The sequence below is a fragment of the Erwinia sp. MMLR14_017 genome (assembly GCF_033657285.1).
Lineage (GTDB): Bacteria > Pseudomonadota > Gammaproteobacteria > Enterobacterales > Enterobacteriaceae > Erwinia.
In genome coordinates this window covers 57672-173014 of the sequence record NZ_JAWVWP010000009.1, presented here as the reverse complement: position 1 = coordinate 173014, position 115343 = coordinate 57672, and the positions used below count along the sequence as shown (strand labels likewise).

101 protein-coding genes, 1 tRNA gene, 7 pseudogenes and 1 other annotated feature (1 of these 110 only partly in view) are annotated in these 115343 nt (G+C 52.6%); of the genes and pseudogenes, 50 read left to right on the top strand and 59 right to left on the bottom strand.

Going from position 1 to position 115343, the window contains the following annotated elements; genetic code table 11:
- Window positions 1-330: 330 nt before the first annotated feature.
- The 7 genes from SD961_RS15735 to SD961_RS15705 all read right to left on the bottom strand — a co-directional run bounded on the left by SD961_RS15735 (window position 331) and on the right by SD961_RS15705 (window position 9101).
- Window positions 331-486, bottom strand: a complete 156-nt coding sequence (locus SD961_RS15735; protein WP_318791282.1) for a helix-turn-helix domain-containing protein — start codon at window positions 484-486, stop codon at window positions 331-333.
- Window positions 487-667: 181 nt separating this feature from the next.
- On the bottom strand, window positions 668-1876 hold the full coding sequence (locus tag SD961_RS15730) for an aldose 1-epimerase family protein (RefSeq protein WP_318791281.1): 1209 nt from the start codon (window positions 1874-1876) through the stop codon (window positions 668-670).
- A 412-nt stretch (window positions 1877-2288) separates the two neighbouring features.
- Window positions 2289-3578: a beta-ketoacyl-ACP synthase II gene (gene fabF, locus SD961_RS15725; RefSeq protein ID WP_318791280.1), complete on the bottom strand. Its 1290-nt coding sequence runs from the start codon at window positions 3576-3578 to the stop codon at window positions 2289-2291.
- A gap of 75 nt (window positions 3579-3653) precedes the next feature.
- On the bottom strand, window positions 3654-6749 hold the full coding sequence (locus SD961_RS15720; protein WP_318791279.1) for an efflux RND transporter permease subunit: 3096 nt from the start codon (window positions 6747-6749) through the stop codon (window positions 3654-3656).
- Window positions 6746-7855 carry an efflux RND transporter periplasmic adaptor subunit gene (locus SD961_RS15715; protein ID WP_318791278.1) on the bottom strand — a complete coding sequence of 370 codons (1110 nt, stop codon included), beginning with the start codon at window positions 7853-7855 and terminating at the stop codon, window positions 6746-6748. The genes SD961_RS15720 and SD961_RS15715 overlap by 4 nt, the downstream gene beginning before the upstream one ends.
- An 88-nt stretch (window positions 7856-7943) precedes the next feature.
- The gene (locus SD961_RS15710; RefSeq protein ID WP_318791277.1) at window positions 7944-8558 is read right to left on the bottom strand and encodes a TetR/AcrR family transcriptional regulator; all 615 of its coding nucleotides are present in this window, start codon (window positions 8556-8558) and stop codon (window positions 7944-7946) included.
- 162 nt (window positions 8559-8720) lie between these two features.
- Window positions 8721-9101 (bottom strand): helix-turn-helix domain-containing protein, encoded by a 381-nt coding sequence (locus tag SD961_RS15705; RefSeq protein ID WP_318791276.1) that lies wholly within the window; start codon window positions 9099-9101, stop codon window positions 8721-8723.
- 110 nt (window positions 9102-9211) lie between these two features.
- Here SD961_RS15705 and SD961_RS15700 point away from each other — a divergent pair, with 110 nt between their 5' ends.
- Window positions 9212-9955, top strand: a complete 744-nt coding sequence (locus SD961_RS15700) for an NADPH-dependent F420 reductase (RefSeq protein ID WP_318791275.1) — start codon at window positions 9212-9214, stop codon at window positions 9953-9955.
- Window positions 9956-9958: 3 nt separating this feature from the next.
- Here SD961_RS15700 and SD961_RS15695 read toward each other — a convergent pair whose 3' ends face one another.
- Together SD961_RS15695 and SD961_RS15690 are read right to left on the bottom strand one after the other, a co-directional pair.
- Window positions 9959-10441 carry a cold shock domain-containing protein gene (locus tag SD961_RS15695; protein ID WP_318791274.1) on the bottom strand — a complete coding sequence of 161 codons (483 nt, stop codon included), beginning with the start codon at window positions 10439-10441 and terminating at the stop codon, window positions 9959-9961.
- 139 nt (window positions 10442-10580) lie between these two features.
- Window positions 10581-10826, bottom strand: a complete 246-nt coding sequence (locus SD961_RS15690; RefSeq protein WP_318791332.1) for a DUF2543 family protein — start codon at window positions 10824-10826, stop codon at window positions 10581-10583.
- 168 nt (window positions 10827-10994) lie between these two features.
- On the opposite strand from SD961_RS15690, the gene SD961_RS15685 reads away from it, so the two are divergent.
- Entirely contained in the window at window positions 10995-11693 is a 699-nt protein-coding gene (locus SD961_RS15685; protein ID WP_318791273.1) for an RluA family pseudouridine synthase, read from the top strand.
- Between the two features lie 125 nt (window positions 11694-11818).
- Here the strand turns inward: SD961_RS15685 and SD961_RS15680 are convergent, their stop codons facing one another.
- The 3 genes and pseudogenes from SD961_RS15680 to SD961_RS15670 all read right to left on the bottom strand — a co-directional run.
- Entirely contained in the window at window positions 11819-12358 is a 540-nt protein-coding gene (locus SD961_RS15680; protein WP_318791272.1) for a DUF2058 domain-containing protein, read from the bottom strand.
- A gap of 455 nt (window positions 12359-12813) precedes the next feature.
- Window positions 12814-13329 carry an O-acetyl-ADP-ribose deacetylase gene (locus tag SD961_RS15675; RefSeq protein ID WP_318791271.1) on the bottom strand — a complete coding sequence of 172 codons (516 nt, stop codon included), beginning with the start codon at window positions 13327-13329 and terminating at the stop codon, window positions 12814-12816.
- A gap of 681 nt (window positions 13330-14010) precedes the next feature.
- Window positions 14011-14400, bottom strand: a pseudogene (locus tag SD961_RS15670) (enolase C-terminal domain-like protein); the annotation flags it as partial.
- Window positions 14401-14451: 51 nt separating this feature from the next.
- Between SD961_RS15670 and SD961_RS15665 the strand changes: the two are divergent.
- Window positions 14452-14932, top strand: a pseudogene (locus SD961_RS15665) (zinc-binding dehydrogenase); the annotation flags it as partial.
- A gap of 98 nt (window positions 14933-15030) precedes the next feature.
- On the opposite strand, the gene SD961_RS15660 reads toward SD961_RS15665, so the two are convergent.
- Window positions 15031-15936, bottom strand: a complete 906-nt coding sequence (locus SD961_RS15660; RefSeq protein WP_318791269.1) for a LysR family transcriptional regulator — start codon at window positions 15934-15936, stop codon at window positions 15031-15033.
- 160 nt (window positions 15937-16096) lie between these two features.
- Here SD961_RS15660 and SD961_RS15655 point away from each other — a divergent pair, with 160 nt between their 5' ends.
- The 4 genes from SD961_RS15655 to SD961_RS15640 all read left to right on the top strand — a co-directional run bounded on the left by SD961_RS15655 (window position 16097) and on the right by SD961_RS15640 (window position 18892).
- Complete coding sequence (locus tag SD961_RS15655; RefSeq protein ID WP_318791268.1) at window positions 16097-16846, top strand: SDR family NAD(P)-dependent oxidoreductase; 750 nt, start codon at window positions 16097-16099, stop codon at window positions 16844-16846.
- Between the two features lie 106 nt (window positions 16847-16952).
- Window positions 16953-17915, top strand: coding sequence for a quinone oxidoreductase (locus SD961_RS15650; RefSeq protein ID WP_318791266.1), 963 nt, complete (start codon window positions 16953-16955; stop codon window positions 17913-17915).
- A gap of 120 nt (window positions 17916-18035) precedes the next feature.
- Window positions 18036-18437: a nuclear transport factor 2 family protein gene (locus SD961_RS21735; RefSeq protein ID WP_412916692.1), complete on the top strand. Its 402-nt coding sequence runs from the start codon at window positions 18036-18038 to the stop codon at window positions 18435-18437.
- Between the two features lie 38 nt (window positions 18438-18475).
- Window positions 18476-18892 carry a hypothetical protein gene (locus tag SD961_RS15640; protein WP_318791264.1) on the top strand — a complete coding sequence of 139 codons (417 nt, stop codon included), beginning with the start codon at window positions 18476-18478 and terminating at the stop codon, window positions 18890-18892.
- Between the two features lie 263 nt (window positions 18893-19155).
- Here SD961_RS15640 and SD961_RS15635 read toward each other — a convergent pair whose 3' ends face one another.
- The 5 genes from SD961_RS15635 to SD961_RS15615 form a co-directional block, all read right to left on the bottom strand.
- Complete coding sequence (locus tag SD961_RS15635) at window positions 19156-20538, bottom strand: carbohydrate porin (RefSeq protein WP_318791263.1); 1383 nt, start codon at window positions 20536-20538, stop codon at window positions 19156-19158.
- Window positions 20539-20699: 161 nt separating this feature from the next.
- The gene (locus tag SD961_RS15630; RefSeq protein WP_318791262.1) at window positions 20700-21002 is read right to left on the bottom strand and encodes a PTS lactose/cellobiose transporter subunit IIA; all 303 of its coding nucleotides are present in this window, start codon (window positions 21000-21002) and stop codon (window positions 20700-20702) included.
- Window positions 20995-22398: a glycoside hydrolase family 1 protein gene (locus SD961_RS15625; RefSeq protein ID WP_318791261.1), complete on the bottom strand. Its 1404-nt coding sequence runs from the start codon at window positions 22396-22398 to the stop codon at window positions 20995-20997. The genes SD961_RS15630 and SD961_RS15625 overlap by 8 nt, the downstream gene beginning before the upstream one ends.
- 20 nt (window positions 22399-22418) lie before the next feature.
- On the bottom strand, window positions 22419-23747 hold the full coding sequence (locus tag SD961_RS15620; RefSeq protein ID WP_318791260.1) for a PTS sugar transporter subunit IIC: 1329 nt from the start codon (window positions 23745-23747) through the stop codon (window positions 22419-22421).
- Between the two features lie 12 nt (window positions 23748-23759).
- Window positions 23760-24074 (bottom strand): PTS sugar transporter subunit IIB, encoded by a 315-nt coding sequence (locus tag SD961_RS15615; protein WP_318791331.1) that lies wholly within the window; start codon window positions 24072-24074, stop codon window positions 23760-23762.
- Window positions 24075-24367: 293 nt separating this feature from the next.
- On the opposite strand from SD961_RS15615, the gene SD961_RS15610 reads away from it, so the two are divergent.
- Window positions 24368-25321 carry a LacI family DNA-binding transcriptional regulator gene (locus tag SD961_RS15610; RefSeq protein WP_318791259.1) on the top strand — a complete coding sequence of 318 codons (954 nt, stop codon included), beginning with the start codon at window positions 24368-24370 and terminating at the stop codon, window positions 25319-25321.
- A 517-nt stretch (window positions 25322-25838) separates the two neighbouring features.
- Here the strand turns inward: SD961_RS15610 and SD961_RS15605 are convergent.
- Genes SD961_RS15605 through SD961_RS15595 form a run of 3 tightly spaced genes read right to left on the bottom strand, consistent with a single transcriptional unit; the run spans window position 25839 to window position 29634 of the window.
- Window positions 25839-26954 (bottom strand): lactonase family protein, encoded by a 1116-nt coding sequence (locus tag SD961_RS15605; RefSeq protein ID WP_318791258.1) that lies wholly within the window; start codon window positions 26952-26954, stop codon window positions 25839-25841.
- 9 nt (window positions 26955-26963) lie between these two features.
- Window positions 26964-28307 (bottom strand): enolase C-terminal domain-like protein, encoded by a 1344-nt coding sequence (locus SD961_RS15600; protein ID WP_318791257.1) that lies wholly within the window; start codon window positions 28305-28307, stop codon window positions 26964-26966.
- Window positions 28285-29634: an MFS transporter gene (locus SD961_RS15595; RefSeq protein WP_318791256.1), complete on the bottom strand. Its 1350-nt coding sequence runs from the start codon at window positions 29632-29634 to the stop codon at window positions 28285-28287. Before SD961_RS15595 ends, SD961_RS15600 begins: the two co-directional genes overlap by 23 nt.
- Window positions 29635-30052: 418 nt before the next feature.
- On the opposite strand from SD961_RS15595, the gene SD961_RS15590 reads away from it, so the two are divergent.
- Together SD961_RS15590 and SD961_RS15585 are read left to right on the top strand one after the other, a co-directional pair.
- Entirely contained in the window at window positions 30053-30289 is a 237-nt protein-coding gene (locus SD961_RS15590; RefSeq protein ID WP_318791255.1) for a type II toxin-antitoxin system CcdA family antitoxin, read from the top strand.
- A 2-nt stretch (window positions 30290-30291) separates the two neighbouring features.
- The gene (locus SD961_RS15585; RefSeq protein ID WP_318791254.1) at window positions 30292-30606 is read left to right on the top strand and encodes a CcdB family protein; all 315 of its coding nucleotides are present in this window, start codon (window positions 30292-30294) and stop codon (window positions 30604-30606) included.
- Between the two features lie 347 nt (window positions 30607-30953).
- Here the strand turns inward: SD961_RS15585 and SD961_RS15580 are convergent, their stop codons facing one another.
- Complete coding sequence (locus SD961_RS15580) at window positions 30954-31355, bottom strand: helix-turn-helix domain-containing protein (RefSeq protein ID WP_318791253.1); 402 nt, start codon at window positions 31353-31355, stop codon at window positions 30954-30956.
- Window positions 31356-31440: 85 nt separating this feature from the next.
- Here SD961_RS15580 and SD961_RS15575 point away from each other — a divergent pair, with 85 nt between their 5' ends.
- A complete protein-coding gene (locus SD961_RS15575) occupies window positions 31441-32376 on the top strand; it encodes an aromatic alcohol reductase (protein WP_318791252.1) in 936 nt (311 codons plus the stop codon).
- Window positions 32377-32638: 262 nt separating this feature from the next.
- Window positions 32639-34099 carry an AMP nucleosidase gene (locus SD961_RS15570; protein ID WP_318791251.1) on the top strand — a complete coding sequence of 487 codons (1461 nt, stop codon included), beginning with the start codon at window positions 32639-32641 and terminating at the stop codon, window positions 34097-34099.
- Window positions 34100-34191: 92 nt separating this feature from the next.
- On the opposite strand, the gene SD961_RS15565 is transcribed toward SD961_RS15570, so the two are convergent.
- From SD961_RS15565 to SD961_RS15525, 9 genes are all read right to left on the bottom strand, one after another.
- On the bottom strand, window positions 34192-34908 hold the full coding sequence (locus SD961_RS15565) for an ABC transporter ATP-binding protein (protein WP_318791250.1): 717 nt from the start codon (window positions 34906-34908) through the stop codon (window positions 34192-34194).
- Window positions 34905-35780 (bottom strand): ABC transporter ATP-binding protein, encoded by an 876-nt coding sequence (locus tag SD961_RS15560; protein WP_318791249.1) that lies wholly within the window; start codon window positions 35778-35780, stop codon window positions 34905-34907. Before SD961_RS15560 ends, SD961_RS15565 begins: the two co-directional genes overlap by 4 nt.
- Window positions 35777-37063 (bottom strand): high-affinity branched-chain amino acid ABC transporter permease LivM, encoded by a 1287-nt coding sequence (gene livM / locus SD961_RS15555; protein WP_318791248.1) that lies wholly within the window; start codon window positions 37061-37063, stop codon window positions 35777-35779. Before livM ends, SD961_RS15560 begins: the two co-directional genes overlap by 4 nt.
- 10 nt (window positions 37064-37073) lie before the next feature.
- Window positions 37074-37988 carry an ABC transporter permease subunit gene (locus SD961_RS15550; RefSeq protein WP_318791247.1) on the bottom strand — a complete coding sequence of 305 codons (915 nt, stop codon included), beginning with the start codon at window positions 37986-37988 and terminating at the stop codon, window positions 37074-37076.
- Between the two features lie 99 nt (window positions 37989-38087).
- On the bottom strand, window positions 38088-39203 hold the full coding sequence (locus tag SD961_RS15545) for a branched-chain amino acid ABC transporter substrate-binding protein (protein ID WP_412916691.1): 1116 nt from the start codon (window positions 39201-39203) through the stop codon (window positions 38088-38090).
- 522 nt (window positions 39204-39725) lie between these two features.
- Entirely contained in the window at window positions 39726-40391 is a 666-nt protein-coding gene (gene fsa, locus SD961_RS15540) for a fructose-6-phosphate aldolase (RefSeq protein WP_318791246.1), read from the bottom strand.
- Window positions 40392-40438: 47 nt separating this feature from the next.
- Window positions 40439-41698 carry a PTS ascorbate transporter subunit IIC gene (locus SD961_RS15535; RefSeq protein ID WP_306211961.1) on the bottom strand — a complete coding sequence of 420 codons (1260 nt, stop codon included), beginning with the start codon at window positions 41696-41698 and terminating at the stop codon, window positions 40439-40441.
- An 11-nt stretch (window positions 41699-41709) separates the two neighbouring features.
- Window positions 41710-41997 carry a PTS sugar transporter subunit IIB gene (locus SD961_RS15530; RefSeq protein WP_318791245.1) on the bottom strand — a complete coding sequence of 96 codons (288 nt, stop codon included), beginning with the start codon at window positions 41995-41997 and terminating at the stop codon, window positions 41710-41712.
- Between the two features lie 16 nt (window positions 41998-42013).
- Window positions 42014-42457, bottom strand: a complete 444-nt coding sequence (locus SD961_RS15525) for a PTS sugar transporter subunit IIA (RefSeq protein WP_318791244.1) — start codon at window positions 42455-42457, stop codon at window positions 42014-42016.
- A gap of 221 nt (window positions 42458-42678) precedes the next feature.
- On the opposite strand from SD961_RS15525, the gene SD961_RS15520 reads away from it, so the two are divergent.
- Window positions 42679-43869, top strand: coding sequence for a LacI family DNA-binding transcriptional regulator (locus SD961_RS15520; RefSeq protein ID WP_318791329.1), 1191 nt, complete (start codon window positions 42679-42681; stop codon window positions 43867-43869).
- A gap of 52 nt (window positions 43870-43921) precedes the next feature.
- On the opposite strand, the gene SD961_RS15515 is transcribed toward SD961_RS15520, so the two are convergent.
- Entirely contained in the window at window positions 43922-45043 is a 1122-nt protein-coding gene (locus SD961_RS15515) for a Gfo/Idh/MocA family oxidoreductase (protein WP_318791243.1), read from the bottom strand.
- Between the two features lie 290 nt (window positions 45044-45333).
- Between SD961_RS15515 and SD961_RS15510 the strand changes: the two genes are divergently transcribed.
- The 3 genes and pseudogenes from SD961_RS15510 to SD961_RS15500 all read left to right on the top strand — a co-directional run.
- Window positions 45334-45409, top strand: a tRNA-Asn gene (locus tag SD961_RS15510).
- Between the two features lie 221 nt (window positions 45410-45630).
- Window positions 45631-45978, top strand: coding sequence for an HNH nuclease YajD (gene yajD, locus SD961_RS15505; RefSeq protein WP_318791242.1), 348 nt, complete (start codon window positions 45631-45633; stop codon window positions 45976-45978).
- 67 nt (window positions 45979-46045) lie between these two features.
- Window positions 46046-46339, top strand: a pseudogene (locus SD961_RS15500) (heavy metal translocating P-type ATPase); the annotation flags it as partial.
- 193 nt (window positions 46340-46532) lie between these two features.
- Here SD961_RS15500 and SD961_RS15495 read toward each other — a convergent pair.
- Window positions 46533-47561, bottom strand: coding sequence for an alpha/beta hydrolase (locus tag SD961_RS15495; protein WP_318791241.1), 1029 nt, complete (start codon window positions 47559-47561; stop codon window positions 46533-46535).
- 71 nt (window positions 47562-47632) lie between these two features.
- On the bottom strand, window positions 47633-48829 hold the full coding sequence (locus SD961_RS15490) for an MFS transporter (protein ID WP_318791240.1): 1197 nt from the start codon (window positions 48827-48829) through the stop codon (window positions 47633-47635).
- A 234-nt stretch (window positions 48830-49063) separates the two neighbouring features.
- Here SD961_RS15490 and SD961_RS15485 point away from each other — a divergent pair, with 234 nt between their 5' ends.
- Window positions 49064-49948, top strand: a complete 885-nt coding sequence (locus SD961_RS15485) for a LysR family transcriptional regulator (RefSeq protein WP_318791239.1) — start codon at window positions 49064-49066, stop codon at window positions 49946-49948.
- Between the two features lie 455 nt (window positions 49949-50403).
- On the opposite strand, the gene SD961_RS15480 is transcribed toward SD961_RS15485, so the two are convergent.
- Together SD961_RS15480 and SD961_RS15475 are read right to left on the bottom strand one after the other, a co-directional pair.
- Window positions 50404-51153, bottom strand: coding sequence for a carboxymuconolactone decarboxylase family protein (locus SD961_RS15480; RefSeq protein WP_318791238.1), 750 nt, complete (start codon window positions 51151-51153; stop codon window positions 50404-50406).
- 10 nt (window positions 51154-51163) lie between these two features.
- Entirely contained in the window at window positions 51164-51574 is a 411-nt protein-coding gene (locus SD961_RS15475; RefSeq protein ID WP_412916690.1) for a cupin domain-containing protein, read from the bottom strand.
- A gap of 212 nt (window positions 51575-51786) precedes the next feature.
- Here SD961_RS15475 and SD961_RS15470 point away from each other — a divergent pair, with 212 nt between their 5' ends.
- Window positions 51787-52692 (top strand): LysR family transcriptional regulator, encoded by a 906-nt coding sequence (locus tag SD961_RS15470; RefSeq protein WP_318791237.1) that lies wholly within the window; start codon window positions 51787-51789, stop codon window positions 52690-52692.
- Between the two features lie 330 nt (window positions 52693-53022).
- On the opposite strand, the gene SD961_RS15465 is transcribed toward SD961_RS15470, so the two are convergent.
- From SD961_RS15465 to SD961_RS15455, 3 genes and pseudogenes are all read right to left on the bottom strand, one after another.
- On the bottom strand, window positions 53023-53895 hold the full coding sequence (locus tag SD961_RS15465; RefSeq protein ID WP_318791235.1) for a LysR family transcriptional regulator: 873 nt from the start codon (window positions 53893-53895) through the stop codon (window positions 53023-53025).
- A 293-nt stretch (window positions 53896-54188) separates the two neighbouring features.
- Window positions 54189-54842, bottom strand: a complete 654-nt coding sequence (locus SD961_RS15460; RefSeq protein WP_318791234.1) for a hydrolase — start codon at window positions 54840-54842, stop codon at window positions 54189-54191.
- 503 nt (window positions 54843-55345) lie between these two features.
- A pseudogene (locus SD961_RS15455) lies at window positions 55346-56979 on the bottom strand (Tn3 family transposase); the annotation flags it as partial.
- Window positions 56980-57020: 41 nt separating this feature from the next.
- Between SD961_RS15455 and SD961_RS21730 the strand changes: the two are divergent.
- The 3 genes from SD961_RS21730 to SD961_RS21720 are packed head-to-tail and all read left to right on the top strand — an operon-like array spanning window position 57021 to window position 57649.
- Window positions 57021-57116 (top strand): hypothetical protein, encoded by a 96-nt coding sequence (locus SD961_RS21730; RefSeq protein WP_412916689.1) that lies wholly within the window; start codon window positions 57021-57023, stop codon window positions 57114-57116.
- Between the two features lie 30 nt (window positions 57117-57146).
- Complete coding sequence (locus SD961_RS21725; RefSeq protein ID WP_412916688.1) at window positions 57147-57269, top strand: deoxyribodipyrimidine photo-lyase; 123 nt, start codon at window positions 57147-57149, stop codon at window positions 57267-57269.
- Entirely contained in the window at window positions 57266-57649 is a 384-nt protein-coding gene (locus SD961_RS21720) for a deoxyribodipyrimidine photo-lyase (RefSeq protein ID WP_412916693.1), read from the top strand. The genes SD961_RS21725 and SD961_RS21720 overlap by 4 nt, the downstream gene beginning before the upstream one ends.
- On the opposite strand, the gene SD961_RS15450 is transcribed toward SD961_RS21720, so the two are convergent.
- Window positions 57624-58448 carry a helix-turn-helix domain-containing protein gene (locus tag SD961_RS15450; RefSeq protein WP_318791233.1) on the bottom strand — a complete coding sequence of 275 codons (825 nt, stop codon included), beginning with the start codon at window positions 58446-58448 and terminating at the stop codon, window positions 57624-57626. The genes SD961_RS21720 and SD961_RS15450 overlap by 26 nt on opposite strands.
- Window positions 58449-58664: 216 nt before the next feature.
- On the opposite strand from SD961_RS15450, the gene SD961_RS15445 reads away from it, so the two are divergent.
- The 4 genes and pseudogenes from SD961_RS15445 to SD961_RS15430 all read left to right on the top strand — a co-directional run.
- Window positions 58665-60239, top strand: coding sequence for a sugar hydrolase (locus SD961_RS15445; RefSeq protein ID WP_318791232.1), 1575 nt, complete (start codon window positions 58665-58667; stop codon window positions 60237-60239).
- 45 nt (window positions 60240-60284) lie between these two features.
- A complete protein-coding gene (locus SD961_RS15440) occupies window positions 60285-61676 on the top strand; it encodes a glycoside-pentoside-hexuronide (GPH):cation symporter (protein ID WP_318791231.1) in 1392 nt (463 codons plus the stop codon).
- Window positions 61677-61727: 51 nt separating this feature from the next.
- Window positions 61728-63371, top strand: coding sequence for a carbohydrate porin (locus SD961_RS15435; RefSeq protein ID WP_318791230.1), 1644 nt, complete (start codon window positions 61728-61730; stop codon window positions 63369-63371).
- Between the two features lie 800 nt (window positions 63372-64171).
- Window positions 64172-64666 (top strand): annotated as a pseudogene (locus tag SD961_RS15430) (IS110 family transposase); the annotation flags it as partial.
- A gap of 83 nt (window positions 64667-64749) precedes the next feature.
- On the opposite strand, the gene SD961_RS15425 reads toward SD961_RS15430, so the two are convergent.
- Window positions 64750-65331 carry a TetR/AcrR family transcriptional regulator gene (locus SD961_RS15425; protein ID WP_318791229.1) on the bottom strand — a complete coding sequence of 194 codons (582 nt, stop codon included), beginning with the start codon at window positions 65329-65331 and terminating at the stop codon, window positions 64750-64752.
- Window positions 65332-65475: 144 nt separating this feature from the next.
- Here SD961_RS15425 and SD961_RS15420 point away from each other — a divergent pair, with 144 nt between their 5' ends.
- On the top strand, window positions 65476-66234 hold the full coding sequence (locus SD961_RS15420; RefSeq protein ID WP_318791228.1) for an SDR family NAD(P)-dependent oxidoreductase: 759 nt from the start codon (window positions 65476-65478) through the stop codon (window positions 66232-66234).
- A gap of 319 nt (window positions 66235-66553) precedes the next feature.
- A complete protein-coding gene (locus tag SD961_RS15415; protein ID WP_318791227.1) occupies window positions 66554-67075 on the top strand; it encodes a hypothetical protein in 522 nt (173 codons plus the stop codon).
- A gap of 538 nt (window positions 67076-67613) precedes the next feature.
- Here SD961_RS15415 and SD961_RS15410 read toward each other — a convergent pair.
- Entirely contained in the window at window positions 67614-67994 is a 381-nt protein-coding gene (locus SD961_RS15410) for a helix-turn-helix domain-containing protein (RefSeq protein ID WP_318791226.1), read from the bottom strand.
- 99 nt (window positions 67995-68093) lie between these two features.
- On the opposite strand from SD961_RS15410, the gene SD961_RS15405 reads away from it, so the two are divergent.
- Window positions 68094-68825, top strand: a complete 732-nt coding sequence (locus tag SD961_RS15405; RefSeq protein WP_318791225.1) for an SDR family NAD(P)-dependent oxidoreductase — start codon at window positions 68094-68096, stop codon at window positions 68823-68825.
- A 250-nt stretch (window positions 68826-69075) separates the two neighbouring features.
- Here SD961_RS15405 and ftrA read toward each other — a convergent pair whose 3' ends face one another.
- Complete coding sequence (gene ftrA / locus SD961_RS15400; protein ID WP_318791327.1) at window positions 69076-70044, bottom strand: transcriptional regulator FtrA; 969 nt, start codon at window positions 70042-70044, stop codon at window positions 69076-69078.
- 95 nt (window positions 70045-70139) lie between these two features.
- Here ftrA and SD961_RS15395 point away from each other — a divergent pair, with 95 nt between their 5' ends.
- The 3 genes and pseudogenes from SD961_RS15395 to SD961_RS15385 form a co-directional block, all read left to right on the top strand.
- Window positions 70140-70574, top strand: a complete 435-nt coding sequence (locus SD961_RS15395; RefSeq protein ID WP_318791224.1) for a rhodanese-like domain-containing protein — start codon at window positions 70140-70142, stop codon at window positions 70572-70574.
- 28 nt (window positions 70575-70602) lie between these two features.
- Window positions 70603-70877: pseudogene (locus SD961_RS15390) on the top strand (LysR family transcriptional regulator); the annotation flags it as partial.
- A gap of 207 nt (window positions 70878-71084) precedes the next feature.
- Window positions 71085-71382: pseudogene (locus SD961_RS15385) on the top strand (IS30 family transposase); the annotation flags it as partial.
- A 497-nt stretch (window positions 71383-71879) separates the two neighbouring features.
- On the opposite strand, the gene SD961_RS15380 reads toward SD961_RS15385, so the two are convergent.
- From SD961_RS15380 to SD961_RS15370, 3 genes are all read right to left on the bottom strand, one after another.
- Window positions 71880-73841 (bottom strand): HNH endonuclease signature motif containing protein, encoded by a 1962-nt coding sequence (locus SD961_RS15380; protein ID WP_318791223.1) that lies wholly within the window; start codon window positions 73839-73841, stop codon window positions 71880-71882.
- 76 nt (window positions 73842-73917) lie between these two features.
- Window positions 73918-76803 (bottom strand): hypothetical protein, encoded by a 2886-nt coding sequence (locus SD961_RS15375; RefSeq protein WP_318791222.1) that lies wholly within the window; start codon window positions 76801-76803, stop codon window positions 73918-73920.
- A 117-nt stretch (window positions 76804-76920) separates the two neighbouring features.
- Window positions 76921-80400: an autotransporter domain-containing protein gene (locus SD961_RS15370; protein ID WP_318791221.1), complete on the bottom strand. Its 3480-nt coding sequence runs from the start codon at window positions 80398-80400 to the stop codon at window positions 76921-76923.
- A gap of 725 nt (window positions 80401-81125) precedes the next feature.
- On the opposite strand from SD961_RS15370, the gene SD961_RS15365 reads away from it, so the two are divergent.
- Window positions 81126-82349 (top strand): FAD-dependent oxidoreductase, encoded by a 1224-nt coding sequence (locus SD961_RS15365; protein ID WP_318791220.1) that lies wholly within the window; start codon window positions 81126-81128, stop codon window positions 82347-82349.
- Here SD961_RS15365 and SD961_RS15360 read toward each other — a convergent pair.
- The 4 genes from SD961_RS15360 to SD961_RS15345 form a co-directional block, all read right to left on the bottom strand.
- On the bottom strand, window positions 82329-82994 hold the full coding sequence (locus SD961_RS15360; RefSeq protein ID WP_318791219.1) for a DUF998 domain-containing protein: 666 nt from the start codon (window positions 82992-82994) through the stop codon (window positions 82329-82331). The two genes, SD961_RS15365 and SD961_RS15360, sit on opposite strands and share 21 nt — an antisense overlap.
- Before the next feature lie 88 nt (window positions 82995-83082).
- Entirely contained in the window at window positions 83083-83967 is an 885-nt protein-coding gene (locus SD961_RS15355; protein ID WP_318791218.1) for a siderophore-interacting protein, read from the bottom strand.
- A 129-nt stretch (window positions 83968-84096) separates the two neighbouring features.
- On the bottom strand, window positions 84097-85326 hold the full coding sequence (locus SD961_RS15350) for an MFS transporter (RefSeq protein WP_318791217.1): 1230 nt from the start codon (window positions 85324-85326) through the stop codon (window positions 84097-84099).
- A gap of 47 nt (window positions 85327-85373) precedes the next feature.
- Window positions 85374-86804, bottom strand: a complete 1431-nt coding sequence (locus SD961_RS15345; protein WP_318791215.1) for an EmmdR/YeeO family multidrug/toxin efflux MATE transporter — start codon at window positions 86802-86804, stop codon at window positions 85374-85376.
- A 184-nt stretch (window positions 86805-86988) separates the two neighbouring features.
- Here SD961_RS15345 and SD961_RS15340 point away from each other — a divergent pair, with 184 nt between their 5' ends.
- Window positions 86989-88050 (top strand): LacI family DNA-binding transcriptional regulator, encoded by a 1062-nt coding sequence (locus tag SD961_RS15340; protein ID WP_318791214.1) that lies wholly within the window; start codon window positions 86989-86991, stop codon window positions 88048-88050.
- Window positions 88051-88108: 58 nt separating this feature from the next.
- On the opposite strand, the gene SD961_RS15335 is transcribed toward SD961_RS15340, so the two are convergent.
- A complete protein-coding gene (locus SD961_RS15335) occupies window positions 88109-88429 on the bottom strand; it encodes a DUF496 family protein (RefSeq protein ID WP_318791213.1) in 321 nt (106 codons plus the stop codon).
- Window positions 88430-88583: 154 nt separating this feature from the next.
- Window positions 88584-89642 (bottom strand): FUSC family protein, encoded by a 1059-nt coding sequence (locus SD961_RS15330; RefSeq protein WP_318791326.1) that lies wholly within the window; start codon window positions 89640-89642, stop codon window positions 88584-88586.
- Between the two features lie 221 nt (window positions 89643-89863).
- Between SD961_RS15330 and SD961_RS15325 the strand changes: the two genes are divergently transcribed.
- Genes SD961_RS15325 through SD961_RS15315 form a run of 3 tightly spaced genes read left to right on the top strand, consistent with a single transcriptional unit; the run spans window position 89864 to window position 93604 of the window.
- Window positions 89864-90619: a gluconate 2-dehydrogenase subunit 3 family protein gene (locus tag SD961_RS15325; RefSeq protein ID WP_318791212.1), complete on the top strand. Its 756-nt coding sequence runs from the start codon at window positions 89864-89866 to the stop codon at window positions 90617-90619.
- A 1-nt stretch (window position 90620) separates the two neighbouring features.
- On the top strand, window positions 90621-92387 hold the full coding sequence (locus tag SD961_RS15320) for a GMC family oxidoreductase (protein ID WP_318791211.1): 1767 nt from the start codon (window positions 90621-90623) through the stop codon (window positions 92385-92387).
- Window positions 92384-93604 carry a cytochrome c gene (locus SD961_RS15315; RefSeq protein ID WP_318791210.1) on the top strand — a complete coding sequence of 407 codons (1221 nt, stop codon included), beginning with the start codon at window positions 92384-92386 and terminating at the stop codon, window positions 93602-93604. Before SD961_RS15320 ends, SD961_RS15315 begins: the two co-directional genes overlap by 4 nt.
- A gap of 46 nt (window positions 93605-93650) precedes the next feature.
- Here the strand turns inward: SD961_RS15315 and dacD are convergent, their stop codons facing one another.
- Complete coding sequence (gene dacD / locus SD961_RS15310) at window positions 93651-94820, bottom strand: serine-type D-Ala-D-Ala carboxypeptidase DacD (RefSeq protein WP_318791209.1); 1170 nt, start codon at window positions 94818-94820, stop codon at window positions 93651-93653.
- 271 nt (window positions 94821-95091) lie between these two features.
- On the opposite strand from dacD, the gene SD961_RS15305 reads away from it, so the two are divergent.
- Complete coding sequence (locus SD961_RS15305; RefSeq protein ID WP_318791208.1) at window positions 95092-96240, top strand: acyltransferase; 1149 nt, start codon at window positions 95092-95094, stop codon at window positions 96238-96240.
- Window positions 96241-96416: 176 nt separating this feature from the next.
- Here SD961_RS15305 and SD961_RS15300 read toward each other — a convergent pair whose 3' ends face one another.
- On the bottom strand, window positions 96417-97616 hold the full coding sequence (locus SD961_RS15300) for an acyltransferase (RefSeq protein ID WP_318791207.1): 1200 nt from the start codon (window positions 97614-97616) through the stop codon (window positions 96417-96419).
- Between the two features lie 759 nt (window positions 97617-98375).
- Between SD961_RS15300 and sbcB the strand changes: the two genes are divergently transcribed.
- Window positions 98376-99803, top strand: coding sequence for an exodeoxyribonuclease I (gene sbcB / locus SD961_RS15295; RefSeq protein WP_318791206.1), 1428 nt, complete (start codon window positions 98376-98378; stop codon window positions 99801-99803).
- Between the two features lie 144 nt (window positions 99804-99947).
- Here sbcB and SD961_RS15290 read toward each other — a convergent pair whose 3' ends face one another.
- From SD961_RS15290 to SD961_RS15275, 4 genes are all read right to left on the bottom strand, one after another.
- Window positions 99948-101303 carry an APC family permease gene (locus tag SD961_RS15290; protein WP_318791205.1) on the bottom strand — a complete coding sequence of 452 codons (1356 nt, stop codon included), beginning with the start codon at window positions 101301-101303 and terminating at the stop codon, window positions 99948-99950.
- Window positions 101293-101496 carry a hypothetical protein gene (locus SD961_RS15285; protein ID WP_318791204.1) on the bottom strand — a complete coding sequence of 68 codons (204 nt, stop codon included), beginning with the start codon at window positions 101494-101496 and terminating at the stop codon, window positions 101293-101295. The genes SD961_RS15290 and SD961_RS15285 overlap by 11 nt, the downstream gene beginning before the upstream one ends.
- Before the next feature lie 132 nt (window positions 101497-101628).
- Window positions 101629-102927 (bottom strand): 4-aminobutyrate--2-oxoglutarate transaminase, encoded by a 1299-nt coding sequence (gene gabT, locus SD961_RS15280; RefSeq protein ID WP_318791203.1) that lies wholly within the window; start codon window positions 102925-102927, stop codon window positions 101629-101631.
- 13 nt (window positions 102928-102940) lie between these two features.
- Entirely contained in the window at window positions 102941-104359 is a 1419-nt protein-coding gene (locus SD961_RS15275) for a glutamine synthetase family protein (protein ID WP_318791325.1), read from the bottom strand.
- 220 nt (window positions 104360-104579) lie between these two features.
- Between SD961_RS15275 and puuD the strand changes: the two genes are divergently transcribed.
- Genes puuD through SD961_RS15260 form a run of 3 tightly spaced genes read left to right on the top strand, consistent with a single transcriptional unit; the run spans window position 104580 to window position 107191 of the window.
- Complete coding sequence (gene puuD / locus SD961_RS15270; RefSeq protein WP_318791202.1) at window positions 104580-105344, top strand: gamma-glutamyl-gamma-aminobutyrate hydrolase; 765 nt, start codon at window positions 104580-104582, stop codon at window positions 105342-105344.
- The gene (gene puuR, locus SD961_RS15265; RefSeq protein WP_318791201.1) at window positions 105341-105892 is read left to right on the top strand and encodes an HTH-type transcriptional regulator PuuR; all 552 of its coding nucleotides are present in this window, start codon (window positions 105341-105343) and stop codon (window positions 105890-105892) included. Before puuD ends, puuR begins: the two co-directional genes overlap by 4 nt.
- Before the next feature lie 21 nt (window positions 105893-105913).
- Window positions 105914-107191 carry an FAD-binding oxidoreductase gene (locus tag SD961_RS15260; protein ID WP_318791200.1) on the top strand — a complete coding sequence of 426 codons (1278 nt, stop codon included), beginning with the start codon at window positions 105914-105916 and terminating at the stop codon, window positions 107189-107191.
- Between the two features lie 13 nt (window positions 107192-107204).
- Here SD961_RS15260 and SD961_RS15255 read toward each other — a convergent pair whose 3' ends face one another.
- On the bottom strand, window positions 107205-108032 hold the full coding sequence (locus tag SD961_RS15255) for an NAD-dependent epimerase/dehydratase family protein (RefSeq protein WP_318791199.1): 828 nt from the start codon (window positions 108030-108032) through the stop codon (window positions 107205-107207).
- A gap of 180 nt (window positions 108033-108212) precedes the next feature.
- Between SD961_RS15255 and hisL the strand changes: the two genes are divergently transcribed.
- From hisL to hisIE, 9 genes are all read left to right on the top strand, one after another.
- A complete protein-coding gene (gene hisL / locus SD961_RS15250; RefSeq protein ID WP_156485023.1) occupies window positions 108213-108260 on the top strand; it encodes a his operon leader peptide in 48 nt (15 codons plus the stop codon).
- Window positions 108236-108358 (top strand) — a sequence feature (His leader region). (Overlaps the previous gene by 25 nt.)
- A gap of 67 nt (window positions 108359-108425) precedes the next feature.
- Window positions 108426-109325 (top strand): ATP phosphoribosyltransferase, encoded by a 900-nt coding sequence (gene hisG / locus SD961_RS15245; RefSeq protein WP_318791198.1) that lies wholly within the window; start codon window positions 108426-108428, stop codon window positions 109323-109325.
- Window positions 109326-109327: 2 nt separating this feature from the next.
- The gene (hisD, locus tag SD961_RS15240) at window positions 109328-110635 is read left to right on the top strand and encodes a histidinol dehydrogenase (RefSeq protein WP_318791197.1); all 1308 of its coding nucleotides are present in this window, start codon (window positions 109328-109330) and stop codon (window positions 110633-110635) included.
- Window positions 110632-111723 (top strand): histidinol-phosphate transaminase, encoded by a 1092-nt coding sequence (hisC, locus tag SD961_RS15235; protein ID WP_318791196.1) that lies wholly within the window; start codon window positions 110632-110634, stop codon window positions 111721-111723. The genes hisD and hisC overlap by 4 nt, the downstream gene beginning before the upstream one ends.
- Window positions 111720-112787, top strand: a complete 1068-nt coding sequence (hisB, locus tag SD961_RS15230; RefSeq protein WP_318791195.1) for a bifunctional histidinol-phosphatase/imidazoleglycerol-phosphate dehydratase HisB — start codon at window positions 111720-111722, stop codon at window positions 112785-112787. The genes hisC and hisB overlap by 4 nt, the downstream gene beginning before the upstream one ends.
- Entirely contained in the window at window positions 112787-113377 is a 591-nt protein-coding gene (gene hisH / locus SD961_RS15225) for an imidazole glycerol phosphate synthase subunit HisH (RefSeq protein ID WP_318791194.1), read from the top strand. Before hisB ends, hisH begins: the two co-directional genes overlap by 1 nt.
- A 5-nt stretch (window positions 113378-113382) precedes the next feature.
- Complete coding sequence (gene hisA / locus SD961_RS15220) at window positions 113383-114120, top strand: 1-(5-phosphoribosyl)-5-[(5-phosphoribosylamino)methylideneamino]imidazole-4-carboxamide isomerase (protein ID WP_318791193.1); 738 nt, start codon at window positions 113383-113385, stop codon at window positions 114118-114120.
- Window positions 114102-114878 carry an imidazole glycerol phosphate synthase subunit HisF gene (gene hisF / locus SD961_RS15215; RefSeq protein ID WP_318791192.1) on the top strand — a complete coding sequence of 259 codons (777 nt, stop codon included), beginning with the start codon at window positions 114102-114104 and terminating at the stop codon, window positions 114876-114878. Before hisA ends, hisF begins: the two co-directional genes overlap by 19 nt.
- Window positions 114872-115343, top strand: the 5' portion of a protein-coding gene (gene hisIE, locus SD961_RS15210; protein WP_318791191.1) for a bifunctional phosphoribosyl-AMP cyclohydrolase/phosphoribosyl-ATP diphosphatase HisIE. Its footprint extends 140 nt past the window's final position; only the first 472 of its 612 coding nucleotides appear in the window; the start codon lies at window positions 114872-114874; its stop codon lies beyond the right edge, outside the window. The genes hisF and hisIE overlap by 7 nt, the downstream gene beginning before the upstream one ends.

Here is a 115343-nt window from a genome sequence, read left to right as displayed (position 1 = left end):
CAGATTCATTGTGATTTCCTAAGCGTAATAAAGCGTGAAGAAAGCCTTAATCTATCGAAGGACAGTCCGGCAGTTTTCAAAGGCGGCATTGCCGGTAAAACGGCGACCATCCTGATAGATCAGGCGCTTCTTTCAGGTCATGAAGCATTTCGTGCAGGCGGGCGCTTAGTTCGTGGTAAGAAGGTCGATAATAGAAAACTGTTTTTGCGGTTCAAAGGATTATGACAAATCAGATAAACGAAATGCGGCGCAGCTTCCGTATCCGGCTGCGCCGGAGGAACATCAGCGATAGCATGAAGGCCAGATTTTTTCAGGCGCAACATTTAACACTTAAGCAATCAATCTTTCGCCTTTGGGCCAGCGGCGGGTAAGCGCATTTGCCAGTGTAGAAGATGCCAGTCCTGCCTGACGCGAAAGCGCTGACAGTGAAGTGCCACGTTTTTTCAGCCCGGCGATAATATCGGCAGGATGCCAGTCAGACTGCATTTTATCTGTTTTTCATTGCATTCCATTGGTGGTCATTCTGGTGGTCTTGACAACCCGAATTTCTATCTTCCCAATCAGCCATTTACCAGCAAAGGCGCTCCCAGTCAGAGGAGCCATACATAGAAAAGCCCGCTCAGGAAATCCTGAGCGGGCTTTTTGCTTTTCACTGTTCCGCCAGCGTTTACTCTTTCGCTATCGGCGTTGCGTTTTCATCGATTTTGGTATCACCCTGAATAGCAGCGATCTTCTTCTCGGTAGCTGCAACCTGCTCGCTGCTGTGCAGTAATGTATAGGTGAGATCAAACTGGGTGCTGGCTCCCGGCTGCAACTGCTTCACGCGTTTTTGCGCCCGCTCAACGGTTACCGGATAGGCATAGTTGGTGCCGGGTTCAATTCCGGTCACATAACCCTGTTTTATCGTGTCGGTGTTTTTCCATAACGTCAGCATGGGCAACTGACGGGTATCGAACTGGATAGAGGCGCCCTTATCTCCCTTCTTGTTGACTACTGCCGCCAGCGTCTGAGAGTTCTTATCGGAGAGCGGTTTGATGTTAAAGACCATTTCATCATACCCTTTGGTCGGACCGGCAAAAGTTTGCCATGTTTTCAGCCCGGCTTTAGCATAATCATTAAACGGGCTGATACTGGCCATCGGCGCCAGAAAGCGCGCACCCTCTTCCAGAATCGGGGTACTGAAATTACTGTGATAGATTATCTGATAATCGTGTGGATAGTCCGCATGGTTGGTTAAGCGATCGTGCAGGCTGAAACTGTTACTACCAGGCACGTACCGCAGTTCGGTCATGGTCTGCAAATCTGCTTTCTTGAAGGTGCTCTCTTTTATCAGACCGCGGATACGAATTTCATAAGGTGCCGTATCTGCCACCTCGACTTCTGTCTGCGAGACAGGCGTGTTCCCCGCTTTACCATGCAGCGTGTAGATCTGGCCGTCAGCAGTCACCGGATGACCCGTCCACTCATAACCACAGCGAACCATCATTTCATTGAAACCTTCCAGCCAGCCTGCGCCGTTACGGCTTTCCAGATTGATAAACGCCGGGTTAACCACCTCTTTAACAGGAGAATCCCACCCCATTCGCGAACCAAATCCCTCTACTTTGAGAAGATTCATGCCACGGGTTGGACTCAGTGTGATGGTCAGCCCATCCTTGCTGCTGATGACGATCACTTTGCTGCCTTCCTGCTTACCGCCATGCAATACTTTTTGCTCAATGCTGAACGCTTTATCCTTGATGTTCAGCTCCTCACTTGAAATCTTCCAGTCTCCTTTCTCTGTGCCAGCTTCAGCACTGGTCAGCACCCAGGTTTTAGCCGCAGCCTGACCTGAAATCATGACCGCAAGCATCGTCAGAACCAGTTTTGTTTTCATCTCTTATCCCTTTTTGCTGAATCGATTTTTGTTTTGCCAGAAAAATATACGGCTAAGAAAGTTAAAGAAATGTGATGGGCTTCAACTGAAGGGAAATTGCACTTAAAACGGCATAAAAATGCTCTGATTATCACAGATTAATGAAAGAAAATTGAACTGTTACTTAATAAATGAGGTGCAGAGCACCATTTGCTTTATCGTTTCAGCTATTCAGGAGGCCGTGAGAGAAGTTTAGGTTTGCAGGGAATAAAAACTGAACAAAGGAAATGTATTAACGAATTTACGCGGCAAAGAGTCAGAGTTCAGAACTAATAAGTATGATCTCTTTACCGCATAAAAATAAACGATGATGACCTGGCGGGCGCTTACTCAGCTATTGTCGTTTTAAAATACGAAAGCAGTTGAGATCTCTTCAGGAGGTGGCATCCCATCTACGAAAAACAACGCTGGCATTAACGCCGCCAAAACCGAAGCCGTTGGATAACGCACAGGTTATGGCAGCATTACGTGCCTTTAACGCCACAAAATCGAGCCCCTGGGCTGACTCGTCCGGGTTATGCAGATTCAGCGTGGGTGGGATAACCTGATCACGCAGGGCAAGCACCGTAAATATGGCTTCAACACCACCCGCAGCCCCCAGCAGATGACCAGTCGCTGACTTGGTTGAACTGATTGCCACGCCTGAATGCGTGCCAAACAGAGAGCGGATCGCCGCCAGCTCCCCTCTGTCACCCACCGGGGTTGAGGTGGCATGGGCATTAATGTGCTGTATATCTTCAGCCTTTACCCCAGCCTGAGTCATAGCCAGCTCGATAGCCCTTCGGGCGCCGCTGCCATCCTCCGGACCGGCGGTGAGATGCCATGCATCGGCACTGGTGCCATATCCCACCAGTTCAGCCAGCGGGGTCGCGCCGCGTGCCAGCGCATGCTCAAGAGATTCAATTACTAATAATCCCGCCCCCTCTGCCATAACAAACCCATCGCGATCGCGATCAAAAGGCCTGGATGCTTCGGCTGGCTTGTCTGCAAAACCGGTGGAGAGCGCACGTGCAGCGGCAAAACACCCCAGGGTGACACGATCAATTGCGGCTTCTGTACCACCACAAATGGCAATATCCGCTTCCCCACTTTTGATCAGCCGGGCCGCATCGCCAATCGCCTGCACTCCTGCTGCACAGGCGGTGATCGGTGCGCCAATCGGTCCCCTGAAACCATAACGGATAGAGACATGGCCAGCGGCCATATTGGCGAGAAATGAGGGCGCGGTAAAAGGTGATAATCTCCGCGGGCCTCTCGTATCGGTGGTGCGAACGGCTTCCGCAATCGCACCAAAGCCTCCCACTCCCGAGGCGATAATGGTTGCCGTACGTTCTCGCTCTTGTTCATTAGCGGGCTGCCAGCCAGCCTGAGTCAGCGCTTCCTGCGCCGCGATAAGGGCAAATTCTATGAAACGGTCCATTTTCTTGCGTTCTTTGGCCGGTATAAACTGCTCGGGCGCATAGCCTGCTTCGGGATCTTCGGAAAGCTCAGGAACCTGTCCGGCGACGGTAACACCTGTTCCGTCACTAATTTCAGCAGGAAGAGATCTTATACCAGATTCTCCTTGCAGCAGCCTGCGCCAGACCTTCTCTGTACCACATCCCAGCGGAGTTATGGTGCCGCAGCCGGTAACGACTATTCGCTTATGGTGTTCAGGAACCATGGTTAAAACCTCTTTATTCAGTTCGCTATCAACAGGATAGTAAAATCCTGGTACGGGATGAGATCCGTTTTAGTCTCACAATGGCGCAGGGGCCTTCTCTTCTGAAGGCTTCTGTTCACCGGGACGGATTCTGAACCAGATGGCATACATTGCCGGCAGAAACACCAAGGTGATGATGGTGCCGCCAAACGTACCGCCAATCAGGGTATAGGCCAGCGTTCCCCAGAACACTGAGTGTGTCAGCGGGATAAACGCCAGAATGGCGGCCATCGCCGTCAGCAGTACCGGCCTGGCGCGCTGAACGGTTGCCTCTACCACGGCATCAAATGGCGTAAGGCCCTCCTGCTCGTTGTGATGGATCTGCCCTGTCAGGATCAGGGTATTACGCATCAGGATGCCCGACAGCGCGATCAGCCCAACCAGCGCGTTAATGCCAAACGGCTGGCTGAAGAGCAACAGCGTGGGCACCACCCCAATTAAACCCAGTGGCGCGGTAAGGAAGACCATCACCATCGCCGACATCGACCGCACTTGCAGGATGATAATCAACAGCGTCAGGGCGATCATCACAGGGAACAGCGGTGCCATCGCTTTAGTCGCTTTTCCTGACTCCTCGATCGAACCTGCCTGCTCAATGCGGTATCCAGCCGGAAGCTTATCGATAACAGGCTGTAACGCTTTCAGTAGCGCCGTGGAAACATCCGGCGGTTGCAGCCGCTCAGCAATATCCCCCCGCACAGTAATGGTCGGGGTACGATCGCGCCGACGCAGCACAGGCTCTTCCATGCGCACCTCAACTTCCCCTATCTGTGAGAGCGGAATGCGCTGACCTGAAGCCCCGACTAAGGTAAAGCCCGCTATTTTTGCCGGATCGAGCCGGATATCTCCGGCTGCGCGTGCCATAACCTGCACTGAGCGGATATCCTCACGTACCGAGGTAACCGGAACGCCTGAAAGCAGAAACTGAAGCTGCTGAGCAACCGCCGTCGAGGTCAGGCCCACCGCCTGTAAGCGACTCTGGTTGAGGGTGAAATGCAGCGTCGGCACCCGCTGGCCCCAGTCGGTGTTTACGCTCCTCATCATCGGGCTGCTCTGCATCACCGCTTCGACTTTGTCTGCAATCATACGCAGTGTGGCTGGATCCGGCCCCATAACGCGATACGCCACCGGGTAAGGAGAATAAGGGCCAAATGCCAGCTGCGTCACGCGCACGCGCGCTTCAGGTGCCAGACCGTTGGCCGCCGCTTCTCGCAGCCGGAATTTGAGCGCCTCACGCGCTTGCTGACTCTCGGTCAGCACAACTATTTTCGCAAAAGAGGGATCGGGCAGTTCCGGCGCCATGGCGAGATAAAAACGCGGTGAACCCTGTCCGATATAGGAGGTGACGATTGTTGCCTCTTTCTGCTTCTCCAGCCACGCTTCAATTTTCGCGGTGGTGGCGCTGGTCTGCTCAATAGAGGTGCCATACGGCAGCTGGACTTCTACCAGTACCTCCGGGCGATCCGAGGTAGGGAAAAATTGTTTTTTAACCAGCCCCATACCGAGAAGCGCGACAGTAAAGATGGCAATAACGGTGCCGGCTACCAGCCATTTTCGCTCAATGACGCGGGTCAGTATCCGGCGAAAACGGTTGTAATGGCGGGTGTTATAAATGGCTGCATGCCCGCCCTGCACCGTTTTGATTTCCGGCAGCATTTTCACTCCCAGATAAGGCGTAAACACCACCGCCACTATCCAGGAGGCGATCAGGGCGATACCCACAATCCAGAACATGTTGCTGGTGTACTCACCCGCCGTGGAGTGGGCAAACCCGTTGGGCATAAAGCCAACGGCTGTCACCAGCGTGCCCGCGAGCATCGGCGCGGCCGTGTGGCTCCAGGCATAGGCGGAGGCTTTGATGCGATCGTATCCCTCCTCCATCTTCACCACCATCATTTCGATGGCGATGATGGCGTCATCCACCAGCAAACCCAACGCCAGAATCAAAGAACCCAGCGTTATACGGTCGAAATTTTTGCCGGAGGCCTCCATCACCACAAAGACGACAGCCAGCGTCAGCGGTACGGCAGCGGCGACCACCACGCCTACCCGCCAGCCCATACTAATGAAGCAGACCACCATCACTACCAGCAGGGCGACAAAGAACTTGATCATAAATTCGTCAACGGCTGAGCTGATATTGACGGACTGATCGGTAACCTTGGTCAGTGACATACCGAGTGGCATGCCCTTGTTGATTCTGGCTGTTTCCGCATCCAGCGCCTTACCAAGATCGAGTCCGTTCCAGCCTTCCCGCATCACGATGCCCAGCAACAGCGCTGGCTCACCCTGATTGCGTACCCTGAATGTCGCCGGATCTTCGTAGCCGCGTTCAACGGTTGCCACGTCCGAAAGCTGCAGCGTCCGGCCCTGAACCACAATCGGCGTTTCGCGGATCTTTTCCAGTTTGTTGAAGGCACCATCCAGGCGGATAAAGACCTGCGGTCCGGCGGTGTCAATCGAACCGGCGGGTGTCAGTACGTTCTGACCGTTGAGGGCGGAGAAGATATCCTGGGGAGCGATACCGAGCGTGGCCAGCCTGTCATGGGAGAACGAGACAAAGATGCGCTCACTCTGCTCACCAATAATGTTGACCTTTTTCACGCCGGGCACGTGGAGAAGCTGCTGGCGCATCGATTCCGCATCGCGGACCAGCAGGCGCTGTGGCTCCCCTTTCGCTTTGAGCGCAAAGAGCGCAAAGGTGACGTCGGAGAATTCATCATTAATCATCGGGCCGATAACACCGGAGGGCAGATTTTTGGCCTCATCGCCCATCTTCTTGCGTGCCTGATAGAATTCTTCCTGCACCTGTGAAGGCGGCGTGCTGTCCTGTAACGAAAGCAGGGTAAAAGCCAGACCGGGACGGGTGTAAGTCTCGCTGCGGTCATACCACTTTAGCTCCTGCAGCCGCTTTTCAAGCGGTTCGGCAACCTGATCCTGCATCTCCTGCGCCGTAGCGCCCGGCCAGGCAGAAATAATCGTCATCTGTTTGACGGTAAAAGGCGGATCTTCAGCCCGACCCAGCCCGAAGAACGAGAGAATACCAGCGACAGTAATCAGGATGATAAGGAACAGAGTAATCGATCGCTCGCGAACAGCCAGCGCTGAAAGATTGAAGCGTCCGCTGCTCATGGCTGGAGCCTGGCGACGCTGCCGTTGCCCTGTTCAGCGATTCGAACCGCTTCACCTTCATGCAGCAGATGCGCGCCCAGAGCAATTATCTCTTCTCCCGGCCTGAGACTCCCGGTGACACTTGCCGCATCGTCACTTAATGCCAGCACCTGAACGGGCCGCCATGACACTTTGGCGGGCTTTCCTGAAATCTCCCAGACGCCTGGCCCTTTGCCCGGATCATAAAGGGCAGCTATCGGCACCTGTAGTACCTGGCGGCTGGTTTTATCCTCTGCAATATACAGCGTCACGGTAGCTCCAAGCGGCGCGCCTGCCAGCGCACCCTCAAGCGTGTATCTGGCTTCAAAGGTGCGCGTCACCGGATCGGCCGCATCGGAGAGAAGGCGCATTCTTGCAGGAACAAACTGTTTACCGGTACCGTAGAGCGTTGCCTGAGCCTCGCTTCCCACGGCAGGACGTAGCGTCTCAGGCAACTGCACGATGGCCTCGCGCTGCCCTGCTCTGGCCAGTCTGACCACCGGCTGCCCTGCGGTAACAACCTGACCAGGCTCTGCCAGCGTAGCCATTACCATGCCGTCGGCATCGGCCAGCAGTACAGCATAGCCCGTTGCGTTTTGCGCCACATTTGCCTGTGCCCTGGCAGCGCTGAGTTCTGCTCTGGCGGTCTCTGCGGCCACCTTTATCCCATCGTAGGCCGACGCAGAGACGGCACCTGAAGTGACCAGACCGCGATAACGAGCTTCATCAGCAGCGGTTTGCCTGGCGCGCGCCCGCGCAGCAGCAACTGCCTGTTGCTGAGCCTGCGCCTGAAGGTGGAGATCGGCGGGATCCAGGCGCATCAAAGGCTGCCCCTTTTTAACGGCCTGACCGGTATCCACCAGACGTTCAAGGATTTTTCCCTGCACTCTGAAACCCAGATCGCTTTGAGTTCGGGCGACAACGACGCCGGTAAAGGCGCGCGAGGCGCCCACCGCGTTTACCACAGTGGCAGCCCTGACCAGAGGAGGCTGATTACGAGGATCGTCGGTGGCAGAAGGATCGCCGCAGGCTACAAGGGCAAGCGGCAACAGGCAAATAGCAACGGTGGCAGGGGTGAGCCTGAGCATGGGTTACCTTAAAGATTAACAGGACGGTAGCCGCATTCTCAAACCAGTGACCAATAATGTCAATAGTCACAACCTCAGGATAGCACACTCAGGGTGAGAGACTTCTCAGGATCAGCGAGGATAACAGCGCAGCGGCTGTTGAAGCCGTCTCCAGATTGTATTGCAGCTGAACCGGACTGATATAAGGCCGCATAACCAGATATATCGCATGTGCGGCCTCATCCAGCGGCGTTTTACGCTCAAATTCTCCCGTCCTGCGCCCTTCAAGAATAATTTGTTCGATGAGCTGTCGCAGACGCTCTTCATGCCTTTCTACCGAAGGCCACTTGTCACGTGCTGCAACCGCTGCAATGTCATAGAGCTTGCGATCGTGAAAAAACAGATCGCTACCGGCTTCAGTCAGCGCCCTGAATAAACGTCTCATTTTTTCCGAGGCGCCAGGCGCATCGGCGATGGCAGAATTAACAAACGTCATGATCATCGCCAGCCGGTTGGTGCAGATCACCTCGCCAATTGCCTGTTTGGAATCGAAAAACTTATAGATATAGGCCTTTGAAAACCCTATTGCTTTAGCCAGGTCAGAGACGGTGGTTTTCTCATAGCCAAAATGGCCGAAATGCTCTGTTGCAGCTTCCACGACCCGATCGCGGATGCTGTGGTCCGATGGCCCACGCGAGGGATTAACAGTTGTGTGTTTAGTCATTTTTCCAGCTTAGCTCAACGTACTCTGATTAAACGAGTAACTAAAATATAATTTAGTCACAACGCCGGATTCACTCAAGGAATTTCATTGTTCCCTGTCTGCTCCTGAACGCTAATCAGAAGTTGGTTGTGAATTCATGGTAAGGCAACTTGTGCTCAGGGCTTATTCCGCCTCAGACTTTGTTGCCATGATACGGCGCTTCTCTTCAGCCCAGTCAATCAACGCTTCCATTGCAGGCCCCAATGCGATACCGATGTCGCTCAGACTATATTCAACTCTTGGGGGTACCTGCGGATAAACTGTACGGGCAACGATGCCATCACTTTCCAGTTGCCGCAGCTGCTGAATAAGCATTTTCTGATTAACGCCGGTCACCAGGCGCTCCAGCTCAGAAAAGCGTAGCGGGCCTTTTGCCGCAAATAACTGGCAGATGATGATGATTTTCCACTTGCCCTCCAGTACCCGAAGCGCTTCGGTAGTGGTTGCCGCCCATATCATTCGCTGGCCGGGATCTTCACAGTTCCAGATTCGTTCTCGCTTCATACTTACCTTTTAGGGTGTTACTTACTTATTTACCTGTTCTTGCCATATTAATCTGTACGGCATAGCATGACCAGTACTATCACCTTACCTTTCCAACAAGGGGCAAAAACATGGAAATAGGCATTATTGGAACAGGCAATATTGGCGGCACCCTTGCACGCAAACTTATCGCGGCTGGCCATCAGGTGCGGGTGGCAAATTCCCGGGGAATTCAGGGCGTTCAGCATTTTGCTGATGAAATCGGGGCGACAGCAGCAGACCTTTATGGCGCAGTTAAGGGAGCCGAAGCGATCGTTTTAGCGATTCCATTACCGGCCCTGGCATCGCTGCCCGAAGATCTTTTTGATAACGTTCCCGGCACGGTCCCGCTCATCGATACCAGTAACTACTATCCGGGCTTACGCGATCCGCGCATTGCTGAAATTGATGGGGGAATGAGTGAAAGTATCTGGGTGTCGAAGCAACTTTCCCGGCCAGTGATTAAGGCCTTTAACAATATTCTCGCCTGGTCACTTGCAGAGTCTGGCAGGCCAAAAGGGTCGCCATCACGCTTAGCCGTGGCCGTAGCGGGCGATGACGTTACGCAGAAACAGGTGGTGATGAATCTGGTGGAGGATACCGGTTTCGATCCTGTCGATGCCGGCTCCCTGGAAGAGTCATGGCGGCAACAGCCTTCGACGCCAGCCTACTGCTGCGATTACAATGCACAGGAGATGAAAAAAGGCCTCGCTGCCGCCGTCAGGGGCGAAGCGGCAGCGAAACGCGATCGCCTGCCCGAGCTGTTTGGCAAACTGGGCGCCAATCCCACCCATGAAGCTATTGTAGCGATGAATCGTTCGCTTAATCCGTTGTAACTATCAGATTTTAAGCAGCTTCACCGTGGCATCTACGTCTATCTCCTCTTCCGAGAAGATTAAGGTTGTTCCCTGGAAGGTAGTGATAGCCAGCTTTTTCAGCGAGCGCATTTCACCTGTCTCAGTGGCGGATTTTGGCTTGATGCTGTTCATCAGAATACCCACAGAGAGCACCGCATTCTCTTTATCAATACGCGTCTCGGCAGGAACTTCTTCACTGTAAACCAGGTAAGACTTGATCGAGGTGAGCTTAATACGCTCACCTGCAATATAGATATATTTGCTTTCCGGGGCGACCTTCACAGCATAGGCTGACAATCCCTTGTTATTCGTGGTGGGTTCGAAAGTCACCGCCGCATTTTTCTTGATCAGCTCGGGGTTGGCGACCTTAATCACATGAAAATAACGGTTATCCCCGTTTTCATCTTTGATAAATCCAAAACCTTTATCTTCAAACCAGGTTGTGATTGTTCCGTTCATCGCCATTACCGCCTGCTTAATCGTTTATCTGCTCAATTTTTTCAGCGCGCAGTGTAAAGCACATTGCCCGCGCAGACTACGCCTTTGGTTTAAGTGAGAGAAAAACAGACAGCCTCCGCCTTTTCCACACTTGCCTCAGCAGGCGTTACTCATTGCCCCACTGATTCAAAAACGTCGCTATCTCGTCGATACGTTGCTCGTCGATACCCGCTTCACCGGCCATCTCTTGTTGCGCATCCTCACTGATCTCTTCGTTGTTCTCTAAACGGGTGAACAGCAGCTGGAAATAACGCGCCAGAGGGCCACGTTCTGACTCATCCACCGGCTTTGCACATTCTGTCGAATACTCATCCACGATGTCATAAAATTTAATTGGCACTTCTTCGTTCATCATTCATTCCCGGGGTTAAGATCTGTATCAGTTGCGGCCTGCATAGCCAGTGCCAAATAATATCATCATTATTTCCTTTTTTCAGGCATCCCTCCAGAGGAAGAGCCGATTCGCCAGCCAGCTTAAAATTCGCTATCATCCGCTCCCCCTTTCCCGCCGGGTAGCCTGATGTCGAAGATTATTGATACCTTTATCGCTCCGCCGTGCCATGAAAAGATCGAAAATCTCTATCAGGACGAGCACCTGGTGCTGATCAATAAACCCGCCGGGTTGCTCAGCCTTTCCGGGAAAAATCCGCAAAACCTTGATTCGGTGCATTACCGGCTGGTAAAGCTCTTCCCCGGCTGCACTCTGGTCCACCGTCTTGATTTCGGGACTTCCGGGTTGATGGTGATTGCCCGCAATAAAGCGGTCAATGCTGCCCTTTGCCAGCAGTTCAGCCAGCGCACAGTGACCAAAGTTTACAGCGCACTACTCTGCGGACATCTGCATAACAATGAGGGGACGATAGATGCAGCCATTGCCAAAGACCCGGCGCTGTTTCCCCTTATGTCGATTTGTGCAATCAACGGCAAGCCAGCCCGCTCCCACTATCGGGTCGTTGAGCGCTTTTATCATGATCTGGGAGAGAGGCGCTTGCTGCCGGTGACGCGGGTAGAGCTGACCCCGGAGACGGGGCGAACCCATCAACTGCGCATTCACTGCCAACAGTTGGGTCACCCTATTTTGGGCTGCGACCTTTATGGCGGTCGCCTTTTGCCGGGCACCGAAAAGACGCCGCGGCTGATGCTTCACGCCAGCGAGCTGCATTTTGTGCATCCCATTGGCGGAGAGCCGGTCAAAGCACGTAGTGCCAGCCCGTTCTGAAAGCAAGTCTCTGCCGGAGTGGCAACCCGATAAAAACCTGCGTTTAACCATAAACTGGCTGAACAGAAAATTTTGATGAAAAGTCCTGAGGGACTTTTCATACATAATCCTCTGCCAGCCGTTAATTACCACATCAAATCATCAGGCACTTTAAAATCAGCATAAGGATCTTCTTCATCCTGCTCTTCCTGACTGAGCGTGCTGTTTAATACAATACTGTTCGCATCCCGCTGGGCAATTTTATCGGCCACGCTTGCGGGGATAATGGCGTATTTGCTCTCGCCATTCTCATCAACGCTCAGGCGGGCAATGGCGAGACGCCCGTTAATCAGCTGGGCTTGTGTAGCCTTATCAACACTGATTTTTTTGATTAAATTACCATCGGTGAAGTTAAAACCAATATCGCCTCTGGCAATGTCGATCTTGTTCATCTCGATAAGCTGCTTTACCTGAGCTTTATGCTCTTTTGATAAAGCCGCCTGCTTATGCTGTTCACTGAGCTGTTTATCACGCTCAAGCTGCGCTTTTTTATTCTCTTCTACTGCCGCCCTTGCCTCACGCGCCTGCACCCGTGATTTTTTGGCGGTTCTTTGCACTTTTTCCATTTTTTTGCTGGAGACTAATCCAGCTTTTAGCATCTGCTCTTGTAAGGTAAGTTTTGTCATTCTGGTTCCTGAACCCGTTAAATCATGGATGGGATTATACCTGTAATTACGGAACCTGTGCCAGAGTACAGGCCATGCTCGCGGCATGGCCTGGTTTTAGCAGAGGGGGAGCGGCTTAGCGAGTCAAAATTTTTTGCTTATATTGCCTTGCCACACGCCTCACCGATCTGCCGTAGTGAGTGTAGGTTCAGTGACCTCTCTGCTGTTAATTTAACCCTTTATTGCATAATGGTTTTAAACACGCCTCGGTGAGCATTATTTTACCGGCAGGAGCAAGGGATTACACTTTCTGGACGCTGGCAGTGCTTAATGAATGATTCGGCGGCGGTACTGAGGAGCGTTTTAACTTACCTTAAAATTATAACTTTCGTGTAAATGCTGCCCGAGGCAGGAAATTACCTGCCCGCGCATTCAAAGAGTTGCGACTGGAAAAGGAGCGATTGACAGGAAGGATTTTAAGCCATTAGCTTGAAGTACAGGTTGTAGTTCTCTTCATCAAAACAGACTAAATTAACCTGTTGTATTTTGGTATTTTCACGCACGCACTGCGTAATTGCATCCAGTGCAATTTTAGCAGCTCTTTCTTTGGGAAAATTATAAATTCCGGTACTGATATTGGGAAAAGAAACCGTTTTGATATCATATTCATCAATAAGTTTAAAGCAACTCAGGTAGGCATTTTTCAAAAGCTCATCTTCATGCTGATGACCGTCATGCCAGCGTGGCCCAACGGTATGGATGACATAATCAGCAGGTAAATTACCGCCCCTGGTGATAACAGCATTACCTACCTTACAGCCTCCCTGACGATCTCTGATTACCTGACACTCTGCCAGAATCGTTGGCCCACCAGCACGATGTATTGCACCATCTACTCCGCCTCCCCCCAGTAACGAGGAGTTAGCTGCATTCACAATAGCCTGCGCAGCTACTTTCGTGATATCGCCTTGTATTAACGCTATTTTGTTCATGTTTTTTCACTCTTTTTTACTTTTGCCAGGCAGGTTAATCGTTATTCAGGCTGCTGAACCCTATCAGGCAGCATTGCTTCACTTGAAACAGATAACAATGCATTCACTATAAGGTAGAACTGTTAGTTGAGTTTATATCATCTGTAACGCCTGAGGCTGGGCATACATATAAAATTACCCTCAGCGGCAGCTCTGATGGTAATGACATCATCATTTCAGACGTTACCGGTCGCTGAGTGAAGAGTGTCAGGATCTGACATCAGACTGAAATCCTCCGGTTGAATGTCAGATCTGATGAGCCTTACTACGACAACTGAAGACCGATGCGAAGTTTACGAATGAATATCAATCCGCATAGCTGGCTTGTTCTTGCCAGGCGGGCAGTACTGTTAGGGTAAAACGGACCTTCCAACACATTATCGGGGAGACTTCTGTGGGAAATTAACTGAATCGCTAAAAATTATCCCGATGTCGCGCTGATGCTTTTATCACGGCTGACGACGCACTAACCCCAAATGGGGTTAAAACCCTCTTGATCCGTTTATAATTCGTTGATTCAAAAAATATTAGCGATGATGAAAAAGGCAAAGTAATGAGCTCTGCCCTGCCTCAGGTTTCGATCAGTGATGAAGGGCAATGAAATCGATTTATTTATAATGACGTACTTCATCCTGGGATTTATTAAGGTCGTACTACAGTACCATCGGGTAGACGCGCATTTGTCCAGTCAGGAAGGCCGCTGGATACAGGATATTTTGCGGCTTCTTTCAGATCGATATCCGCGTCCAGTCCCGGACGACTGCTCAGACAGGCATATCCCCGATCTGTTTCCGGGCAACCGGGGAAAACGTCCTGCAACGCGTCATTCACTGGCGTGTATTCCTGAATACCCAGATTGGTAATGCTCATATCGATGTGCAGATTCGCTGCCACTCTAACCGGAGAAATATCGCCCGGACCATGCCAGGCGATGCGCACACCGTAAAGCTCAGCAAAGGTCGCGATTTTTTTCGCTGGTATAATTCCGCCAATGGTATTGACATGCATCCGGATCAAAATAGATGCCGTGCGTCTGGCTGCGCGACGTTACTTTCGGCTAAATGTTGCGCGCTTTAGCCAGCTTGCCAGCAATGCACGCTGTGCCAGGAGGGGAAACAAAATCTCTGCCGCTCAATGCGTTTTATGGGCAGCGCGCAGTTTTTTCTACATGTTAACGGCGGTTTTGCCCAATATGTGGCGGTCAATCCGTTGCAGTGCGTGCCTTACAGCGACGGGGCTGAGGCTAAAGCGATCGCTTTTGCTGAACCGCTGGCGATTTGCATTCATGCGGTGTGTCAGGCAGGTGATTTGACCGGAAAGCGTATATTGAGCACCGGTGCGGGGCCAATTGGTTGTCTGGTGATTGCCGCTGCGCTGGCATCTGGCGCGACAGAAGTGGTGGCGACCGATATCAGTGAACGCTGCCGCGAGCTGGCCACAAAGATGGGTGCCAGCCCGGCGGTTGACCCGCGTAATGAAAGGCAAACTGCAGCCTGGCGGCATTATCGTTCAGCCTGGCATGGGTGCAGCGGAGGTGAATTATCCTGTTGGTCCGTTGCTGGTAAATGGTGAATCACGCGCGGTTGCCGGTAAACCAGGGAAAGAACTGCTGGCGATGCAACGCAGAGATACTGGCATACCCAAGACCTGGACTAATGCGCTTCAGCGCAACCCTTTGGCCTCAAACAGCCCGACGAGCCACGCTACAAAAACCCGCACACGCGCACTGAGATGGCGGTTGGGAGAGTAGACAATGTAAATCGGATTCGGCTCCATTGACCACTCCTGTAGCAGTTGAACCAGAGCGCCAGACTTAAAGTGGGGTTCGGCCATAAACATTAATGTCTGCACCACGCCGAGGCCAGCCAGTGTGGCGGCAAGCAGAGCATTCGAATCGTTCACGGAAACAAAATAGTTCGCGTCGACGGTGATGCGTTCCTCAGCCCTGACGTACTCTACCGGCAACCGCCGGTTTGTACCGGCAAAGAAGTACCGGATCATCTGGTGATCCTTTTCCAGGTCGCCTGGGTGTAATGGCGTTCCGTGGGCCGCCAGATACTCTGGCGTTGCGCAGGTCACGAATTTAAGGCTGCCAAGGCGGCGGGCAATCAGCGAAGGATCGCTCAAGGTGCCGCCGCGAATGACGCAATCCACCCGATCACCCAGCAGGTCGACAGGCCTGTCGCTCACGCCGATATCCAGCTGAAGGTCTGGGTAGCGTTTCTGAAAATCAGGGAGCGCCGGTATTACCAGCATCGTCGCCATGGTTGAGCCCATATCCACCCGTAACTTTCCATGGGGACGTGCCTGCGCGCTGGTCAGATCCGATTCCGCTTCCAGCCATTGATCAACTACCCGTACCATCCGCTCGTAATAAGCAGTGCCGTCATTGGTCAGTGAAATGCGTCGTGTGGTGCGGTTGAGCAGCTTCACGCGCAGATGGCTCTCCAGCGACTGAATATGTTTGGTAACAGTATTGCGCGGGAGATCCAACGCCTGTGCTGCTTTGACGAAGCTTCCTGCTTCCACCACCTGAATAAATGCTTTTACAGCCGTGAAATAGTCCACGCCGCCGCCCTTGTCTGGTTTCAGTAAAACACCTTATTAGCACGATATCAGGAACAGTGGTGTGCTTTTTAGCTAGTTTATCCCGAAACTGTTATCTCATACAGTGATCTCACTGAAACGAAGCCATCCATTTCGGATGGCGCTTAAGGGAGATCGGACAATGACTCAACAACTTCAAAATAAAGTAGCACTGGTAACGGGCGGTTCTCGTGGCATTGGTGCAGCCATCGCTAAACGTCTCGCTGCAGACGGCGCCCATGTAGCATTCAGCTTCGCAAAATCGCCCGGACAGGCACAAAACGTTGTGGCTGAGATTGAGCGCCAGGGTGTGCGGGCGCTGGCGATTCAAGCCGATCAGGGCGATACCGCCCAGGTGGCCGCTCTTGTTAAAAAAGTCCATCAGCACTTTGGTCGCCTCGACATCCTTGTCAACAGCGCCGGGGTTTTTGTCACAGGCCCGGTCGGTGACCCTGATGCTGACATCGCCGCATTTGATCGCCAACAAGCGGTGAACGTCGGGGGCGTGGTCACCGCCGTGCGTACTGCCGTCGGCCTGATGAATGACGGTGGACGGATCATTTCTCTGGGTACCACCGGCGCCGACCATGTGCCCTTCCCCGGTGCTGCGGATTATGTTGCGACCAAGGCCGCAGTGGCTGCCTATAGTCGTGGTTGGGCCCGTGATCTCGGGCCGCGCAACATCACGGTGAACGTCATCCAGCCAGGCGCTATCAACACCGAGATGAACCCTGAGACCGCCGACCACGCTCCGTTTCTTGCGGGCCTGGCGGCGCTTGGACGTTACGGTCAGCCAGAGGACATTGCAGCCGCCGTCTCCTTTCTCGCGGGGCCTGAGGCCTCCTACATCACTGGCGCCACACTCAATGTCGATGGCGGTCAGAGCGCCTGATTGATACCACAACAAGCGAATTTACCGATCGACTTGTCCTGCCGTCCCTGAACAGGGCGGCGGATCTTAGCTGGTTTTTCGATTCTGATCACAACACGAGGCAGCCATGAATCACCGCATCCGGATTTACCAGCAGGGAGCTCCTGACGTTCTTCACCACGAAATTTTCACCCTGGAAAAACCCGCTCCCGGGCAGGTGCTGATACGTCATCAAGCGATCGGCGTCAATTTCGTCGATACGATGTTCAGGGATGGCACATTCAATGTGCAAATGCCGTTCAGCATGGGGGTGGAAGCCGCCGGTATCGTAGAAGAGGTTGGTCTGCAGGTGCAGCACCTGAAGGTTGGTGATCGCGTTGGGTATTTCTTCGCGTCCGGCGCCTACTCTAATTGCCGCGTGATTGATGCCAGCGCGCTGATCAAGCTCCCTGATGACATATCCAGCGCGCAGGCTGCCGGGCTTCTGTCGAAAGGGCTGACCGCGTGGGTTCTGGTCAGGCAGGTCCATTCGCTTCGGGAAGGTTCAACCGTAGTTGTGCAAGGCGCTTCCGGAGGCGTAGGCTCCCTGCTCGCCCGCTGGGCAAAATCAATTGGCGCCTCCGTCATCGCTACGGTGGGGTCGGCAAACAAGGCCCGCATTGTGCAGGGATGGGGACTTGACCACGTGTTGCGCTCGGATGAGCCAGAACTGGCCGGGGCGATAAGAGCCGTTAACGGAGGCAATGGCGTCGATGTGGTGTATGACCTGGTCGGTCGGCAAACGCTGGATGCTTCAATCGGCGCGCTGCGAGACGGTGGCGACCTGGTTCATGTCGGCAACGCTTCCGGAGCCGCCGTTGCGGACATGACGCTGCTGGCCGCGCGTGGCATTCGGTACCTTCAGCCCTCTACACCGCAATACATTAATTCGCAGAACCAGGATATGGCTGCCTCAGAGTTGTTCGAGCGGTTCCGGGAAGGGGCGCTGGGTCAGCTGGAAATCTCCCGATATCGACTGGAAGAGGCGGCTTTGGCGCATCGAGCCATTGCAGCGCGCAAGCACACCGGCTCGATTCTGCTGATCCCGTGATGCTCCATCCAGGCGCAAACAGCTTTGCTCTGCCCTTATTCCAACCTGATCGTTGCATGGCCGGGGCAAATAATCAGTTCACAAACTTACTTTGTATCCAACTCAATTAAAGGCAACCTTATGACCTACCCGAATGAGTCACTCAGAACTCCAGCCGAACCTGACTACAATACCCTCTTGCGCGCAAACCTGGAGCGCGTATTCAACGAGCGGGATGCTTCGAGGCGGAGTGCAGCGGTACAAGAATTGTTTTCGGCTGAGCCAATTATGTACGAGCCTGCTGACGTTGTGACAGGTCGCAAGGCGATCTGCGATGTCGCGGGTGCATTGCTGAAGCAGTTCGGGGCTGATTTCTCTTTCGTCGCTGAAGGCCCGGCAGTCGGACATCACGGGCTGGGTTATTTGCGATGGCGTGCAGGCCCTGAAGGAGGCCCCACTATCCTCAGCGGCACCGATGTGGTGAAAATCAGCGATGGAAAGATCGCACGGCTGTGGATACTACTTGATCCACCGCAAGGCTGAATCGGGTAGCTGTCCCATTGCAAGAAACCAGGCCCGGCATGGATGTCGGGAGCGCACAATTCCTTGTTTTTATTGAATATACCGAGAGCATATTGCGGCTATCTACTTCTTCAGGCACAGGCAAGACTCTTCAGGTGAACATTGGTATGAAGCCAGACAATTTGAGCTGGTTCGGTGACGGTAAGCTGATAGTGACAGGTCAGCTTCAGTCAGCTACCAGCATTTTCAAGTGTGTGGCTTTTGACAGAAATATCTGCCTCGTCCCTTTTAAAATCATTGAAGTAGAACCTGATACTTTGGCGACGGTTCGGGTTCTGGCTGATGGTGAAAAGATGGCGACTTACGCCGCTGCAACCACCGGACTTGAAGTCGGCAATGAGTTATGGGTGAGCGCTTTTCGCAACGCTACAATTGCCCGTTATCGGTCAGACAAATTTTCTCAGAGATATAAATAACCAGAAGATCTTCAGCGGAAGGTTTAACGGCGGTGATTGTGGGCATGTCTGAACATGGCTATTACCGTAAAGATCGTGATTTGTCAGGGAGCAGGAAAATTAACCCGCAGAGGTTGACCTGGGAGCAACTTCTGCAGACCACTGGCTGGTAAGAAGGATCGCACACTTTTAATGGCCAGGTAGATTTACAGGGACGGCTCTTACCCTGGACCGTTACAGCAGGCAGCGACATCTCAAATGCTGCCCGTCTGTTGATACCTTGATCAGAACCAGGCTTCCCACATTGCGCCAACGTTGAACGAGTCGAGTTGCGTATCGTCATCGCTGCCATTTACGCGCGCCGTGCGTTTGTTATCCACTTCACCGCCGGTAACGTAGAACCGCAGCATTGGCCGGAACTCTGGTCCCATAGCAATGGAAATGTTTTGCGATAACGTCAGCTTCCAGCCATGGTTATCGCCGCCCATATCATAATCTACACGCTGATAACCCGCTTCCAGCCAGGTTGAATGGACTTCATTCCACCAGTACATAGGACGCACAATGGCGCCGTAGTTTTTGCGGTTATCGCTGTCATCTGCATCGTTGGTGTAGTCATGGAAGGCGAGAAGATATTCCACCTGCGCCTGTTGCGTGAATTTATAGTTACCTTCAAAGCTGGCATAAATGGTTTTTAAGTCATTGGTTTTGTTATAGACGCTGTTATCAGAATTGTCGGAGTAGCGGGCGATGACTTTGTTAACACCTTTATCACCGGTGTGGCTCAATACAAATGCGCCCTGCCAGGCTTTCAGTCGCTCTTCGCTCTCAACCGCTTTTGAGTCAAATCCATAGTTCGCGTAGATCTCCAGATCCAGCGGGCCAACTTTCATACCATGAATTTTTGAGGTCAACGCATAATTTCCCTTATCGCCCGTTCCCGAGCCGCCGGTACAGGTAATACGTGAGGGGTTCGCTTCATCATCCATGACTTCCGGGCTACAGGATTCAACGGCAGCGACGCCAGCGACATCAAATTTCACCCCACCCAGGTCAAAGTCTTTGATACCAGCACCCTGGCCATCGTGATTCATCCAGAAATAGTCGTTGATGCCCTGCTGGGGTCGTTGGTGAAAATCGCGGCCTGCCCAGAGATAGGCGTCAGGATTAGAGGCGAGAATATTGGTTACGCCTGCGTAGGCTTTTTTGAGGTTAACCTCATCGCCCCAGTGATCGATCATCACGTTAACGTCCCAAATCGCGCCGTTATCGCCCCGGAATGCTTTGGAAAGCTGAAATTCGCCGCCATTACCTTCATTACCCAGGCGTCCAATAGCCGAGGCACCATTATAAGAGCCATCCACTCCGACATATTTCTGATCGCCACTCTGGTATTGCGCGCCATAACGAGCGTAGCCGGTAAACTTCACGCCAAAAGGGATCGCTAAATCGGGGGATTGCGCCGTACTTTGTGGTTCAGTGATGACATCAGCCTGCTTGTTCACTGCTGCATCCATTTTGGCCTGCCGCTCCGTCAGCGCTTTATCGACGGCTTTTGCCACAATGGCGTCAATTTGTTCCTGAGTAAATTCTTGTGCGGCCACAGTTGCAGAGCAAAGCGAAGCTACCGCCAGCAGCGAGGCTGGAAGCATTTTATCTTTTTTCATTGTTGTCTCAATATAGTTAATTATTTTCAGACAATAGCGTTCTCGCCGGACGCGGCACAAAAGTGTGCCGTGCCCGTGAGAGCTGTTTTATTTTTTATTCACAGAGGTCAGGGTTAGTTTATATTGGGTTAAGTATATTGCTCCGGCTAATTAACAATAAGTTATCGCTGGTAGAGATGAATAATCTCTGCAGATAACTCACGCGCTAACAGTGACGTCATTAAATGATCCTGTGCATGCACCATAATTAACGTCATCGGTTGCTTCGCTTCGCCGGCATCCTGCTCAATTAATTTGGTTTGCATTTTATGTGCCCGAAGCGCAAAGGTATCCGATTCTTTTAACAGCTTTTGCGCTTCCCCGATGCTGCCCTGACGCGCTGCCTGCAACGCTTCAAAGCACAGGCTTCTTGACTGTCCTGAGTTCACAATGATTTCCATCACTGCCTCTTCTAAATCAATCATTATTTAACTCCTGCTCACTGAAACCATTATTAGCCGACGTCGCGGCAAACCATTCGCCGCTTTTTTTCACGGTGCGCCGTTGGCTGACTAAATCGAGTTGCACAAATCCGTAGCGGTTTTTATAGCCGTTGCACCATGACCAGTTATCGATAAATGTCCACATATGGTAGCCAAGACAGTTGGCGCCTTCGCTTATGCCTTTGTGCAGCCATTTAAGATGCTCAGCAATAAAGTCGATACGATATTGATCGTTTATTATCCCCTCCTGTACAAATCGCTGCTCATTTTCAACGCCCATACCATTCTCAGAAATAAAACAGCGAGGATTACCGTAATTAACCCGTAAATTAGTCAGAATGTCATATATGCCAGGTTCGTAAATTTCCCAGCCACGATAAGGATTCATTTTCCGGCCCGGCATTTCATAGTTTTCAAAAAACCACTCGGGCATAAAGGGTGATGCGGGGTTTACCGCACTGTCACGGCATTTTACCCGGCGTGGTTGGTAGTAGTTCACACCCAGCAGATCGATTTTCCCTTCTGCTATCAGTTCACTATCGCCCGGAAGCGAAGCCGGAAGCTGATCGTACTGACGTAGCAGCGTTACCAGATCGACTGGATATTCGCCACGCAATACCGGGTCGAGAAAGCTGCGATTGAACAACAGGTCAGCATGATGGGCAGCGGTGATATCTGCCGGATGCTGCGAACGTGGATAGGAGGGCGTAAGGTTCAGAACGATGCCAATCTCACCGTTGTAGTCCCCAGCCCGATAGGCCTTTACCGCCGACGCATGGGCCAGAACGGTGTGATACGCCACGGTTGCCGCTCGTTTAAAGTCGACGATGTTGGGATAGTGGAAATCATAAAGATAGCCACCTTCAACCGGTACAATCGGCTCATTAAAGGTAAACCAATGCAGCACCCGATCGCCGAAAAGGTCAAAACAGATTTGTGCATAACGACTGAATGCAGCAACGACTTCCCGGTTTTCCCATCCGCCTTTTTCCTGCATCACCATCGGCATATCAAAGTGAAAGAGAGTGATAAAAGGTTTTATGCCCTGCGCCAGCAGTTCATCAATCACGTTATTGTAGAACGTGACCGCTTCAGGGTTCACTTCACCCGTGCCGTCCGGGATCAGGCGGGACCAGCTTAGCGAAGTACGAAAGCTGTTGTGGTTAAGCTTTTTAAGCAACGAAATGTCTTGTTGCCAGTATTGAACAAAGGTAGAGGTCTTTGCCGGACCGATGTTTTGGTGAAAGCGCCAGGGCTGCTGCTGATACCAGACATCCCAGATGGTGGCACTTTTGCCGCCTGCCAGGCTGTCGCCTTCGGTCTGTAAGGCAGAACTGGCACTGCCCCACCAGAAATTTTCAGGAAATGTATAGTTCATCGCTTTACTCTCCAGACTCATTAGTTAGTGCCAATCGTTTCAGCAAGGGGGCTACTGCTTTGCGCTTTCTGCTCTTCTGTTTTCAACAGTGAACGTTCGTAAGCACGCAGGAAAGGCAGGTACATCAGGCCTGAGAGCACCATGCAAATCAGACACATCACCACCGGGCTGATCGCCCAGTTTGCTGCCCACGACGCGCCTATCGGGGCTGGCGTGGTCCATGGCGTGAGCGAGACAACTTGTGCCAGCCAGCCCATTTTGGTCGCCGTGTAAGCCAGTACGGCGTTGATCATCGGGACACAGACGAACGGGATAAACAGGATCGGATTCATAATGATCGGTGCGCCGAACAGGATCGGTTCATTGATGTTAAAGAAGCTCGGTACAACGCCCATTTTGCCGATGGTGCGCAGATGGACGGCGCGGCTGCGCAGTAACAGGAAAGCCAGCGGCAGTGTAGATCCCACACCACCAATAAGCAGAAAGTGATCCCAGAAGCCTTGCAGATAGATGTGCGGCAGTGCGCTGCCCGCCGCCAGAGCCGCCTGGTTAGCGGATAAGTTAGCCATCCAGAAGGGATTCATGATGCCGGTCACAATCAGCGCGCCGTGAATACCGGCGAACCAGAATATTTGACACAGCAGCACAGAGAGCAGGATCGCGGGCAGAGAATCGGAAGCAGAAACCAGCGGCGCCAGCAGATGCATAATGGCTTGCGGAATAATCATGCCGGTTTTGGCTTCAATAAATAAGTTAAGCGGATGCAGCGTACCAATAATCACCACGACAGGGATCAGGATCTCAAACGAACGGGCAACACCGGTTGGCACCTCTTTGGGTAAACGAATGGTGATGTTGTTTTGCTTGAGCCAGGCGTAGATGCGCGTCGTGTAGATGGAGGTGATCAGCGCGGTAAAAATCCCCTGCCCGGAGAGATATTCCGTGGAAATGGTGCCGTCACTGTAGGGCGCGGCAACCAGCAGGAAGGCCATAAATGCCAGCAAACCTGACATCACCGGATCGAGCGAAAATTGCCGCCCCAGACTCGCGCCAATGCCAACCGAGATAAAAAATGTCATCACGCCCATGCTCAGATTAAACGGCAGCATCAGTTGATCGCGATAGGTGGTAGAAAAATCCAGCCAGGCTCGGGCAAAACCATTAGTGGTGGTTTCAGAGAAAGGCGGAAAAATAAATACCAGCATGAAAGAGCCGATAATCATAAAGGGCAGCGCGGCGGTAAAGCCGTCACGGATCGCAATGACGTACTTCTGTTGCCCAAGACGACCCGCTAACGGTGTAATGGATTGCTCAATGACCGCAATCATAGATTGATATAACGAACTCATAAGCGCACCTTTTTAGTTAGCCGCTTCAATGAGCGACAGAGCGTAGTCTAAAACCTTGTCACCGCGTTGCATGCCGTAGTCCATCATCTCGACAGGCTGAACGGGAATGCCCTGGGTGGCCGCTTTTTCTGACAATGTTTTCAGCATATATTTTACCTGTGGCCCAAGTAGCACCACCTGATAACGCGGGAACTGTTCATCAAATTCCGCGATGCCAAAGGCATTAATTTCAACCTCTAAGCCTCTTTCTGCAGCAACTTCTGCCATTTTTCGCACCAGCAGGCTGGTGGACATCCCTGCAGAGCAACACAACATTATTTTGTACATCGACATCCCATCCTCAACGTTTCACGCTTTAGTGTGGCGATGATTGGATATCATATGGAAACCGGTTTCCATCAGTGAAGATAAGAACTGTGATACTTATCAATATCTGGAGTTTAAGGGGGTTCTTTATCCGATTTGCGTCACATAATTTCTGGCAAATTGGATAGCTGAAGTAGCCAAATGGAAAATGAGTTTCCATGCGAAAGGGAAATGGCTATACTTTATGCGGTGAATAAATGCGCTAACGTTGGCATTCATATTGAAAAGTAATACGCAGGGTCCAGGGGAGAAAGATGTCTACTATCAACGATGTATCACGTTTGGCTGGGGTGTCAAAAGCCACAGTTTCACGGGTGTTGAGTGGTTCGCGCGGCGTTAAGGAAGCCAGTCGTCTTGCCGTACTGAAAGCTGCCGATGAACTGAAATATCGACCTAATGTGATCGCACAATCCCTGTTCAGTCAGACCACTAACTGCATCGGCGTTATCTGCGCGCAGGAAAATATCAATCAGACAACCGCCTATCTCTACGCGCTGGAGAAGCAGTTAAGCCAGCATCAAAAACATCTGCTGTTGCGCTTCGCGAATAGCCAGACAGAAATTATGAATGCGCTGGATGAACTCAGCTGCGGTCTGTGCGATGACGTGCTGATTATCGGCGCCCGCTTTCCTCTGAACATTGCAGATGAAAATGTGGTGTTGGTGGATTGCGTAGAAGCAGAAGGCCCAAACAGCATTCAGTTTGATCACTCTTTTGCCGCTGAGACGGCCTGTAATTATTTGATTAACCAGGGCAAGCGCCAAATCGCGTTGATTTATCCTGAAGCAGGCGGCGCTGCCGAGCCGGTTCTCTTTGGCTATAAACTTGCACTGGAAACGAATTTTCTGCCCTTTAACCGCAATCTGGTTATTATGGATTCGGTTTCTTCTTCTGTAGCCATTCAAATGCTGCTGAACAATGCCAGCACCCGCAATTTCAACGCCCTTCTGGTGGCTAACGAACAAGAAGCGCAGAACGTGATTGCCCAGTTGCAGGCATTTAATAAATCCGTACCCGCCGACATTATGGTATTCAGCCTGGCAGGCTCGCTGCAGTTGCCCGGTATCCCTACCATTCCCGCCATTGAGTACTCTATGGATGCCATGGCTTCCAGGATTGTTAACTGGCTGACGACAAAAACCCAAAATATGCTGGGATCCTCCGTGTTGCGCGGCGATCTGATCATTCCGGATATGCGTAAGCGTTAACTGGCTTCTTGCTGGCCGGGAGTGCTGGTCGGAATGAAAGATATAAATTTATGACGCCTCTTCTGCCCCGGCGTCACCCATTTCCAGCGCATGAAGATTACATTCTTTTTCCTGAATGGCTGCACGGTCGTTCGCATCACGGCATCACTACCATGGGATTATTACCCGCCCAGCAAGCCCGGATCAATCCTGTGCCAAAGCGTAGTTAAGTATTTAAATCAGCCTCAGGGATTGGGGAGATCAATAAGAGATGAAATCGCCACAAGGAAGTGTATAAGAAGTGACGTTTGAAGCCGTTAAACATCCCCTGCCCCACAAATAACAGTAACCGCAGCCGCAAGATTCAGGGGGATATCACCGGTCAGTCCGTTAGTTATTTAACGAACAGAAGAAACGAAGGTTTTGTTTACCCTTGTCACTGATGCCCCTTCAGACGCGACCTTACACCATCCGCGCAGAGCAGTTAAAAGGCCGCCATAAATGGCGACCTTTCCGGGTGACTTCTTACAGGGTGAACTTAATAGGTCACTACGGTGACCCAATTCGCATCACCTCCGGCAGGTGCTTCGCCCACCCGCTTAAGCGCCCCGGTTTTAGCATTAATTTCATAGCTGCCGGTAACCGCACTCTTCTCACCGCTGGCAATCAGCCAGCGACCATCAGCTGAAATGGCAATGCCGCGCGGCTGTTTTTCAACCTGCCAGCTGTCAATCAGCGTCAGTTTGCCGTCCTCCTTGTTAACCCGGTAACCGGTAACGGTGCTGCTGGTCCGCTCGCTGACATAAAGAAAACGCCCATCCGGCGTCAGGCGAATATCGGCTGCCCAGATACGCGGCGTGGTGTCGCTGTAATCCGCTGGACGCTCTTTTCCATGTTCCAGTTGGTATTTTTCAGCAACGGCATTTGGGATCTCCGCCACTTTTACCAGTTCGCCGCTCGCTTCACGACGGAACTGAGTGATAATGCCGCCCATCTCGCCAATGTTATAGAGATAGCGATTATCCGGTGACAGCACCGAATGGCGCGGTCCATTCTCTGCGGCGGTGCTGACATAACCCTTACCGAGCGCCGTCAATTCACCCCCGGCGCCCAATTTCAGCTGCAACACACGATCGGTACCGAGATTGCCGACATAGGCATTTGTTCCGCTGTCATCAACAATTACCGAATGTGCCGCATGTCCGGTCTTAAAGCTCCCGACCGGTGACGCATTCACTTTGCCATCGCTGGCGAGCCGATAGACGTGCACCACGTCGCCATCATAGGAGGCGCCAAGCAGAAAACGCCCCTGTTTGTCCGTGCTGATATAGGGATAACTGGCCGCAGCGGCCACGGAATTCAACTGGCTCAGGTCGCCAGTTTTGCTGTCGATGCTCCAGCTCACCAGTTGCAGCGGTTTACTGCGAATCGCCGCATAAAGATGTTTATGATCGGCGCTCAGCGCCATCGGCATCACTTTTCCAGCGGTTTGCGTGCGTCCCAACAGCTGCAACGCGCCCGTTTTCTCGTTCAGCGTATAGCGCGCGATAGTGCCATCACTGGCTTCTGACACGTAGACAAAAGTTTGCGCCAGCAATGGCGCGCTGGCTGCAATCGACGCTAACAGCGTCACCGTACGTAATATTTTCTTCATGCTGCTTCCTTAGCGTACCAATGAGGGACGTTTGGCGTCATAGCGCCAGTTATCGATCAAAAATTGCATCCCCAACGCATCGTTACGATTTTTATCCGGCAGCGCGTTGTAGAGCGCATGTGCCTGTTCGACGCGTTCCATATCCAACTCGATGCCCAGACCTGGACCCGGCGGTAATTCCAGATAGCCATCACGGATCTGTGGCGGCTGACGCGTCAGGTGTTGGCCATCCTGCCAAATCCAGTGGGTATCAAAAGCGGTCTGACGATCGCCCGGCGCCGCTGCACCAAGGTGCGCCACCATGGCCAGCGAGATATCAAAATGATTGTTGGAGTGGCAACCGGTAGTCAGCCCCCATTCATTGCACAACTGCGCCACCACGTTGGCGTTACGCATCGTCCAGAAGTGCGGATCGGCAAGCGGAATATCGATAGCATTCAGTTGCAGCGCATGATGCAGCTGTCGCCAGTCGTTAGCGATCATGTTGGTGGCAACCGGCACGCCCGTGGCGCGGCGGAATTCGGCCAGCGTTTCCCGGCCGGAATAACCCTGCTCTGCGCCGCAGGGATCTTCAAGATAGGGCACCTTACCCGCCAGCTGTTTACCAAAGCGAATCGCTTCCTCCAGCGACCAGCTGGCGTTGGGATCAACGGTAACGCGCGCTTCAGGAAAACGAGCCAGCAGCGCTTCAACCGTTTCAACTTCCACTTCGCCTGACTGTACGCCGCCTTTCAGTTTGAAGTCACGAAAGCCGTACTGCTCAACCGCCGCTTCGGCCAGCCGCACCACTGCTGCTTTGTCCATCGCCGCTTCATGACGCAGACGGAACCAGCCATCTTGCTCATTATCGGCCGAGCGATAGTTCATATTGGTGAGCTTGCGATCGGCGATATAAAACAGATAGCCCAGCACCGGAATACGATCGCGCTGTTTACCGCTGGCAAGCAGATCTGCCACCGGCAGGTTGAACAGTTTGCCCTGCAGATCCAGCAGCGCGGCTTCGATGGCTGCTGCGGCGTTATAAAACTTCTCCGGATTCATCTGCGGTATATGAATGTCATTGGTATGTGAGGTTTGCTGCTGACGCGCCTCGCTGCTGAAGAGCTGGCTCAGCGTAGCGTTAAGGCGCAGCAGCGAACTGCCCTCAATCAGCGGGCGAAACTGCTCCAGCAACTGCAAGGTTGAGGCATGACACGGCGTTTCGCCAACGCCGGTATGCCCGGCAGAATCGGTCAGGATCACGATAATGCGCGTAAAGAAGCAGTTATGGGCGCCGCCAATGTTCAGTAGCATGCTGTCGTAGCCGGCAACCGGTACGATGCGCATAGATTTAATGACTGGACTGTCTGACATGGTTTCTCTCCTTGTGACCGAATGCGGGGGGAACAGGTTTACTACGCAGCAGCAGCCACAACCCGGTTACTACTGAGACGCTGGTCAGCGCGTAGAGTCCGCCGGTGGTGCTGCCGGTGTGCATTTCGAGATAGCCGAACACTGTGGGCGCAAAGAATCCGCCAAGGTTACCAACTGAGTTGATCATCGCAATGCCAGGTGCAGCGATCGAAGCGGGCAACTCGCTTTGCGGCATCGGCCAGAAGAATGCGGCGCTCACCTTGGAACCAATACAAGCCACAATCATCGCCACAAAGCCAAACCACGGCGAGCCAAAGGTGGCCATAAAAGTACCGCAAGCGGCGATGAGCATGGCGATGCCAAGCCCTTTACTCAGCTTATCGCGATAACGATCGGTGGCTTTGCCCAGCATAAACAGAGCCAGGATAGCGAACAGCCACGGAATGGCTGTCAGCAGTCCGGTTTCAAAACTGTTGAAGCCCTGAATACGCTGAATAATTTGCGGTAACCAGAACACCAGGGTGTAGCCGGTCATGGTCATGGTGAAGAAGATCAGGCAGTAAGACAAAAGGCTGCGGTCGGAGAGCAACCCCCAGCGACCATATGTTACCGCATGCTCTTCACGTGCAGCATCTTCCAGAGCCAGTTGCTGCGCCAGCGCCTGTTTCTCCGCGTCGCTGAGCCATTTCGCCCCTTCTGGTTTAGAGACCAACACAAATGCCCCCAGCAAGCCGATCGCTATCGATCCGCCGCCCTCCATAAACATTACCCATTTCCAGCCCGCGATGCCGCCAACATCATGCATCATCAGGATTGCGCCTGTGAGCGGGCCGGAGAAGAGAAAGGCGCTGGCTGTTGCACTTAACACCATGGCGGTAGCGCGTCCTCGCAAGGCATTCGGCACCCATTGACGAAAATAGAACAGCACGCCAGGGAAGAAGCCAGCCTCCGCTACGCCGAGCAGGAAACGCAGCAGATAGAAATGCAGCGGTGTGCTAACGAAGCCGGTCACCACCACCACCATGCCCCAGGTGATCATAATGCGCGTGAGCCACACACGTGCGCCGAGTTTCTTCAACATCATATTGCTCGGCACTTCAAACAGCGCATAGCCGATAAAGAACAGCCCTGCGCCTAAGCCGAAAGCGGCGGCGCTGATACCAGCATCGGTTTGCAGTTGGGCTTTCACGAAACCAATATTGGCACGGTCAATCTGGTTAACGATAAGCATCAATGCCAGCATCGGAATGATCCGGCGGAAAAACTTGCCGATGGCGGAAGCGATATGCGCCTCGTGATCGGGTGATAATTCATCTTGTTGTGTCATGCGTCACCTGTAGGGTCAAAAGCACCGCTATAGGTATACGCAGCTGAAATGGCAGGCGGATATGTGGTATTGCCCGATAACGCTTATGCAAATGCCCTACTCTTGTTAAAATTCATAGGGTTATGTTGATTTTTGTGGAAGATTTTAGTGCTGGTTTGTGCGCTGGCTCACTGGCCAGTACGATTCATATCGCCTGATACAGGCATTCTGCGGAAGTTTACCGGCCAGGATACACTTAAGGGTGATATCCCGCTGATTAGTCCATAACATTAACATCTTGCCCATTTATTCCGGCCCGTTAACACACATAACAGGATTCTACGCCGGAACCCCTGATTTTTTCGCTCCTTTGCCTTGATGGTGTTATGCTACGTCCAATTAGCCGTGTTGATTACACGGCATCTGACGCGAGGTATTTATGGCCGCAACACAACGAGCAACGCAAAGCGTTACCATGACCGTAGAACGAACCTTACTCAGCCGTGCGCGTGAGGCTGGAATTAATCTTAGCGCCATCCTGAGCGCAGCCCTTGACGCTGAGCTACGCCAGTATGAAGCGAAGAAGTGGCAGGAGGAAAATAGCGAAGCGCTGGAAGCACTTAACCGCTTTCACGATGAATTTGGTTGTTTCAGCGATGAATACAGGACATTTTAAGCATGCAGTTCACTGTATACGGTAACACCGGGAAGAGCGCCCTCTATCCCCTGCTGCTTGATGTAACCAGCGATATTATCGGCCAGTTAAACCGCAGGATTGTTGTCCCCCTTCTGCCTGTTGAAAAGTACCCAGGCAGCACACGCCCCGAACGGTTGGTTCCGCTTATCAAACTGACCGACGATAAAGAATATGCAGTTATGACGCATGAGATGGCGAGCATTCCCGCTCGTTCTCTGGGGACGGTATTCTGCGATGCTTCTCAATATCGTACCCAGATCAAAGCCGCGATTGATTTTCTTCTCGACGGTATTTAATCCCCTTTTAAAGCTGCTATTTTCGTTTCGGTCAGCCCCAAAATTTGTTTCGCCAAATAGTCGCTGTTTCTTATGACTATAGGAAAAGTACTGAGGAGTTCGCTAACGCCTGGGCTAAATCAGCGGCTGACTTGAATTGCGGCGATGATAATCGGGTGATGGAATAATTTATTTCCCTCATAATTTTGGTTGTTATCTCGGCAGCAACGCACTTTAAGGCCCGGTGTGAAGCATATAATGCTCATAATATTCAGGCGTTAATGTCTTGTTTTCAGACTACTTTGCTCAGTTTCCAACATTAATAAAGGCGTCTCGCCTCTCTCTACCAAAAGGTCAGATGAACATTCTTAATCACCATCGTATCGTGCTCTGGCTATGCGGAAATAGTCGGCGGATGTGATAATCCACGACCATAAAGGTAACATCCGAAGAAGCATTTCTTTTCCAGAATCTGTAATTGCATAAACCACCCGGGGTAATTTCTCCTCGTAATCACAGCGGGATATCAGTCCGTCACGCTCCAGATGACGCAGTGTTCGCGTCAGCATTCTTTGAGTGACCCCCGTAAGGTTGCGGCGTATCTCTCCATAGCGAAGAGAACCGCAGGTACCGAGAATATGTAACACGCCCAGCGACCAGCGATTACCAGCATGAGCCAGGATCTCACGTTTCAGTCCCTCATCATCGTTGCTTAATTCTGCACAAAATTCCTTTGAAAATTGCAGCAATGCTTCCCGTTCAGACTCCATATCACCTCCGGTATCATTTATGTGCCTAATTGAGGCAGGCTCTTTCAGCTGTCAGGATGACGTTTTAATACGACAGGAGGCAAGAATGAAATCCGAAAACAAATTTTTAAATACTGTTCTCATACTCGGCGCAGGAGAGCTTGGTCTTCAAGTGTTACGAGCGATGTCTTATAAAGCGCAGAAACATAGCGATCTAAAAATCAGCGTGTTACTAAAAAAAGAAGCTGCTAACGCCGTTTCTGGTCCACGCAGGGCACGACTGGATGAGTTGATGAAACTGGGCATTTCTGTAGTCGAGGGCGATCTGCAGAAAAACAGTATTGAGGAGCTAAGTGAAATATTTGATCCTTTCGACACCGTCATCAACTGCAGTGGTTTTGTCGGCGGGCCGGGAACACAGATAAAAATTACGCATTCGGTATTAAGAGCGGCTGTGGCACGATACTTTCCGTGGCAGTTTGGCGTTGACTATGACGTTGTTGGTAAAGGCAGCGGACAGCAGGTATGGGATGAACAACTGGAGGTTCGCCATCTTTTGCGCGGGCAAAATGCGACGGAATGGGTCATTGTCTCTACCGGAATTTTCACCAGCTACCTGTTTGACCCTGGCTTTGGTGTAGTTGATGCACAAAGTAAAACTGTTTTTGGCCTGGGTGACTGGCAGCATGCAGTGACGCTGACCACACCTGAAAATATCGGCCAGCTGACTGCAGATATTTTCTTCCATCAACCTGCTTTTCGTAACGAGATTGTCTTTATCGCAGGAGATACGCTGACTTACCGTGAGCTGGCCGATTTAATGCAAATCCACTGGAACGCTGAAGTAAACAGAAAATTACTGGTCAGAAAACAGCTTGAGGATGATGTGCAGCATAATCCTGAAGATGCGGGAGCAAAATATCGACTTGCTTTCTCCCGGCCTGACGGAGTGGCGTGGAGTAAAGAAAAAACATTCAATTATCTTCAGGGGATTGAAACCACAACGGCCAGTCAGTGGCTTGCAAAACAGCGTGCCGTGTAGTTTTCAGGCTTTAATTCATGGTCTGTACAGAGAATAAGCCAGGCGAACCTTCTGAATGCTGCTTCTGCTGTATTCAGAAGGCACCAGTTCATTCAACACATAACGTTGAACGGTTGAAGCTCAACTCCGTCTATATAAGGCGAACAGGCGTGAGATTTTTCCCAGCATGGTCAGGTAATTACCTGTTTTCCGACAGGCGTTTACGGTAAAAATATGCCAGGATGCTGTGAAGATAATGAGAAACCGAGACCAGGGAGATACCATGACTCAGCCTTCTGCCCCGAAAGGGTTGTCCGTAGCCGGGGCGCTGGACAAGCTGGACGCCCTCTATGAAGAGGCCGTTACCGCGCTTCGCGAAGCGATTACCACCTATATCAGCAGCGGTAAGTTACCGGACGAAGCCGCGCGCGCCAGCGGCCTGTTCGTTTATCCTGAACTGCGCGTGAGCTGGGAAGGTGACGATGTAGGCCACCGCCTCACCCGCGCCTTTGGCCGCTTCACCCGTCCGGGCAGCTACGCCACCACTATCACCCGCCCGGCTCTGGCCAGGCATTACCTTTCTGAACAGCTTGAGATGCTGGCCGGCGAATATCCGGTGACGCTGGAAGTGAGACCCTCCAGCCAGGAGATCCCCTTCCCTTATGTGATCGATGGCTCCAACCTGGGGCTTGACCGCACCATGAGCGCCGGTCTGGCGAAGCACTTCCCCACCACTGAGCTGGCACAGATTGGCGATGAAAATGCCGATGGCCTCTATCAGCCGGGTGAAGCGTTCCCGCTCTCTCACTTCGATGCGCTACGCACCGATTTTTCGCTGGCCAGGCTCCGTCATTACACCGGCACGCCCGTTGAACATTTTCAATCCTACGTGTTGTTCACCAACTATACCCGTTATGTGGATGAGTTTGTCCGCTGGGGCTGTGAACAGATAGCGGACCCTGACTCGCCTTATGAGGCGTTATCCTGCGCAGGCAGCATTTTTGTCACGGCGGAAACGCCCGATCCTTTGCAGGTCATCTCCGGTCTGGCGTGGAAAAACCACCAGATGCCCGCCTGGCATCTGATCGCTAAAGAGGGCCAGGGGATCACGCTGATTAACATTGGCGTGGGGCCATCCAACGCTAAAACCATCTGCGACCATCTGGCGGTGCTGCGTCCTCATACCTGGCTGATGATTGGTCACTGCGGCGGGCTGCGCGAGAGCCAGACCATTGGCGATTACGTGCTGGCTCACGCCTATCTGCGCGACGACCACGTGCTGGACGATGTGCTTCCGCCCGATATCCCGGTTCCCAGCATCGCGGAAGTGCAGCGGGCGCTTTATGACGCCACCAAGCAGGTCAGCGGTATGCCAGGCGATCAGGTTAAACAGCGGCTTCGTACCGGCACGGTGGTGACTACCGATGACCGTAACTGGGAGCTGCGCTATTCCGCCTCCGCCCTGCGTTTCAATCTCAGCCGTGCGGTAGCCGTAGATATGGAAAGCGCCACCATCGCCGCGCAGGGTTATCGCTTCCGCGTGCCTTACGGGACGTTACTCTGCGTCTCTGATAAGCCGTTGCATGGCGAGATCAAGCTACCTGGCCAGGCCAACCGCTTCTATGAAGGGGCGATCTCGGAGCATCTGCAAATCGGCATTCGCGCTATAGATCTGCTGCGCGCCGAAGGGGATAAACTGCATTCCCGTAAACTGCGTACCTTTAACGAGCCGCCGTTCCGCTAGAGGCTAAGGCCAGCCTGCCTGGAGCGGGCTGGCTGGCTGGCTGAAATGCTATCTCAGCCTCTCCAGAGAGAGGCTGAAGCTAAACGTTAATCTTAAGTCCCCCCAAGATAGGCGCTTCTCACCTCAGGATCTGCCAGCAGCTCCTGCCCGGTGCCGGTCAGACGGATCTGCCCGTTCACCATCACATACGCCCGGTCCGAAAGCTTTAGCGCGTGGTTGGCGTTTTGCTCCACCAGAAACAGCGTCATTCCTCCTTGCGTCAGTTCCCGCAGGATCTGAAAAATCTGCTTCACCACAATGGGCGCCAGCCCCAGACTGGGTTCATCCAGCAGCAGCAATTTTGGCCTGCTCATCAGGGCGCGGGCGATAGCCAGCATCTGTTGTTCGCCGCCCGATAAGGTCATGGCCCGCTGGCTGCGCCGCTCCTCCAGACGGGGGAACAGGCTGTACATACGCGCCTTATCCTCGTTCTGATATCGACTGCCAATGGGGATGGTGCCCATTAGCAGGTTCTCCTCCACCGTCATATCGGGGAAAATCCGCCGCCCTTCCGGCGCCTGTGCAATACCGTTGCTGGCAATAAAGTGGGTCGACTTATGGCTGATATCTTTCCCGCGATAGAGGATCTCCCCCGCAGCAATACGCGGCTGACCAAATATCGACATTAATAATGTTGATTTCCCGGCACCATTCGCGCCAATCAACGCCACCGTTTCGCCTTCATTCACCGTCAGCGAAATCTCTTTTAATGCCTGAACAGGGCCGTAGAAAACGCTGACATGGCGAAACTCAAGCAGGCTCTGGCTCATCCGGTAATCTCCTCTTCTTCCGCACCCAGATAAGCTGCAATCACGCTGGCATTATTCTGGATCTCTGCGGGCGTGCCGCGAGCAATGACATCGCCATGATCCAGCACAATCACATGGTCCGAAATCTCCATCACCATGCCCATATCATGCTCAATCAGTAATACCGTCACGCCATGCTGCTGGCGAAGGAAACGAATAATTTTGCTCAGCGCCTGGGTTTCAACCGGGTTCAGCCCTGCCGCAGGCTCATCCAGACAGATCATTTCCGGCCCGGTGCACATGGCGCGCGCAATCTCCAGCCTGCGCTGCTGACCGTAGGAGAGCGTACCGGCCAGCCTGTTGACGCACGCCACCAGATCCACCACCTCCAGCCAGTAAAAGGCGCGGTCGAGAGCCTGACTCTCGGCCTTGCGATAGCCTGGCGTGTTGAGTATTCCGGCAATCAGATTGCGGTTTGCCTGCATGTGCTGCGCCACCAGCAGATTCTCCACCACCGACATCTCGCGGAACAGGCGAATATTCTGGAAGGTGCGGGCCAGGCCAGCCCGGTTAACCAGATGCGTGCCGCCGAACATTTTGTAATAGATCCGTGAACCCAGACGTGCAGGATTGAGAAAGTCGCCGGAACGGATTTTCTGCCCCAATACCTGGATGACATCGGTCCTGCGGGAGTGGGCGTTGAGCAGAATCGAGCCGCCGGTGGCCTGATAAAAGCCGGTGAGGCAGTTAAATACCGTGGTTTTCCCCGCGCCGTTTGGCCCGATTAATGCCGTGACCGAGCCGCGTTCAATCTCCAGACTCACGTCGTTCAGTGCTTTGATGCCGCCGAAATGCATCATCAGATGCTCAACACGCAGAATGCTGTCGCTCATGGTGCTACTCCCTTGCGCATTGCCACGCCCACACGACTGGTGCGCACCAGCCCGCGCGGCCGCCAGATCATCATCACCACCATCAGCACGCCAAACAGCAGAACGCGGTATTCGGCAAAGCTGCGCAGAAGTTCAGGCGCAACGGTCAGCACAAAGGCTGCCAGTACCACACCCAGCGTCGAGCCCATACCCCCCAGCACTACGATGGCGAGGATCAGCGCTGATTCAAAAAAGGTAAAAGAAGTGGGGTTAACGAAGCCCTGATAGGTGGCGAAGAACACGCCTGCAATGCCTGCGGTGGAAGCACCCAGCATAAAAGCGGAGAGTTTGACCAGCACGTGATTTAACCCCATCGCCCGGCAGGCAATCTCATCTTCACGCAGCGCCTCCCACGCCCGCCCGATTGGCATGCGGGTCAGCCGGTGCTTGATAAACAGCACCAGCAGTACCACCAGGATCAGGACGGCATAGATAAAGATAAACTTCAGGTTAGGGTTGTAGGTGGTATGCAGAAACTCATGGATGGGCACCCCGCCCTCTTTGGCTCGCCGGGCAAACTCCAGGCCAAAAAAGGTGGGTGCAGGCACCGAGACGCCATTGGGGCCGCCGGTAAAGCTGACCCAGTTGGTCAGCACCAGACGAATAATTTCACCAAAGCCCAGCGTGACGATAGCCAGGTAATCCCCATGCATCCTTAATACCGGGAACCCCAGCATCGCGCCTGCTAACGCTGCGAGTATTGCGCCAAGCGGCAGCATTGCCCAAAAGCCCAGCCCGAGATATTGATAGCCCAGCGCCAGACCGTAAGCACCGATGGCATAAAACGCCACGTATCCCAAATCCAGCAGCCCGGCCAGCCCAACCACAATATTCAGCCCCAGGCCCAGCAGCACGTAAATCAGCCCCAGAATAGCCACGGTGAGCAGGTATTTGGTGGCAATAAAGGGAAACAGGATCGCCAGCGCCAGCAGCAAGGGAATGATCCAGCGCAGGCGGCTGCGGTAATCTGCGGGCCGGACATAAACTCCGTCATCAGCGCCTTCAAAACGGGAGACAAATTTACGTCCGGTAGCGCTCTGTAGCATCAGGCTCAACAGCAGTCTGCCCACCATCACCGCAGCGACCAGGATCGCCACCCGCTGTGGGGAGAGTTCAAAACTGTAGCCCTTCAGCACTATGCCGACAATCGGCCCAAACACCACCAGCGCGCACAGCCCCGCCAGCACTGTATCGATCAGGCTCTGCCTGATATCCAGCCCCGGCTTCATTGCAGCATCCGTCATCACAGACTCCTTACACCTTGGTCACCAGCGGACGTCCCAACAGCCCCTGCGGGCGGAAAATCAGGATCACCACCAGCAGCGCAAACGAGAACACATCTTTGTAGTCAGAGTTCACCATGCCGGCGAATTGCGCCTCGGCAATACCCAGCAGCAGCCCACCCAGCATCGCGCCCGGCAGGGAACCAATGCCGCCCAACACCGCGGCGGTAAAGGCTTTGATGCCGATAATAAACCCGGCATAAAAGTCGAAGGTACCGTAGTTCATCGTCACCAGCACGCCAGCCAGACCGGCCATCGCTGCGCCAATAACAAAGACCAGCGAGATAACCCTGTCGGTATTGATGCCGAGTATCGAGGCCATTTTTCTGTCCTGCTGCGTGGCGCGACAGATCCTTCCCAGCCGGGTGTACTGAATAATCCAGGTGAGGAGTGCCATGCCAGCCAGCGCCGCCGCCAGGATAAAGACTTTGGTCCAGGTGATTTGCACCATCCCATCGCCAACTTCAAATCGCAGCACGCCCGTCAGCAGCGTTGGAATGCCCTGCTGATTGGGTCCCTGACTGATTTGCGCATAGTTCTGCAGAATAAGTGACATGCCGATAGCTGAAATTAACGGCGCCAGCCGGGTAGAGTTTCGCAATGGCCGGTAGGCAATACGTTCAATTGTCCAGCCATAAACGCCGGTGACGACGATGGTGAAAATTAGCGTGCCGAAGATCAGCAGCGGGAAAGAGTGAATACCAAAGTAAGAGAGCAGCGCCAGGCCAATTGCGCAGAGGTAAGCGGAGATCATATACACTTCGCCATGGGCAAAATTGATCATGCCGATAATGCCATAAACCATGGTATAGCCGATGGCGATCAGGCCATAGACGGCCCCCAGCGTCAGGCCATTGATCAGCTGTTGCAGAAAGAATGCTTCCATTGTGAAGGGTCTCGCCTGAAGTAGGCCAGCGCTGACTCTTCCCGCGCTGGCTTAACGTTTGCGATCTTCTGCCTGTCGGGCAGAAAGGAGTGGCCGGGATTAAAGCTGGTGATACTTGCCTTTGTCGTCCCATTTGTAGACCACATAGTCCGAGACCTTCAGGTCACCCTTGCCATCCCATCCTTTCTGGCCCATTACCGTATCGACACTGTGGCTCTTCAGCCACTCGCTGGCTTTTTCATTATCTTTACCCGCGCCGTTATAGGCGGCGGCAATCGCCTGGATAGAGGCGTAGGCGTAGAGGGTGTAGCCTTCCGGTTCAAAGCCGCCTGCGCGGAACTTCTCAATTACCGATTTACCCGCAGCAAGGGTGCGCGGGTCATTGCCAAAGGTCATCAGCACGCCGTTGGTATACTGAGGGCCGCCCGCCGCAGTCACCATCTCCTGGGTGACGATACAGTCGCCGGAGAAGAATTTGGCCTGTACGCCCTGCTCACGCATCTGCCGCACCAGCGGACCGGCCTCCGGATGACAGCCGCCAAAGTAGACCACATCAGGCTTGAGCGACCCGATCTTGGTCACCAGCGCGTTAAAGTCTTTTTCTCCACGGGACAACCCTTCATAGAGCACTTCTTTGGTGCCGCGTTTCTCCAGCGCGGCTTTGGTGGCGTCTGCCAGACCCTGACCATAGGTATCTTTGTCGTGGATCACGGCGATCTTCTTCGCCTTTAAAACGTCAAGCATGTAGTTAGCCGCAACCGTACCCTGCTGATCGTCGCGTCCGCACATGCGGAACATCCCTTTCATGCCGCGCTCGGTGATTTGCGGGTTGGTGGAGCCGGGGGTAATGGTCAGCACGCCCGCTTCGTCATACACTTCTGATGCAGGCATGGTGGAAGAGGAGCAGAAATGGCCAACAACCGCTGAGACTTTGGACTCATCCACCAGCCGGTTAGCCACCGCTACGGCCTGCTTGGGTTCGCAGGCATCATCGCCCTGTACCAGCACAATTTTCTCCCCCTTGATACCGCCAGCCGCATTGATATCTGCCGCCGCCTGCGACGCCCCTTTCCAGTATTGCGCACCGTAGGTGGCATTCGGGCCGGTAAACGGGCCTGCCACACCAATCATCACATCTGCCTGCGCAGAGAGCGCCGTACTCAAACAACCAGCTATCACAACCTGAAGGGGTAACTTAATCAGTTTCAAAGACATTCTGTATTCCTCAGCACTGTTCAGAACTAAACGCCGGTCAGCGGCGCGGGAAACATCATTGAGTGGGGCGAAAATCTGATAAGAGAGCGGGCCGCGAACGGCTGGTATTGAACAAGCAATAATCTCGCCATAATGGTGAGAAGCACCTGATTTCCTTAAAAGATGTGAAGTGATGCGGCTTAAGCTGCTGTTACCCGCTCTTTTCAGGATGGCATTTTCCAGCAGCAAGCGTAACAGCCCTGACAAGGCTGACCGGGAAGCGTGGTTCCTGGCTGGCCAGAAACGTAAACATAGCTGCACTGTCTGCAGAGTGCGCACTGCGCTGGTGCAAAAATGCGGGAGAGATCAATTGAGTGAGGAATTTTTTACCGTGAATGTGAAGCAGCCGAAAAAAACGGGCGCTTACGCTCCCGTTTACCCCGACGCTATAACTAATTCAGTGAAGTCACTCAGGCTTTACCGTCGCCATCGGCAATAACGCCTTCAGCCATGCTGCGCTTCCCTTCGCGACAATTACGCTGACTATTTCAGTGCCACTGCACCGTATGCTGCTGACCAGTCGTGATCAAAACGGTTTAACGCATCTTCCACTGCCGGGTCCATCAGGAATAACTCTGCCACAGCAGGATCAACCGTAATGGCTCTACAGCCTGCCAGCATGCACTCCAGCACCTGGCGCGGCGTGCGGAAGCTGGCGGCCAGTACCTGAGTCTCGGGGCAGTGCAGATCGACAAGTTTTTGCAGTTCGCGTACCAGACCAATCCCGTCTCCGCCCTGACTGTCCAGCCGATTCACATAGGGCGCAATATAGCTGGCCCCAGCCAGCGCGGCATAGAATCCCTGTCCTGCACCGTAAACCGCTGTGCCAAGCGTGGGGATATTAAGCGCCCTGAGCTGTTTGATAGCCGAAAGTCCGGCGTGCGTCACCGGCACTTTAACCACCAGTGAAGGGATCGCCTCGCGCAGCTTGTGTGCCTCTTCCACCATCTTTTCGGCATCGCGCCCCAGTACCTGGGCAAACAGCTGGCCTTCCGTGCCGATGGCCTCCTGCAACTCCTGTAGCACCGAATAGATGTCGCGTTTACCACGTGCAACAATACTTGGATTAGTCGTCACGCCTTTAATGGGAAGCACGTTTGCCAGACGACGAACCACGGCCACATCTGCGGTATCTAAATAGAATTCCATTATCACCTCGTACGTGTGCGGCGGAGGGTAAACTCCACCGCTGTGAGTTAGCGAACAATAATGCCCAGAAGGATGCCCAGCGCGCCAAAATCGGAGTCGCTGAAGGTGGTGTTTGCCAGGCCAATACTGCCCAGCACCGGCAGCAGGAAGACTGGCAGGAAGGTGATCAGTAACCCATTGGTGAAGGCACCCAGTATTGCCCCACGGCGACCGCCGGTGGCATTACCGAAGACGCCAGCCGCTGCACCGACGAAGAAGTGTGGCACTACGCCTGGGATAATCACCGTCATGTTCAGGAAGTAGAGAATGAACATGCCGAGCACACCCGCAACAAAGCTGCTGAGGAACCCTACCAGCACCGCGTTAGGCGCATAAGGGAAGACCACCGGGCAGTCCAGCGCCGGTTTGGCATTCGGAACCAGCTTGTCAGAGATCCCCTTAAACGCCGGGACGATTTCAGCGATGACCATCCGCACGCCCTGCAGCACGATATAGACGCCAGCCGCAAAGGTGATCGATTGCATCAGCGAAAACATAAACCAGTTTTTGCCCCCGGCATTCATCTCTTTTACGGCCGCCGGGCCAGCAACCAGACAGGTGAAAATAAAGATAAAGAACATGGTGAAGGCGATGGCTACCGGCGTATCCCGCAGGAACAGCAGGCTTTTAGGCACATCCATATCTTCAGTAGATTTCTCTTTATTGCCGAACTTGCTGCCAATAAAGGCGGAGAGCAGCTGAGATATCGCCGAAAAATGCCCAAACGCCACATCGTCAGATCCGGTCACCTTTTTCATATAAGGGTGGATAATCGCCGGGAAGAACACCATGGAAACCCCAACCACCACGGAACCAACCGCAATCAGCGTGGCGCCTTTCATGCCAGCGGTGGCTAAGATCACCGCCACCATCATCGACATAAACAGCGTATGGTGCCCCGTCAGGAAGATATATTTCCACGGCGTAAAGCGGGCGATGGCAATGTTAATTACCATGGCAAAGAACATGATCATCGCCATTTCAGTGCCAAAGTTCTTTTGCGCTACGGCCACGATAGCTTCGTTGTTCGGCACCACGCCGGCAATGCCGAAAGCGTGATGGAAGATTACCGCAAAATCACCGAGTGACGAGACGATCAGGCTGGCTCCGGCGCCGAGGATCAGGAAGCCCATAATGGTTTTCACCGTGCCTTTGATGCACTCGGTAGCCGGTTTTTTCTGGGCGATTAACCCGATCAGCGCAATCAGACCTACCAGAATGGAAGGTTCTGACAGCACGTCACTCATTAAAAAACGGAAAAATTCCATTTATCAGTCCCTTATAGTGCGCCCAGTTCGGTCAGAGCTGCGGACAAACGCGTTTTCATGTCAGCCTTGTCTACCATGTTTTTCAGCGACACGATTTTACCGTTTACCTGCTGGGCCTGTAGCTGCTCAGCAATATCACTGGTGCCCACGTAGATATCACTGGGGGTGCTTTTCGCCGACCCCAAATCGACGTGATCGACTTCCGCCGCCACGCCCAGATCTTTAACAATACTTTTAATGCTCATTTCCATCATCAGGCTGGTGCCCAGGCCATTTCCACAAACAACGGTGATTTTCATAAAATTTCCTCTGGGATTAATAACGTGAAATTACGGAAAGAATGGTGTTTATCTCTTTTGCTGCCATCAGCGTCGCGGTATCTTCTTCACAATCAAAGAGCGCGGCGAGTTGCGCGATAGCCTCGATATGGCTGTGGCTGTCTGTAGCGGCCAGCACAATCAGTAGTCGCACCGGGTCGTTACCTTCGGAATCAAAATTGACTCCTTCTTCAATCACCGTCAGGCTCAGCGCCAGCCGGTTTACGCCCTCTTCAGGACGAGCGTGCGGCATGGCGATGCCAGGGCCGACAACGTAGTAAGGGCCGATGGCCTCATGGCTGCGGTAGATAGCCTCCAGATACTCCGGCTCAATAGCGCCGTTGGTTAACAGCGGCTCGCAGGCCAGGGCGATCGCCTCGCGCCACCCTTTACAGGTGGGATGGAGACGAATGACATCGGGTGTCAGTAAATCGGTTAGCATTGCGGGGTCACCTCGTTGAATGAGCCTGTGCAGCGTAGCGGTCGGGCTGCGAGAATAATGTGACGGGGATCTTAAAAGATAACGCTAACTGTTAGCGTTATCAGACTCTGTGATCGGGTTATCACAAGTGCGGCTTACGCTTGCTGTTTGACGCGCGGCACAGGCACACTTGTCGGATGAGGTATCGCGACGCGGGCCATGATGAAGTTGGAGAGAAGGAAATGCGCAAACGTCGTACCAGCGGCAGAGTGACGCTGCAGGATATTGCCGACTACGTTGGAGTAGGAACCATGACCGTTTCACGCGTGATGCGCACGCCGGAACTGGTCTCTGACAGCATACGCAGCAAGGTTGAACAGGCTGCGCGCTCGCTGGGCTACACGCCCAATCACGATGCCAGCGCCGTGGTTAACAGTACCCAACGCGTGACGCTACAGGATGTCTCGCGCCATGCTGGCGTAGGCGTAATGACCGTCTCCCGAGCGCTGCGCGATCCTGCGCTGGTGGCTGACAGCTCATTAAAGAAGATCAATGCAGCGATTGAGGCGTTGGGTTACATTCCCAATGCCTCCGCCAGCGCGTTAGCCGCATCCCAGCATAATACAGTAGCGGTGCTCTATCCCTTCCAGCAGGATCGCGCCAGCGTCCGTTTTTTGCAGGCGCTTCAGAACACCGTCAGCAAACAGCAGTTTGAACTGGTGATGGCTTGCCATGAATACCATCAGCATGGTGAAGCCAGGATTGTGCAGAAGCTGTTGCAGAATCGCCCGGCGGCGCTGGTACTGCTTGGCGCACCGCTCTCCAGCCAGACGCTGGCATTCATCGAAGCCGCTGAGCTGGTGACGGTAAACGTCGGCGGCGCAGAAGCCTTTAATGCTGATATCTCTCTCGATCTGGCATTTATGGAAGCCGCAGAGCGGCTGACGCAAAAACTGCTGGCAGCGGGTTACCGAAAGATTGCCTATATTGGTGCGCATACTGATAACCGCCTTCAGAAACAGCAGCTTAACGGCTGGCGCAAAGCCATGCTTGCCCGGTACCAGAATGCCGACCTGATCCGCACCGTGCCGGATGCGCCCAGCCTGCAATTTGGGCGTTACGCCATGAGCGAGCTGCTGCAAAGCCATCCCGATATGGATGCCGTGATCTGCAGCCATGAAGAGATCGCTTTTGGCATTCTGCACGAATGCCAGCGCCGCTTGCTGAAAGTGCCTTATGACCTGGCCGTGGCTTGCCTGGAAGGCTCTGCTGACTGCGATCACACCTTCCCGACGCTGACTGCGATGCATCTGGATTATGCTGCGCTGGGTCAGCAAGTTGGCGAGCGGCTGATGAGCATGCTGGAAGCTACCCAGACAGAGCCGCTGGTTGAGCGCATCAATTACACCCTTGAATGGCGCGCCAGCACCTGAAGGCTTTTTTGCCCGGCCTGCCTGTGAGCCTTAAATCTCTTTGCCCTCTCTGTTAAACCTTCATCCAGCGGCGCTCCAGGGCAGAAATGGCGATGGCTTCCAGCACCTTTGAGACCTGCAACCCTTCGGCAAAATCTGGCCACATGCGATCGCCAGCGGCGATGCCGTTGATCAGGTCACGGATCTCAACGGTTTTCTGGTCGTTAAAGCCAATGCCATGACCCGCCGACACACAGAAACTGGCATAGTCAGGATGAGCCGGGCCAGTGAGGATAGTTTTGAATCCCTGACGCCCGGCAGGATCGTCATGGCTGTAAAGCTCCAGCTCTGCCATCCGCTCCTGGGTATAGCGTAGGGTTCCTTTAGTGCCGGTGACAACATAGGTCAGCCCCATTTTACTGCCGCAGGCGATACGTGAAGTTTCAATCACGCCGTGCGCCCCGTTGGTAAAACGCAGCAGCGCGCTGGCCTGATCTTCGTTTTCCACATCACGCAACCGGGAGGTATCTTCAGGGTCCGGACGCTGCTTTATCACCGTCAGCGTGTCGCCGGATACCTCACTGATATTCCCCACCAGAAAGTGCGCCATATTGACGATATGCGCGCCCAAATCCCCTAATGCGCCCAGTCCGGCCAGCGCCTTCTGGCAGTGCCAGTCGAGCGGCGTGCTGGGGTTTGCCAGATAATCTTCGTTGTGGGTGCCGTAAAAATGCACCACCTCGCCAATTTCTCCGCGGGCGATGATCTCCTTTGCCAGCTGACTGGTGGGATTTTTCATATAGTTAAAGCCCACCAGCGTTTTTACCCCCGCCGCCTCTGCTGCTCGGGTCATCTCTTCGGCATCCGCCACATCCAGCGCCAGCGGCTTTTCGGAATAGACATGCTTACCGTGACGGATCGCCTCCAGCGCCATCTCTTTGTGCAGGAAGTTGGGTGCGCAGATATCCACAACATCAATCTCAGGATCGGCAACCAGTTCACGCCAGTCGCCCGTTGACCGGTTAAACCCCAGCAATGCAGCCTGCTGCTTCGCCACCGCCGGATTCACCTCCGCCACCATTTCCCGCACGATCTCCCCCTTCAGCGAAAAAACTGTAGAAGCCTGTGCGTAAGCAATTGCGTGGCAGCGTCCGATATAGCCGGTGCCAATCAGTCCAATTCTGACCTTTTCCATTGTGGTTCCTTGCAGGTGAGCGAAGCGCGTGCATGGAATGTATATTTCAAAATCAGGGGCGACAATCATGAAATGAAATAAACGTGATCATTCTGACGAAAGTCTCTGTAATCGTTGTCGTCCTCTGCCCCAGCCCTGCGCGGCCTTTCGCAAACAACGGCGTCGATAAACTTGCTCAACCTGAGGAAATTTCAACAAAATGCTGCTTTATTCAGCAGTCAGTAAAAAAGGTGCATTCAGCCTTTGACATCCATCAGCGCTCTGGATATTATGCGCCCCGTTCCAACAATTCCTCTGTAGTTCAGTCGGTAGAACGGCGGACTGTTAATCCGTATGTCACTGGTTCGAGTCCAGTCAGAGGAGCCAAATTAAAGAAAGCTGATATCGCAGGATATCGGCTTTTTTGTTTTTTCATTTCCGCTATCTCTCGCCTCTTTCCGATCCGCACGTTCCCTGCCTGATTAACAGAGAGGCTGGCGATTTGTGGCTGTTAGCGCCCTCGCCGCAATGTTCTCCTTCTGTTCCGTTTTGCGATATATTGAGGGCACTAACGTAAAATTATCTCCTGATAACAGGTAACAACGGCAATGGCTCTGATCCCAAAAAACTACACGCGGCTGGAAAGCGGCTACCGTGAGAAAGCGTTAAAAATCTATCCATGGGTATGTGGGCGCTGTTCGCGGGAGTTTGTTTATTCAAACCTGCGTGAATTAACGGTTCACCATATCGATCACGATCATACCAATAACCCGGAAGATGGCAGTAACTGGGAGTTGTTGTGTCTCTATTGTCATGATCACGAACACTCCAAGTACACTGAAGCTGACCAGTACGGCACATCTGTGGTGGCTGGCGAAGATGCGCAAAATGATATTGATGCAGCCACCTATAACCCTTTTGCCGATTTAAAGTCGATGCTTAATAAAAAGAAATAATCCCAGAGATCCCCGCTTCTGGCTGTGAGTTCAACGGGTCGAAGCAACGCTTTCCTTAAACAAGACTGCGGCGGATATCGGCATCGCTATGGGCGGTGCCGGTACGGATTCTGCGATAGAGACCGCCGACGTGGTGCTGATGTCAGACTGGCTGGAGCAGTTGCCGCACGCCTTTGCCCTCAGCAAACTCACGGCAACCATCATCCGGCAGAATATTATCCTCTCTCTGGCTATTAAGGTCGTGGCGCTGGCGCTGATTTTCCCCGGCTGGCTGACGTTGTGGATGGCCGTGCTCAGCAATACCGGCGCGGCTTTACTGGTTACCCTGAATAGTCTGCGTCTGCTGCGTTTTCTGCGTTGACCTCTTTAGTGACAGTGGCTGGCATAGTCAGGAATGGCTGACCAGGCCAGCCATTCACAGCATGCTTTGAGGTGGCGTAATAAATTTTTCTGGCTATGTTTTTAACGCTCGTTTTTTTATCAACCGCCCGGTATTTTCCGGGCGGGAGTGATAACTGATTAACGGGCAGACAACTAAATTTACCCCACCGGCTCTATCTCAGATTGGCTTTGTAAAAAGCAGTCAGCTTTTCAAAAGGGATCAAATCAGTGCGATCGTACAGGTCAACATGGCCTGCACCCGGCACGATATAGAGCTCTTTCGGTTGGCCTGCTCGTTTATAAGCATCTTCACTGAACTCTTTCGAATGTGCCCGATCGCCAGTAATAAATAACATCGGACGCGGAGAGATGGTTTCAATATCGTTGAACGGATAAAAGTTCATAAACTTCACGTTACTGGTCAGCGTCGGGTGCGTTGTTAATTCAGGCGAGGAACCCTTGGGTGTAAACTCACCGCGTGGCGTACGATAAAAGTCGTAGAACTCTTTCTGAATGGGATGAGAATTTTCATCAATTTTATGTACAGTTCCGCTGGTATATTCCGTTTTGCCGCCGGTGAACTCGACATACCGTTGTTCAGCCGCATCCGCGATAATTTTTTTACGCTGCTCCAGAGTTAAGGAGTGATGAAGTGCGTTACGATTGACCGAGCCCATATCGTACATACTGACAGTGGCAATGGCCTTCATGCGGGGATCGATTTTCGCTGCGCTGATAACGAAACTGCCGCTGCCGCAGATCCCCAGAACACCAATGCGATTTTTATCTGTATCAGATCGCGTGCCAAGGTAATCCACCGCCGCGCTGAAATCCTCAGCATAGATATCCGGCGAGACGGCATTGCGTGGCTGTCCGTCGCTTTCTCCCCAGAAGGACAAATCGATTGCAAGGGTAACAAACCCCTGCTCAGCCAGCTTCTGGGCATAGAGGCTGGCGCTCTGCTCTTTTACTGCTCCCATCGGATGGCCGACGATAATCGCCGGCATTTTTGCCTGCCGATCGCTATTTTCAGGAAGATATAAATTCCCGGTGACATTCATCTGATACTGATTTTTAAACGTTACTTTTTGATGCGTCACCTTATCGCTTTGATAAAAATTATCTGCCCCATTGGTTTTATCGGCTCCTGTAGCAGTGAAGGAAGTCACTATCAGCCCTAATAGCATGGTAAATATTTTCATTTAAATATCCTTATGGTGAGACCTGCGGAAATAACGTATTCAGAAAAATGCGTGCGGCAGCCATACTCCCGTCAGGCGTGATGACTGAGCTCTTTACGGGATGTCAGGAACGCAAGGATGGCAGCCACAACCAGTAAAAGAGCGCTGAGGGTGAAAGCGGTCTGCCAGCCGCTGTGATCGAAAGCCAGCCCACCGGCTGTCGATCCGAGAGCAATAGAAAGTTGAATCACGGCAACCATTAACCCACCGCCTGCTTCAGCATCATCCGGTAGTGTTCGGGTTATCCAGGACCACCAGCCAACCGGCGCGGCGGTGGCGACCAGCCCCCAGAGGACGAGCAGTGGAACAACGGCGCTGAGGTGATGGCCTGTTACGGTCAAAGCAATGACAATGGCGGTCATCAGCAAGGGGATGACGATCAGCGTCGGGTAGAAAGCGCGGCGCAGCACAGAGCTAATCAGCAGCGTACCGATAAAACCGGCAATACCGATAAGAAGTAGAACAAGCGACAGGGTTGATACGCTGACCTGCGTAACGGTTTCAAGGAACGGACGCACATAGGTGAAAAGAGCAAACTGGCCCATAAAAAATAGCCCGCAGGCGGCCATTCCTGCTGCTACCAGTGGATTGCCGAGCAGCCGGAAAACATTCTTAGTTTTTTTCTCCTGCTTCTCAGAAGCCATAGAAGGAAGAGTGATCCACTGCCAGATAAAGGCGATCAGCACGATCGGGGCAAGACAAAGAAAAGCGCCACGCCAGCCCATTACGGAGCCAAGATAGCTGCCGAGCGGCGCAGCAATCACCGTAGCCAGCGCGTTACCGCTGTTAAAAATAGCCAGAGCACGCGGCACCTGATTTTCAGGCACCAGACGGATCGCCGTGGCAGCTGACAATGACCAGAATCCGCCAATCACCACGCCGATAAGCGCCCGGCCAGTCATATAAGTCAGGTAGTCAGGGGCAAGCGCAACCACCACGCCTGAGATGGCCATTAACACTGTCAGTCCCAGCAGCAGTGCCTTGCGGTTCATACTGCCGGAAAGTGCTGATACAGACAGGCTGGTTAATACGGCAAGCGCCCCCGAGATGGCGATGCCCTGACCGGCCAGTCCCTCGCTGACCCCCAGATCGTGAGAAATCGGGCTCAGCAGACTGACTGGCATAAATTCGGACGCAACCAGCGTAAACACACACAGTGTCATTGCCAGCACACCGCCCCAGTGTGCGGCAGGCTGATGGTCCAGAGTATTGTTCACAAGTGAAGACATTACGCTTACCTTTTTCTTAGCCGCCTCTGAATTCAGGCCAGCCGGATGCATGTCTTTATTCCGGTGAATAAAAAACAGAAAGAGTAAAAATTAACGGGAAACCCGGACGGTCGCTTTTCACGGCTCCGGTAAAACTGACTGATGTGAATTCTACAGGCATGGCGTATGCTTAACCGCTAATAGATACTTAATAGCTTTATAAGTAAAATTTATAAATGATGCGGAAAAGTGGTGATGAAGCGTAATTTTAATGACCTGATGGCTTTTATTACGGTGGCGCGCGAGGGAAGCTTTACCCGTGCCGCTGCCCAGCTGGGCGTAACGCAGCCGGCGCTCAGCCAGGCCATTACCGGGCTGGAAAATCGGATGAAAATCCGCCTTCTTACGCGCACCACACGCAGTGTTTCGCTGACCGCTGCCGGAGAGCGATTGTTGCTGGCGATTGGCACCCGCTTTGATGAAATTGAAGCCGAGCTGGATATGCTCACTGAACTTCGCGATAAACCGGCAGGAACGGTGCGTATTACCTGCGGCCCCAGCGTACTCCACACCATTTTGTTGCCAAAACTTGCCCCGCTACTGCGCGACTATCCGGACATCAAACTGGAATTTGATGCTAACCACGGTTTTCGTAATATCGTTGCCGACAGGTTTGATGCCGGAGTCCGTCTGGGAGATACCATCGACAAAGATATGATTGCGGTCTCTATCGGGCCACAGTTGCGTATGGCTGCTGCGGCTTCGCCTGAATATTTTGCTGCTCATGACGTTCCGCTCACCCCAAAAGACCTTGTGCATCACAACTGCATCAATATGCGAATGACCAGTTCGGGCGGGATTTATGTGTGGGAATTCGATAGTAAAGACGGGCCGGTAAACGTGCGCGTTGAGGGCCAGCTGACATTTAATACAACGGCGCATATGACTGATGCCGCCCTTGCCGGGCTGGGAATAGCCTTTTTACCCGAGGAAGAGTTTGGTACGCATATCGCAGAAGGTCGTCTGATCCGCGTTCTGGAAGAGTGGTGCGAACCTTTTCCGGGATATTATCTTTACTATCCCAGCAGGAAACAGTCTTCCCCCGCGTTTTCACTGGTTCTGGATGCGCTTCGGAGATAGAGAGAGGGAGATTAACGCCGCTGAAGGGTTCTGATCTGAGCGTAAGCTACGCTAATTGTCACCGGCAGGCTGAAGCCGCCTGCGGATACGAGCAGAACCGGGGATAAAGATGCCCGGCAGAGGTAAGAGCTGACACATGAACGGGCAGCCCGGCTCCCTGCCTCAGGTATTTATGGCCTCAGTTGGCAGTAAAACCGCCATCAAAGGGTAAGCCAATACCCATCACAAAATTTGCCCCGGCACTACAAAACCAGAGGAAGGCAGCAGCGACTTCGCTGAAGTTGTCGGGGCGGTTTGTGACCTGCGCCGTCCATGGCTTCTTTCCGGGTTTCCATTATGGAAAAGACCACCAGCGTTCACAGGTTTATCGCCCTGATAATTCGGTGAGCAGGCTGTTGTTCCGGCAGCAGAACAGCACTTACCCTACTCTTTCACCTGCGGAGCGGAGGCGCATATTAATCAGCACGTACAGAATCGAGTGCCACCCGCAGGCGTTCTGCAGTATCTTTTTCCCCCTTATCTTCAAAAAGCGGGATAAGCCCGGCGAGCTGAGAATAAGTAAGCCCTGTGTTCATACTTATACTCAGATGGGCTTTCAGCTGAGACTCCACGCCGCTCATGCCTGCCAGCGCGCCTACTGTAGCCAGCTCGCGATTTTTCCAGTCAAGGTTATCCCTGGCAAAGATATCCCCAAACAGATGCACTTTCAGATAGCGATCGATGGCAGGGGCAAAGTCGAAAAGAGGCCCTTTTACAGAGTTGCCAACCAGCGATGTCTGGTTTCGGGTGCCTACAGCAAGCATCTCATCTGGCTCTGGCAGCGGTCGCGGCGGATTGCCTTCGACATCCTCTATTCCCTTCTCTCTGCGGGCATCAACGACTTTCATCAACTCGCCCAGCGCGTTCAGGCTGCGGGGAAAGCCGGCATAAGCGTAAAGCTGGACCAGGACTTCCCGGCAGTCACTGACGGTCAGCCCGGAATCTAAACCCTGCTGAAGGGCAGCGCTGAGTTGAGGCATATCCCCTGTCGCAGCATACATTGCGATAACCGCGATATGCTTTTGCTGCAGGGTCAGGGATTGCGCCTGTTGTTGATTCATAGTTTTATTCCTCTCTACAGAAGGTTCAGAGGTCTCTGCGGCATAGCTGACGGGAGCCGCCAGCGCAGCGCAGAAGAGCAGCGCAGAATTAATGCCTCGCCTCATCTTGTTATCCTTACGATTTTTCAGATGACGCGTACTGCTCGTCGCTTACCTTTTCCATCCAGTCAACAACTTTACCTTCCTGCGCCTCGGCAATAGCGATATGCGACATGCTTGTTTCAGGCGCTGCACCGTGCCAGTGCTTCACGCCTGCGGGTATCCACACAATATCTCCGGGCCGGATTTCGCGTGCGGCTCCGCCCCACTCCTGCACAAGACCCAAACCGGCAGTGACAATCAGCGTCTGGCCGAGCGGATGCGTATGCCAGGCCGTGCGGGCAGAGGGTTCAAAGGTAACGGTTGCCCCGCCTGTGCGTGCAGGTTCAGTACCCTGAAACGGGGAGTCAATACGGACCGTTCCGGTAAAATATTCCGCCGGGCCTTTAACAGAGGGTTTTGCTCCACTTTGCATTACGGTAATCATGGGTGAGTGCTCCTTTGAATAAACAGCTGAAACAGAAAGCGCAAGGGAGATAGCAGCAGCGGCAAGTCTCTTCATACGAACTCCGTTTGTCAGTGTGGTGAAATAAGCCAGGGAGAGGTGTCCTGCCTGTTAATACGACATTCAGTTTAGAACGAAAGGGATTGGTTGATAAGATGGGCAAATATGAATGCGTATGTGCACAGGATGCAACAATGACTTTTGAAAATCTGAACGACCTGCGCGCCTTTCTGATTGTGGCGCGTGAGAGAAATTTTACCCGTGCAGCCGCTCAGCTCGGTATGTCCCGCTCAGGCCTGAGCCACGCCATTACGGCTCTGGAGGCACGGCTTGGCGTCAGGTTACTGACGCGCACAACGCGCAGTGTTTCGCTGACGCAGGCCGGTATGCGTCTGTATAACAGGTTGCAGCCGATGTTAAGTGAGCTGGACAGTGAACTGGCTTCTCTTCGCGCTCTGAGTGAGAAACCTGCAGGAGTTGTACGGATTACCGCGCACGATCATGCCATTGTCTCTGTGCTCTGGCCGCGACTACAGGCCCTGCTGAAGCACTATCCGGAGATTCAGGTTGAGCTGAGCGTTGACTATGCGCTTACGGATATCGTGGCACAACAGTTTGATGCCGGCGTCCGGGTAGGCAATATCGTGGATAAAGATATGATCGCCGTAAGGATCGGGCCTGACTTTCACATGGCGGTGGTCTGCTCGCCGGAATACCTTAACGGAAAAAAACGGCCTGAAATACCCGGTGATTTGACTGCGCATCAGTGTATTAACCTGAGGCTGCCGACACGCGGGGGACTTTACGCGTGGGACTTTGAGAAAGACGGAAAAAAGTTATCTGTGCGTGTGCAGGGACAGACTGTTTTTAACAATACCTATCTTATGCTACAGGCAGCTTTGGACGGCATGGGTTTTGCCTATATTCCGCTGGATCTGGCGCAAAGCTATATTGCATCAGGAGAGTTAATAGCGGTGCTTGAAGAGTGGTGGCCCCATTTTCCGGGCTATCATCTTTATTATGCCAACCGGCGCCAGATGGCTCCGGCACTTTCTGAAGTTATCAGTGCGCTGCGATACCCGCAAAGAGAATCAGAGTGATTACCACATAATTCTCTAAAGGAGAGGGTTGCTGCCATAAACGGGATCTGTTTAACAGTCAGGGAAGGCGAACGAACGGGTAGCGTTAGTTATTCTCTTTGGAGGGTAACCTGTATAAAAACAGGCTTAGGGTAAAATATTTCGCTGTTCGCTCCTGGCACAAAGCGGACTAAGGCGAGGCCAGGTCCGCTATGAGCGAGGAGCGGACGTTAGACCTGCAAAAATGTCTGACAGTAGTGACGTAAAAGTCTGGATGACCAAGGATAATTCAGAGAGGAGCCGGACAGACTGGGCATCAGGGCCGACTATCCGGCCAGTGAGGGCGCTCTATTACTCATAGCCTTTAAAACACGCGATTAGCATGTCAGTGAGGATCTTGACTTTCTGCGCCGGATGCTGACCCGGTGGACGAACGACATATACGCCGGCCGACGGCGGTGGATAGCGTGTCATTATCGACACCAGTGCGCCCGAGACCAGGTGGGGACGGGTCACACCATCAGGAAGCCAGGCAATGCCGAGTCCTTCTATTGCGGCAGCGGCGAGGGCTGTCGCGTTGTCGGCTTTGAAACGCCCACGAGGATTCACCGTCACAATTTTCTCACCATCTATAAACTTCCAGGCTTCCGTTCCCTGCATCAGGGCCTGATGATTAACCAGCTCTTCCGGGTTTTCAGGCGCACCGTGCACCTTAATGTAGTCCGGGCTCGCCACTAGTTTTCCGTAAATCGGCCCGACGCGCCTTACCATCAGGTTAGAATCCGGCAGGTAGCCCACCCGAATGGCACAATCGAAACCTTCTGCTATGAGATCAACAATTTGGTCGCTAAAGGAGAGATGAATATGGAGTCGCGGGTGGTTTAGCGCCATTCTTGCAAGGACAGGGGCGAAGTGCACAGGACCGAAAGAAAGCGATACGGCCACCCGCAAACGGCCATGAAGCTCGCCGGCCGGGAGGAGGGTTTCCCTTGCTGCCTCAATTTCGGCGCATGCTCTGGCGGCATAATCCCGAAATGTGCTTCCCGCTTCCGTGAGAGCGGCACCGCGGGTTGTCCGCACCAGAAGCTGGACGCCAAGATCTGCTTCAAGCCGGGCGAGCCGTCGGCTGACAATGGATTTGGAAACACCGAGCCTGCGTGCAGCAGGCGAAACTCCACCCGTATCAGCGACTTCTACGAAGGTGAGTAGCTCATCAATGTCCATGTAGTGTCCCCTGTTGAGGCATTGCCGTGCCTGGAACAGCCGGGTTCCATTATTACCAGTTGGCACAGGAGTGTCCATTTATTAAGCGCCTTGATGCGCAGCGGAATCGACCTTGCACGAAAGGCAGATATGATGTGCTGCTTCGGACGGTTTTACGATAAAGAAGGGTTCAGCCGGAAGGAAAAAATGAGGCCAGTGTTGACGTCACCTGCCTCTGTCTTAGTGAGTCCGTGCGGATCGCTGCCATCAATCGATAAAGGCACATCCAGGACGATCCGGCTTCCCCCCTCGCATCAGTCTGTGTTGCCCGGTATCGGGGTATTGAGCAGTTGCTGCTCCCATAAGTATGCAATACCGCTACCCGCTGAGTGCTGAATGAACACCTTATTCAGTTCTGCGGCACTCTCCGTCCTGGCCCAGTCGCGCTGCCACTCCGCTGCCAGCGCCATCCAGGTCATCATATTTACCCCGGCTTCGGTCATACGGAGTATGGCTACCTGATGCGCCTCGACCGAGACTGCACCCGATGCGTCAGTAATCACTGTCACATCCCAGCCCTCACCGGCGGCCTGGATTGCCGGCATCGCGACACAAATTTCGGTCCACAGCCCGGCGATGATTAGTTGCCTGCGACCCGTCGCCTTAACAGCATCTACCACTTTTGGATCTTCCCATGTGTTGATGAACGTCCGGTCTATCACCTCCTGGCCGGGGAATACGTCAGTGATTTGCGGAAAAATAAGACCGCCACGTTCGGAAATCACACTCGTCAGGATTGTCGGAACCCCAAAGACTTTGGCGGCTTTCGCCAGGGCGGTAGAATTGTTGACCACCGCGTGCGGATCGTGACTGTTCAGATTGGTGAGCTGGTAAGGTTGGTGATCAATCAGAACCAGTACGGAATTTTCAGGGCGAAGAAGCGAATTAAGGCCGTTGCGAAAGGTCATACATGTGTCCTCTGTTACCGTTTTGAGTGAGGTTGATGTGGTCTTAAGGCCTGTGCAGTCTCCGGCACCGCCTGATTCAGATACTGGCACTTCTCCTCTGCATGTGGTAGCGCCCTTTCCTGACTTACTCTGTCGCATAAAGTGGAACGCTACCCCAGCGCCTTTGGTAACAGGGGTTCTGTGCCGGAACCGCCGAAATTTCCGGCACTACGAATTAGTCGATTTTTGAAGCATGTTTGGTGTGTGCTTATGTGTACGATTATGGAGCCATGAGTGAGAATTTATCCGTACCAGCTATTTGAGACATTGCAATAAGTGATTTCCCGCTCTAATCGGCTATTTCTTTGCTGTCCGATTGACGTCGGTCTTACGTACAGGCCGCTGAACGCCAAAATTATGCATCACGGAAATTTCGGCGGTTCCGACGTACAACCCCATGTTTATATATATCAGACAGTTACTTAACTAATGGGGTCCGCCTGGAAAACGGGAAATACCCTACACTAAGCCTGTTTTTTGTACAGGCTGCTATCTACTGAGCGTAACGAACGGTATTTCCGCTGTCCCAGCTTGAGGTTTGTTCTCCAGACGTAATCCCCACTCAGGTTGATGTGCTCCCATCCCAGCGGGGACAGATGAGAAATCAGCTGTTCATTTAATGGGATCCTTTTTCGCTTCAGAGAATGAATGGCTCTTTCTATCCTGATGTACCAAGCCTGAATACCCTCAAGGGACGATTTGGTCGTTCCCGGACAGGATTCAGCCATTTTGTCAGCCCAAGATTGATGCCATCGGCCAGGATGGTGGTCAGTAACAACTTTCTGTCTTTAGGTCTGACGTGATGATTTTTGAGATGGGTGAAATGGCTGATAAAACCGGTCCAGCCGTCCACTTCATCCAGTTTTTCAGTAATTTTAGGGTGAGGCAGCATGGCATAAACCAGATCGGCAAAAGGGATACTGCTGAAGGGACACTGTTATCCAGCGGGGTAATTTTCACGCCTTTATCCGATATATCAACATCGGGCAAATTACCGACCAGCGCCATCGCATTCACTTCCTCCAGGCGCGATGCCAGAAGTGGCATACGACTTTCGATGTATTCATGGCAATCGGTAGGAATAGCAAGGGGTAGCTGGTTATCCCGGAGTGATTTTTCAAAATCACCAGACGGGATCAGATAATCATCGAAATTCCTGTAGCGACGAGATCCCTTTACCCAGATGTCACCAGAACGTAAGGCTCCCTTCAGTTCATTCAACACGCAAAATTCGTAATATTTACGATCAATGCCGGAGGAGGTGATCACAACCTTTCTCCAGCTTTCAGGGATGAACCCGGTTGGCGCGGAAGGCGGTACTTTTCGGAGTTGTTTTCGATACATCTCTCTGACGGTATCCAGCGCATCACAGAGTTGCATTGCGGCGGGTGCAGCCATGAAATGCAACGCGGATAGCATCCGGGGGGCGTATTTACGCAGCGTACTGTATTCTTCTGTGATCAGATGCAACGTCCTTACGTGACGGGAACCGCGACTCTTCCACGCTGTTGATGAATTCCTGACAGGGAAGAACGTCTTCTATTGCGGCCCAGGGATCTTCACCGGACTCTCTGGCGTTAAGCAATGCCTGCCCGACGGTAACGTATTGCTTCAGCTTACTCTGAATCAGCTTTCCCATTTGCTGGAGTCGTTCGGCCTGCGCGCGTTTTGCCCTGCTGAACAGACTCCCCAGAATACGCTCGTGCAGCTCAATAACTTCGTCTGTCAGGGTGGCCCTTGCTTCCGATATGACACAAACCAGCGAGGCATAACGGCGAACATCCGTGAATTTTGCCAGGTCGCGGCTACTCATTTTCCTGCCTTCGCGTGCGAGTTTCAGGAGCCGGTTCTGGTGAACGGAAAGCGCAATGTCGCCAGGCAGTGCCAGCGACTCAATCGAATTTGACCGGTCGATATGTTGCAGGACATTTTTACCATTAATTTTCCCCGGAGGCTGGAGCAACCAGGCCAGCCGTGAAAGTTGCTCACCCTCAGATACCAGCAGACGGTCCAGCGCAGCTTTATGTCCCGGCTCAAGCTGCGCGTTAAACGCAGAAAAGACCGCCCTGTCTGCAAGCGTTGTTGCTTCGACCAGGGTTACGCCCGCGGAGTTTAAAAAACACGCACATGAATGGCTGATTGCCGTCGGCATCAACATCTGCAAGCCGCTCCCCCCGCTGCACAGAGTGTCCCGTATCGCCCTACTGTGACTATTACCGGGACAAGGCGGCGTAGAGCCCTTAAATTAAAACTGGATGCTGGATTATGCTTCAGGTGGTCCGGTTTAAGCGCGATCTGCGCACATTTGATAATGAGGCGCTGTCCCGTGCCTGTAATGCAGGACCGGTTCTGTGCTTGTACGTATTTGACCCGATTACTGGGTCCTGAAAGATACCAGCAACCGCCAGTGGCTGTTTATTTGTGAATCTCTGAACGATCTGTCCACGCAGCTCCACGGCATTGGCGGGCACCTGACTGTGATGAACGGCACCGTAACAGGTGCACTGTCTGAATTGCGTCGGCAGATCGGTAGCTTTGTTCTGCACAGTCACGAAGAGACTGGCAATCTGTGGACCTTTGATTATGATAAAGACGTTTCTGCATGGTGCCGTACGCAGGGTTGTGACTGGTTTCAGTACGCCCAGAACGGCGTATGCAGGCCCGTCAAAATTGGTGTTGCAAAAACGGGAGTGACCATAGAGTTCGTTTTCCAGGCGGTCCCCTTATACATCGGCGTAGTATTCATTTTCCTTTACGTTCTTCACTAGGTGTCAACCCGAAAACCTTTTTGTATGAGGTTGTGAAGTGATTACTATTTGAAAAGCCACACATGTATGAAATATCAGTGATAGAGGTTTCGGTATTTTTTATTCTTACCCTTGCCGAAACCAGCCGTAATCTTTTCAGGTAGTTTTCAGGCGTCATACCGGTGGTTTCCTTTATGCGACGAAACAACGTTCGTTGCGTCAGCAAAAACTCGTCCGCCACATACGTCCAGCTAATCTCCGTAAAACAGTGTTCCTGCAAATAACGCAGTAGACGATGCAGTTTGTACTGAGTGTGATTACGATGCGCAGTTTCCTGTTGATTCACCAGATTCATGATCAGCTGAAAAAAAAGCCCTTCCTGCTTCAGTGCACAGATTCCCTGATCACGGCCAGGGGTGCTGGCAAACATCTGGCCGACAAGATTTCGGCAATGATTTTTTACTTCAGGCAATAACCAACCGTAATGGCCGCCTTCACTGGCTGAAAAGCGGGAGAGTAATCCCTCGGTGTTGGTCAGATAATTGAACTTAGTTTGCGGGTTGATAAGCACGTTGATCAGCTTCAGCGTGCCTAGCTCATCATAGAAATGGTAGTCATTGTCGCTGACTAAAAAAACATCCCCTTCCTGAATAAAAATGGGCTTGCCATTAATCACGTGCAGACCATGTCCGCTATCCACAATCACCAGTTCGTTAAAATCATGACAATGCTCACTGTTATTATCTTCCGGGTCACTGGAATAGACCGACAGTTTCTCATCAACTGACGGAAAATAGGCTTCAACTCTGAGCTTTTCCATAGGGACGCTATCTCTTATCGTTCGCAAATCCGGTCAGGCAGTCAACATAAATCATTGCCCTCAGGGAGGCGAATCTGTTTTCGAAATTTGTGAACATCGCCGTAACTACCCCACCCAGGCTGCCATTTCTGCCGTCAGGCTGGCAATCACAGAATAGCTGGCCGATCCCGTCAGGCGCACACTGAATGCCACAATAACACCGATCAGGAATCTGGCATGTCCCAGGGAATTCAAAGAAACAGTGAAGTGATTTTTCAGCGCAACACCCATTTTCTGTCTACCGCAGCCAACCTCGTACCTAGATTACAACAGAGCCACTGTGCGGCAGTCAGTCTGGTAAAAGCGGTCGCCGATGCGTCACAGGTCCACGGATGGCGTACCGAAATCTGCGGTGCGCCTGCCAGTCTGGCAAACCGGGAACTTGCAGCGGGGGAAGAAATCGTTGTCGATTTCGGTATGCATTGCGTCGGTTACTTCGGCCTGCGCTGTGAGGCCGCCGGAAGCCCGCCTGACGCCCCTGCACATCTGCAATTTATTTTTGGTGAAACCCCCGCGGAAGTCGCCGAACCCTTCAGTGATTATGATGGCTGGCTGAGTAGCAGCTGGTTGCAGCAGGAAGATATCTATCTGGATGTATTGCCGGAGCTGGTCCGCCTGCCACGCCGTTATTGCTGTCGCTACGTCAAAATCAAAGTGATATCAACGTCAGCGAAATTTACACTGCGGCTTAGTGACATTCATCTCACCACGGTGACGTCAGCGGATCCCTCCACACTGGTCAGTCTCAATCACCCGGATGCCCTTCTGGAGCATATCGATCAGGTCAGCGTACTGACCCTGCGTAATTGCATGCAGGACGTATTTGAGGACGGACCGAAACGCGACCGCCGGTTATGGCTCGGTGATTTACGCTTACAGGCGCAGGTGAATTACCAGACCTACGGCCAGAACGATCTGGTCAGGCGCTGCCTGTATTTGTTCGCCGGCGTCACACGCGAAGATGGAATGGTTTCTTCGAATTTGTTTATGAAGCCCGATGTCATTGCAGACGATACGTTTTTGCTCGATTACGCCCTGTTTTTTGTCGCCACGCTAGCCGACTACGTTGCTGCAACAGACGACCTGACGACCCTGAATGACCTCTGGCCAACTGCATTGCGCCAGATTGAACTGGCCCTTGAGCGTGTCGGCGAAAATGGCATCCTGCGCGACAGTGAGGACTGGTGGGCCTTTATCGACTGGCATGAATCTTTGAATAAACAGGCCCCTGCACAGGGTGTGCTGATTTACTGCCTTAAAAAAGGCCTTGAACTGGCACAGCGGTGCGATCATGACAAAGTCACCGGGCTGAATCAGCAGATCCGTTATCTGGATGCCGCAGCCAGACGTGAGCTGTGGGATGAAGAAAAAGGCTTTTTTGTCAGCGGCGCACAGAGGCAAATCTCCTGCGCCTCTCAGGTCTGGCTGGTACTCGCCGGGGTCGGTGAAAACGCATTGCGGGCGCGAGTCATGTCTAATCTGCTGAGGACACAACCGGAAACCGGCATGAATACGCCCTACATGATGCACCATTTCATTGATGCGCTGATAAGCGTGGGCGAAACAGGCCGCGCAGTACAGGAAATAAAAAAATATTGGGGCGGCATGGTTCAGGCCGGTGCCGATACGTTCTGGGAATTATACGACCCGAAACGCCCTGGTTTTTCCCCGTATGGTAGTAAGTTGATTAACAGTTACTGTCATGCATGGAGCTGTACCCCCGCTTATTTCATTCGCAAATACGGGTTGTAACCTTTTAAAATATAACAATAACCTCCACCCTGAAGAGAATAAATTATGCAAAACACGACATTTTCCATATGGCGGCAACGCCTGGGATATGGGATCGCGGATTTGTCCTGCAACCTCGTCTGGCAAATGATTTCGCTCTATCTCATGTTCTTCTATACCGACATTCTGGGGCTACCCGCCTATTATGCCGGGCTGATGTTCTTAGTCACCCGTCTGGTGGATGGCGTCGCCGATGTCCTGATGGGGTTGGTGATCGACAATACTTACACTCGCTGGGGACGCTGCCGCCCTTATCTGCTGATTGGCGCGGTGCCCTTTGGTTTGTTGTGCGTAATGGCATTTTATGTCCCTGATTTCGGCCTGACCGGCAAACTCTGGTATGCATTCCTGACTTACCTGTGCCTGTCATTCCTCTATACGCTGGTGAATATCCCCTTCTGCGCTATGCTGCCCTTTATCACCAATGATTCGAAAGAACGTACCACGCTTTCCGCAGTACGTATTGTCATGGGATCCCTTGGCTCAACCATTGTCGCCGTCGCTACTCTGCCGCTAGTGCATTCGCTCGGCAATGGCAATCAGCAGTCCGGTTTCCTGTATACCGCGATGATCTTCGGCGGGATTGCCATCCTTTTCCTGTTACTGAGCTTTGCTAACGTTAAAGAAAGCATCAACGTGCAGAACGAAAGAATGACCCTTAAACGGGCATGGACCAGTCTGCGACACAACCGTCCGTGGTTTGTTTTTGCCGTGAATATTTTCCTGATGTGGGGCGCTTTCTTTTTCCAGACCGGAGCGCTGGTCTATTTCTTTAATTATTATGTCGGTGATCCGAATATCACGGCGGTGGCTGCCGGTATTTCAACCTTCGTTCCGTTATTAGGCACATTAACCGTGCCATTTATGGCGGCGAGAATGAAGAAACGCCATGTTTATTTATTCTCCTGTGCGATTAATTTAGCAGGCATGATCATCATGATATTCTCCGGCAGCGCCATTACCGGTTTGCTGGCAGGGGCTACGATATTATCTGTTGGTGCCGGACAACGCACGGCAATCTATTTTTCAATGCAGGCTGATCCTGTCGATTATGGTGAATGGAAAACCGGTATTAATACTGCGGGCATTCTGACATCCATCAACGGTTTTCTGGGTAAAGTTGCCATGGCGGGCGCGGGCGCAATCAGTGGCATCCTGCTCTCTGCTGGCGGTTATGTCGCCAATCATGCGCAAAATCCGCACGCACTTCTGGCCATCAAAGCCTGTTATCTGTATATCCCAGCTGGCCTGATCCTTTGCTCAATGTTCTGGATAGGTCGCTATTACCGGCTCGATGATAATTACGAGAAAATTAAATCCGAGCTGGATAAAAGAAAAAATGACGACGAAATTAGTTCCGGACAGAAGGTTCAGCCACAAACAGTGAATAACCTTTGAGATAAAAAAAAACCATTCAATCTTCACCTCTGATAATAATAAAGGTTTCCTATGCGTCTAACGACAATTTACGCAGGAATGTCATGCTTTTTTATTGGCATGACATCACCAGCAATCAGCTTTGCGGCCGGAAATACACTAACAGTGGAGCAGCGTCTGGCTTTACTGGAACAGCGATTAAATCAGGCCGAACATGATGCCAGACAGGCTCAGTTACGGGTCACGCAGGCAGAACAGCAAACACGTGACGCCGATAGCCGTGCACAAGTGGCTGAGAATCGGGTGCAGCAACTTGAAAACCGTACATCCGCTGTAGAAGCACAGACTGCGGCAACCGGTAAAAAAATTGATGACACTACACTGGCAGCAGCTAAGAGCACCCCGGCAGATAATGGTTTTGAGTTTTCCGGTTATGCCCGCTCCGGGATGTTAATTAATGGCAACGGGCGCGGCGCAAGAGGCGGGCCGGGCATATCTCCGGCCAGCTCAATAGGGGGCGACGCCCATGTCGGACGACTGGGGAATGAAAAAGATAATTACGTAGAACTAAGCTTCATCAAACATCTTCAATTTGATGACGGCTCGAAAGCACGTTTTAAAACGATGCTGGCCGACGGGGCGAATAACCCTGACCCGTGGGTTCAGGATAACGACAGTCATCATCTGAATGTACGTCAACTTTATGTCGAAATGACGGACTTACCGAGTTTTAGCGGGCCTGTTAAAAACGCTACCCTTTGGGCAGGTAAAAGGTTCGACAGGGATAACTTTGATATCCACTTCACTGACAGCGACATTATGTTCCTCGGCGGTACAGGTGGCGGGATTAATGACGTGCAATGGACACCACACTTCAAAAACGATTTCTCCATTTATGCCCGCAATTTTGGCGATCTTGGCAGTGACCGTTATAACGACAACGATGTGCAAAACGTCATGCTCACCGCCAACAGTTTCTATGATAACTGGCAGCTGATGCTGACCGGCATGGCAGCACAGGGTAACGATGAGCTGAAAGACAACACCTCCACCACCGGCAGCTATGCCCTGCGCAGTGACAATACCGCGCAGCACGGCTATTACGCGATGCTGGCTTATCATGATAAAGAGCGGTTCTATGGCGTATTGCCGGGCAGTTCTGAAAGTGCTTTGCAGTTCGGTGAGGGTCTCGGCGCAGAAGCGCGGCAACCAGGCAGCGATGGTGATCTGACCCGGGATGCAACGTCTGTCAGGTTCGCTTCGTACGGCATTCTGCCGGTGTCGAAAAACTGGGAAATCGCGCCGTCGGTGATTGCACAACATAGTGAGGATCGTTACCGCAGTGGCGACCGTTATGACTGGGCAACATTCAACCTTCGTGCCTCCCAGGCCATTACACAGAACTTCGCCTTACTTTACGAAGCCTCGTGGCAGTATATGGATCTTAATCCTAATGGAAGAACCTATAATAATAACGGAGACATTGACGCTTATCAGTCAGTTAAAGGCGATTTCTATAAACTGACGTTTGCCCCGACATTCAAAGTTGGTGACGTGTTCGATATCAAAGCACGACCTGAAATTCGTTTCTTTGTGACCTATATGAACTGGGATAAAGAATTAGATCGTTATGCTGTGAACGATGATTTCGGCAGTGCTGGCTTCACCTCAGGTGGTAACTGGAACTTTGGTGTGCAAACGGAAATTTGGTTTTAAATAGCGGAACTGTGACATATTTAAGTAATGTGTCACAGTTTCTCATCACTAGATGGGTGAACTACCCAATAGTATCAACCTTTAAATTAATGCAAAGCCATAAATACTTAATATCCATCACCCTACTTTATCTATTTAAAAGTCAGTCCATAAAGCAGAAGCCATGAAAAAATTCACAAAATGAAATATTGATAATTGTAATGCAATAAACCCTCTATTATTCCTGTGTTTCTCGGGTCGGTAAATCAATCAACTTGCTGACTAATTTCACTTTTCCGTTGTTTTTTAAATAATTGAACCATAGCAGAGGATATACTCTCAGCAGGTCATCGGCTTTATTGAATAAATCGAACTTTTGGCCGTAATCAGGATCAGATCATCACATTCATGACCTTCAGGTGGTATCACGTGGCAAAACAAAAATTCAAAATCACCAACTGGGCTACCTGGGGGTCTTATGCGCGCAAACGCATGAAAGCGACAGAGATAGTTTTGTATATCGCTTTGGTTAATGTCGCCGGTAGCGCGGCGCAGTCGCCCTGCATTGACAGGTTCCACCAATCCCATCCCCCGCCCTTGTATCTAAAATTACGTAGTGATTAGCTACCACCACACGGAAGCAGAATGCGACCGGCCCCGCCCTGAAGATCAGTTGAATCAACAACTGAATCTTGCTATGCAGCTAATGGCCCTCTGCTTCCCCTTTCACGCCAGCACAGTATGTTGAACGGTTACCGGGAGCCCGACTCCGTATGAACAAGGCGAACAGGCGTGACGGCCAATGTGAGAGGAGGAAAAGTATGTTTCCTGTAGGTATTGATGTGAGTAAGCGCACCCTTGACCTGTGCATGCTGTATGACGGCATACAGGGGCGCATTAAAACGAAGAAGATTAAGAATGATAGCAATGCTTCACCCGCTATCTTCGCCTGGCTCAGGCGTCAGCATTGCGGGCCGGAAGATATTCACTTTGTGATGGAGGCAACTGGTGTCTACCACGAACAGCTGGCAACGGCGCTGCATGACGCCGGTGGGCATGTGTCTCTGGCCAATCCGCACCGCAGCCGGGATTTTGCCCGCGGGATGGGCATCCTGACTAAAACGGATAAGGTGGATGCGTATATGCTGGCCTGCTATGCACTGCTTAAAAAACCGCATCGCTGGATGCCCCGGCCCCCCGAGATACGTCATCTCAGAGCTCTGCTCCGTCGTCGTGATGTGCTGGTCAGTGATGTCGTCCGGGAGCAGAATCGCATGGAAAAGTATCAGAGCGCCGACACGCCTGCAGAGGTGGTCTAAATAGTAGGCTTCAGACATTTCAAACGAGGATTTACATATGTCAGTGAGCTAGCTTTAGCCTTATCCGGGAAACGCTTCAATTATGCAGGCCAGCCAGCTAACGCCTGGTTAATGATTGCTTCAAGTTTGTCCCGGCCAAATCCCGCTTTTGCCTGGATAGCCATTCCGTGCAGCACCGCGCACACATATGCAGCCAACGCCGCACTATCAGCCGTCGGTGGCAAATCGCCTTCATCTTTCGCCCGTTCGAAACGTTCGCACAGCTTCGCTTCTCCCTCTTCGCGCGCAGCGATCAGCGCCTTTTGGATCGACTGCGCATCGTCGGAACAAGCCAGCGCGCCATTGATTCCCAGACAGCCAGTGTGCTCGGGATATCGGGTTTGCAAATTCGCTGCGGCACGCAGAACGTATGCTGCCACTGCCTTTGCCGTCGGTTGTGCCAGCGCGGCAGGAAAGAAATTCAGATAATGAGCGTAGTACCGCTCCAGCGCGCGCAGAAACAACGCCTCTTTATTACCGAAGGCGGAATACAGCGCAGGACGCTCCACTCCGGTTGCTTTGGTTAAATCTGAGTAGGACGCGCCCTCATACCCTTTGCTCCAGAATACGCCCAGCGCCGCATCCAGCGCCTGCTCTACATCAAATTCGCGATTACGACCCATTACCTGACCTCATCATTTCATAACGGTCGATATTAAATCTCTTGACGGCAGAAGTCTAATTACATAACGTTCATTACGTAATGATTGTTATGAAATATCAAATTCCCCATAACTGGGTAACTCATTTACAGAAGGAATTTTGTTATGCAGAAATCGTTAACGGGTAAAGTGGCGCTGGTGACAGGTGGATCGCGCGGTCTGGGCGCGGTTATCGCCGGGCAGTTCGCCGATCAGGGCGCAGATGTGGCGATTACCTATGTGGCTTCCAGCATAAAAGCTGAAGCCGTGGTGGAAAAACTGCGGGCAAAAGGGGTGCGCGCTATCTCCATTCAGAGCGATCAGGCCGATACTTCCGCCGCTCAACCTCTGGTTAAAGAAGTGGTTTCTCAACTCGGCAAGCTCGATATTCTGGTGAATAACGCCGCCATCGCGGTTCAGGGTAAAACGGTGGACGACCCGGAGCTTGATACCTTAAATCTCGACCGGCAGTGGCAAACCAACGTCATGGGGCCCGTCGCGGTTACCCGCGCCGCTGCGCAGGTGCTGTCGACGGAAGGCCGAATTATCTTTATCGGCTCGCTGCTGGGCGGCCATGTTCCCTTTACTGGGGCCGCCGACTATGCCGGAACGAAAGCGGCTATTGTGGGCTATGCAAAAGGCGTGGCGCGGGATCTCGGCAGAAAAAATATCACGGTGAATGTGATCCAGCCTGGCGTCATGCCGACGGAAATGTCGCGTGAGGCGCTGGGCGAATCGGTTCCGGAATCGCTGATGGATCTTCACCCTATCCGCCGCATCGCCACGCTGGAAGAGGTTGCCGCCATGGTCGTCTTCCTGGCGGGCCCGCAAGGCGGCTATATTACCGGCGGCGTTATCGATATCGCCGGCGGACTGAGTATTTAATCCCCCTTCTCAGCCGGAAATCTCCCCGGCTGAGTCGTTACAGCGCTGGTGTACCTTCTGTGTATCGGCGTTGTAGTGGCTAAGTGGTAATGTCCGCTTCTGGCACAGGGCAGCCTGACGCAGGCGGCCTCGTCCGTTTAGAGCTGTAAGTTCAAACGATGGATGCAACTGCCATCAGTTATTCAGAGAATAATAACCGCGCTAAGCAGAGGAACGGTAATAAAATAATTGAAGAAAATTCAAATACTGCCGATAAACCCTCTGTTTACACATTATTATATTTAAATTGCGCAAGGCATAACATCTTATAAAGGCCGCTATGAAACTAATTAAAACCGCTATTTTATTCGTAGTTTCTGCAGGAATCGCAGGGTGTGCTCAAGTATTACCTCTGGATTATAAAAACTACAGTGGAAGTGATGCTGCTACGTTGTATGTTCTTAACAGTCAGGGGAATGTAGGCACTATCTACCTGGGTTCCTATACCTATGACAGTAAATATAGTTGTTATGATATGTCCGATCGCCATGAACTTGACTCGAATGTTTTTCAAGCTAAAGGAAACATAGTGGTTGTTAAAATTAAACCAGGAGTTACTTATGCAGTGTCGCAGATAATAAATGGCGGAGAATTTATTAAAAGCTCTTACTCATCCCTGATCCCTGATGCCGGGAAATATTACTATATATCCTCAGGGAGTAAAGCCGTTCAGGTGCCTGCTGATTTCGTTCCTGGTGCCTCCGCTAACCCCGATAATGTAGTCAAAAATTATGAGAAAAATGAAGTCAAATATTGGAATGTAAAAAAGATCTGTTCACCTCTGCTCTTCAGAATGCTTTAAATTATAATATGCATACACTCTGTAAATAAATTTAAGGGTACAATAAATTCGCTTATCAATTACTGTTCCTTCAGTAAAAGCATAGCAAATTGTTCCCCGGACATATCATCAGCTACTCAGTTTCTCCAACAGTTAATATCAGTAGCCTTCATCATCACGGCGAAACAGACATATAGCAGTAGTTCTCTGGCTGTTTAACGCGAGGAACAAACGTAATGGTTCCGGAGGATGGTCATGCTGGATTGGTTGGTAAGTAATGATTAAACAGCAGAATGTTGCAAACAGCGCTACGGGGCAAGCCTGCGCTCGCATGTAAAGCTGTTTATTTATTGCCCGGACAGGGCCGTAATAAAGTCGCGGCAGGAACGCAGCGGGCGTCCAGGAAGTGTGACCAGATGCTCTCTGTCGCCGCTTCTGATAAAGAATGGCCTGCCGTAGCAGGCACTGTCAGGAAGTGTGGCTTCAGGAATGAACATTTTTCGACGTAAGCCCGAAAAATTAAGCGGTTCATCGCACTTTTATTCACCATTACGACTCTTCAGCAAACCTCTTCCGTATGCCTGGTATCATATTCCAGCTGCGCCTGCCCCATTTCAGCCCCATGTTTTAGCGCCCATTCGTACAGGGCAATAAAAGGTTCCTGCAGCGTCTTTGCCAGCGCTGTAAGACTGTACTCCACACTCACTGGCGAAGTAGGCAGTACCTTTCGATGCACCAACCCATTGCGCTCAAGCCGCTTAAGCGCATCAGACAAGGCTTTGTGCGTAATCCCATCCAGCCGACGGCGGAGTTCATTGAAGCGTACGGGTTCACTACAAAGTACTGTAAGGATTAAAATCGACCATTTATTGGTTATGTTCTCAAGGACCGGTCGGGTTTTTCCTATTTCTGTCAGGCTATTACTGTCAATCTGATTCATGGCGATATACTCCGCGATACCTGGTATAAACAAAGTGCGTAATTGTTATTAAGTATAAAAATTATATCATCTGTTTTCCATCCCTGACGGAGTTTGCAGATGAACAGGTTAGAAAATAAAGTTGCCCTGATACTGGGCGGCGCAAAAGGTATTGGGCTTGCTATCACCCGGCGATTTGCCAGTGAAGGTGCAACAACCTGGTTCACCTCGCGCCGAAACGAGGAGTTAGAAGCAGCCGGCCACACCATAGAAGGCAATGCCAGGCCGCTACGTGCTGATGTCAGCCAGATAAGCGAACTGACACGTATAGTTGAGTTGATAGAAGCGGAGTCCGGCCAGATAGATGTGCTGGTCATCAACGCCGGAATGGCGGAATACTCGACTCTTGATGAAGTCACCCCGGCACATTTTGATGCGACTTTCAGCCTGAATGTACGCTCACCGCTTTTTGCTCTTCAGGCAGCACTTCCCCTGATGAAAGTGGGAGCGAGTGTAGTATTGATAGGTTCGATTGCCGATGTCATTGGTACCAAAGGATATGGCGTCTACGGCGCCAGTAAAGCGGCACTTCGTTCTTTTGCCCGCACATGGACAGCTGAACTCTCCGCCCGAGGCATTCGCATTAATGTTGTCGCCCCTGGCCCTGTCGATACGGAGATGATGCAGGCAGCTTCCGAAGAGCTGCGTAATGAGATAATCAGCGCAATTCCGTTATCAAGAATGGCCAGACCGGAAGAAGTTGCAAATGCTGCCCTATTCCTTGCGAGTGATGAAAGCAGTTATATAGCCGGAGCAGAAATCTGTGTGGATGGTGGGCTGACTCAGGTTTGATAAATCGGGTTCAGTTTCACTACGATCCGGGAAATGCTGAATAAAAGATGAACCGGGCTATACCCGGTTTTGCCTTTTATATCACTGTTAACCTGAATGCCCGTGCTCACATTCCCGTTTATTTATGCGCCCGGACAGATGCGCTTCAGGCGAATGCTGCGGCAATGAGCGAAAAGCGGATCTACAGATTAAAAATGCTGCAAGCTTAGTCAGGCGATATCACCTCGAGGGGCGAACCCGATAAACTGACTCATTCCGTGCGTGTTCCTCCAAAATTTTTACGGTAGGAAGAAGGTGAGATCCCAACAGATTTACGAAACGCCGCCCGAAAAGTTTCCATAGTTCCGAAGCCGCAGCGTTCCATAACCTGCTCATTATTATGATTACTACTTTCCAGTAATTCACGCGCAAGGTTCATTCGCATTTGCAGCAACCATGCTTTCGGCGTAGTCCCCATCGCATCTCTGAAACGCCTGAGAAAAGTTCGTTCTGACATCAATGCTCTCTCCGCCATTTGACTGACCGACAATGCACTGTCCAGATTTTGAAGTACCCACTCAAGTACGGGTGCAATTTCATCGCGAGGCTTTTGTGCAACGGGAGAAGGTATAAATTGGGTTTGTCCGCCAGAACGTTGCGGAGCCATTACCAGACGTCGTGCAACAATATTGGCAACATGCATGCCGTAATCACGACTAATCAAATGAAGACAGGCATCGATACCCGCCGCGCTACCCGCCGATGTGATGAGCTGGCCACTATCGACATAGAGAACATTGGGATCAACAGTTATCCTGGGATAGCGCTCTGCCAGTTCATCCGTATATCTCCAGTGTGTTGTTGCGCGCTTCCCGTCCAACAGCCCTGCTGCGGCAAGAACAAAGACACCTGAACATATTGATAGCAGGCGTGCTCCGCGATGGCAGGCATCACACAGTGCGTCCAGTAATTCCTGAGGTGGCCTTTCGTCGCGATTACGCCAGCCAGGAATAATAATGGTTCGGGCATCCTTCAGAGCCTCCAGTCCGAAACTGGACACGACCTGAATCCCTCCTGCTGCCTGCATTGGATAAGGATCAACAGACACTATGCGGTGTTGATACCAGGGAAAATTAAATTCAGGGCGTGGAAGACCAAAAATTTCTACGGCAATACCAAACTCAAATGTACAAAGCCCGTCATAGGCAAGAATATCCACTAAACCCGGTTGATTTAACATTGGCGGAAAATGACCACTTATTGTCAGATACGCCACTTTATCAGTCTCAAGCTGCTTAATACAATCAATGCACCTTCAGACCAGAGAGACTACTTATGCCCGGCTTAATCAGTGAAATACCTCCCGCTACGCCCCAGGAATCTCTGCAACATTTTAGCCGTCGTTTAGCCTTTGAAACCGATTGTTCCGATGTGCATCAAAGCCAGAAGTTGGGCAATATCGACTATGTATTGGTAGATGTAAGGAGTTATGAGGCATTTTCGATATCGCATGTTCCAGGCTCAATTAATATTCCAACTCGTTCCATTACTGAGGAGCGGATGTCCGAATTTCCAGGCGATACCTTATTTGTTGTCTACTGCGCAGGTCCGCACTGTAATGGTGTTCACCGGGCAGCGGTACGTTTGGCTGGTTTGGGTTTTCATGTAAAAGAGATGATCGGTGGTCTTACTGGTTGGCTTGACGAAGGCCTTCCCCTGCAGGGAATCAATCCCTCCGCTCAAACTGATGGAATTTCCTGCGCATGTTAAGAGTTAAATAAATATTCGGGCAGTGGTCTACCCGGACATCAAACTGGAGGTGGATGCTAACAACGGTTTTCGTAATATCGTTGCCGACAGGTATGATGCCGGAGTCCGTCTGGGAGATACTATCGACAAAGATATGATTGCAGTCTCTATCAGGCCACAGTTACGCATGGCGGCTTCGACTGAATATTTTGCTATTCATGCCGTTCCGCCCACTCAAAAATTCTTGTTCATCAGAACTGTACCAATATGCGAATGACCAGCCCGGGTGGGATGTATGTGTGGGAATTCGATAACAAGGAAGGCGATCTAACGGGTACCGTTAGTTATTTTCTGTGGATAGTTAGCCTGTATAAAAACAGGCTTAGCGTAAGATATTCCTCTTATCCAGGTGACTCCCGGTAAAAAACATATCGTTTGATAAACCAGGCAGGCCTGAGTATGAACGTCCGCTATTGACTGTGAGTTTAACGGGTCGATGCAACGCTATCCTTAAATGAGAAGGATGTTGCCATGAAACGAAGAACACGTAGTAACTACACTCCAGAACAGAAAGCGATTATCTGGGACAGATATAAGCAAGGTGATTCCTTGCATGATATCGCCAGAATGTTCGATCGGTATGACTCTTCTGTAATGTCTACTATCCACCAAACCGGTGGATTCCGCCCTCCTGTTCGTAAACGCCACAGTTTATCGCTTTCGCCTGACGAAAGAGAGGAGATATCCAGAGGGCTGGTTGAAACGCTGTTATCCCGATAATCAGGAAATGCATGTGTCTCACGAAACGATTTATAAAAATCCCATTATATAAAGTTATCATTAAGGTGGGGATGGGCTTAAGGAAGGTTTTGGAGGTTTGTGATAATTATGAAGTCAAGAAATTTACATGTCGCTTTAAACAAATCGCCCACCGTCCTTGGTGGGACTCGTGGTTCTCCAGGCTATTATCCCCTATATGGGAAAATAACCTGGACGACGGTAAATAAACTGCTGGGCGCCCGGGCGCGAAACGGGCCGTTATCAGAATTAACTTACTGATGTTAAAGGGAAAAACGTAAAAAAAAGCGGCGAGCGGGCGTGACCAGGCACTCCAGGGTGGATGCCTGGCACGGGCAGGTATAACGGAAAGCGCCACGCCGCCTGACAAATCAGGACGGCAAAGCATGCCCGCGGGATTGAATTCGCAGGGGAAACGGGCGGGCGTTCGTCAGCGCGGCGAGCGTGCCGGAGCAGCGTGGCTGTTCAGCTCCGTTGCATAACCACAGGGCAGCGCTGAATTTATGCTTCAGATTTTCTCAGGCGGGATCAGGAGTCCTCCTCACCGGAAATAATGCCTTTATCATCCGTTACCTGTCCGGGATTATTTATCTTATGGTCCTTTATATATTTACCATGCAAAGCAAAGTCGAACTGTCTGAGCGACGTTATATTCAGTAAATTCATCCGCTTTACTGTAGCCTGCTGGTAAGTTATGAGATTACCTTCTGAAGAGTCCAGCTTGTCAGTGAAACCGTATCTGTGCCTGGTTTTTTGTCTGTTCTTGACCAGTTCAGTAAAATCATTATGGTAAAAGAACTTATAATTTTTGTCGCTTTTGCTTCCGTTGCACTTTTTGCACACGGGGATAAGATTAGAAGGAAAATTTGTCATGGCCAGGTAGTGAAAGTGATCATCACCCTGATATTTATATTTTTTGCCTTTATATTTCATCTCTGGTCTGATGTGGTCAATTTCAAAACAGAATTCTTCATAAACACCCAGGCAGTAAAAGCAGACATATCCTTTGAAAGAATCTGATTTTTCCAACGTCAGCTCCTTGAGTAGATGAGCCTTCAACCCCTCCTCTTCTTTATCAGTCATCGCACTGTCCAGGATGGAATCTGACTGAGTCAGGGAGCGCAGCGCGGCCGTTGTATCTGCAGCCTCTTTCTGCACATTATCTTCGGCATCCTGACAGGCGCCGTTATTGCATTGCGTATCTCTGGTGTTATCCCTGCCGCCTGACGCCCGGGACTGAGACAGCCAGTACCTGCCAGAGTAGTCGAGGGCCACGCGCCCTTCGTCTTCAAACTTTTCGGCCGCGGCGTTCATGTAGGAATGGATAAAGAGATTAATAAATCGCTGATATTGCTCCTCTTTATTTTTCACCTCGGAGGAATGGTCTCTGAGCATATGTCCAAAACCCATGGCGCTGAGTTTTTCTTTATTATTACCGATAAAAGTGTTTTCCATTCCTGAATTGTTTTTTTGCTTTTTATATTTTAATATCTCTTCATTAACCTCATCTCCTGACGGGTAGGGTGCATATTTTTCTTTTTTAACCACAATTTCCCTGACACTATGATGTAATACATCAATTTTTTTTCGAACCGACTCTATATCTTCAAATTTTTTACACAGCTTGTTGTTTCCCTTACTGTAATTCCCACCTCTGATTATAAATTCCCTGACATCTTCAAAATCACCTTTTTTTTCCTGATTGCAACTGTTACAGCATAAGACAAGATTTCCATTGTTATTTGCCGCTTTTTTCTTGAGTTCACTCAAATCTTTTGGCTGGAAAATTTTATTATTAATTTTAAAGTAAGCAGTGTATTCAGGATTTATACTTTTATTTTCCCCTGAGTCCTTCTCATTAACCCCCCCACTTCTTGTCTTTCCTTTTTTATTTCCGGGAATGGACAGGAAGGCGGCATAGTAAGCCTCCAGCCAGCAAAAATCTTCTTCCCCGGGTTTCATCTGCAAAATATTTTCACACATATTTTCCAGTTCATCTTCAGGTTCCGAAAAATATTGCGAATCGGATAAATCTTCCTCGAAAATACTTTTATTTATATTATTCTGATTTTTCTTGGTGCTTTTACCCTTCCTTGCCTGCATCGGCTGTTTTTCAGCTTCCTTCCGGATTATCTTTCTTTTGAGTTTTGACGCTCTTTCACCTGCTTTTTTATTCGCCGCCAGATAGATTTTATAACGGGTATACACTTCCCACGGGATAATGTGATCGATTCGAAGCGACTCTGCGCTAACCGCCCGATCGCAGTAGGGGCATTTAAAAAATTCCAGTTCGCCCGTAATTTCCAGAAACGGCAGCTTTTCTTTATGCCATTTACCTACTAATTTTTCAAATCCTCGAATTTTTAGCAGATCTATATAGTTCTTATCGATTATTTCAACCAGCTGATATTCATCAAATGTCTTTGAATTCGGCGTTGATGCGTCAATAGCGCTACGGATAGCAGTGATTTTCTGACCGGTGTTCGCCATCGGAACTCCTGATTTTAATTTTTAAGCGCTGCAGGAATACGCAGCGCCAATTTCATTATATAATCAACGGCTTTGGTTAAGTTTTTACCGGTCCGGTGAGGGTTTTTGGCGATATTTTCTGACCTCGTGGATCAAAATCAATTCCTATCGCGACGATCCTTTCAGCGGGTTTGACCTGTACACGGCAGAGCGCCACATCCAGGGAGCAGGATGTAAGGTATGACTGCTCGTACGGGGCAGTATTGTTCGCAAAGCTGTACCAGGGGCCGTCTTTTTCCAGGCGATACATCAGCCTGAGCATCCGTACTGAATCGCTCATATTGCTTTCATCCAGCCTGACGCTGTAAACACCCAACTCCGGAAGATATAATAACTCCTGGCAGATGTGGACTTTTCTGGATTCTTTAAAAAGTGGCGTCAGGTTATCATTGTTAATTTCGGAAGATGGTATTATTTCTTTTATTTCGCCATCATTCCCGCAGGTTATTTTCATACGTAAGGCAAACTCATCCGCCCAGCCTGATTTCCTGGTAATAAAAAACTCCAGGCCTGTAATACGACCTTCAACCAGTAACTCCGCTTCGTCAATATAATGAATTGGACAAACTTCCTTTACACTGCGGTTAATATTTAAAGCATACGGTTTTGGTTCAAACTCCGCGCTTTTATATTCCTGCATAATCCATTTCTGCTGAAGAGTGCTGTCTTCACCACGGAGTACCACAGCACTTCCGTAATCCCTTTCCCCACCTCTTTTTGCTTCAAAGCAGGTGATGAATTTTTCACTGAGCGAGCCCGTTTTAGGCGATAGTTTTCCCTCGACGTCAACGATCCATTTTTGTGCAAGATCCGGCATAAAGGGACTTGCGAGCACGCGCCCTGAGCTTTCGTCAGCAGAGAGGATTAAATCGTGCGCATTAGTGTCCGCACCGGCTCCCAGAGCAGACACAAGCCGCCCGGAATCTTCTTTACGCCACCGCTGATGTTCACCACCGATGTCCGGCTGTACGACAACGTTACAGGTCCTGGCCACATCCGGTTCGCCGGTACATCCCGCGTCTGACAGCGAGAGGACCCCGCCGTTTTTTCCCGCGACTATTTTCACCCACACGTCTCCGGACTGGTCTGCCAGCGAACTTTCCAGGTAGACCGGTATTTCTGCCAGATGCCACAGGTGACTGAGTCGGCTGGCTTTTGAACGCTTTCTGAGGCACAGGCTTTTCGCAGAGGAGGCATCAAGCACGTAGTCATTACCCAGCGCACGGCAGATAAGTTCACCCGACCCTGGGTAATCCCACAGCTGGGCAGGATCGCTGCTCAGCTGGCAGAGGCTGACCGGATAATCATCCTTAAGCGGGTTATCAGCTTCTGCAGGGAGCTCAGCCGTTAAGGCGAAAAAGGTGTCGCTGGATTTTCCGTGCGTTATCTTCCTGTCCGTGGCCCGCAGGATAATCTGCCCGTTTTCCGTCATTCTCCAGAGCTGCGTCGTCACCGTTTCCGGTTTGGTGAGAACGGCTTTTTCTCCTTCACTTGGCGGAATGGTCTTGACCGTGACCGCCGCATCGAAGGCGTGATTCAGAATGCTGAAGAATATATCCCGGGCCCGGCTGCCTATCTGTTCGCCGTACTTTCCGTAAAACAGGAAGTAAGCTTTATCTTCGTATAATATGGCCTGTTTGCTACGGCCCTCAGCATACTTTCCAAGGACATCCCAGCAAAGCTGTGACAGATGTTCAGGCAGGACGTCGATACTCGGGATCAGATTTTCACGCTGCACGCACGCCCAGCGCCGGTAGTCATACAGCGACTCTGCCCACGCGGCGGCATCCTGTACAACCGTGCCTTCACCCCCGATAGCATTGAATGTCAGCGTCTGCATTTCACGGGTCTCTTTATGCTTCACCGCCTCCTGCTGACTGTTCTCGTAACCGCCGCTGATTTCGGCATCCGCATAAACCGTGCTGAGGCTGGCTTTGACCTGCACACCAAAGCGGTCCGTGAAGTTCGAACTCTTTTCCGTTCCCTCGAACAGTTTCTTCTCCGTGGCGAACAGACGTCCTCCAACCAGAATCTGCAGTGGAATGAAGTGTCCGAAGGCGTCGAGCACCCTTTTCAGATCCTGGAATTTATCCTGCCACGTCCGTTCATTCAGGGGATCGTCAACCGCACGTTCGCAGGCCTCACAAAATACCCTGCTGGCACAGGGCTGTGTGCTGTCAAAGGACAGCTCAATTTTAGGCAGGTAGAAGTTTGCGGTGGTAAAGACTGTTTTACCCGCAAATCCGCTGCTTTCTTCCTGGCGGCCATATTTTGTCAGCGCCACGCCCAGCGCTGCGCTGTTGCCGAACTTCCCGGCGGCCACGCCCAGCGAGAAGCTCAGATTGGTTACGCCGTTTTTCTGCGTCTGAAACACGGACTCGGAGGCGGTGTAATAGTTTTCAAAATAGCCAGAGAAGTTAGGTTTACGATAAAAAAGATGTGCCGGCTGCAGGCGCTGCTCGCCTTCGCTTTGCTCGCCGGGTTTCATCAGGACATCGCGAAACCCGGCCTCAACCGGATTACTCAGCGACTGATCGATGACCACCCCGCGGTAGAATCCGATCCGGTCAAGCAGGTCTTCCCGCTGCGCAATGCCCAGATCAAAATAATCGGGTTCATCCTTGAACCTGGCTTTATGAGCCTTGAGGAGATCCACAACTTCCCGCGGAGCAAAGTCGTGGTTTTCGTAAGCAAGTGCGCTGAGTTTTTCAAAGAGCGGAGCAGCCAGGTCCGGTGCCTCAACCTTCACCGCCTTCAGCAACCGGCTACGGTTATCTGCAAGCTCCGCTCTCTGCCTTTTTTGTTGTTGTTCCGTTTCTGATTCAGCATGGGAAACGGCCATCAGCTTCTGTTGTTTCATCACTTCATCAAGACGGTCACTGACCCCATCGTCAGTATCCGGCCCTTCCGGAATCACAGGCATAGCAAACCTCATTTGCTGATAAAAAGAGGGCCGTGCTTATCAGGACGGCCCGACAGACCGGAATAACTCAGCAGTGGCAGAATTCTGCGTACCACAGTATTACCCGCTAAGATCCAGTCAGAAGCCTATATTCACGCGCACCATCACCATCTGCTCACGCGTGCGCTGTGCGTCCAGCCCCAGCGTCCCCTGATAAGCGATACCCGGCGTGATGCCGTCCGGCAGCAGAAAATCGATGCCGGCACCCGCGGTTATCGTCTCACGGCTCTGCTCATAAAGGGGCACCCGCCAGGTATCATTCCCGGTATCGGCATAGCCTACGTGTGCATTACCGCTGTCGCTGAGCGTCTGCGCATACTCAAGGCGGCCCTGCAGACGCAGCACGCCCCAGCGGGCCGGAACGGCATGCTCACCACGCAGCCCGGCGGCCGTATCGACATGCGCAGACGTCTGCGGGGCAAAGGCCAGGCTGAAGGCCCCCGCGCCCGTCTCGCTGAAGCCGTCTAACCAGGTGCGGTAATACTGCAGGCGGGCGTAGGGTGAAATCAGGTTGCCCGGCGAACGGAATTCATAACCGGCGGTCAGCGAGCTGAACATCTGGTGCCCGGAACGGCTGCCGCGGGCTTCCGCCCCGGTTTCACTGACCACGCGTTTGCTGTCAAAGTCCATCAGGCCATATCCCAGCAGCCCATCGACAAAACTGGCGCCGGGATGGTAACTGCCGTACAGAGCTGAGCTGAACGCCCGGCCGTTCGTCCGGGTTCCGCTGTCCCCGATATCGCTGACGTCGCGTCCCAGCCCCAGTCCCAGCCCGGCGGTGAACGCTGGCGTGAAGCGGTAGTCGGTACCGGTCGAGATCCCCACGGTAGTATGGCTGAACTGCACGCCCTCCGCGTGATCACCGCCAAAGTCAACAAAGCCCCCCGTCCAGTAAGACAGTCTCCCGGGCTGCCCCTTTCCGGAAAAAGGCAGCGGGGAAGAATTTGGCATCCCGCTCCTGTCAGTATTCAGCGATGATTTCTGCTGCTGCATGGCCGTGGTCCACAACTTCCGGTCGGCATCCCTCTCAGGATCGGCAGAGGGCAGGCTGAAGCGAATTCCGCTCATATCCGACGGCAGGTTATCGCCACGGTGTAACTGCTCCAGCCGGTCACTGAAATTGCGTAACTGCGCGCGGGCAAAATTCTGCGCGGCCTGGTATTCGGCGCTCACCATGCCGATGACATCTGCGTCATGGGCGGGATTTGGGCGCGTTGCTATGGCTACCGTCACCTGACCGGGTGCCGTATCACCGGCGGGGCCGCTGAGCACATAGCGCAACACCAGCGTTCCGCTGGCCTGCGCGGCGGCGGTAAACTGCATCTGAAAATCAGTTCCGGCGGTGTGGACGGCAGCCGTTCCCAGACCGTCCGGCGGTGTATCCAGAAGCCGGGCTCCGGCAAAGGGGCCTCCGGAAGCCCCGTCGCTGAGGCTGACCGTCACAGACTGACCGGCGTAGAGTGACACGCTGTGGTCAGCCGCAACCGCCTCAGCTGCGGTAACGACCAGCGTATACCCGGTTCGCAGAACGCTGCCCGCAGCATCGGTTGCCGTCACGCTGAAAGTATTGCTGCCCGCGCTGCGGGGAATACCGGAAAGCTGACCGTCGGCAAACACCAGTCCGGCAGGCAGCGCGCCGCTTATCTGCCAGGTGTAAGGGGCCAGGCCACCCGTGATACTGAATGCCTGCGCATACGGCTGTCCGGCTTTACCCTGGGGCAAAGCACCACTCCCGGGCAGCATGGCCAGTGTGTTCTGAGCGGCTACACCTATGGAAAGTGTGTAGCTGACGGTTCCACCGGCGCCCAGACTGTCGGTGGCGGTTATCTGAAAGGTGTAATTGCCCGCAGCGGCAGGCGTGCCGGAAAGCCTGCCCGTGCCACGATCCAGCGTGATACCCTGGGGCAGAGCGGTTGCCGTGTAGGCGTAGGGCGCGGTCCCGCCTGCGGCGGTTACCGTCTGAGACCAGTTGCTGCCCGTCGTTGACGCCGGCAGCGCGCCACCCTGAGGAGAAAATGCCAGCAGGGACGACGTGACGGTGAGGGAAACCTGCGCACGGGTGGAGCTTCCGCTGCTGTTTGTGGCCACATAGCTAAAAGTGTCGCTGCCTGAAAAGCCGGCCGTGGGCGTGTAGGAGATGCTGGTCCCTGAGGCGGTGGCGCTGCCGTGCGCTGCCGGCGTCACAATACTGACCGAGGATGCGGGGCCGCCGGACAGAATGATCGCAATGACGTTACTGGCACTGTTAGCGCTGACTGTGGCCAGACTGTCGCTGGCGACAGGCGGCGCGGCGTTGACAGTCAGGGTGTAGCTGGCGCTGCCGGTGGCACCGTGAGCGTCGGTGACGGTTATCAGAAAAGTCGTGTTTCCCGCGGCCAGAGGCGTACCGGACAACGTCCCCGTCGCGGCGTTCAGCATGATCCCGGACGGCAGCGTCCCGGCACTCCAGCTGTAGGGCACCGCGCCGCCGGAGGCCGACAGGTTCTGCGACCACAAACTGCCGGTCGTGGCGGCCGGAAGCCCCCCTGAACCTGGTGTTACAACCAGCACAGGCGCACTGACGGTAAGCGACACGGTGGCATTTGCCGACGTCCCGCCGCTGCCGGCAGCGTTCCAGGTAAAACTGTCGTTGCCGGAGTAACCAGCTGCCGGCGTATAGAGCATGGTGGTCCCTGAGACCGTGGCACTGCCATGCGCGGGCGGCGTGACGAGCGTCACGGTGGTGGCAGGGCTTCCGCTCAGGCTCAGCGGAATGTTGTTATTGGCGCTGTTGCCGCCTACCGTTGCTGAACTGTCTGACGTAATCGGAGGCGCTTCGGCGCGCGTCACGCTGAGGGTGTACGAGCGGGCAGAACCGTCCTGTGCCGTGACCACCACAGAAATACTGGCAGGGCTTCCGGCGGTCAGACTGATGCTCTGTGAGGCCGAGCCCGACGTTACCGCATTACCGTTAACCGTCACCGTGGCATGGCTTTCACTGACAACGGGCGTAACGGTCACGGAGGCGGTGCTGTTGGCGACCGACGCGCTGTAACTGCTGTTGCCGGCACTGAAAGAGGGGGAGAGCGTGCCTGAAGAGAGCGACAGCCCCGAGAGAGTGGAGTCGCCTGATGACACTGCCAGGCTGGTACAGCTGAATACCAGGTTGCTTATCTGGCCATTCGAAGTGGTCGCCCTGAGGCGTAAGCCATTCGTTTCGAGGCTGCCTGAGGCAACAGACAGGGTCACCGTGTGCGGCGAGCTGCTGGCGGAGTTTGCCGCGTTATACGTCTGAAAACTGGTCTGGTTATAGTCAGAAATCCCCACGCTGTCGGACGTCATCACGTTACCGCCTGCCGCCGCGCCGCTGTCGGTAAAGCTCAGGGACAGGGTATCGCCGGCGGCAAAGTCAGTGCCGGGGTATTTGTTTGTTGAGAAAGAAAGGGAGGCTGAGCCTGAAAGGGCGTTAACAGCCGCGCATCCGTTTGAAAGCGCCAGAGCGGAAGGGACAAAAAATACGCTCAGTAACGTTGTTACCAGCCCGCCTAACAGCTGTCTGCATATTAATGGATGACGCATGCCGCACCTGAAGTCATTAGAAATGATTTATCCTGTGCGTCCAGGATATCACCACAAATCCACAGGATTGGGTGGATTTGCAGCAGATAATCGTGGTTATTCTTTCTATTAACCGTGCGGAAATTTGATAGGTGTATCTGCCCGGCGCAGAACCACTCACGAAGGATACGCCGCATATCAGACGCCGTCTGAATTTGCGGCGGGCTGGAGAAAGGGTCATGCTGAGAATGAAGGATCCGACATTACTAACTGAGCGTTGTATGTAATCCTGGGGACAGGTCAAAAGCACAGGAACAGGTTGGGCCATTTATTGAAAAGAGGCGGCAGGTTACTTTAAAAGCAGCAGCCAGACTTTTGAAATAAGGGAATAGCGGAAGAAGGTTATTTCCCTTTTCATTTTTCAACGTCCGCTTCTCACACATAGCGGACCACCTGTCTAAATGACCAAAGATAAAGCCTCAGGCTCCCTCAACAGAATAAGGTCAGACTATCGGCAACATCCTTGCTATCTCAGGGGGATGTCTCATCCGCAACAGGTTGAACACTCAGAGGTAAGGGAGCTGCCCGAAGCAGAAACAGAATCATCCGGGCAGAGTGTTTATCTGTTCCATTCCTGCTTCCCTTCCGTGAAATATCTTCGTGGCTTAGCACAATCCGTCCCACCAAAAAGATAATGATAACTATTATCATATGCTAAGCTTTTTTTTAAAATCCGGGAACTCACTATGCAGACGGCATTAACCCAAACACTATCGACTGACTGTTGCATCGTAGGCGGCGGCCCTGCCGGGTTGATGCTGGGCTATTTGCTGGCGCGGGCAGGTGTTAACGTGGTGGTGACAGAAAAACATGACGATTTTCTGCGGGATTTTCGTGGCGACACCATCCATCCTTCCACGCTACAAATCCTGCATCACCTGGGCCTGCTGAAGGAATTTCTGACCCTTCCCCACCAGCAAATGGAAAAACTACAGGCGGAAGTCGGCGGTGAGTCAGTGACGCTGGCGAACTTCTCCCGCCTGCCGGTGAAATGCCGGTTTATCGCGTTTATGCCACAGTGGGATTTTCTGAATTTTATCGCCGCCAAAGCGAACTCTCTCCCTGGCTTCACGCTGCTGAAATCGACTCAGTGCGACAGCCTTATTTATGACGCAGAGCGCGTTTGCGGCATCCGCACTTCCGGAAAATCGGGGCCAGGTGAGATCAGAGCAAAGCTGGTTATCGGCGCTGACGGACGGCGGTCTGTGGTCAGAGAAAAGGCGGGGCTGACGGGGCGTTCTTTTGGCTCGCCACGGGATGTGGTTTGGTTCAGGCTTGAAAAGCAGGCTGAAGATCCGCAGTGGAGTTCTGGCCATCAGGGACCAAAGCAGAACTTTATTATGATTGATCGCGGTGACTACTGGCAGTGCGGCTTTTCTATTGCCAAAGGTCAGTTTCAGGCGCTCAGCGAACAAGGTATTGCCGCTTTTAAGCAGCAGATCTCTGCCGTCGCACCTTTCCCGGAAGCGCGTCTGGCATCGCTGACGGAATGGGAACAGCTGAAACTGTTGAGTATTCGTATTGACCGCCTGGATAAGTGGGCAAAACCTGGCGTGTTGTGTATCGGTGACGCGGCTCACGCCATGTCTCCCATTGGCGGTGTCGGCGTCAATCTGGCTATTCAGGATGCGGTGGCAACGGCGAATCTTCTTGCCCATCCTTTGCTGAAAGGCAGCGTTACCCTCAGGCAGTTGCAGAAAGTTCAGCGCAGGCGTCAGTTTCCTGCCGCAGCCACCCAGTTTATTCAGGTTAAAATGAGCGGCAAAAAGCGCAATAAAGATCAGGCCAGCCCGCTCCCTAAGCTGGTTAAACGGCTGCCTTTTCTGCCCTATGTTTTTGGCTGGATTATCGGGCTGGGTTTTCGCACGGAGCGCCCGCGTGCCGTAACTTCAAAGCCGCGTTCTGCCTGAAACTTTACTGCAGGAGGCTTTGAGTAGCATGCAGCCGGTAAATATCTGCCAGAAGGTGATGGGATAGACAGAAGCCCTCTCAATTAGCCCTGTTGGCAACAGATCCAACGGGATAATCACCATGCAGAGCAGGCCAAAACTGCCCATAAACAGGCTGAAAAGGGTGAAATCCCGCAGCCCGGTGCGATGCCGCATCAGCCAGCCCACGGTAATCAGGCAGAGGTTGCCGCCGCCTATCGCCATCACCGCCCCGGCTTCATGTAGCGTAAAACCCCCTTCCCCGCTGCCGCTGTGGAATAAGGCGATGATGATTCCACCCACGCCATGCAGCGAAGCGGTTAACAGGAATAGCATCTTTCCGGTACCGTTAAAAACTTCATGTAACAGCAGGCAGGCGGTGAAAAAGAGCAGGCCTTCCACAGCAAAACCAATATTCATCACGGCATGCAGGGGAGAGCAAACAGCGCGACCGTCGGAAAGCACGCCACAGCGGGGAATGCCTAAATCACTGATGTAGTTCAGACCGTAATGATAAAGAGGCGCAGTCCAGGCCAGCGCGGCGATTTTTTCTGCCAGCAAATATTGCAGCCCGCCCAGCGCGAAACTGAGTGCGGCTACCTTTTTCCATCGGATTTGCATGTTCATTACTGTCCATCAAGCTGCAACCGCCAGGCAATTAACTCTGCGGTATGATGCCGGTAACTATCCTCCGGCAGAGATTCACTGTTGCTATTTATCGTCCCCGGCCCTGCGTCCAGTATGCCATAAAGTTTACCCCTTCACGGTCAAGGTGATAGTCATCAAGCAGACAACGTCGTAGCTTCTTTACCACGCCGGATTCAGCCGCAACCCAGACGCTAAAGGCGTGCTTCCCCTCTGCCCGCTCCCAGAGACTATCCTCAATCAAGCTTTTCTCTTCAAGGGATTGCTCCGTCACACAGGCGAAAGCTGGAATGGAGAGGTGTTCATGCAGCGCTGCCAGCAACCGCTCACCGTGAGCGGCATGACCTTCCCGGCTCAGCCAGTGTACCTCAGCGAACGGGAAATTTGCCTGTTGAGCATCAGCCTGCAACGGGACTTCGAAAAAGGCTTGCACTTGTGGCGGACTGGCAAGGGTTGCCAGCTGTTCAAGAATGCCAACGGCAGCAGGCACGGCCGTTTCATCAGCTATCAGCAGCGCTTGCTGAATGCCCTCATGCCAGTGCCATTCATAGCCGCCGCTCTCTTCAGACGAGGCGCCATTAGGGGCAACAACCTGCATTTTCGCACCGGGTGCGGCATGCATCGCCCAGCGGGAGGCTGGCCCGGTTTCACCGTGGAGGACAAACTCAACGTCCATCTCTTTTTCTTCGCGGCGCAGCGCCCGCAGGGTATAAGTCCGCATCACGGGGCGCTCTGCCCTAGGTAAAGCCAGATAGTCCTGATACCAGCCGTCGCTGACCGGCATAGTTACCCTTTCGCCCTCTTCATTGGGAAACAGTAGTTTGATGCGCTGGTCTGGCGCTTCAAGCTTCATATTAGCAACATCCTCGCCGCTGAATACGCAACGCAACAGTGAAGGCGTCACCTGAACACGCCGCTTCAGCGTGAGATCAAAAATCCGGTAGCCTGCGGCCATGTTTGCTGCTCCTGTAGGGATGTATGCCGCTGATATGCCTGGCGCGACGACGCTCAATAGCGCAATATAACGATAATCATTCTCAGTTGAAAGATGAAAATGCCCTGTCCTGCTTTCCCGGGCACGGGGTTAGTCGTTATGCAGCCGCTGTCTGCGGCGTAATCCCGGGAACCAGACCATCCAAAGCCCAACCACAATAAGCGTGCCAATACCGCCTACAGCTGCGGCTGGCGCTGCACCCAGCCACGCCGCCAGCATGCCGGACTCAAATTCGCCCAGCTGATTAGAGGTATTGATAAATATCGAGTTTACGGCGCTGACCCGCCCTCGCATCTCGTCTGGCGTGTCGAGCTGTACCAGCGATCCGCGGATAACCACGCTGACCATATCAAAACCACCCAGCGCAAACAGCGCCAGAATAGAGAGCCACAGCTCCTTCGAGAAGGCGAAAACCAGCGTGGCAATGCCAAAACCTGCCACCGCGCCAAACATGGTCATGCCAACATGGCGTTCAAGGGTGCGGCTGCTTAACCAGAACCCCACCAGCAGGCCACCAACCGCTGGCGCTCCCCGCAGCAAGCCCAGCCCCCAGGGGCCGGTATGCAGAATATCTTTGGCAAAGATCGGCAGCAGCGCGGTGGCCCCGCCCAGCAACACGGCAAACAGATCCAGGGAGATAACGCCCAGAACGTCGGGACGATTACGGATAAAACGTACCCCGGCAAACACGCTGGCGAACGTTGCTGGCGTGCGCTTCGGCGGCGTATGCTCGTAACGCAACCGGCTGACCATAACGATTGAGACGATATAAAGCAGGCCGGTGGTAAGGTAGACCACGCCAGGCCCTGCCACATAGAGAAAACCGCCCAGCGCGGGGCCGAGCATGGAAGCGGTCTGCATTGATGCGCCGTTGGCCGCCGTGGCGCGGGCGAGCATGGAGGGCGGCACCAGTGCAGGCAGCATTGACTGTAATGAAGGCGCCTCCAGCGTGCGGGCGACAGAGATAATAAAGATCAGCGCAAGGATGATCACCTCGTCCGTTCGCTGCGCCAGCGTCAGCCCTGCCAGCACAGCAATGGCCACCCATTCCGTCACCTGGCCCAGCAGCACCACCCGACGTCGGTCAAACTGGTCGGCAACATGTCCCGCAGGCAGGGCAAGCAGCACGGCAGGCAGAAACTGCACCAGACCAATCAGCCCCAAATCCCAGGCCCGGCCGGTAAGAGAATAGATCTGCCAGCCCACCGCAATGGAGAGCATCTGAAAACCAAAGCTGGAGGTGGTTCGCGCCAGCCAGAAAGCGACAAACGAGCGGTGTTGAAACAGGGAATCCGCCCTGGCGGGTGAAGATGAACGCATAGCTATTCCTGGAGATTTCTGTTGTTATTTTGAGAGCGGCCCCGTCGTCAGGCTGACGCTGCGGGCTTCCTGTATTTCCACAGCCAGCGCCCGCTGTTGAGACGCCGCCAGAAGAAAATACCGCGCACTATCCAGTCCAGGAACATCCCCAGCCAGATCCCAACCACGCCAAAGCCCAGCAGGACGCCAAGAGTATAACCGGCAACGATACGGCATCCCCACATGCCCAGCAGCGAGACCCACATGGTAAACCTTGCATCACGTGCGCCCTTCAGCCCGGCGGGCAGAACCCAGGAGGCGGCCCAGAAAGGCATAAACGCGGCATTGAGCCAGACCAGCACTTTCACTACCTCGATCACATCATCTTCTTTGGTGTAGAACGAGGCCAGTATCCCGGCAAACGGCACCGTCAGCGCCGCCAGGGCGCACAGCCCCAGGGTAGAGAGCCAGAAGATATGCCTCAGCTGGCGCTCAGGTTGTAGCAGCTGCCCTTTACCCAGCCGCGTACCAACGATGATGGTTGAGGCCGATCCCAGGGAGTTGCCCGGGAGGTTAATCATTGAGGCGATGGAGAAGGCGATAAAATTACCCGCGATAACATCGGTGCCCATCCCGGCGACAAAGACCTGCGTCAGAAGTTTGCCGCCATTGAACAGCACGGATTCAATACTCGCCGGAACACCAATGCCCAGCACTTCGATCAAAATGTTAGTGTTCAGGCGGGTGAAGTAGCTTTTCAGCGTAATTTTCAGGCGAGGATTGAAGCCAATCATCAGCACATAAATTACCGCAACGGCCCCGATATAGCGGGCAATGGTCAACCCGATGGCTGCGCCGTCAAAACCCAATCCTTTCCAGCCAAAGCAGCCATAGATCAGGGCGGTACTGAATACGATATTGAGGATATTCATTCCGCCGTTGATCAACATCGGAATTTTCGTGTTGCCCGCGCCGCGTAACGCGCCACAGCCAATCAGCGCAATGGCGGCTGCCGGGTAGCTCCAGGCGGTGATATTCAGATAGCGCAGCGCGAGATCTTTAACCATTGGCTCTGCACTGCCGGCGATAAGATCGATAATATGCTCGCCAAAGAATTCAATCAGTAACGCCAGCAAAACGGAAAAGAGCGTCATCAGCACCAACGATTGCCTGGCGGCAGATTCGGCCCTTTCGCGATTAAGCTTGCCGAGGCTGAAGGCCACCACCACCGTGGTACCAAGATCGATAGCGGCAAAGAAGGAGATAATGACCATATTGAAGCTGTCGGCCAGCCCTACGCCCGCCATCGCCTCTTTGCCCAACCAGCTCACCAGGAAGGTGCTGAGCACCCCCATCAACAGCACACAAAGATTCTCGAAGAAGATCGGCACGGCCAGCGGGGTAATCTCGCGCCAGAATAAAACCCGGTAAGAATGTCGTTTGGGATACCACGCTGAATGCTTGATCGCCTGCAGCAGAGAGACTCTGAAGTTTTGCAAGATAGTTCCAGCCAGAAAGAGGTAAGTAGGCTGATTGATGATGGTAAAAGGTTGACTAATATGCAAAGTCTTTTTCCGTGTGTCACACAAAAAGGCGGTGACTTTCCTCTTCACGGCAAAGAAGTTTCCGCAGCGCAGGCGCTTTTGTTGCTAAACTGCGGCGAGCAATTTTAGGGAGAAAGCCATGAAACCGCGATCTGTAACGCTGGAAGATGTCGCCACCGCCGCTGGCGTCTCTTATCAAACCGTTTCCCGCGTTCTTAACCATTCCGTGCAGGTTGCGGAGAAAACGCGCAGCAAAGTGGAAGCGGCGATGGTGGAGCTGAATTATGTGCCTAATCGTGTGGCGCAACAGCTGGCGGGTAAATACTCCCGCACGCTGGGCCTGGCCACCAGCGATCTCGCACTGCTTGCTCCCGCTCAGATAGCTTCTGCTATTCAGCATCGCGCTACGTCGCTGGGCTACCGTCTGGTGATTGCGATGGCGGGCAGCAACGAGGGAGAAAACGCTGTGCATGAGTTACTGGCGCAGCGGGTAGATGCGCTGCTGATCAATCTGCCGCTGACCAGCAGCAGCGCCAGCAGAATTGCAGCCCAGGCGGCCCCCCTGCCCACTCTTTTTCTCGATATAGCTGAAGATGCCACGGTGGCAGCCTGTCAGTTCAGCGCGGAAGCGGGCGCACGTCAGGCGGCAGAACATCTGCTGTCGCTGGGGCATCGCGACATTGCCTTACTGAACGGGCCGCAGGAGTCGGTGGCCGCGGCGGCGCGTCATCAGACCTGGCTCAAGGTTCTGGGCGAACAACAGCTGACCCCGCACAGTGAAGTTTATGGCGACTGGAGTGCAGGCTCCGGCTACCGGGCGATGCTCTCTCTTGCCGATCGCACGCTACCCACGGCGGTGCTGGTGGCGAATGACCAGATGGCTTTAGGAGTTTTGCGGGCGCTACATCGGGCAGGATTACGCGTACCTGACGATGTTTCGGTGGTGGGCTATGACGACACGGCAGAAAGTGCCTGGTATGAACCGCCGCTGACCACCATCAGGCAGGATATGACGTTGCTGGGCGAACGCAGCGTTAGCTGGTTGGTTCAGGCTTTGACACAGCAGGAAAGCTTACCGGCTATGCCGCCCTTTACCCCTGAACTGGTGGTAAGGGAAACGACTGCCGCGCCGGTTGGTGAGGCTGGGGAAAGCGCCAGGCTACGCGCGCTGAAAGAGCTGCATAACCTGGCGGAAATCTGACAAAAATAAAGGGCGACCGACGATCGCCCTTTGGGAACGCTTAACGCATCAGCCAGAGTTACTGAGGTTTTGGCTCGCCCATTGATTTCAGTTTTTTCGACAGTTCGCGGCGTTCTTTCGAAAGATCTGCGTTTTTGATGATGTAGTCATCAACACGATCTTCATAGTCGCTGCGCATGCTGCCGATAATTTCCTGAATGGCTTCGACGCTCATGCCCGGCTTGATATATTCGCTAAGGTTATCGAGCAGCAGGACACGCTTCTGGTTATCACGAATTTTCTTTTCGTTGTCGTGAATTTCGCGCTGCAGCTTGTTCTTACGACGGAACATACGCACGAACTCCAGTACGTTCTGAAATGATTGCTTAGCATTTTCCATGAAGACACCTTTCATTAAGGCCTGTTCGCACAGGCGTTATTATCGTAGCGCTCAGCTTAGCGGCACACCGCAGCTGAAAGCAATTTTGAAATTGTAGAGTCTGGCCTATCTTAGCGCGAACCACTGTTTCCCGCAGTAAGTTGTTGCAAATCGCTTATTTACGCAATACCAGCCGCATTAAATCGGACAATCTTTCCAGCTGCTTTGCCATCTCCAGGCTCAGCCAGACGTAGCCGTGGATCGCCGTTTCCACCCGTTCATCGCTGCCAGCTTCTTTGATTAACTGCCGAAGCTCGCGGCTGATTTCGGCCAGCTCGCCGCTGTTGGCGGCAATTTTTTCCGTGTTGCCCTCGACAATAGCTTTAGAGAGCTTACGCAGCGTCGTTTCCGTCATCTGCTGGGTACGCCGCAGCGCAGGTGCGTTAAGCATAATCAGGTGGCTCTCTCTGGAATTCCACCAGGCATTGAGCTGTAGTTCAAGCGTACAGACCATGTTGCGGTTCAGCGTCTGAATACCTTCAAACACCGAACGGGGAATTTTGGTTTCTTTGCTGGCAGGCTCGATCAGCGCACGCATTTTCACCACACCGGTTAACAGCCGCTGCAATGGCCGCGTCAGACGAGGTTTTTCCACCAGATTAGGGGAAAAGCCTGCGTGGTAAATTTTGGCAGTTTCCAGTAGCGAATCTGACAGTTTGATACGCCAGTGCGTATAGGCTTTTTGCGGATAGATGCTGGTAAACAGCAAAGCGAGAAGCGAACCAAAAATAACGTCTCCGCCCCGCCACAGCGCTGTCACCATATCACCCGGCGCCGCGCCGCAGATCACCGCAAGCGTAATACCGATCAGCAGCGCCATGTAGGGATGTTTCCCCAGCGTCAGGAACCCGCACAGGAACATGACTATCATGCACCAGCCCAGCATAACGGGAAAAGAGATCAGCTCCAGCTTAAGGGCTATCAGTCCTGAAACCGAACCAAAAATGGTGCCGCCAATGCGTTGTACCGCGCGCGGAAAAACGTTTCCCCAGGAGGAAATCGGCCCCATCACCACAACCAGCGTAATCAGCGGCCAGGTGCCCTCCGGGATTTCCAGCAGACGCACAAGCAGAAACGTCAGGACAAAAGCCAGCGCGATACGGATGCCATGCACCGTACGGTAATTACGGTAGAGGGTAAATTCGAAGGCCGATAACGGCTTGTCCGGGCGCAAAACACTCTCCTGAAGATGCTTGTTGAGGCTGGCATAATACCCGATCAAAAAAAGCACCGTCATTGATTCTGCACTATTTTTAGTGAGTGAATTCCTTACGAATTTTATGGAATAACACTTATTAACAAAACAACAACACCTGCTATACATAATATTGTCGTCTTACTCATAATTTTACAATTTTCTAAGTTAACTTTACATACTGGACAACAGGAAGCTTAATGCGCAAACCAACCCCCACCCTGCCCGGGGTAACCCGGCGGCAGGTACTGACCTGGTCGACCGGGGCGATTGCGGCTACTGCCACCGGCGTAGCTAAAGCCGTCACCCTGACCGGCGCCCCCGGATGGACACCCTTTTCTGATAATCCCCCCGAGACATTTGAAGGCCAGGGCCTGCTGTTTTTCACCGAGGAAGAGGCGGCAACCATAGACGCCATTGTTGACCGTTTGATCCCCGCTGATGAGCTGAGCATGGGCGGTAAAGACGCGGGCTGTACGATGTTTATCGACCGCCAGCTGCACGGCTTTTATGGCACTTATGAGCGGTTGTATATGGAAGGCCCTTTCGACAAAGGAGCGCCTGAACAGGGCGACCAGTCGCCGCTGGTGCCAAGAGAGCGCTATCGCACCGGTATTGCCGCACTGAATAAATATTCCCAGTCAGCCCATCAGAAAGCCTTTAAGGATCTGAAGGCTGACCAGCAGGATGAGATCCTGCACGGTCTGGAACAGGGCAAAATTACCTTCGAAGGTTACGACAGTTCTGCTTTCTTCGCCCAGGTGTTGATCAACGCCATGGAAGGCTTCTTTGCAGACCCGGTTTATGGCGGTAATAAGGGGATGGTTTCCTGGAAGATGCTTGGCTTTCCCGGTGCCCGTTACGACTATCGCGATGAGATCCTCCTCCACAACCAGGATTTGAAGCTGCAACCCGTGAGCATTGCTGACCTGTCACCACAGAAAAAAGGATCCTGACATGGCGAAGAAACTTCCCAAGACCGACGTGGTGGTAATTGGGCTCGGCTGGGCCGGCGCCATTATTGCTAATGAACTGGCGGATGAAGGGCTGAACGTTATCGGCATAGAACGTGGTCCGTGGCGTGACACGGCTCGCGACTTCAATGTGGCAACTATTACCGATGAACTGCGTTACGTTCAGCGCCAGGAGTTAATGCTTCGCACCCGTCAGAACACCTGCACAATGCGCAATAACCCTTCTCAGACAGCCTTGCCCATGCGTAGCTGGGGTTCTTTTCACCCTGGTAACGGTACGGGCGGCGCGGGAAACCACTGGGCGGGCATCACTTTCCGCTTTCAGCCTGAAGAGTTTCGCCTGCGCAGCCATCTGAGCGAACGCTATGGCGCAAACGCCATCTCTTCTGACCTGTCGCTACAGGACTGGGGCATGGAGTGGAATGAGATCGAACAGCACTACATGCAATTTGAACGCGTTGCCGGAACCTCTGGCAAAGCGGGCGTGCTGAACGGGGTGAAGCAGGAAGGAGGCAACCATTTTGAAGGTTCCCGTTCTGGCGAATATCCAACGCCGCCGCTTAAACAACCTTACGGGCCGACGCTGTTTGCCGAAGCAGTCCGCAACATGGGTTATAACCCTTTTGCAGTTCCCTCTTCGCTGGTCTCTGAGGCTTACACCAACCCCTACGGCGTGACGATGGGTCCCTGCACCTTCTGTGGCTTCTGCACCAACTATGGTTGTGCTAACTACTCGAAAGCCAGCGCCATCACCACCATCCTGCCAGCCCTGATGCGCAAGCCGAACTTCACCGCACAGACCAGCTGCGAAGTGTTGCAGGTGCTGACTGATTCAACCGGCAAAAAAGCGACCGGCGTAACCTATATCGACTCCAGCGGCGACGAATGGGAACAACCTGCCGATCTGGTGATTGTGGCAGCTTATACCTTTGAGAACGTGCGTCTGATGCTGCTCTCCAATATTGGTAAAGCTTACGATCCGGTCACCAACACCGGCACCACCGGCCGCAATTACGCTTATCAGACCGCCAACGGCGTTACGCTCTTCTTTGATGACAAGAATTTCAATCCGTTTATCGGTGCGGGCGCAGTAGGCATGGGCATTGATGACTTTAACAACGACAACTTTGACCACAGCGGGCTTGGCTTCTTCGGCGGTGGCAGCATTCGCGTGACGCCTATTGGCGGTGCCCCAATCAACACGCGTCCTGTTCCGCCAGGCACGCCGAAATGGGGCACCGAATGGAAAAAGGCCACGGTGAAGAATTACCTCAGCACCATGACCATCGGCTGCGAGGCCAGCAGCTATACGCAGCGCACAAATTATCTGTCGCTGGACCCTAATTACAAAGATCCGCATGGCAGACCATTGCTGCGCATCACTTTCGACTTCCCGGAAAATGACCTGCGTATGGCGCAGTACTGTACCGGTAAAGTGGCGGAGATTGCGAAAACCATGAACCCACGGCAGATCGTCTCCAAACCCACCAGCGGCCACTGGAACAGCGTGCCGTATCAATCCTCTCACGTCTGCGGCGGATTTGTTATGGGTGCCGATCCGTCGAACAGCTCGGTTAACAAGCATCTTCAGGTTTGGGATGTGCCTAACCTGTTTGTGGTCGGCGCCTCTGCCTTCCCACAGAACCCCGGTTATAACCCAACCGGCACCGTTGGCGCGCTGGCGTTCAAAGCTGCCCATGACATTCGTCAGCACTATCTGAAACGCCCAGGGGAGATGATCACCGTATGAAAAAGCGCACGCTTTTCGCACTCGCTGCGATCTCCCTTTCCACCCTGAGCGTTGCTCAGGCTCAGCCGGAATACGATCAGATTGAACGGGGCCGTTACATCGCCACGCTGGGTGACTGCACCGCCTGCCATACTGCTGACCCCAGCAAGCCTTTTGCCGGTGGCGTTCGTCTGAACACCCCTTTTGGCGCGCTGGTGGGGGCGAATATTACCCCCGATCGCGAGACGGGGATCGGTGACTGGAGTTTTGATGACTTCCAGCGGGCAATGTCTGAAGGGGTGGGTCACGGTGGCAAACGGCTTTATGGTGCGATGCCGTTTACCGCTTATACCAAAGTCTCCCGTAAGGATAATGCCGATCTGTGGGCCTGGCTGCAAAGCCTTCAGCCCATCCATCAGCAAGTGGAGTCAAACCTGCTGCCCTTCCCCTTCAACGTTCGCACCAGCCTGATTGTCTGGAACTGGATGAACTTTGATAAGGGCGAGTTCAAACCCGATATGAGCAAGTCTGCCGAATGGAACCGGGGTGCCTATCTGGTGCAGGGCCTGGGCCATTGCGGCACCTGCCATACGCCTAAGAATATGCTGGGCGGCGATAAATCGAGCCAGTATATAGGCGGTGCAGTTGTTGAAGGCTGGTGGGCGCCCAATCTGACCAGCGATGAACATACGGGACTGGGTAAATGGACGCAGGAAGATATTGTCAGCTATTTGCGCACCGGCGTTAACCGCTATGACATCGCTTCCGGACCGATGGCTGACGCGGTGAAGAACTCCACGCAGCACTGGCGGGATGAGGATCTTAAGGCGGTAGCGACTTACCTGAAGTCAACGCCAAAACTGGGTGAGGATAAACCTGCCCCGCTGGCGGCTGATGACAGCAGGATGAAAATTGGCGCAACGATTTATGAGGCCAAGTGTTCAGCCTGCCATGCGCCTGCAGGCCAGGGCGGTAAAAATATCTTCCCTCAACTGGCGAATAATCCGCTGGTGAATGCGCCAAGCGCCACCTCACTGATCCATGTGGTGGTCGCAGGCAGCCGGGGCGTGGATACCGATGCCCGACCGACGGCACCAGCCATGCCTTCCTTCGACGGCACCTTGAGTGATGAGGATATGGCCGACGTCATTACCTTCGTACGCAACAGCTGGGGCAACGCCGCGCCAGCGGTCAGTGCCAGTGAGGTTAACGATCTGAAGAAAGAGTTACGCAAGTAGTCAGTTGAAGAAAGGGGCGGCGCAGGTTACAGCCGCCCTTTTTTAATCAGAACTTTTGCTTCAGATAGTCTTGAATGCGGGTCAGCATCCCCGCCTCTTTGATTTCCTGTAACGTCACCAGCGGATAGGAGGCGAGCTGTTTGTCGCCATCCACGAGCTGGATTGATCCCACCTGCTCGTGCGCTGGCAACGGCGCTGTCAGATTTTTACGTTCGATAACGTATTTCGCTTTGATTTTCTTCACTTCATCTCGAGGAAGCGAGAGGTAAACGTCTTTGTCGCTGCCCACGGAAACCTGATGCGGGTTGCCGTACCAGACCGTTTCATGACCAATCTCTTTACCGGCATGGAACAGCTGAACGGTATCAAAATTGTTCTGCCCCCAAATAAGCAGTTTGCGCGCCTGCTCTTCACGTCCTTTAGGGCTTTTGCCGCCCATCACTACCGCGATCAGACGACGCTGACCATCCACGCTGGAGGCGATGATGTTGAATCCTGCACTTTCCGTATGGCCGGTCTTCAGTCCATCCACATGCAGCGTTTTATCCCATAACAAACCGTTACGATTCTGCTGGGTAATGCCGTTCCAGGTCAGGGATTTCTCACTGTACATCTGATAAAAATCTGGCTCGCCGGAGATGATGGCGCGGGAGAGTTTCGCCAGATCGGCGGCTGTTGTGTACTGGCCTGGCGCATCCAGACCGTGCACCGTTTCAAAATGGGTATTGGTCAGGCCCAGTTTCTGCACGTACTGGTTCATCTGTTCGACAAAGGCAGACTGGCTGCCAGCGACATAATCCGCCAGCGCCACACAGGCGTCGTTGCCGGAGTCGATAATGACGCCACGGCTCAGATCCCTGACTGATACTTTCTCGCCTGGCTTAAGGAACATCAGCGAAGATCCCTTAAATACTGGATTCCCGGCGGCCCATGCATCCTTTCCTACCGTCACCATATCATCGCGCGTGATACGCTTTGCGTCGATAGCGCGGTCAACCACATAGCCGGTCATCAGCTTGGTCAGGCTGGCCGGGTTTCGACGCTCATCGGCGTTGCCCTGTGTCAAAACCTGGCCGGTAGTGGCATCCATCAATACCCAGGAGGCGGCATCTATGGCCGGTGCCGTCATGGGAAAGGAGAGAGGATCCTCATCGGCCTGGGCCACAAAGGCAAAAGCCAACAATACACTACAACTTACGAGCTGACGCTTCTTCAACGGAACACCCTCAAAATTTTGCTGTGAAAAAAACCTGCCTGTTGTACGGGATTGCACCGAAGATTGTGTTAATAAATTGCAAGAAAATATTAATTTTCAGCTGATTACCCAGACATTTTTGCCTGGTTTTACGCCGTTTAACCCGCAGGACCAAAGAATAAAACCCAGGGAAATTCCTATAAATTTGAGTTTAGGAGCGCGAGCGCTTGCTTGTACTGACCTGTCCTTTACGCTTGGCTGACGAAAATTTACATATAAGCGAGGTTTTACTATGTCAGCTACCAGAGGCTGGTCTACTGAGTTGGAAGGACTAAGGGGCATTGCGTCGCTTTGGGTGCTGGTCGGTCATATCAGCTTGCTGGTTCATTGCCATATCACGCTGATCTCATCGCCTGGTATAGGCGTCGATCTCTTTATCCTGCTTTCCGGCTATCTGATGGCGAAGAATTATGTCGAACGGCAACACAAGGAGCCGTGGCAGAGCGCCAGTACTATTAAAAAGTTCTGGACTCGTCGCTTTTTCCGCATCGCCCCGCTCTATTATTTGCTGCTGATTATTGCGCTGATTTACGGGCCGTGGTTTGGCGAAATGCGCGATACGATTTCGCATTTCTACACAGGCACGGCGACGGAATCTTCCCGTTATTCCGATCAGTCTCTGGCTAATATCTTTACGCACTTCAGCTTCCTGTTTGGCGTCCTGCCGGCCTATGGCTTTAATACCGTGCTGCCGGACTGGAGCATTGGGCTGGAGATGCAGTTCTATCTGCTTTTCCCGTTCATTATGCTGGTGACTATGCGCTTTGGCTTTGCCGCCTCGCTGATTGGCTTTATGGTGCTGTGCTGCGTTGGGCGTTATGTGCTGGCAGAGTATTACGAGGCGTTTGAGATGCCCTCTATGATCCTGATTAAGCTCAATATGTTCCTGTCCGGCATGTTGCTGGCTGAGGCTGTGCGTCGTAAATCGGTGCTGTATATAGCCTTTGCCCTGCTTGGCCCGGTAGCCAGCGTGGTGATTGGCCTGGAAGCGATCCCGCTGCAGATAGCGATGGAAGTGCTGATGATTGTCGGCATGGCCGCCATTCTGTGGCAATACGTTGAAGGGAGCCTGATAGCGCGGCTTATCGCCCTGCCCCGTAAACTGCTTAACAATCGCGTGAGCACCTGGCTGGGTGACGTCTCATTTTCAGTCTACCTGCTGCACCTGTTGATTGTGATCCCGGTGATTGCGCTGCTGCTGACGCATACCAACCTTGAAAACAAGAGTGACCTTATGCGCTTCGCTTTGGTATCGGTGATCTGCCTGCCGGTAACCTATGCGCTCGCTTCGCTTCTGTACCGGTTTGTTGAAAAGCCGGGGATTTTGATTGGGAAGAAAGTTTTGGGGCAAAAAGCTGTAGCGCGTAATTTAGCGGGTTAAGAATATAATAGCCCGGTCAATTGTACCGGGTTTTTAATAAGCAAAAATGAGAATTTGTCTGACGGCATTTTTCGAAAGTAAAAGTAAATAATGTAGGATTAATATTTAAAGTCTTTTTGTGGACGACATGCGACACATCACAAATGAATAACACTAAAAAATTAAACCATTGATTATTATACCTCTTTTCTAATTGAAGACACCCTTATTGCTTTCCTGTTAAACATAAAAGGCCTTTCAATAATTAAATATGTTAAAGCGCTAATCAAGATGATAAAAATTACCGAAACAAGTGAAAAATAAAAATGTGAACATCCGTTTGGCAGTAAGTTAATACATACGTTAAGAATCAAGCCATGCATTAAATATACACTATAACTTATTAAACCAGCGAACTTAAATGCTCTTGAAGTTAAAATTCCAAAAATAGTACATCCAGATGAAACTAGAATAAAGAAAACACCAACAGAGATAATATTCAAGGGTTCATAAACTGTATCATGATAACATAATGAAAAAGATATTGATGCTAAAGCTAAAATTGATGAAACTGTTTTTAATACCGTAAATGAATGTAGAAATTTTATGTAATCTTTGATATAAGATGAGAGCATACCAAAAATAAAGCACAAATATATTGTTGCTTTTTTAGCATCGAAAATCCCTGAAAAATAATACGAATACAAGACAATAAATGAGGCAATTACAAGAAATAACGCTCTCTTTCTTGTTGAGCAAAAAACATATATCAATGGAGTTATAATATAGAATTGCCATTCTATAGCAAGTGTCCAGATTACACCTGCATTTATTCTTCCATAATCGAAAGAATCTGTAATTCCATTATAAGGAATCATCCCAAAAGCTAACCATCCAAACCAATTATTAACAACCCCCGTTATCCCACCTACATTACGCATACCAAAACAAAGAGAAACCAAGAAAATCAGGGCAATACTAAAATAATACATTGGTGCTATTCGTTTAAATCTTTTAATATAAAAATCTTTTACATTTATTTCACCGGATGATTTTAATCCCTTATCAAAAAAAAGGAATCCAGTAACCATAAAAAAAACACATACAGCGACACCGCCAAGATTGACTATTAGATTACGAAGGAATTCATTATTAACAACTTCTCGGCTATCCCCCAGATAGATATGCCATTTATTATTTATATGGTACTGATATACAAAAAAAGAATGATGGATTACTACAGCTATTGCAGCAAACCCTCGAACACCATCTAAAGTTTTATGCGCACTAATTTTTGTCACTTCAGGAAAAAGTGGAAGAGATTTGATGTTAGAGCCTACCCAACATAATACAATAATTAAAATAAATGTTAAAACAATAGTAAAAATGGGGTTCATATTTTCACTCTAACCATTATCGTTTAGCTATTGTATCAATACGTTACATGAATATCAACATCCTTACAAAAATTAAACATAATCCATTGTATTTTTTAACAAAAAGACATCTTTATTTATTTCCCCTATCCTCTTTGAGGATTTCCTATGTAAACAAAGCTATCGGATTTTTTTTATTCATGTCATCCACTAACTATTTAAAGTGTTAATAAATTATGATTTTTTAAAGTTAATATGATTAAGGTTATAACACTCAAAAAATAACAACGTGCTCTAATAAAAATTATTTTTAAATAAAACTTAACGAAAAAATAAAAATTCCACATTAAATCTTATTATCAACTGAAATACTTTATTTCCGACATAGCGTCTTTAAACCTTCTTATAATTATCAGGTAGATAATATTTCAATAATCCCCCTTGGCTTTTTAGTTTTATATACAACAATAGCACCTATCTTTTTGTGCACTGATGTAAACCCTGAAATTAATAAGTAGTTATATATCAATTATGAGCCCCTTGATTAACATATCGTTTAGCAATTTCATTCTGTCATCATTGCTATACTTAGAAGCACCGGCGGCTATTTTTGAAGAAAATTCACGCTCAGCTATAGCGAGTTCGAAAGGGCACAAGCTTTCTTGAAGCTTCCTTAACTGTGGCCATCCGCATCAGATACTTCAGGACTGCCCCAATATGGTTTACCATGTAGCCATTAATCTCCCTTATTTTTACACTCAGCAGTGGAAAAAAACATCTGTGAAACCTAACAAGCCTGAACCCACCTTCCTTTTCCACGACTACGAGACCTTCGGGAAAAGTCCGTCGCTGGACCGTCCTGCGCAGTTTGCCGGGATCCGTACGGATATGGATTTCAACATCATTGGTGAGCCTGAGGTGTTCTATTGTCAGCCAGCGGATGATTACCTGCCACAGCCAGAGGCGGTGATGATCACCGGAATTACGCCGCAGCTGGCAAAGGCCAAAGGGATGAGTGAGGCGGATTTCACTAAACGTATTCACGCGTTGTTCAGCGAACCGGGTACCTGCATTGTTGGTTATAACAACGTGCGGTTTGATGACGAAGTCACGCGCAACCTGCTCTATCGCAATTTTTACGACCCCTATGGCTGGAGCTGGCAGAACGGCAACAGCCGTTGGGATTTACTGGATGTGATGCGCGCCTGCTACGCGCTGCGTCCTGAAGGAATAGAGTGGCCTGAAAATGATGATGGATTTCCCAGCTTCCGGCTGGAGCACCTGACCAAAGCCAACGGCGTGGCGCATGAAAATGCCCATGACGCGATGTCTGACGTTTATGCCACCATTGCTATGGCAAAGTTGGTGAAAGAGAAGCAGCCACGGCTTTATGAGTTCCTGTTCAGCCATCGCAATAAAAACAAAATCACCACGCTGATTGATATTCCGCAAATGAAGCCGTTGGTGCATGTCTCTGGCATGTTTGGCGCTTTCCGTGGCAACACCAGCTGGATTGCGCCGCTTGCATGGCATCCTGAGAATAAAAATGCGCTGATCACCTGTGATTTAGCGGGCGATATCTCGCCTCTGCTGGAGCTGGATGCCGATTCACTGCGCGAACGGCTTTATACCCGTCGTGACGAGCTGGGCGATAACGCGCCGGTTCCGGTCAAACTGATGCACATTAATAAATGTCCGGTGGTAGCGCCTGCAAATACGCTCCGCCCGGAAGATGCGGAACGATTAGGGATCGATCGCCAGCGCTGCCTGGATAACCTCACCCTGCTGCGTCAGCATCCTGAAGTGCGTGAAAAAGTGGTGGCGCTGTTTGCCGAAGCGGAATCTTTCAAAGCTTCTGACGACGTTGATGCGCAGCTGTATGACGGTTTCTTTAGCGATGCCGATCGTAATGCAATGACCATTATCCAGCAGACGCAGCCGGAAAATCTGCCAGCGCTGGATCTGACCTTTAATGATGCCCGCATCGAAAAGCTGCTGTTCCGCTTCCGCGCCCGTAATTACCCGGGAACGCTGGATGAAGCTGAACAGAAACGTTGGCTACAGCATCGACGTGAAGCGCTTAATCCAGAGCGGGTCCAGAGCTATGTTCAGGAACTGGAGATGCTGTTTAACCAGTACGAAGGCGATCAGGCGAAGATGAGCCAGCTTAAGGCGCTGTTCGATTATGCGCGAGAATTAGTTTCCTGAAAGCCTTGCCCCTAAAGAGAGTGGTGGTAAGGTTAGCCGGACGGCAGGCGTAAGCCAATTCAGTACACCAGAAATTAAAGATGTGTTCAGCACGATCAAAAAAGGGCGCCGAAGCGCCCTTTCTTATTTCAGCTTGATAAAGCCTTACATCGGCTCTTCAGTGCATTGTGGTACCGGGTTACGGAAGCTGCGGGTCACAAAGGCCAGATAAACCAGACCAATGGTGCCCCAGACCAGGCCGAGGATCATGGAACTCTCTTCCAGGTTAATCCACAACGCGCCAACCGTTAACGCCCCGCACAGCGGCAGAAGCAGGAAGTTGAAGTTGTCCTTCAGCGACTTGTTACGGCCTTCACGGATCCAGAACTGGGAAATCACCGACAGGTTCACGAAGGTGAATGCGACCAGCGCACCGAAGTTAATCAGCGCAGTGGCAGTAACCAGATCCATGGTGATAGAAAGCAAAGCGATCATGCCTACCAGCACCACGTTCAGTGCCGGAGTACGCCATTTCGGATGAATGTAACCGAAGAAACGCTCCGGGAACACGCCATCACGGCCCATCACGTACATCAGACGGGATACGCCCGCATGCGCGGCCATACCGGAAGCCAGTACGGTGACACAGGAGAAAATCAGGATGCCGAACTGGAAGGCTTTGCCCGCCACGTAAAGCATGATTTCCGGCTGTGAGGCATCAGGATCTTTAAAGCGCGAGATATCCGGGAAATAAAGTTGCAGGAAGTAGGAGACCACTACAAACATTATTCCGCCAATCAGAGCCGTCAGGAAGATAGCCTTAGGGATCACGCGCTCTGCGTCTTTGGTCTCTTCCGAGAGCGAACTGATACCGTCGAAGCCCAGGAACGAGAAGCAAAGGATCGTCGCGCCGGTAATCATCGGCACAACATGGGCATTCTCAGACCAGAAAGGTTTACTGCTGACCAGCGTTCCGGCACCTTCGCCGTGCGCCACGCCATAGATCACCATGCCCATGATCACCACCATCACCGCAACCTGCAACACCACGATCACGCTGTTGAAGTTAGCCACGGTTTTGATGCCCTTCAGGTTGGAGAGCGTCATAAAGCCCACCAGCAGCACTACAAAGATCCAGGAAGGAATACCAGGTACCAGCGCTTCGAAATAGATTTTAGCCAGCAGGATATTGATCATCGGCATGAACAGATAGTCCAGCAGAGATGACCAGCCTACCAGAAACCCGACGTGCGGGCTGATAGCTTTCTGAGCATAGGTATAGGCCGAACCCGCCGAGGGGAAGCGACGAACCAGCTTGCCATAGCTCAAAGCCGTAAACAGGATAGCGATTAACGCAAACGCATATGCCGTAGCCACATGACCGTCGGTCAGGCCAGAGACGATGCCAAAGGTATCAAACAGGGTCATTGGCTGCATATAAGCCAGGCCCATCATCACTACCGGCAGTAAAGTCAGCGTTTTTTTCAGATGCGGACGAGATGATTGAGGATTAAGCGACATGATTTACTCTCCCCATAGCGCCAACCGTGACGGGTTGAACCACAGGGAAACTTCCCGCGAGGCGAGAGTTTTTACTTTTCTTTGACGGGAGAACGAACAGGCAGGTGCGGGTGAAGGAGTGACCCGCTGCAGCGCCGTAGTCATCACGCTGGCGGATACCGGCGTGCGCAGGAGTAATTAAGTGTTGCCCCATTAGTATTATCCTCAACATAGCACGTCCGTGCGTGCTAAAAGCGTGTATCTATCCGGTTCTGCACCGGCCTCTTAAAAGCGAATGTAATTTCTGCAAAAAAATAACCGGCGCGATAAGCGACGGTTATAGATATCATTTTGCAGGGCGCATATTCTGCACTATACGCAGGGATAAAGACAAGAGATTGAGACCTTCCGTAACAATTTCTTTGCTTGCGGTTAAAGGAATCAAAAACCGGATAACATTAGCGCGCACCCCGCAAGAGAGCAGGATTAACCCCTGACGTCCCGCTTCCTGCACCAGAGCCTGAGTCAGCGCTTTATCAGGCCTTGTCCGGTCCCGCGCTTCTACCAGCTCCATTGCCACCATTGCGCCAGTGCCACGAATATCGCCAATACAGTCAAATTCCTCAGCCATATTATGCAACGCCGTTTTCAGCCATTCACCCTGCTGTTGCGCTTTTTCATTCAGCTGCTCTTCATCAATTAAACTTATGACGGCCAGTGCGGCAGCAATGCCGATCGGTGAGCCGGCATAGGTTCCACCCAAGCCACCCGCTTCTGCTTTCTCCATCAGCGATTTTCGTCCCACCACGGCTGAAAGAGGGAATCCACCCGCCAGGCTTTTAGCCATAGTGAGTAAATCAGGCTCCACCCCGCTGTGTTCGATGGCGAAGGTTTTACCGGTACGGCAAAAGCCGCTCTGGATCTCATCGGCAATCAGCACAATGCCGTGCTCATCGCAGAGCTTGCGCAACTGGAGCAGGAAGGAGGCCGATGCGGCATAAAAGCCCCCTTCTCCCTGCACAGGTTCAATGATAATCGCGGCTACGTCGTCCGGTGCCACATCTGCGGCAAAGATGCCCTGCAGCGAAGCCAGAGACTGCGTTTCACTGATCCCCAGATATTCGGAAGGATAAGGCGCATGGAAAATCCCACCGGGGAAAGGTCCATACCCTTTTTTGTAGGGCTGGACTTTGCCGGTCAGCGCCATGCCTAACAGCGTTCGTCCGTGGAAACCGCCACGGAAGGCGATTACGCCGCTACGTCCGGTGGCGATGCGCGCAATTTTTATCGCATTTTCGACTGCTTCAGCCCCGGACGACATCAGCAGGGTTTGTGTCTGTCCGGCAATCGGCACCAGCGCGTTGAGTTTTTCCGCCAATTCTATATAACTGCCATAAGGCGTAACCTGAAAACAAGGATGGCTGAAGCACTCAAGCTGAGCGGTTACGGCCTGGATAACTTTAGGATGATTATGTCCGGTATTGACTACAGCAATGCCGGAGGCGAAATCAATATAGCGTTTGCCCTCCACATCCCAGATTTCGGCGTTAAGCGCCTTCTGCACATATACCTGTAGCGAGTTTCCCACACCGCGTGTCACCGCCGCTTCACGTCTTGCCTGCCATTGCTGGTTGGTTTGCGTCATCTTCAGCCTCCCGTCAGGCGTTTTTCAACATCCAGTCAATTTCAGTTGCGGTGATCAGACGTTCGAAATGCATCAGCTCATGGTGTTTACAGCTGTGCCAGACGAAGGCGAATCGCTCACCCAACAGTTTTTGCAGGGCATGGCTCTGTTCAAATTCGCACAGCGCATCGCTCTGGCGAACAGGCAACGGATTACCCTCAGCTTCATGACCGTTGCCCTGAATGGCGGGCGGCAGAGGAAGCTGAGTATCAATACCGTGCAGCATCCCGGCTAAAATCGCAGACATCACCAGATAGGGATTGGCATCCGCTCCGGCAACACGATACTCGATGCGATGGTTATCGATATCGCCACAGGGGATCCGCAACGCCACGGTGCGGTTGTTATGGCCCCAGGAGGCCTGTAACGGCACAAAGGCATCCGGCAGAAAACGGCGATAGGCGTTGACGTTGGGAGCAAGCAGCGCCATAGAAGCTGGCATCAGGTCAATCATTCCCGCCAGCGCCCGTTTCATCAGCAGCGAGTTACTGCCATCGTCACAGGCGAACGCGTTGTTATCTGCGGCATCCAGCATGCTGATATGGACGTGCATGCCGCTGCCAGCATACTCTTCATAGGGCTTGGCCATAAATGTGGCGGTCATGCCGTGATTTTCCGCTACCTGGCGCACCAGGCGTTTTAGCTGGATAGCATGGTCGCAGGCGCTGAGGACGTTACGAGTGTGATGAAGATTGATCTCAAACTGGCCGGGCGAGGCTTCCGCCAGTGCGCCATCCGCCGGAATGCCCTGCTGTTTCGCCAGTGAATCAATGTCACTCAGCACCGCAGAGAAATGGTCAAGGTTGTCCACGGAATAGACCTGGCTTTGCATGTTGCGCTCGTCGCTACCCGGCGAACACGGCGGCTGGATATAGCCTTCCGCATCACGCTGTTTATCGACCAGATAGAACTCCAGCTCTACCGCTACCACCGGAAACATCCCTCGATTGCGCAACTGTTGCCAGAGGTGATTAAGTACGTTTCGGGGCTCAACGTCAAAGGGAGTACCATCTTGATTACGCATGGTCAAAAGCACCTGCGCCAGATGTTGAGGGTCTGCTGCTGAGGGAATTAGCGTGCCTTCCACCGGAAGACAGATGTTGTCCGGTTCACCGAGTGCCTGGCCTAACCCTGCTTCTTCAACCGTGTTACCGAGGATGTCCATGGCAAAGACGGAAGCGGGGAAATAACACCCTTTTTCAAGTTTATTCAGGCTGGCGATGGGGATTCGCTTACCACGAAACACGCCGTTGAGATCGTTCAGGAGGATATCTACGTACTGGGTTTCAGGATGGCGTTCCAGATAAGTCTGCACTTCATGCTGGAACGCGCTGGTTCGTTTCTCTTCACTGTGTCTCGTGAAGTCCTCTACCTCGACAATATTTGTCATGATTCGACCCTTCGCTTCGTTGTTGAGCGTTGCTCAAAATAACAGCCACATTTCTAACATAGCGCCAACATAAAAAGTGTGCAAATGTTACATCCAAGTTTATTTTGCAGCCAAATGCGTTTGAATATTGTGCAGCAGATTGCTAGATTGAAAATATATTGCACAAAATTGCGCCAGAAGCGCCTTTCCGGTAGATATTTCGAACAAGAGGTAGAGGGAATGAATGGGCATTATATTTAACAAGCCATTGATTGGCGTAGTGATGTGTCAGATCGATAAAGGCGGACATCCTACACAAATCGTGCATAACAAGTACCTCGACGCGGTGCTGCAGGCTGGTGGTGTGCCGCTGGCTTTGCCGCAGGGATTAATGTCTTCTCCTCATCTGTTAGAAATTGCCATGGCTCCACTGGATGGGCTTTTGCTTACCGGCAGTCCCAGTAATATCGAACCGCATCATTATGGCGAGAGTGGCACAGAAGCCTGTGCCGATGCCGGTCGCGACAGGCTGGCTTTTGCCTTAATTAAGGCGGCGATTGCACAGCGCCTGCCCATGCTGGCGCTCTGCAGGGGGTTGCAGGAGCTGGTGGTAGCGACTGGCGGTACGCTTCATCGTCAGTTGCACACTCTTTCCGGTTTTCAGGAACATCGTGAAGACGCAGGGCTTTCCCTTGAGGAACAATATGCTCCCTCTCACGAAGTCTTTGTCGAGCCAGACGGCCTGTTGTCATCGCTGGTGGAAGGCTGCGAGAAATTCTGGGTTAATTCGCTACACCAGCAAGGGATCCGCTCACTTGGCCCCTCAGTCCGCATTGAGGCGCGTGCCGCAGACAGGTTGATTGAGGCTGTCAGCCTGGAAGATCACCCTTTTGCTCTGGCAGTACAGTGGCACCCGGAATGGCAAAGTGAAAAATCAGCGTTATCCCGTCTGCTGTTCGAAGGATTTATTCACGCCTGTCAAAGGTATCAGGAGGAAAAAAGGCCATGAACGAAGCCGCTCCGGGACGACGGTTATCGGAACTCCGCCAGCAATTGGGCATGTCACAACGACGCGTTGCTGAATTATCGGGTCTGACGCACAGCGCTATCAGTACTATTGAGCAGGATAAAGTCAGCCCTGCGGTCAGCACGCTGCAAAAATTATTAAAGGTCTATGGCCTCTCCCTGTCGGAATTTTTCTCCGAACCGGTAAAAGATGAACCGCCGAAGGTCGTGGTTGATGCCGGGGAGTTAATTGATATCGGCAGCCAGGGCGTATCGTTACGGCTGATCCATAACGGCAATCCCAAAAGAACGCTGGCGATGCTGTTAGAGACCTATGAGCCGGGAGCCACCACAGGCGAGAAAATTCGTCATCAGGGTGAAGAGACCGGTACGCTGCTGGAGGGACAGATTACCCTGACTATCAGCGGCCAGAGCTACTCCCTACATGCGGGACAGAGTTATGTGATTAATACCGGTCATCCGCACAGCTTTACCAATTCATCTACCCAGCCCTGCCGGATTGTCAGCGCACACACACCGGCCACCTTTTAGCGCATGAATGAGGAGAGCGTTATGGATCATGTGAAGAGTTATTATGCTGCGACAGCCAATCCTCATGAGTCCTGGCCTCAGCTTCAGGAGAGTATTCAGTGCGATGTCTGCGTGATTGGCGCAGGCTTTACCGGGCTTTCCTCGGCGCTGTTTCTTACTGAAACGGGGTACGACGTGGTGGTGTTGGAAGCGGCAAAAGTGGGGTTTGGCGCCAGCGGCCGCAACGGCGGGCAGGTGGTGAATTCCTACAGCCGGGATGTGGATGTGATTGAGCAACGCTACGGCAAAGAGAGCGCCCAACTACTCGGCAGCATGATGTTCGAGGGTGCCAGTGTAATCCGCGATCGTATCAGTCGCTATGCTATTGATTGCGATTTCCGGCCCGGCGGCATTTTCGCTGCGCTGAACAAGCGCCAGCTGCACCATCTGAAGCTTCAACATAAACGCTGGCAGCACTATGGCAACGCTGAACTGGAGATGCTTGATGAAGCGGCAATGCGCCGTGAGGTTGCCAGCGAGCGCTATGTAGGCGGGCTGCTGGATAATAATGGCGGCCACCTTCATCCGTTAAATCTGGCGCTGGGAGAAGCAGAAGCGATTCGCCGTCATGGTGGGCGTATTTATGAAAGGTCAGAGGTCATTTCAGTCTCCTACGGTACGCCGCATCAAATAACCACCGCTCAGGGTCAGGTGACGGCAAAATTCGTGATTTTCGCCGGAAACGCCTACCTTGCGCCGCATCTTGAGCCACGACTGACGCGCATGAGCATTCCCTGCGGCTCGCAGATTATCACCACTGAGCCACTCTCTGCGGATAAAGCGCTGGCGTTATTGCCTAATAATCGCTGTGTGGAGGACTGCAATTACCTGCTTGATTACTTCCGTCTGACTGCCGATAATCGCCTGCTCTATGGCGGCGGCGTGGTTTACGGCGCGCGCGAGCCGCAGGATATTGAAACATTGATCCGCCCCAAGCTGCTTAAAACCTTCCCGCAGCTGGCAGAGATTAAATTCGATTATGCCTGGAGCGGCAATTTCCTGCTGACCCTGTCGCGTATGCCGCAAATTGGCCGTCTGGACAATGGCGTCTTTTATATTCAGGGCGACAGCGGACATGGCGTGACCTTTACCCATCTGGCAGGAAAGCTCGCCTGCGAGGCGATTAAAGGGCAACCCCAACGCTTTGATGCCTTCGCCAAAATCCCGCACCTTCCCTTCCCTGGCGGTCACCGTTTTCGTATCCCCCTTACTGCAATAGGCGCAGCCTGGTATTCGCTGCGGGACCGGTTAGGGGTTTAACCGACTGGCCGCTTTATAAAAGCGGCATCTTTGCCGGATCGGGATAGCGATATTCAAAGCCCAGATCGCGACAAATTTTGCTGCCGTCGATCAGTTTGCCCTTATCAGTGTTCTCTTGCTGACGAAAGGTTGGCGGCGTCAGCCCACGCTGGCGTGCCACCGCCGGATAGAATTCGCTACGTGCAGGGTGCTCTGGCGCGCTGAGGTTATAGATATGTCCACCTTTAGGCGTTTTTAGCAGCAGTGAAATCGCGGCGACCACATCTTCCAGATGCACCAGATTGACGCCATGACTGCCGTCGGCGAGATCCGTTTTGCCTGCCAGGAACCGCCCCGGATGGCGTTCAGGCCCCACCAGCCCGGAAAGGCGCAGGATATCCACCGAGGTGTGCGGAAGATGATGCAACCACTCCTCCAGTTCTTTTAGCGTTTTACCGGCGATGGTCTGCGGCTCCAGCGGCGAGCCCTCTTTCATTACGCCAGAACCGCTGCCATAGACCGAGGTTGAGCTGGTAAAAATGATCCTTGGGATAGCGCGGGCCAGAGCGCTATCGACGATTTGCTGAACGGCCAGCATATAGCTCTCTCCGCCTTCAGCCGTGCGGCTGGCTGGCAGCGTGATCACCAGCGCATCCACGCTGAGTAAAGCCTCCAGATCGTCCGCATCACAGATCAACTCCGGCTTCAGCTCCAGCAGATAACTTTCAATGCCGCACATCCGCGCAGCGTCCACGCCATCCTGCGTGGTCTTGCTTCCCAAAACCTGCCAGCCGTGAGCGGTTAATGACAGCCCCAGCGGCAAACCCAGCCAGCCCAGACCCACAATCGCAACTCTTTTCATCCTCTGACTCCTGTAGTGAGGCGTGTTCAATACCTTAAACCTACGCCAGCGTACCCTCTGTGACAATGCAGAGATGATGAGAGAATCTTACTTAATTGACAAAAAAGGGTTGCGCGTGGCGCGTCACCTGCGTTAGGTTATTTGTCACGATATGAATATCCATTCATCCAAGAGAATTTTATGACACGCGTTCAGTTTACTCACCATCATCACCATCATCCTGACTAGTCTTTCAGGCGATGTGTGCTGGAAGACGATCAGAGTCTTCCAGTGGTGCAGAACGCAAGAACAGCCCCCGGAAGATCGCCTTCCGGGGGCTTTTTTTTGGGTTGGACCCGGCCGGGATGAGAGAACTGCAACAGGTTGACGCAGACAGTTAAAGGAAAAGTACTCATGTTAGATAACACCCGTTTACGCATAGCTATGCAGAAATCAGGCCGTTTAAGCGATGAATCACGCGAATTGCTCGCCCGCTGCGGAATTAAAATCAATTTACAGCAGCAGCGACTGATCGCTTTCGCTGAGAACATGCCAATTGATATCCTGCGCGTGCGTGATGACGATATCCCGGGGCTGGTGATGGATGGCGTGGTTGACCTCGGTATCATTGGCGAAAACGTGCTGGAAGAAGAGCTGCTGACCCGCCGCGCTCAGGGGGAAGATCCGCGTTACTTCACGCTGCGTCGTCTGGATTTCGGCGGCTGCCGCCTGTCGCTGGCGATGCCGGTGGATGATGAGTACACCGGTCCGCAATGTTTACAAAACTCCCGCATTGCCACCTCTTATCCTCACCTGCTGAAGCAGTATCTCGACAAACAGAAAGTGGCGTTTAAATCCTGCCTGCTGAACGGTTCAGTAGAAGTAGCGCCGCGTGCTGGTCTGGCCGATGCCATCTGCGACCTGGTTTCTACCGGCGCGACACTGGAAGCCAATGGTTTGCGTGAAGTTGAAGTCATTTACCGCTCCAAAGCCTGCCTGATCCAGCGCGATGGGGAAATGCCGGCTGCCAAACATGAACTTATCGACAAGCTGATGACCCGTATTCAGGGCGTTATCCAGGCGCGTGAGTCCAAATACATCATGCTGCACGCACCGAGCGAAAAGCTGGAAGATATCATCTCCCTGCTGCCGGGTGCAGAGCGCCCTACTGTGCTGCCGCTGGCTGGCGACAAGAGCCGCGTAGCGATGCATATGGTCAGTAGCGAAACGCTGTTCTGGGAAACGATGGAAAAGCTGAAAGCGCTGGGCGCCAGCTCCATCCTTGTGCTGCCCATTGAGAAGATGATGGAGTAACAATGGCAAACTTCGCGACCCCCATTGACTGGCAGAGCTGTAGTGAAGCTCAGCAGCAGGCGCTGCTGACCCGTCCGGCTATTTCTGCTTCAGAAAATATCAGCCAGACCGTGCGCGGCATTCTGGATAAAGTGAAGGCTGAAGGCGATGCGGCGCTACGCTTCTACAGCGCTACCTTTGATAAAACCCAGGTTGATGAGCTGCGCGTAACGGCAGAGCAGATCGAGGCCGCTGCGGCGCGTCTTGGTGACGAGATCAAACAGGCGATGGCCGTTGCCGTTGGCAATATTGAAACCTTCCATGTGGCGCAGCAGTTGCCCGCAGTAGATATCGAAACGCAGCCCGGCGTGCGCTGTCAGCAGATTACCCGTCCGGTGGCGTCTGTAGGCCTGTACATTCCTGGCGGCTCTGCCCCGCTCTTCTCTACCGTGCTGATGCTGGCAACGCCTGCCCGCATCGCCGGCTGCCAGCGTGTGGTGCTCTGTTCGCCACCGCCAATTGCCGATGAGATCCTCTACGCTGCCAGGCTCTGCGGCGTAAAAGAAGTGTTTCAGGTTGGGGGCGCACAGGCCATTGCTGCGCTGGCCATGGGTACGGAATCGGTGCCTAAGGTCGACAAGATTTTTGGGCCTGGCAATGCTTATGTCACCGAAGCCAAACGTCAGGTCAGCCAGCGTCTGGACGGGGCCGCGATCGATATGCCTGCCGGGCCTTCCGAAGTGCTGGTGATTGCCGATGCCGAAGCCACGCCCGCCTTTGTTGCTTCTGACCTGCTTTCGCAGGCGGAACATGGCCCGGACTCTCAGGTTATTTTGCTGACGCCCTCTTCAGCGATGGCAAAAGCGGTCGCGGAGGCGGTTGAAGCCCAGCTGGCAGAGCTTCCCCGCGCCGAAACCGCACGTAAGGCGCTGGAAAGCAGCCGCCTGATTGTGACGAAAGATTTACTGCAATGTGTGGAAATCAGTAACCGTTATGGTCCCGAGCACCTGATTATTCAGACGCGCCAGGCCCGCGACCTGGTAGAGAGCATCACCAGCGCAGGTTCGGTGTTTCTCGGCGACTGGTCGCCGGAGTCTGCCGGGGATTATGCGTCCGGCACTAACCATGTGCTGCCAACCTATGGCTATACCGCGACCTGTTCCAGTCTGGGACTGGCTGATTTTCAGAAGCGCATGACCGTGCAGGAGCTGACGCCGCAGGGCTTTATGAACCTGGCGCCCACCATTGAGATCCTGGCGGCTGCGGAACAGCTTACCGCCCATAAAAATGCCGTTACCCTGCGCGTTGCCGCGCTCAAGGAGAAGTCATGAGCAACAGGATTGAAGAGCTGGCGCGTGCCAACGTTCGCGCCCTGACGCCTTATCAGTCTGCCCGGCGTCTTGGCGGCAACGGTGACGTCTGGCTTAACGCTAACGAATATCCGCTGGCGGTGCCTTTTGAGCTGACCCAGCAAACGCTGAACCGCTATCCTGAATGCCAGCCAGCGCTGGTGATTGAGCGCTATGCGGCCTATGCGGGATTGACGCCGGACCAGGTACTGGTCAGCCGGGGAGCTGATGAAGGGATTGAACTACTGATCCGCGCTTTTTGCGAACCGGGTAAAGATGCGGTGCTGTTCTGCCCGCCAACTTACGGCATGTACAGCGTCAGCGCGGAAACTATTGGCGTGGAGTACCGCACCGTGGAAGCACGGGAAGGCTGGCAGCTGAACCTGCCAGCTATTGCTGACCAGCTGGATGGCGTGAAAGTGGTTTATGTCTGCAGCCCGAACAACCCCACCGGCAATCTGATCAATCCTGAAGATATCCGCGAGCTGCTGGAGATGACCAAGGGTAAAGCACTGGTGGTGGCCGATGAGGCTTACATCGAGTTTTGCCCTCAGGCTTCGCTCACCAGCTGGCTGAAAACCTATCCTCACCTTGTGATCCTGCGTACGCTTTCAAAAGCCTTTGCGCTGGCGGGGCTGCGTTGCGGCTTTACGCTGGCTAATGCCGAGGTTATCGCCCTGCTGATGAAGGTCATCGCCCCTTACCCACTCTCCACGCCCGTAGCGGATATCGCGGCTCAGGCGTTAAGCGACCAGGGCATCGCGCTGATGAAGCAGCACGTGGGCGAGCTGATCGCCACCCGCGAACAGCTGATCGCCTCGCTGAAGGCATGTGATTGCGTGGAGGAGGTCTTCCCCAGCGACACCAATTATGTGCTTGCCCGTTTTACCCGTTCGGGCCAGGTCTTTAAAACGCTGTGGGATCTGGGCATTATCCTGCGTGACCAGAATAAACAGCCGGGGCTGTCGGGATGTTTGCGCATCTCTGTCGGTACCCGCGAAGAGTGCGAGCGCGTTATCTCCGCGTTGAACAAATTACCCGGCGCGTCCGGTTCCATGGAGCAAGCATGAGCCAGAAAACCCTTTTTATCGATCGTGACGGCACGATTATCTCCGAACCCCCGGCTGATTTTCAGGTGGATCGCATGGATAAGCTGGCCTTCGAGCCGGATGTGATCCCTGCGTTGTTATCCCTGCAGAAAGCGGGCTACAAGCTGGTGATGATCACCAATCAGGATGGGCTAGGCACCGAAAGCTTCCCGCAGGCGGATTTTGACGGCCCGCATAATCTGATGATGCAGATCCTCACCTCGCAAGGGGTACAGTTTGATGACGTACTGATTTGCCCTCACCTGCCGGAAGATAGCTGTGACTGCCGCAAGCCAAAAACCAAAATGGTTGAGGCATGGCTGGCTGAAGGCGCGCTGGATACGGCGAACAGCTATGTGATTGGCGACCGTGCGACCGACATAGAGTTGGCAAATAATATGGGTATTACCGGCCTGCTCTATTCACGGAACGATCTTAACTGGCAGTCCATTGAGCAGCAGCTGACCAGGCGCGATCGCCATGCGCTGGTTAAGCGTAATACGAAAGAAACGCAGATCAGCGTAGAGGTCTGGCTGGATCGCGAAGGCAACAGCAAGTTCAATACCGGCGTTGGCTTCTTTGATCATATGCTGGATCAGATCGCTACTCACGGCGGCTTCCGCATGAATATTGAGGTGAAAGGCGATCTCTATATCGACGATCACCACACCGTGGAAGATACCGGTCTGGCGCTGGGTGAAGCGCTGCTGAAAGCGCTGGGCGACAAGCGTGGCATTGGCCGCTTCGGGTTTGTGCTGCCGATGGACGAATGCCTGGCGCGCTGCGCGCTGGATATCTCTGGCCGCCCGCACCTCGAATATAAAGCGGAATTCAGTTACCAGCGTGTGGGCGACCTGAGCACCGAGATGGTCGAGCACTTCTTCAGCTCGCTCTCCTATACTATGGCCAGTACGCTGCACCTGAAAACCAAAGGTAAAAACGACCACCACCGCGTGGAGAGCCTCTTTAAAGCCTTTGGCCGCACGCTGCGCCAGGCGATCCGCGTTGAGGGCAATACGCTGCCAAGCTCAAAAGGAGTGCTGTGATGAATGTGGTGATCCTGGATACAGGCTGCGCCAATCTCTCTTCGGTAAAGTGGGCCGTGCAGCGTCTGGGCTTTGATCCGGTGGTGAGCCGCGATGCCGATATCGTTTTACAGGCTAACAAGCTGTTGCTGCCGGGCGTAGGAACCGCTCAGGCGGCCATGGATCAGCTGCGTGAACGCGAGCTGATCGAGTTAATCAAAGCTTGTACTCAACCCGTGCTGGGCATCTGCCTGGGCATGCAGCTTCTGGGTTCGGAAAGCGATGAGAGCGGCGGTGTTAAAACGCTGGGGATAATCGAAGAGCCTGTACAGAAAATGCAGGATTTAGGCCTACCGCTGCCGCATATGGGCTGGAACCAGATCGCCTCTCAGGCCGGCAATCATCTGTTCCGTGGCATTCCCGATGGTTCGTACTTCTACTTCGTGCACAGCTATGCGATGCCGGTGAATCCCTACACCATTGCTCAGTGTAACTACGGCGAAGCCTTCACCGCTGCCGTACAGAAAGATAATTTCTTCGGCGTACAGTTCCACCCGGAGCGTTCCGGTGCGGCTGGCGCGCAGCTGCTGAAAAATTTCCTGGAGATGTAACGGGTATGATTATCCCCGCATTAGATTTAATAGAAGGCAAAGTGGTTCGTCTTCATCAGGGCGACTACGGACAGCAGCGTGATTACGGTAGCGACCCGCTGCCCCGGCTACAGGATTATGAAGCCCAGGGCGCGGAAGTGCTGCATCTGGTCGATCTCACCGGTGCTAAAGATCCTGCTGCCCGCCAGATCCCATTACTGACCACTTTGCTGGCAGGCGTCAGCGTACCGGTTCAGATAGGTGGCGGCATTCGTACCCGCGAAGATGTGGACGCCCTGCTTAAAGCTGGCGCAACCCGGGTCGTGGTCGGTTCAACCGCCGTAAAAGATCCTGAGGAAGTGAAGAGCTGGTTTAAGCAGTATGGGCCGGAAGCTATTGTGCTGGCGCTGGACGTGCGCATTGATGCCAACAACCGCAAAGAAGTGGCGATTAGCGGCTGGCAGGAAGCAGCAGGCGTGACGCTGGAAGAGGTGATTGAACAGTTTAAACCTGTGGGGCTGAAGCATGTACTCTGCACCGATATCTCCCGCGATGGCACGCTGAGCGGCTCAAACGTGGCGTTATACCGTGAGATCTCCACACGGTTCCCGGCTATCGCGTTTCAGTCTTCTGGCGGTATCGGTTCGCTGGACGACATTGCCGCATTAAACGGCTCGGGAGCCAAAGGCGTAATCGTAGGTCGCGCACTGTTAGAAGGTAAATTCACCGTCTCGGAGGCTATTTCATGCTGGCAAAAAGGATAATTCCCTGCCTGGACGTTCGTGACGGTCAGGTCGTTAAAGGCGTACAGTTCCGTAATCATGAAATCATCGGCGACATCGTACCGCTGGCCCAGCGCTATGCGCAGGAAGGGGCTGATGAGCTGGTCTTCTACGATATCACCGCCTCTTCCGATGGACGCGTTGTCGATAAGAGCTGGGTCTCGCGCGTGGCAGAAGTAATCGATATTCCCTTCTGCGTAGCCGGGGGCATTAAGTCCACCGAAGAAGCTGCGCAGATATTGTCGTTTGGTGCAGATAAAATTTCTATCAACTCTCCTGCGCTGGCCGACCCGGAACTGATTACGCGTCTGGCAGATCGTTTTGGCGTGCAGTGCATCGTGGTGGGAATTGATACCTGGTTTGACAGCGAAACCGGCAAATATCATGTTAATCAGTACACCGGCGACGAAAAGCGTACCAAAGTTACCACCTGGGAAACCCTGGAGTGGGTACAGGAAGTGCAGAAGCGCGGCGCGGGTGAAATCGTTCTGAATATGATGAACCAGGACGGCGTGCGCAACGGCTACGACCTGATGCAACTGCAGAAGGTGCGTGAGGTGTGCAAGGTGCCGCTGATCGCCTCCGGTGGCGCGGGTACGATGGAACACTTCCATGAAGCGTTCCGGGATGCTGACGTGGACGGAGCGCTGGCCGCATCCGTCTTCCATAAACAGATCATTAATATCGGGGAACTGAAAAGGTTCCTGATCGAAAAAGGTGTGGAGATCCGCGCGTGTTAACTGAACAACAGCTGGCCCAGTTGGACTGGGTAAAAACGGATGGCATGATGCCAGCCATCGTGCAACATGCCGTTTCTGGTGAAGTACTGATGCATGGCTATATGAACCAGGAAGCGCTGACCAAAACGCTGGAAATTGGCAAGGTGACATTCTGGTCCCGCACCAAACAGCGTCTGTGGACAAAAGGCGAAACGTCAGAAAATTACCTGAACGTGGTGAGCATCACACCAGACTGCGATAACGATACGCTGCTGATTCTGGCTAATCCCATCGGGCCAACCTGCCATCTGGGCACGTCCAGCTGCTTCTCCCCTGCTGCACCGGACTGGGCTTTCCTTTACCAGTTGGAACAGTTGCTGGCGGAGCGTAAACATGCCGATCCGAAAAGCTCCTATACCGCCAGTCTTTACGCCAGCGGCACCAAGCGCATAGCGCAAAAAGTTGGTGAGGAAGGAGTGGAAACTG

Bases quoted from the DNA above. Each gene is read 5' to 3' on its own strand.
- SD961_RS15735 (WP_318791282.1), bottom strand. From the start codon at position 486: ATGCAGTCTGACTGGCATCCTGCCGATATTATCGCCGGGCTGAAAAAA.
- SD961_RS15730 (WP_318791281.1), bottom strand. From the start codon at position 1,876: ATGAAAACAAAACTGGTTCTGACGATGCTTGCGGTCATGATTTCAGGT.
- fabF (WP_318791280.1), bottom strand. From the start codon at position 3,578: ATGGTTCCTGAACACCATAAGCGAATAGTCGTTACCGGCTGCGGCACC.
- SD961_RS15720 (WP_318791279.1), bottom strand. From the start codon at position 6,749: ATGAGCAGCGGACGCTTCAATCTTTCAGCGCTGGCTGTTCGCGAGCGA.
- SD961_RS15715 (WP_318791278.1), bottom strand. From the start codon at position 7,855: ATGCTCAGGCTCACCCCTGCCACCGTTGCTATTTGCCTGTTGCCGCTT.
- SD961_RS15710 (WP_318791277.1), bottom strand. From the start codon at position 8,558: ATGACTAAACACACAACTGTTAATCCCTCGCGTGGGCCATCGGACCAC.
- SD961_RS15705 (WP_318791276.1), bottom strand. From the start codon at position 9,101: ATGAAGCGAGAACGAATCTGGAACTGTGAAGATCCCGGCCAGCGAATG.
- SD961_RS15700 (WP_318791275.1), top strand. From the start codon at position 9,212: ATGGAAATAGGCATTATTGGAACAGGCAATATTGGCGGCACCCTTGCA.
- SD961_RS15695 (WP_318791274.1), bottom strand. From the start codon at position 10,441: ATGGCGATGAACGGAACAATCACAACCTGGTTTGAAGATAAAGGTTTT.
- SD961_RS15690 (WP_318791332.1), bottom strand. From the start codon at position 10,826: ATGAACGAAGAAGTGCCAATTAAATTTTATGACATCGTGGATGAGTAT.
- SD961_RS15685 (WP_318791273.1), top strand. From the start codon at position 10,995: ATGTCGAAGATTATTGATACCTTTATCGCTCCGCCGTGCCATGAAAAG.
- SD961_RS15680 (WP_318791272.1), bottom strand. From the start codon at position 12,358: ATGACAAAACTTACCTTACAAGAGCAGATGCTAAAAGCTGGATTAGTC.
- SD961_RS15675 (WP_318791271.1), bottom strand. From the start codon at position 13,329: ATGAACAAAATAGCGTTAATACAAGGCGATATCACGAAAGTAGCTGCG.
- SD961_RS15655 (WP_318791268.1), top strand. From the start codon at position 16,097: ATGACTCAACAACTTCAAAATAAAGTAGCACTGGTAACGGGCGGTTCT.
- SD961_RS15650 (WP_318791266.1), top strand. From the start codon at position 16,953: ATGAATCACCGCATCCGGATTTACCAGCAGGGAGCTCCTGACGTTCTT.
- SD961_RS21735 (WP_412916692.1), top strand. From the start codon at position 18,036: ATGACCTACCCGAATGAGTCACTCAGAACTCCAGCCGAACCTGACTAC.
- SD961_RS15640 (WP_318791264.1), top strand. From the start codon at position 18,476: ATGGATGTCGGGAGCGCACAATTCCTTGTTTTTATTGAATATACCGAG.
- SD961_RS15635 (WP_318791263.1), bottom strand. From the start codon at position 20,538: ATGAAAAAAGATAAAATGCTTCCAGCCTCGCTGCTGGCGGTAGCTTCG.
- SD961_RS15630 (WP_318791262.1), bottom strand. From the start codon at position 21,002: ATGATTGATTTAGAAGAGGCAGTGATGGAAATCATTGTGAACTCAGGA.
- SD961_RS15625 (WP_318791261.1), bottom strand. From the start codon at position 22,398: ATGAACTATACATTTCCTGAAAATTTCTGGTGGGGCAGTGCCAGTTCT.
- SD961_RS15620 (WP_318791260.1), bottom strand. From the start codon at position 23,747: ATGAGTTCGTTATATCAATCTATGATTGCGGTCATTGAGCAATCCATT.
- SD961_RS15615 (WP_318791331.1), bottom strand. From the start codon at position 24,074: ATGTACAAAATAATGTTGTGTTGCTCTGCAGGGATGTCCACCAGCCTG.
- SD961_RS15610 (WP_318791259.1), top strand. From the start codon at position 24,368: ATGTCTACTATCAACGATGTATCACGTTTGGCTGGGGTGTCAAAAGCC.
- SD961_RS15605 (WP_318791258.1), bottom strand. From the start codon at position 26,954: ATGAAGAAAATATTACGTACGGTGACGCTGTTAGCGTCGATTGCAGCC.
- SD961_RS15600 (WP_318791257.1), bottom strand. From the start codon at position 28,307: ATGTCAGACAGTCCAGTCATTAAATCTATGCGCATCGTACCGGTTGCC.
- SD961_RS15595 (WP_318791256.1), bottom strand. From the start codon at position 29,634: ATGACACAACAAGATGAATTATCACCCGATCACGAGGCGCATATCGCT.
- SD961_RS15590 (WP_318791255.1), top strand. From the start codon at position 30,053: ATGGCCGCAACACAACGAGCAACGCAAAGCGTTACCATGACCGTAGAA.
- SD961_RS15585 (WP_318791254.1), top strand. From the start codon at position 30,292: ATGCAGTTCACTGTATACGGTAACACCGGGAAGAGCGCCCTCTATCCC.
- SD961_RS15580 (WP_318791253.1), bottom strand. From the start codon at position 31,355: ATGGAGTCTGAACGGGAAGCATTGCTGCAATTTTCAAAGGAATTTTGT.
- SD961_RS15575 (WP_318791252.1), top strand. From the start codon at position 31,441: ATGAAATCCGAAAACAAATTTTTAAATACTGTTCTCATACTCGGCGCA.
- SD961_RS15570 (WP_318791251.1), top strand. From the start codon at position 32,639: ATGACTCAGCCTTCTGCCCCGAAAGGGTTGTCCGTAGCCGGGGCGCTG.
- SD961_RS15565 (WP_318791250.1), bottom strand. From the start codon at position 34,908: ATGAGCCAGAGCCTGCTTGAGTTTCGCCATGTCAGCGTTTTCTACGGC.
- SD961_RS15560 (WP_318791249.1), bottom strand. From the start codon at position 35,780: ATGAGCGACAGCATTCTGCGTGTTGAGCATCTGATGATGCATTTCGGC.
- livM (WP_318791248.1), bottom strand. From the start codon at position 37,063: ATGACGGATGCTGCAATGAAGCCGGGGCTGGATATCAGGCAGAGCCTG.
- SD961_RS15550 (WP_318791247.1), bottom strand. From the start codon at position 37,988: ATGGAAGCATTCTTTCTGCAACAGCTGATCAATGGCCTGACGCTGGGG.
- SD961_RS15545 (WP_412916691.1), bottom strand. From the start codon at position 39,203: ATGTCTTTGAAACTGATTAAGTTACCCCTTCAGGTTGTGATAGCTGGT.
- fsa (WP_318791246.1), bottom strand. From the start codon at position 40,391: ATGGAATTCTATTTAGATACCGCAGATGTGGCCGTGGTTCGTCGTCTG.
- SD961_RS15535 (WP_306211961.1), bottom strand. From the start codon at position 41,698: ATGGAATTTTTCCGTTTTTTAATGAGTGACGTGCTGTCAGAACCTTCC.
- SD961_RS15530 (WP_318791245.1), bottom strand. From the start codon at position 41,997: ATGAAAATCACCGTTGTTTGTGGAAATGGCCTGGGCACCAGCCTGATG.
- SD961_RS15525 (WP_318791244.1), bottom strand. From the start codon at position 42,457: ATGCTAACCGATTTACTGACACCCGATGTCATTCGTCTCCATCCCACC.
- SD961_RS15520 (WP_318791329.1), top strand. From the start codon at position 42,679: ATGCGCAAACGTCGTACCAGCGGCAGAGTGACGCTGCAGGATATTGCC.
- SD961_RS15515 (WP_318791243.1), bottom strand. From the start codon at position 45,043: ATGGAAAAGGTCAGAATTGGACTGATTGGCACCGGCTATATCGGACGC.
- yajD (WP_318791242.1), top strand. From the start codon at position 45,631: ATGGCTCTGATCCCAAAAAACTACACGCGGCTGGAAAGCGGCTACCGT.
- SD961_RS15495 (WP_318791241.1), bottom strand. From the start codon at position 47,561: ATGAAAATATTTACCATGCTATTAGGGCTGATAGTGACTTCCTTCACT.
- SD961_RS15490 (WP_318791240.1), bottom strand. From the start codon at position 48,829: ATGTCTTCACTTGTGAACAATACTCTGGACCATCAGCCTGCCGCACAC.
- SD961_RS15485 (WP_318791239.1), top strand. From the start codon at position 49,064: ATGAAGCGTAATTTTAATGACCTGATGGCTTTTATTACGGTGGCGCGC.
- SD961_RS15480 (WP_318791238.1), bottom strand. From the start codon at position 51,153: ATGAGGCGAGGCATTAATTCTGCGCTGCTCTTCTGCGCTGCGCTGGCG.
- SD961_RS15475 (WP_412916690.1), bottom strand. From the start codon at position 51,574: ATGATTACCGTAATGCAAAGTGGAGCAAAACCCTCTGTTAAAGGCCCG.
- SD961_RS15470 (WP_318791237.1), top strand. From the start codon at position 51,787: ATGACTTTTGAAAATCTGAACGACCTGCGCGCCTTTCTGATTGTGGCG.
- SD961_RS15465 (WP_318791235.1), bottom strand. From the start codon at position 53,895: ATGGACATTGATGAGCTACTCACCTTCGTAGAAGTCGCTGATACGGGT.
- SD961_RS15460 (WP_318791234.1), bottom strand. From the start codon at position 54,842: ATGACCTTTCGCAACGGCCTTAATTCGCTTCTTCGCCCTGAAAATTCC.
- SD961_RS21725 (WP_412916688.1), top strand. From the start codon at position 57,147: ATGCTTCAGGTGGTCCGGTTTAAGCGCGATCTGCGCACATTTGATAAT.
- SD961_RS15450 (WP_318791233.1), bottom strand. From the start codon at position 58,448: ATGGAAAAGCTCAGAGTTGAAGCCTATTTTCCGTCAGTTGATGAGAAA.
- SD961_RS15445 (WP_318791232.1), top strand. From the start codon at position 58,665: ATGTCCCAGGGAATTCAAAGAAACAGTGAAGTGATTTTTCAGCGCAAC.
- SD961_RS15440 (WP_318791231.1), top strand. From the start codon at position 60,285: ATGCAAAACACGACATTTTCCATATGGCGGCAACGCCTGGGATATGGG.
- SD961_RS15435 (WP_318791230.1), top strand. From the start codon at position 61,728: ATGCGTCTAACGACAATTTACGCAGGAATGTCATGCTTTTTTATTGGC.
- SD961_RS15425 (WP_318791229.1), bottom strand. From the start codon at position 65,331: ATGGGTCGTAATCGCGAATTTGATGTAGAGCAGGCGCTGGATGCGGCG.
- SD961_RS15420 (WP_318791228.1), top strand. From the start codon at position 65,476: ATGCAGAAATCGTTAACGGGTAAAGTGGCGCTGGTGACAGGTGGATCG.
- SD961_RS15415 (WP_318791227.1), top strand. From the start codon at position 66,554: ATGAAACTAATTAAAACCGCTATTTTATTCGTAGTTTCTGCAGGAATC.
- SD961_RS15410 (WP_318791226.1), bottom strand. From the start codon at position 67,994: ATGAATCAGATTGACAGTAATAGCCTGACAGAAATAGGAAAAACCCGA.
- SD961_RS15405 (WP_318791225.1), top strand. From the start codon at position 68,094: ATGAACAGGTTAGAAAATAAAGTTGCCCTGATACTGGGCGGCGCAAAA.
- ftrA (WP_318791327.1), bottom strand. From the start codon at position 70,044: ATGTTAAATCAACCGGGTTTAGTGGATATTCTTGCCTATGACGGGCTT.
- SD961_RS15395 (WP_318791224.1), top strand. From the start codon at position 70,140: ATGCCCGGCTTAATCAGTGAAATACCTCCCGCTACGCCCCAGGAATCT.
- SD961_RS15380 (WP_318791223.1), bottom strand. From the start codon at position 73,841: ATGGCGAACACCGGTCAGAAAATCACTGCTATCCGTAGCGCTATTGAC.
- SD961_RS15375 (WP_318791222.1), bottom strand. From the start codon at position 76,803: ATGCCTGTGATTCCGGAAGGGCCGGATACTGACGATGGGGTCAGTGAC.
- SD961_RS15370 (WP_318791221.1), bottom strand. From the start codon at position 80,400: ATGCGTCATCCATTAATATGCAGACAGCTGTTAGGCGGGCTGGTAACA.
- SD961_RS15365 (WP_318791220.1), top strand. From the start codon at position 81,126: ATGCAGACGGCATTAACCCAAACACTATCGACTGACTGTTGCATCGTA.
- SD961_RS15360 (WP_318791219.1), bottom strand. From the start codon at position 82,994: ATGAACATGCAAATCCGATGGAAAAAGGTAGCCGCACTCAGTTTCGCG.
- SD961_RS15355 (WP_318791218.1), bottom strand. From the start codon at position 83,967: ATGGCCGCAGGCTACCGGATTTTTGATCTCACGCTGAAGCGGCGTGTT.
- SD961_RS15350 (WP_318791217.1), bottom strand. From the start codon at position 85,326: ATGCGTTCATCTTCACCCGCCAGGGCGGATTCCCTGTTTCAACACCGC.
- SD961_RS15340 (WP_318791214.1), top strand. From the start codon at position 86,989: ATGAAACCGCGATCTGTAACGCTGGAAGATGTCGCCACCGCCGCTGGC.
- SD961_RS15335 (WP_318791213.1), bottom strand. From the start codon at position 88,429: ATGGAAAATGCTAAGCAATCATTTCAGAACGTACTGGAGTTCGTGCGT.
- SD961_RS15325 (WP_318791212.1), top strand. From the start codon at position 89,864: ATGCGCAAACCAACCCCCACCCTGCCCGGGGTAACCCGGCGGCAGGTA.
- SD961_RS15320 (WP_318791211.1), top strand. From the start codon at position 90,621: ATGGCGAAGAAACTTCCCAAGACCGACGTGGTGGTAATTGGGCTCGGC.
- SD961_RS15315 (WP_318791210.1), top strand. From the start codon at position 92,384: ATGAAAAAGCGCACGCTTTTCGCACTCGCTGCGATCTCCCTTTCCACC.
- SD961_RS15305 (WP_318791208.1), top strand. From the start codon at position 95,092: ATGTCAGCTACCAGAGGCTGGTCTACTGAGTTGGAAGGACTAAGGGGC.
- SD961_RS15300 (WP_318791207.1), bottom strand. From the start codon at position 97,616: ATGAACCCCATTTTTACTATTGTTTTAACATTTATTTTAATTATTGTA.
- SD961_RS15290 (WP_318791205.1), bottom strand. From the start codon at position 101,303: ATGTCGCTTAATCCTCAATCATCTCGTCCGCATCTGAAAAAAACGCTG.
- SD961_RS15285 (WP_318791204.1), bottom strand. From the start codon at position 101,496: ATGGGGCAACACTTAATTACTCCTGCGCACGCCGGTATCCGCCAGCGT.
- gabT (WP_318791203.1), bottom strand. From the start codon at position 102,927: ATGACGCAAACCAACCAGCAATGGCAGGCAAGACGTGAAGCGGCGGTG.
- puuD (WP_318791202.1), top strand. From the start codon at position 104,580: ATGGGCATTATATTTAACAAGCCATTGATTGGCGTAGTGATGTGTCAG.
- puuR (WP_318791201.1), top strand. From the start codon at position 105,341: ATGAACGAAGCCGCTCCGGGACGACGGTTATCGGAACTCCGCCAGCAA.
- SD961_RS15260 (WP_318791200.1), top strand. From the start codon at position 105,914: ATGGATCATGTGAAGAGTTATTATGCTGCGACAGCCAATCCTCATGAG.
- SD961_RS15255 (WP_318791199.1), bottom strand. From the start codon at position 108,032: ATGAAAAGAGTTGCGATTGTGGGTCTGGGCTGGCTGGGTTTGCCGCTG.
- hisG (WP_318791198.1), top strand. From the start codon at position 108,426: ATGTTAGATAACACCCGTTTACGCATAGCTATGCAGAAATCAGGCCGT.
- hisD (WP_318791197.1), top strand. From the start codon at position 109,328: ATGGCAAACTTCGCGACCCCCATTGACTGGCAGAGCTGTAGTGAAGCT.
- hisC (WP_318791196.1), top strand. From the start codon at position 110,632: ATGAGCAACAGGATTGAAGAGCTGGCGCGTGCCAACGTTCGCGCCCTG.
- hisB (WP_318791195.1), top strand. From the start codon at position 111,720: ATGAGCCAGAAAACCCTTTTTATCGATCGTGACGGCACGATTATCTCC.
- hisH (WP_318791194.1), top strand. From the start codon at position 112,787: ATGAATGTGGTGATCCTGGATACAGGCTGCGCCAATCTCTCTTCGGTA.
- hisA (WP_318791193.1), top strand. From the start codon at position 113,383: ATGATTATCCCCGCATTAGATTTAATAGAAGGCAAAGTGGTTCGTCTT.
- hisF (WP_318791192.1), top strand. From the start codon at position 114,102: ATGCTGGCAAAAAGGATAATTCCCTGCCTGGACGTTCGTGACGGTCAG.